Genomic DNA, 115,343 nt, shown 5'->3' with positions numbered 1-115,343 from the left:
TTGATATCTTTTATCAAAAGCAATGATTTCAGATGGGCAAACAAAAGTAAAGTCTTTTGGATAGAAAAATACTACCGCGCCTTTTGGTCCTATATTTTTATAAAGATTAAAATCTTCAACTATTTGGTTATTTCCTAATACAGCTGGTGCTGTAAAATCAATAGCTTTTTTAGTAACTATCATTTTTTATCTCCTAATTAATAAATTTTATTTGTAACAAAATAATATCATTTGTAAATTTAAAAATTTATTAATTGTGTAAAATTATCCATAATTTAATTTTATTATCAAAATTAATAGATTTTAAGAATAAAATTAACACAATTTTGATAATCTTGCATTCAACATTAATATTAAGGAGTAAAAAATGGCAGTTAAAATTACTGATATTTGTATAGCATGTGGTTCTTGTATAGATGAATGCCCAGTAAGCGCTATCGTAGATGATGCAAATAATCCTGAGGGCGAAGACAGATATTATGTTTATGCAGATAAATGTGTTGAGTGTGTAGGACACAATGATCAACCAGCCTGTGCAAGTGCTTGCCCAACCGATGGTTGTATTGTATGGAGTGATGTAGTAGGTGGTCAACCAAGTCGTGATAACATCGGTAGTGATTTAAGAGACGGTTCAACTCCAGTATTTGCTTAATAAATTTTAATGTAAGTATCTTGATTTCAAGTTACTTACAAACCCTTCAATAACTCTAAACTTTTATATAAATTTAAAGCATTTTTTGGTATAATTAGCTCTTTTATAAATATAAAACTTATTTAAATTAAGGGGACGATTTTGGAAAAAACACTTTCTATTATTAAACCTGATGCAGTAAAAAAAGGTGTTATTGGTCAAATTTTAACACGCTTTGAAAACAATGGTCTAAGAATAGCAGCAACAAAAAAAATACAGCTTTCAGAAAAAGAAGCGCAAGAATTTTATGCTGTACACAAAGACAGACCTTTTTTTAAAGATTTAGTTGAATTTATGATCAGCGGTCCGGTTGTGGTTTCTGTTTTAGAAGGCGAAAATGCAGTGTTAAAAAACAGAGAATTAATGGGTGCTACAAATCCAAAAGAAGCAGCTCCTGGTACTATTAGAGCAGATTTTGCAGATAGTATTGATGCAAATGCGGTTCATGGAAGTGATAGCTTAGAAAATGCAAAAATTGAAATAGAATTTTTCTTTTCAAAAACTGAAATTTTATAATGAAAATTGCCTTTGCAAAACTTAGCTCTGTGGCTTATCCTTTTAAGCTAGATCTTGATAATATAGTTTTTGAAGGAACTATTACAAAAGTTAATCCAAAATTAGCAAAAATAAAAGCTAATTTCAAAGGATTTACTTATAGAAACTGTGATCGATGTGGCGATGAAATGGAGCTTGAAATCGATCAAAATATAGAGCTTTTTGCAAGCGATGGAATTTTTAAAGATGAAAATAATACTTTAAGTGATACTATGGAGTTTTTTGACTCTCATATAGATTTATTTGAACTTGCCACAAGTGAGTTACAATCTTATTTAAGTGATTATTTTTATTGTAATAAATGTTTAAATTAATAAAGGAGTAAAAAATGGCAGTACCTAAGAGAAGAGTGAGTAAAACTCGTGCAGCAAAACGCAGAACTCATTATAAAGTTACCTTACCTATGCCTATAAAAGACAAAGATGGTAGCTATAAAATGCCTCACCGTGTAAATCCAGTAACTAAGGAATATTAATAACGATGACAAGCATTGCTATTGATGCAATGGGTGGTGATTTTGGGGAAAAACCTATCATAGAAGGTGTGATTCAAGCTCTAAAAGAGCGTGAATTTAAAGCTATCTTGGTAGGGGATCCTCAAAAACTAAAAACCTTGATTCCTCAAGAATTAAACTCATACATAGAATACGAAGAAGCTTTTGATGTGTTTGCTATGGATGAAAATTCCACAGATGCACTAAAAAGAAAAGATAGTACTATTTACAAAGCCATTGATTTAGTAAGAAATCAAAAAGCAAAAGCTGTTGTTTCTGCTGGGCATAGTGGAGCTACTATGAGTTTAGCTACATTAAGGCTTGGAAGATTAGCAAATATTGCTAGACCTGCAATTGCTACTTTAATGCCAAATATCCATTCAAGAACACTTGTACTAGATGTTGGAGCAAATGTTGATTGTAAAAGTGAGCATTTATTTCAATTTGCTATTATGGGTGAAGCCTATGCTAAAGAGATTTTAAAAATTGCCAAACCTAGAGTTGCTTTACTATCAAATGGCGAAGAAGAATGTAAGGGAAATGAGCTTACCAAAGAAACTCATCAACTCTTAAAGCAACTTCCAAATTTTGTCGGAAATGCCGAAGGTAGAGATATCTTTAATGGTACTATAGATGTATTAGTATGTGATGGATTTAATGGGAATATTTTACTTAAAACAGGAGAAGGTGTAGCAAGTGTTATTACAAAGCTTCTAAAACAAGAAATTCAAAAATCTTTTTTAGCAAAACTAGGCTATCTTTTAGCAAAACCAGCTTTTAATGAACTAAAAACTCATATTGACTATGAAGAATACGGTGGAGCTCCGCTTTTGGGTGTAAAAGAATGTGTCATTATAAGTCATGGAAAAAGTGGTCCAAAAGCTATAAAAAATGCTATTTTTCAAGCATTAAATTTCACACAATCAAATATAAATCAAACTATAGAAAAAGAACTTTCTAATTATGAAATCAACTAAAGCTTCCTTAAAAAGTATAGCTTCTTATATCCCTACAAAAACTCTGAGTAATTTTGACTTAGAAAAAATGGTTCAAACTAGTAATGAATGGATATTAAGAAGAACTGGTATAGAACAAAGACACATAGCAAATGATGATGAGAATACAAGCGATCTTGGTACTAAAGCAGCTATTAAAGCCATACAAAGAGCTAATTTAAATCCTCAAGATATAGATGCGATCATCGTAGCTACTTTAAGCCCTGATTATTTTACCATGCCATCAACTGCATGTAAAATCGCTCATAATTTGGGCTTAAAAAATATCACCGCTTTTGATATTTCTGCCGCATGCTCAGGATTTATTTATCTTTTAGAGCTTGCAAAATCTATGGTTGAAAGTGGTACTAAAAAAAATGTATTAATCATAGGAGCTGAAAAAATTAGTTCTATTATGGATTATACTGATAGAAGTATTTGCGTGCTATTTGGTGATGGAGCTGGGGCTGGGGTTGTGTCATTAGATGATAATTTTCCTATTATAGATACTCATACTGCAAGTGATGGGGAATTTGGAGATTTATTAATGACTCAAAGAGCTCAAAAAAGCAGTATCTGCTCTCCACTTTCCATGCAAATGAAGGGGAATGAAGTATTTAAAATCGCTGTGAATACCCTAAGTAATGATGTTATTGAAATTCTTACCAAAAATGATATAAAAAGCGAAGAAATTGATCTTTTTATACCTCATCAAGCTAATTTAAGAATTATCAAGGCCGTACAAGAAAAATTAAACTTCAAAGATGAACAATGTGTAGTTACTGTTCAAAAATATGGCAATACCTCAGCTGCTTCAATTCCTATGGCAATGAATGATGCTTACGAGCAAGGTCGTTTAAAACAAGGTTCATTAATATTGCTTGATGCTTTTGGCGGAGGCTTTACTTGGGGTTCAGCATTGCTTCGTTTTGGTGGAGGAAATAACAACAAATAAGTAAAAACTTATTTGTTGTTAAAAGCTCCAATTTGATCCAATACTGACTTTCTAGTTTGATTATCTGAAGAATCTACGCGGATATAAAATTCAACTCTATTGTTTATTTCATCTTCTTTGTTTGCGCTCAAAGGATAATTTTCACCAAAACTAACCACTATAAGCTGAGCTGGATTAATTCCTCTAGTAATCAAATAATCAGCCACAACTTGAGCTCTTTTACTTGCTAAATCAAAATTTCTCTTAGGATCTTTATCACTTGCATCAGTATAACCTCTAAGTTCTATTTGAGCTTGTTTTGGCATTCTTTTTAAAACTTCGCTAATACGTTTTAGAAAATCTTGCACATCAGCTGAATCAATTTGTGTACTACCCCTAGCAAATTCAACCCTTGCAGGCAAATTTAAAACTATATTATTTTCTCTTTGATCTAATGCTGCTTTTAATTTTTCTATATTTTCTTGTTGGGTGATACTTAATTTTTTAAGCTTTTCAAGCTCTTCAACATTTGCATTAGATGGTGCACTGTATTTATTATGCACTTCACTTTCTTTTTCTAAAGGATTTGAAGCAGTAAATTCAAAAATTTTAACAAATTCAGTTTTTAAAGCCTCAGTTTTAGCGGGGTTACTTTCAGAAATCGCCCAAAGAGCAATAAACAGGGCCAAAAGCAAACTTAAAAAGTCTGCATAAGGCACAGCCCATTTTTCACCTGCTGGACATTCTGGACATTTATGTTTTTTTCCCATTTTTTAACTCTTACTTATCAAATTGAGAAATTCTAGGCTCACCTTGTCCAAGGTAATTAAACAATTTAGCCTCTAAATCTCTAGGGTTAGCTCCCTCTGCAATACTTACTATAGCATGTGAGATAACTATCCTTTCTTTAATGAGTTCATGAGCATTAGCTTTGATTTTATGACCCCAAGGTCCAAATAAAGCATAAGCACCAAAAATCCCAGTTACCGTTGCAGTAAATGCTCCTGCAATACCTGCTGCCATAGCTTGAGGATCATCTAAAAGTTGTAAAGCAAGCATAAGCCCCATAACCGCACCAACAAGTCCCATTGTAGGACAAGTCTCACCAAAACGGATCCAATATTCTGCCGTTTCTTTGTAATATTCTTCCATTTCCTCTATTTGGATTTCCATGCTTTCTTTAATCTCTTCTACGCTCTTACCATCAACCATCATCATCATGGTTTCTTTTAAAAACTCATTATCAATTTCATTAGTTTTTGACTCTAAAGCCAAAAGTCCATCTCTTCTTGCTATGATAGAGTATTCTACAAGCTCAGCTATCCTTTGACTTAAATTTACCCCCGCACCTTTAAAAGCAAGTTTTAATTCTTTATAAGCTGCTTTAACAAATTTTTTATGAGTTGCTGTCATCGCACAAAAAGCCGCAGTTGGAACCACGATTAAAAATGAACTTAAATGCAAAACATGCAAAGGGTTGCCACCCTCTAAAATATCCCCCACAGAAATACTAACAACAGCTAATACCATCCCAAGTATGGTTGAAAGATCCATTAATTATTCTCCTTATTTTAATGCGCCCCAATTTTTGGCAATACTTGATGAAGTTTTTAATTTAACTTTTAATTTTACAATATTTTCCATAATATCACTAGCATTTTTTGCAAATTCCTCACAAAGTTCATCTTTTACTTCAAAAATAAGCTCATCATGGATTTGTAAAATCAAGCGTTTATTTTCATCTAAATCTTTTGCAATTTCTATCATTGCAAGTTTTATTATATCGGCAGCAGAACCTTGAAGTGTAGAGTTAATGCTCTCTCTTTCATACATTGCCACATGCATAGGCTTTGCATTTTCAAAGTCAAAATAACGCTTACGGCCTAGTAAAGTCTTTATAAAACCATTTTGCTTAGCTTCATTTTTTACCTTTTCAAAATAAGTTTTAATGCTAGTAAAATTCTCAAAATATTTTTCAATATATTCTTTAGCTAACTTTGCTTCTATTTTTAAATTTTGACTCAAAGTCTTATAACCCATACCATAAATAAGACCAAAATTTATGCTTTTAGCAATACTTCTTGTCTCATAATCACTACGATTAAAAATCATAATAGCAGTTTTTGCATGAATATCCTCATTGTTTGAAAATGCTTCTAATAATTTCTCATCTTCACTAAAATGCGCTAGCATTCTAAGCTCAATTTGTGAATAATCAAGCGAGATAAAACTAAACCCTTCTTTTGCTACAAAACAGGATTTATAATCTTTAGCATATTGACCATGCGCAGGGATGTTTTGTAAATTTGGATCTTTTGATGAAAGGCGTCCTGTGGCTGTTCCTGTTTGTAAAAAACTTGAATAAATTCTTGAGTTTTCATCTTTTTTGGCTAATTTTAACAAAGGTTCACAATAAGTAGAAACTAATTTTGCAAGCTCTCTATAAGCTAAAATTTCTCTCACAATCGGATGTTCATCTAAAATAGCATTTAAAACCTTTTCATCGGTAGAATAACCTGTTTTACTTTTTTTACCACTTGGTAGTTTTAGTTTTTCAAATAAAATATCCCCTACTTGTTTAGGAGAATTAATATTAAATTTTTCACCCGCTAAATCATATATTTTTTCACTAAGTATTTTGATATCTTGATTAAAACTTTGCATTAGGCTTTCAAGCTTTTGAGTGTCAAGTTTAATACCATTATTTTCCATCATAATAAGCACTTTGATAAATTCAAACTCACTTTTTTGCGCAAGCTCAAACAAAGGCTTTTCTAAATTTTTTAAAAAATACAAATAAAATCTTAAAGTAACATAAGCATCCTCGGCTGCATATTTACAAGCTTTTTCTATATCCACCCCTGCAAAGCTTTCTCCTTTTTTTACCAAGTCTTCAAAATGCAAAGTCTCATAATCAAACAATCTTTTTGCTAAATCATCCATATTTACACGCAAACTTGGCTCTTTAAGCCATGCAAGTATCATAGTATCAGCATAGTTTTTTGGAGGAAGTAAATTAAAATTGTTTTTTATAATCTCAAAATCATATTTAAGATTATGACCTATAACCATGCTTTGATAGATTTTTTCTATACCCTTTTTAGCTACTTGCATAGAAATTTGCTTACAAACACCTAAATAATCATGCGCAAGTGGCACATAAAAGGCTTCACTTTCATGAAAACAAAAACTAAACCCTACTATCTTAGCTTCTTTAGTATCTAAGCCCGTAGTTTCAGTGTCAAAAGCAACAATGCTTTGATCATCAATTTTTTCTAAAATGTCAAATAATTCTTTCTCATCTAAGATTAATCTTGCATTAAATCCTAAATTTTTATCTTTATTAGTAGGATTGGTGCGTAGTTTTTTTAACAAAGCATTTAATTCATAATGCTCCAAAATATCCATAATCTTAAGCAAGGGCTCATCTTTTGGATACTCACAATTTAAAAGCATATCTTTTACATCTAAATTTTCATACAAAGAAGCAAGTTTTTTACTCAAAAAGGCATTTTCTTTGCCCTCAAGCAATAAATTACGACTTCTTTCATTACGCACTAGTGTTAAGTTTTCATAAATTCCCTCAATACTTTCAAACTCATCAAGTAAATTCTTAGCACCCTTAGCACCAATTCCTTTTACCCCCGGGATATTATCTGAGCTATCTCCACATAGAGCTAAAAAATCTCTTATTTGGCTAGGTTTTACCCCATATTTTTCTAAACACCCTGCTTCATTATAATCATTTTTTGAAATAGGACTATAAATACTAACTTTATCATCTTTTATAAGTTGATACAAATCTTTATCTTGAGTAATAATTCTTATAAAAATATCCTTATTTTCACACTCTTTAACCAAAGATGCGATGATATCATCAGCCTCATATCCTTCGCAAGAAAAACTTGAAAAACCCATTTTTTCTATCATTTGAATGCAAATTGGAATTTGAGCTAATAAATCAGGTGGAGGTGGAGTGCGGTTGATTTTATAATTTGGATCAATTTCACTTCTAAAAGTTTTTCCTTTACTATCAAGAGCAAAAATAATCATATCACTAGGATGTTCATTTTTCAAACTATAAATAAAATTAGCAAAACCGCTAATCATATTACTAGGTTCGCCTTTTGAATTTTTTAAACCCTTTAAAGCATAAAAAAGTCTAAAGAAAAAGCCAAAAGTATCAATTATGGTTAAAGTTTTCATTTTTTTCCTATATTAAAAAATAATAATAATTATCGCCCAAAATTATTTAAAAGTCGGTAAAAAGTATTAAATTTCCATTTTAAGCATTTTAGTTACAATTATATTTTAAATTTAAAACAAAGGTTTAATCTTGCAAACAAAATCAATCGCGGATGAAAATTTTCAAACTCCACAAGGAAAAAAGGCATTTAAAAAGGCTGTGTTTTCATGCTGGCTTGGAACTGCCATGGAATATGCAGATTTTGCACTCTATGGCTTAGCTGCAGCTACTGTTTTTTCAGAAGTTTTCTTTCCTGAACAAACTCCTATTATAGCATTATTGCTTAGTTTTGTTACTTATGGTATAGGTTTTATTGCTAGACCTATTGGAGCTTTATTTTTTGGATATTTAGGAGATAAATACGGAAGAAAAAATGTATTAATGAGCACCATTGCATTAATGGGTATTTCAACTACTTTAATTGGTTTTATACCAAGTTATGCAGTAATTGGAATTTGGGCTCCTATATGTTTGGTTATTTTGCGTTTTATGCAAGGCTTTGGAGCAGGTGCTGAGCTTTCAGGTGGGACTGTCATGCTTGGAGAATATGCTCCTAGCAAACATAGAGGTTTAATCTCTTCTGTTGTAGCACTTGGATCAAACAGCGGAACCTTACTTGCAGCTTTCGTGTGGCTTTTAGTTACAAGTATGGATGATGCTAGTTTTAAAGAATGGGGATGGAGAATTCCTTTTATAGGAAGTATTTTTATAGCACTTTTTGCTGTTTATATGCGTTTAAATGTAAAAGAAACTCCTGTTTTTGAAAAACAAAAAGAATTAATGCTAAAAATTCGTCATGAAAATGAAGCACATATGAAAAAAGATGAAAGAACTTTTTGGCAGAAAAGTCGTGCATTTTGGACTATGGTGGGTATAAGGATAGGAGAAAATGGACCATCTTATCTTGCACAAGGCTTTATAGTAGGTTATGTAACTAAAATTTTACTTCTTGATAAATCAGTAGCCACAACTGCTGTTGTTATCGCTTCTTTGGTGGGATTTTTGGTTATACCTTTAGCAGGATATTTAAGTGATAAATTTGGAAGGCGTATTACTTATAGAACCTTTTGCTTGTTTTTAATGCTTTATGCCTTCCCTGCTTTTATGCTACTTGATAGTAAAAATGAAATTATTGTAATTTTAACTATCATCGTAGGTATGTCTTTGGCATCTTTGGGGATTTTTGGTGTGCAAGCTGCATGGGGTGTGGAGCTTTTTGGGGCAAAAAATCGCTATACCAAAATGGCACTAGCAAAAGAATTTGGCTCTATACTTTCAGGAGGAACTGCTCCCATGATAGCTTCAGCTTTGCTTGCTTATTATGGCACTTGGTGGCCAATAGCCTTGTATTTTGTTATCACTGCAGGAATTGGTTTTATCACAACTTTCTTTGCACCAGAAACTAGAGGTAGGGATTTAAATTTAATAGAAGATGCGATATGATACGCCTTATTTTAGATACTGATATAGGTAATGGCGTAGCAGGGGCTAATACCGATGATGGTTTAGCCCTTGGGCTTATTTTAGCCTCTAAAGAAATCAAACTTGAAATGATTAGCACTTTAAGTGGTAATGTACAAGCTTTAACCGCTTATAGCGTTGCTAAAGATTTATTAAATAAGCTTAATCTAGACATACCTTTGTATTTAGGTGCCCATGAAGCTTTATGTGAAGATAGTCATTTTTGGAGACAAAGACTAGATAAAAGCGTAGAAGAGTTTAAGCTTACTCATCTTTGGGATCATATAAAACCTATAAAAATCTTAGAAAACATAAATCCAAATGCTTGTATGAAAATGGGTGAGCTTATTATGCAAAACCCAGGTGAAATTTCAATTTGCGCTATAGGACCTTTAACAAATATAGCCATAGCGATGAAACTTTTTAAAGATTTTGATAAAAATGTAAAAGAAATTTTTATCATGGGTGGAAGTTTTGATATGCCTTATCATATCAAAGATACAAATTTTGGCTTTGATCCTGAAGCTGCTAGTATAGTTTTAAACTCAAAAGCTAAAATCACACTTGTTCCTTATAATGCAACAATGCAAACTATGCTCACACATGAAGATTTAAATGCTTTAGAAAACCAAAATCCTCTTTGTGATTTTTTAGTACAGACTTTAAGAGTTTGGATTGATTATGCAAGCAAAACAAGAGGCACAAATGGCACATGGATACATGATGCATTAACTATTGCTTATATGCTTGATCCTAATTTAGCAAATTTTGATGAGTATTTAGTAGATGTCATTTGTGATAGTACTTTTGCTAGAGGAAGCACGGTAAGGTGTTTTAAAGATGCAAAAATGCCTATGAAAAATCATGAATTAAAAAACACTATAAAAGTTTTAAAAGATATCGATAATACTAGACTTTTAAATCTTTTAAAATCAAGACTTTTAAATGGAATTTGCTATGAAAATTACAAAAGCATAACGGCTTAATTTACCCAAGGCTATAAAAATACTTGCTTTTAAAAAAGAATACTTAGCAAATCCAAGCCCTAATGCAAAAAGATCTCCCACTATGGGTAAAAAAGTAAAAAAAGCATACAAAGAGCCAAATTTTTTAAAATTTGCATTGATTTTTTCTAATTTACGCAAAGAGTTTTTAAAATATTTTTCTAAAATTTGACTCTCTCCAAAATAAGCTAACGCATAAGTACTTAAACTACCCAAAGTATTTCCCAAACTTGCGACAAATAAAACCATATAAGCATTAAAATCTAATTTCACAAAAGCAAGCACAAAAGCCTCACTTGCCATAGGCAAAAGTGTGCTAGAGAGAAAACATACTATAAAAAGTCCTATATAGCTTATGTCATTATATAAAAAATCAAACATTACAAATTTTCTTAGTATTTATTTTCCAAATTATCATTTTAAAGAATTTTTAATAATAATTATCTTAGAATGTAAAGTCATTTGGCAATTTTTTAAAAGGAAAAACTATGGAAAGGAAAAAATTTTCTAAACTAATTTTAGAATACTCATTTAACAAAGCTTCTTTTTCTTGGCGTTAAGCCTACTACTACATTTTCAATCATTTTTTATTTTACATTTTTAGTTTTAGTTGATCATTTTTGATTTTATATTATTAATCATTTTAAGGAAATACTATGAAAAAATATTATGGAAAATTTGGTGGGCAATTTGTACCAAATGAAGTAAAAATAGCATTAGATGAAGTAGAAAAAGCTTTTTTAAAACTCAAAAAAGATAAAGATTTTAACACAGAATTAAAAGAACTCTTAGTTAATTATATAGGAAGACCTACACCTTTATACCATGCTAAAAATTTAAGCAAGCTTTATAATCATGAAATTTATTTAAAAAGAGAAGACTTAACTCACACAGGAGCTCATAAGATCAACAATGCCATAGCTCAAGCCTTAATGGCAAAGAAAATGAATAAGAAAAAAATTATTGCAGAAACCGGAGCAGGACAACACGGGCTTGCAACCGCTACTGCAGCAGCACTTTTAGGACTTGAATGTGAGATATTTATGGGAGCTATTGATGTAAAAAGACAAGCCTTAAATGTCTATAAAATGGAGCTTTTAGGAGCAAAAGTTCACGCAGTAGAAAGTGGAAGTAAAACTTTAAGTGATGCGGTAGATGAGGCTTTAAATTTTTGGGTTAAAAATACTAAAGAAGTATTTTATGTAGTAGGGAGTGTGGTAGGGCCTTATCCTTATCCGCAAATTGTTACGCATTTTCAAAGTATTATAGGTAAAGAATGCAAAATGCAACTTAGAAAATTAAATAAAAAAGTAGATTACATCATAGCAGCAGCTGGAGGTGGTAGCAATGCTGCTGGAATTTTTCATGCATTTTTAAAAGATGAAAAAGTTAAGCTCATAGGTGTTGAAGCAGCAGGTTTAGGAAAAGATACACCTTATCATGCAGCTACACTTACTAAAGGTAAAGAGGGTATTATCCATGGTATGAAAACTAAGGTTTTACAAGATGATAAAGGCAATATTGCTCATACTTTTAGCATCTCTGCTGGGCTTGATTACCCTGGCATAGGTCCTTTGCACGCATATTTACAAGAAAGTAAAAGAGCAAGTTATCATGCTATTAGTGATGATGAGTGCATTAATGCTTTAAAATTATTATGTAAAGAAGAAGGCATTATACCTGCCATTGAAAGCTCACATGCATTAGCTTATCTAGAAAAACTTTGTCCGACTTTAAAGAAAAAAAGTGTGATAGTTGTAAATCTTTCAGGAAGAGGAGATAAAGATATGCAAAGTATTTATGAGTATAAAAAAGGTGAAATTTATGGTTGAAGGATAACTTCAACCAATTTATTTTTTTGTGCTTTTTAGCTCTAAATTTAGATAATACCCCGTATAAGAACCACTTTTTTCATGATTCTTAGCAAGCTCTTCCACGCTACCTTTAGCTATAACCTTACCACCTTTAACCCCACCTTCAGGTCCCATATCGATGATATAATCAGCATTTTTAATCACATCTAAATTATGCTCTATTACAAACACACTATTTCTAAGATCAACTAAATGTTGCAAAACCAAAATAAGCTTATTAACATCTTCAAAATGAAGTCCTGTTGTAGGTTCATCTAAAATATAAAGAGTTTTTCCTGTATCGCTTCTGCTTAATTCTTTAGCTAGCTTAATACGCTGAGCCTCCCCGCCACTTAAAGTAGTTGCATTTTGTCCCAAGGTAAGATAATCAAGCCCAACTTTTACCAAAGTATCAAGCTTTTGTTTTATCTTTGGCACAGAAGTAAAAAACTCGCTTGCTTCAATAATACTCATATTTAAAACATCAGCTATGCTTTTGCCTTTATATTTAATCTCTAAAGTTGCATCATTATATCTTTTACCATTACAAACATCACAAGTTACCATCACATCAGGCAAAAAGTGCATTTCGATTTTAATCTCACCATCGCCGCTACACTTTTCACATCTTCCACCTTTAACATTAAAAGAAAAACGCCCTGCTTTATATCCTCGCATTTTAGCTTCTTTGGTAGCTGCAAAAAGATTACGAATTTCATCCATAGCACCTGTGTAAGTAGCAGGATTTGAACGTGGAGTCCTTCCTATAGGACTTTGATCAAGATAAATCACCTTATCAAGTTTTTCTAAACCTTCTATTTTAGCCCCACTTAGTTTTTTAACTTTTTTAGCGCGGTTAAGCTCTTCTTTTGCAAATGGAAGTAAAGTTTGTAAAATTAATGAGCTTTTACCACTTCCTGAAACGCCTGTAATTGCTACAAGATTGCGTAATGGAAAATCTACACTTAAATTTTGAATATTATTAATACTCACATCTTTTAAACTAATAAAATCTTTTTGTTCTCTATTTTTTTGATGAGCAATTTGCTTTTTGCCACTCATATAAAGGGCGGTTTGGCTTTTGCTTTTTAACAATTCTTTATAAGTTCCACTAAATACAACCTCACCACCAAATTTACCAGCATTTGGACCAATATCTACGATAAAATCTGCTTCTTCTATAGTCATTTTATCATGCTCAACCACGATTAAAGTATTACCCTTTTGCTGAAGATTTCTTAAAGTTTTAATGAGTTTTGCTGTATCTCGCTCATGCAAACCAATGCTAGGCTCGTCTAAAACATACATCACTCCACTTAAACCACTACCAATTTGAGATGCTATACGAATTCTTTGAGCTTCACCCCCGCTAATGGTTCTTGCATCACGCCCTAAGGATAAATACCCAAGTCCTACATCATAAAGAAAAAACAATCTTTCATTAATTTCTTTAAAAATAGGCTTAGCTATCAATCTTTCTTGCTCACTCAAATATGCAAAATTAGCTTCTTTTAAAAAAAATGCAGTGGTATTTTCTATACTCATATCTAAAATTTCACCCAAATTTTTCTCAGCTACTTTTACAGCTAAACTCTCAACTCTTAAACGATGGCCATTGCAATCTTTGCAAGTTTTTTCGCTCATATACTCGCTTAAATCTTTTTCATCTTTTAGCATTTCATAGGCATATTTAACCGCACCTTCAAATTTGCGATTTAAGCGATGTCTTTTCCATAAAAAGTTAATTTCCTTGGCATTACCATAAAGCACTAGGCGCTTTTCTTCTTCGCTTAGCTCATTGTATGGAATTTTTACCCTTATAGCATTTTGCTCACAAAAGGCCATTAAAAACTTATAATAATAACTTTTATTAAACCCATATAAAAGCTTTATAGCTCCTGCTTCTAAACTTAATTCTTCATTGATAAGTTTTTTCATATCTAGCGTATATCTTATACCAAGACCATCACAACTTGGACAAGCGCCTTTTGGAGAATTAAAAGAAAAACTCAAAGGCTCAAGCAAAGGAAAGGAAATTTTACAATCAAAACAAGCATTATGCTCACTATAATGAAAATGCCTAGGTATATTTAATTCTTCATTATTTAAAACTTCAATTTCCACTTCACCAAAGCTCTCACTAAGCCCTTTTTCTATATCGCTTGCAAGTCTTGCTAACATATCATCTTGTACTTGGAGTCTATCTATTACAAGTTTTATTGTATGTTTTTTGGTTTTAGCAAGCTCAATATCCTCATCAAGACGCGTTAAAACTCCATCAATTTGTGCTCTAACATAGCCTTTTGCGACTAAATTTTCCAAAAGATCTGCAAAAGTTCCCTTTTTTTCTTTAATCAACGGCGCATAAATGATGATTTTAGCTCCTTTTGGAAGCTTTAAGATTTCACCTACGATATCTGCTGCACTCATAGATGAAATTTTTTGGCCACATTGATGACAATGTTGTGAGCCAATCCTTGCATATAAAAGTCTTAGATAATCATAAATTTCAGTAATAGTCCCAACAGTTGATCGAGGATTTTTAGAAGTTGTTTTTTGATCAATAGCAATAGCAGGAGTTAAACCTTCTATTTTATCAACATTTGGTTTACCAACTTTATCTAAAAACTGCCTTGCATAAGCACTTAAACTTTCAATATAGCGACGTTGTCCTTCTGCATAAAGCGTACCAAAAGCTAAAGTTGATTTACCACTTCCACTAAGTCCTGTAAAAACTATAAGCTTATTTTTAGGAATTTCTAGGTTGATATTTTTAAGATTATTCTCTTTAGCACCAATGATACTTATTTTGTCATTATTCATAAAAATCCTCTTTTTATCAAATCAAGCATGTTTTTTAGCAAAATCTTTCATAAATTCACTTAACTTTTGAACCTTTTCAATGCTGATAGAATTATAAATACTAGCGCGAATTCCACCTAAAATTTTATGCCCTTTAAGACCTATCATACCATTTTCTTCAGCTTCTTTTACAAAAATTGGCTCTAAGTTTTTATCACAAGCTATGTTAAAACTAACATTCATTAGCGATCTATCTTCTTTTTTGGCATGACCTTTATAAAAACCATTACTCTCATCAATCACATCGTATAAAATTTTAGCCTTTTGTATGTTTTGCTCATTGATTTTATCTAAGCCACCTTGATTTAAAAGCCATTTCATTTCAAGATTAAACATATATATAGCAAAGGTTGCAGGTGTATTAAATAAAGAATTATTTTCAGCATAAACGCTATATTTTAACATACTAGGTATATTTTTGTTTTTACTACGCTCTATCATATCTTTGCGGATAAATGCACAAGCAAGCCCTGAAATTCCTGCATTTTTTTGCACTCCACCAAAAAGCATAGCGACATTAGAAAAATCTATCTTTTTAGAGAAAAAATCACTAGAAGCATCAATTATCAAAGGACTTTTAGTCTTTGGATAGCTTTTATACTGAGTTCCATAAATGGTATTATTAGAGCATATATAGGCATAATCTGCATTATCGCTAAATTCAAATTGTGGGATATGATCAAACTCACTTTCTTGGCTACTTGCTACTATTTTTGTATTTACTCCTAAAATTTCAGCCTCTTTAATAGCTTTTTTAGTCCAAACACCAGTATTGGCAAATTCACAAACTCCACCCATATATAAATTCATAGGTATCATAGCAAATTGCAAACTAGCTCCACCTTGCATTAAAAGCACTTCATAATCATCATTTACACCATAAAGCTCTTTTGCCATTTTAATAGCTTCAAAATGCACTTCTTCAAAAACCTTTCCACGATGAGAAACTTCCATAATAGAAAAGCCTTTACCATGATAATCAAACAAATGCTCCTGTGCCTCTTTTAAAACCTCATCAGGCAGATTTGAAGGACCTGCGCTAAAATTCATTACTCTCATTTTGTCTCCTTTTTATAGTATTTGAGCTTCTTTACTCTCATTTATTGAGCAAAGTTTTATAATATCTCCTTTTTTTAGTTTTTCAAGAGAGATATTTTTGCCATCTTTTTGTAAATTTATCAAATTTTTACTTTTATCAAAGAAATTTTTATGCTGAGTTAAAAGCTCTTCAAAATTATTAAGTTTATTTTCATAGTTTAATAATTTTAAATTTAAAACGCTCTTTAGTTGACTTTGTAAAAAATCAAGCTTTTGTTTTCTAAGAAAAAAAGCATTTTCTAAAGATTTCGCTTTGGCTAAATTTTGCAAATGATCGATTTTATTTTGATAAAACTTAAGATGGTTTAGCATTTGATTTTTAAAACGTATAGCAAGCTCATCAAGTCCTTGTTCTAAGCTGGGTTTATTTGGAAAAATCATATCAATAGCTGCACTTGGAGTTGGTGCTCTTAAATCTGCTACAAAATCACTAATAACATAATCAATCTCATGTCCAATAGCAGAAACGATAGGCGTTTTTAAAGAAAAAATACATCTTGCAAGTTCTTCATCATTAAAACAAAATAAATCCTCTCTACTTCCACCGCCTCTTGCTAAAATAATCGCATCTAAATTATACTCATCAGCTTTTTTTAAAGCATTTATCAAAGAATTTGGAGCGCTTTGTCCTTGGGTAAGGGCATTAAAAATAGTTATTTTACAAAGATTGTATTCCTTTTGTGAAATTAACTTTAACATATCTTGCAAAGCTGCTGAAGTAAAAGAAGTGATTATGCCTATTTTTTTAGGAAATTTAACAATGCTTTTTTTAGCATTTGTATCAAACAAACCTTCTTTTTCAAGCTTTTCTTTTAAAGCTAAAAATTTAGCTTCTAAATCTCCAAGGCTTGTTTTTTGCATACTTTTAGCGATAAATTGATACCTACCACTTGCTTCATATAAACTCACATAACCTCTAAGATCAAGCATATCACCAACCTTAGGTTTAGCTTGAACAAATTGATTAAAACCTTTAAACATCACGCAAGCTATGCTTGATTTTTCATCTTTTAAATCAAAATACCAATGCCCTGAACTATGAATGGTAATTTTAGAAATTTCCCCACTAAGCTCTATATCATCAAGATGAAATTCTAATAAACTTTTAGCCTTTAAATTAAGTTCTGAAACTTTCATTTTTTTCTTGCAATAAACATAGAACAAACACCAAAACTAAAGCTTTTATACTCTAGCATTTCAAAATGCCCACTCAATTCTTTGATAAATTCTTCTTTGCTTAAAAAATCTTCTATAGAATTTGGTAAATACTCATAAGCGCTATAATTTTTACTAATAAATCCACCCACTTTTGGCAAAATATTTTTTAAGTAAAAATCTCTACAAGCAGCTATAAAACCACCCTGCTCTCTTTTGGTAAATTCAAGTACAAGTAAAATCCCATCCTTTTTTAACACTCTTGCAAATTCTTTTATAGCTTCTTTTCTATCTACCACATTGCGTATGCCATAACTTATACTTATGATGTCTGCACTTTCATTTTCAAGTGGAAGCTCTTGTGCTTTTGCTTGGACAAAAGTTGCTTCAGGAATTTTTTTCTTAGCTACTTCAAGCATGCCCGCACTTGGATCAACCCCTTTTATACTCGTAATGTTTTTATTTGCTTTTAAGGCTTGATTTTGCCATTCTATAATCATATCGCCCGTACCACAAGCTACATCGATAATATCAAGTTCATTATTAGAAAATTTAAAAACATCCAAACAAGCTTTTTTTCTCCAACTCACATCACTTCCAAAACTTAAAATTCTATTAGCCTTATCATAAGTTGGTGCTATATCATCAAACATTTTAACTATTTTTTCTTGTTTTTGCATGTTTTTCCTAACTATATATTTTTAATTTTTTGATGCTTTTTGCAATTTGTTTTATTATATTTTCATCATAAGAATTTTGGTCTAAATGATTATATTTAAAATAATTTTTCAACTTTTTAATGCTTTTTTCTTCAAACATAGTTGCAAAATAGCATAATAAAAATTTTATTTTTTCTAATTCTTCTTCAAGATTTGTTTGAGATTTTACAATTTTTTTCTTTAAAAAAACTAATTCTTTTCTTAGTTTAAAAGCTATTAAAGACTTTAAAATTTGATTTTTTCCTTGATAAAATTCATAATCATTTTTTAAAATAAAATCCACATCAAGAAAAATATCATTAATTTTTTCATCGCTTAAAATAAAAATATATTTTTCTAGTTCAAACTCATGGTATTTTTTCATATTAATTTGATTTATCAAAAATGAAAATTGTTGTTTTAGCTTATTTTGAATATTTTTTTCAAAAAGAGTATCAAAAACATCAAGACAAAAACAAATTTGCTTAAGGCTTATAAAACATTGTTCCAAGTTTTTTTCACTTGAATTTTTTAAAAAATTTAATCTGTCATTTTTTAAGTTTTTTAAAAGAACGAAAAGTAAAATTTTACCAGCTGAAAAACTTTGAATTTGATTTGGAAAATGCAAGTTAATATCTTTTTGTTTATCTAAAATTTTAATACATCTAGCACTATCAAAAACTTTAGAAAGATCCCCATATAATGCTAAATTTTTACTATAAAAATTCTCATCATCTGTAATTTCTTTATAATTTTTAAAAAAATGAGGTAAATCAAACCGCTTTGCTTCTTCAACGGTGGAAAAAATCACTTTTAAAATGACCAAATTTTTTAAATTGTTTTTAAATTTATAAAGGAAAAATTGGGTATTATCAAGCTCAAAACTAATTCTTGTTTTTTTTATTATATTGGTTATAGCATTTTTACTTTTTTGATGTTTAAATTCTTTTTTAGATATTTTATGAGTTTTTTTATCTAAAATATCATGTAATTTATAAAATGTAAATTGATAATAATCTTGATTGATTTTTTTATATTTGATATCACAAAAAGGATTTATACGTGTAAAAAATACACGTATTTTATCCTTAGAATAAGCAAGTTTTTCTTCTTTTAAAATTTTGATATAATCATCATTTTCAATTAAAAAGCGTCTTTGTATTTCACAAATCATTTTACTTGCAAAATTTACAACCATTCACATAAGCAAACACGCCAAGATAGTCAATAATATTACCAATCTTTTTCTCAAGATCTTCTTGGTATTTATTAATCCCACTATCTTCATAGCGCACATCTTCTATGTGATTGCATTTACTACAAATTACATGAATATGTGGATATTCATAAATGTCATAACAAGTTTTTTGATTTGGAGTATTAATTTCTACTACCAAACCTTGTTCTTTTAAGGTATTTAAATTTTTATATACCGTAGCTAATGAGATAGAAGGATATTCTTCTTTAATACTTTCATACAAAGATTCTATATTAGGATGCTCGTGGCGTTTTAAAATTTTTAAAATACAAAGTCTTTGTGGAGTAGCTTTTAAATCACAGTTTTTAAGCATTTGAATAAGTTCCATAGTCTATTCTCCAAATATTTTTACTTATAGTATAACTCTTTTTTTATAAAAAAATGATTATATTAAAAGATATTTTTTATCTTTTAATAAATTTTAATTTTTTGACACAATGAATCAATATCAAGCTCTAAAAATTTTTCCACTTCACTTGTTTTGCCATGGGCTATAAATTGATCTTCAAATTCAAAACTTACTAGTTTTATATGATAAAGATTTTCTTTTTGTAAAAAATTTGTAATCAAACTTCCCACTCCACCTATTTTAGCACTATCTGAAAAAACAAACCAAGTTTTTGTATCTTTTGCCAACTCTTTTAAAAGCTCTTCATCTAAAGGCTTTGCAAAAATCAAATCTATTAAGCTCGCATAATCTAATCCAAGTTTATCTAAAGCTAGTTTTGCTTTAGCCACACCTTGACCAAAACCTAAAAATACTTTATCGCTTTGTACTTTAGATAAAATTTGAGCTTTAGCAAGTTTTATCTCACATGGATTAAAATCATCATTTAATAAAAAATTACCCCTAGGATAGCGAAAAGCAAAAACACCTTGATGAAAATATGCATATTCCATAATATTTTCCATCATAGCCTCATCTCTTGGAGCTGCTAGAGTAATATTTGGTATAGCACTTAAAAAGCTAATATCAAAAACACCCTGATGAGTTTCTCCATCTTCTCCTACAATTCCTGCTCTATCCATAGCTATAACTACATTTAAATTCATAATAGCACAATCATGAATTACTTGATCATAAGCTCTTTGCATAAAAGTACTATAAATTGCTATAAAAGGTTTAAAACCTTCTTTTGCCATAGCCGCCATAGAAGTAACTGCATGTTGTTCTGCAATTGCGACATCCCAAAAACGTTCAGGATATTTTTCTATTAATTTATCAAGTCCAGTACCACTTGGCATAGCAGCAGTTACACCCACTATATTTTCATATTTTTGAGCTAAATTCAATAGGGTATTTGAAAAAATTTCTGTGGCGCTTTTTTTACTTATATTTGCCTTTAAACTCTCCCCGCTACTTCTATCAAAAGCACCTACTCCATGCCATTTAGCATTTTTTCCCTCGGCTAATGCATAACCCTTGCCTTTGATAGTTTGCGCATGCACAACGCAAGGTTTTTTCATAGCTTTTGCTTGATTGAGCGCATTAATAACCTCATTTAAATTATGTCCATCAATGGGACCAATATACTCAAGTCCTAATTCTTCAAACAAAAGTCCAGGTGTGATAAGTCTTAAGCCCTCTTCAAAACGCTTTGCCATATAAGAAGCGCCTTGAGGAAAGTATTCTAAAAGATTTTCTATGCGTTTTTTAAATTTTTGATAAAACTGCGTTGCCATTGCCTGAGAAAGGTATTTTGAAATAGCTCCAATTGGCCTTGAAATACTCATTTCATTATCATTTAAAATGATCACGCAAGGGTATTCTCTATCACCAAGCTCATTTAAAGCTTCATAAGCCATACCCGCACTTAGCGCTCCATCACCTATTAATACAACAGGCAAACGATCTTCATCTTTTAATCTTATAGCCTTACAAGCTCCAACTGCTAAAGATATAGAAGTGCTTGAATGTCCTGCTACAAAATAATCTCCCTCATCAGGCTTTGTATAACCACTTAAACCATCAAACTGTCTTAGAGTATGAAAATTATTTATTTTACCACTTAAAAGCTTGTGTGGATAAGATTGGTGTGAAACATCAAAAATAAAAGGATCTTTTTTTACATCAAAAACATAATGCATAGCTATACTAAGCTCAACTACACCCAAATTTGAACTTAAATGTCCGCCATTTTTACTCACTGTATCTATGATAACTTCACGCAAATTGTTAGCTAAATTTTCTAACTCTTTAATTTGCATATTTTTAATATTTAAGTTATTTAAGTCTATCATTCATTAACCATATTTTTGATTTTTTGCAAACGATTATTAAGGTTTGATTCTATATTGCCTGCATCACTTAATATTAAAATACTCCCCTTATTAATCGCATCATCAAGACTAAATTTGATATTACTTTGCTCTTGTTCTAAATGTGATTTTACATATTCAAAATCATCAGGGCTAAGTTTTAATTCTATTTTAGTAGCATTTTTAAGCTCATTCATAAGCTCTTTTGCTAAATTTAATGCTATAAGTGAGGAATTTTCCTCAAGTTCTTTTGCAATCACTTCTTTTGCGATAATTACAGCTGTATCGGCTAATTCTTTTTCATTTTTAGATAAAAACTCATTTAAATTTTGCACTGTATTTTCAAGTTTTTCTACACTTTTTAAGTATTTTTCTTTTAAAGCTTCTAATTCACTTTCAAAATTTTTTTGAGCTTGCTCATAACCTTCTTTGGTAAATTTTTCTTTTGCATGTTCTAATTCTGTATTTAAGCGATTGTTAAATTCAGCCTCTTGGCTTTCTATTTGCATTTGTAATTTAATAATATTTCCTGACATTTCATCAGTTTTTTTAAGCAAATCTTCTACAAAATCAGGTTGGATTTGTGGTTGTGGGACTTGTGGGGTAGTTTCTACTGTTTGATTTTCCACTGCTTGCTGAGTAGCATTTTGAGCCAGAGGAGTTTGATTTATAGTTTGAGTTTCTTCTTGTTTTTGCTCTTCATTAGAAGACATTTCACTCATAACTTTAAAATGATATCCCTCAACTACATGAGCAGAAATGTTTTCAGGTGAAATTACATTAGTTAATTTAGCCATAATCTTACTCTATCATCTCATCGGCCTCACCCACTTGGATAAGACCTTGTTCTGCAAGTTTTTGCACCACTTCTACAACTTTTCTTTGAGCCTCTTCAACATCTTTTACACGTACAGCACCCAAAAAGCCCATTTCTTCTACAAAAGCTTCAGCAGCACGCGTTGACATATTTGCCATAAATTTTTGTTTTAAATCCTCACTTGCACCCTTTAAACCTATCATCAAATCACGTTTATCAGCAGCTTTTAAAACTTCTCTAATCGCATTAGTACTAAGCTGAGAAATATCATCAAAAGTAAACATTAAATCTTTAATGGTTGTAGCAAGTTTTTCATCACTTTGCTCAATATAAGAAAGTGTTGTTTTGGATGCTTTTTGACCCAAGCGATTAAGCACTTCAGCAACCGCTCTTGGACCACCCACTTCAACTTTATAAGAAGTAAGACTTTCAAGTTTACTTTCAAGTACAGCAGATACTCTTTTGATAATTGAAGGTGAAATATCCCCAAGATTTGCCATTCTTATTACAACCTCAGCCCTTAATTCATCACTAAAATACTCCAAAGTTTCAGCAGCTTGAGTAGTATCCATATGAGCTAAAATCAAAGCTATAGTTTGAGGGTGCTCTTTAATGATAAAGTCAGCAAGCTGTTGTGGTTTGATTTGAGAAAGATAAGCAAAATTTTGGTTATTTTCCATACTTTTGGTAAGTTTTTCCAAAATTTTATTGGCAATTTCAGGACCAAAAGTTCTAAATAAAATTTCTTTTGCATATTCCAAACCGCCACTTTTTAGATATTGGTTTGATTGTAATAAAGTATAAAATTCTTCTAAAACTGCAGTAGCAACTGGTTTGTCAACATTTTTTGCTAAAGCGATATAGCGAGAAATTTCAGTGATGACATTAATATCCATATGAGAAAATAAAACTGTCGTTACATCTTCTCCAAGTTGGATTAAAAAAATTGCGACCTTTTCTGGCATAGAAAGGTCATCATAGACCATTTTTTGTTCTTCACTAAGCTTTATCATCAGATATCCTTCTCACCAAATTCAGCTTCATTTTCAACAAGTTTTTGTAACAATAATGCCACTTCTTCACCTTTTTCATTAGCCACTGCTCTTAATTTTTCGAGCAAGACATCATATTGAAGCGCATCTTCATCAAAATTATCCCCAAAGCCAAGTTGTTCTTCAACTTTCTTACGTGCTGCGTTGAATTTTTCAATAGCATCTTCAGCCTCGTCAATGATTTGCCCGTCTTTTCCTTCCATCTCTTCTTCAAGCTTAATATCTGCAAGCATTTTTTGTGAAAATGGCACAATAACTTTTTTATAAAAGATGAAAAGTAAAATCGCAGCAAAGACATACTTAACAGGCGGGATAAATGGCTCAACAAATCTTGAATAGAAAGTTTGAACCTTATTTTCAACTTTAGCTGTTCTATGAAATTCCAAATTATTTACTTCAACCGCATCACCTCTAGCAAGATTAAAACCTATAGCGCCTTTAGTGAGATTTTCAATAGCTTGAATTTCTTTATCGCTCAAAGGAATATATTCATTAGTAATATTTCCCTGATCATCAGTAATTACTTTGTATTTTCCATCTACTACAACGGCCGCAGAAATTCTTTTAACGGTTGCAAATTGCTTAGTGGTATTGGTAATTTTTTTAGAAATTTCATTATTAGTTGTAGTTTGGTTTTTAGTATAAACCTCGCGTGCACCTTTATCATCTAAACCTTCTACAGGACCGATATTTGAAACAGCACCTGGCACACCTTGAATTTCTTTATCTTTATAGCCTTCTCTATGTTCTTCTAAAGTTTGCTCACTACGCACGACTGTGTTTGGATCATATACTTCACTTTGTGATTCTTCTTTAGAAAAATCATAATCAATACTAACCTTTGCCACTACTCTATCATAACCACCCGCAAATGGAGCAATAGAAGCAACAATTTTTTGCTCTAATTCATATTCTTGATCTCTTTTATATTTAATTTGAGCAGCGATTAAATCACTCTCAAAAGCACCCTCATCATCTAAAGGAATACCTTTTTGATCCATGATTTTTACATTTTCAGGGGTAAGTTTTGTCACTGAAGAAGCAATTAAGTTTTTAATCCCCATAATTTGCTTTTTATTAAGCTTTAAGCCTTCTTTTATCGTCAAAGCTACTGAAGCAGTTGGTGGGACTTGTTGTTGAGTAAAAAGTGTATCTTTAGCAAAAGCAATATGCACTGTGGCGCTATGAATAGGCTCTAAACTTTCAATTGTTCTAGCAAGTTCACCTTCTAATGCTCTTTGGTATTTTACCTTTTGCTCAGCTTCTGTTGCGCCAAATTCTTGTTTATCAAAAAGCTCAAAACCTACTTTATTATCTTTTGGCAATAACCCTGCAGAAGCAATAGCCAAACGCTGTTTATATACTTGTTCATTAGGAACTAAAATCGTTCCTTCATTACGCAAAATATAAGGAACTCCACTTTTTTCAAGTTGCGTTACTATCATCGCCGAATCACTAGTATTAGCATTTTCGAATAATACTGAATATCCAGCCTCACTAGCTACTGTAGAACCACTTCTAAAAAGGGTTAAAAATACTAAAAATCCAACTACAACAACAATAGAAGCAGCAATGATAATACGCTGTCTTAAACTTAAATTTTGATAAAGCTGACCTACTTGGTGCAGTATAGTTTTATAATCCATTTATTTCCTACAAACTAAAAATTTTTAGAAAACTCTTCAAAAAACCTTGAATTTTCATACTCTGTACCTATACTTATACGCACAGCATTTAAACCATAACTTTGTAAATTCCTTATTATTATACCGTTTTTAAGCAGTTTTTCAGATAAATCTGTGCTATTTTTTTCATCAAAAAAATAAGTAATAAAATTTGTATAGCTTGGAATGTATCGAATTTTATAATTTTTAGCAAAATCTTCATAAAGTTTCATTTGTGAAAAATTATTTTCCAAAGTTTTTTGCACAAACTCATCATCATCTAACACAGCAACAGCAGCTTTTAAACTCAAATTAGTCACATTAAAAGGTGCTCTTAATTTATAAAACGCATTAATAATTTCCTTGCAAGCTATACCATAACCTACTCTCATGCCACCCAAACCATAAAGCTTAGAAAAGGTTCCTAGATATACTGCATTTTGAAATTTATGGATTAATTCCTTAGGATTGATATGTTTTTTGCTATCTTTAAATGAAGCAAATTCATTATAAGCTCCATCAATGGCTACCAAACAATCCTCATCAATTTTTTCTAAAAACTCAAAAACCTCACTTGCGTCTAAACACTCACCTAAAGGATTATTAGGCAAGCATAAAAAGATTACTTTGATTTCATTTTTATGCTTTTGATATAACTCATACAACTCATTTAAATCATGGGTTAAGCTTGGAGTTTTATAAACCTTAACTCCTAGTTGTTTTGCATAAATTTCATACATAGCAAAGCTAACCCCGCATTGCAAATAAGCCTTAGAATGATCAAGTTTTGCATGCACTATATATTCTATGATTTGATCACTCCCACTACCTATGATGAGATTTTCTTTTAAAATATCATATTTTTGTGCTAAAGCTTGTTTTAATTCACTCATAGTATCATCAGGATACAAATGAGCTAAATGCGCATTATTTATAATGGCTTCTTTAGCTTTTTTGCTTGTACCATAAGGATTTTCATTACTCGCTAGTTTAATAACTTCTTTTAAACCATATTCTTTAGCAATTAAATCCATATCCTTGCCACTTTCATAAGTTTTAATAGCTTCTAAAAAAGGATTAAATTTCATTACTTTCTCCTGATAAATACGATCCAAGCCATTTTATATGATCAGCTTTTTTTAATACTCTTTGGACATTTTCATCATCAATATGTCCTTCAAAATCTATATAAAAACTATGTACAAATTCTCTTGTTTTTATAGGGCGTGATTCAAGTTTTGTTAAATTTATCCCCTCTTTTTTAAACTCATATAATAAATCACTAAGCCCACCTGGTTTATGTGCAGCAAGTGCTAAAATAGAAGTTTTACAATGAGGCATTTGAGGTATTTTTATATCACTTAAAATCAAAAACCTAGTGCGATTTGCCAAATTATCCTCAATCGTTTCAAATAATATAGGCACATTATAAAGTTTTGCTGCAATTTTAGAGCAAATCGCAGCTGAAGTAACGTCTTGCGAAGCTAAGTAAGCTGCATGAGCTGTGGATTTACTTGCTACAAATTCCACTTCGCTTAAATCATGACTTTCTAAAAAATTTCTACATTGATTATAGCCTTGTGGATGAGAATATATGCGTTTAATATCTTTTAAATTTTCACTCATACTTACAAAAGAATGATGAATGTCCATATAAATTTCAGCAAAAATCTTTACATCTTCATATTTTCCAAGACAATCAAGCGTCACACCCACTGCACCTGCTGTATTATTTTCTATAGGTACTACTCCATATTTTGCTTCTTTGTGAGCTAATTCTTTAAAAACATCTTCTATATTTGCAAGTGGAGTATAACGACTCATAGTACCAAAACGCGTTCTTGCTACTTGATGCGTATAGCTTCCCTCAGGTCCTAAATAAGCTATGCTTTGGGGCATTTCTAAATTTCTTGATACAGCAAAAATTTCTTGGTAAATTGCTTCGATTGCATTTTGATCTAATAAACCATGATTATAATTTTTAAGTCTATTTATAATAGCTCTTTCACGCTCAGGTCTATAAATACTTCCACCTAAATTTTGCTTAATAACTCCTATATCTTTAACATGAAGCATTCTTTCATTAAGCAAAGCCAAAATTTTATCATCAATGGTATCGATTTTATTGCGTAATTTTTCTATCTCTTTCATTTAAACCTCGATATGTAGTAATCCTTAATACTATCATATACAAAATTAAGTTTAGTTGTATCAAGACCTTGAGTGTTAGAAATTTTACCGCTTAAAACTAAGCCTGTTTGCATACCAAGCTCATAAGCACCAAGCAAATCGCCTTTAAAATCATCACTAATAATCAAAGTCTTTTCAAAATTCACATTACAATCTTGTTGTTTTAATAAATTTAAAGCACTTTCATAAAAAGCCTTACTAGGTTTTCCTATCACTTTATAATCAAACTCGCATGCATTTTTAAGCATAGACATAATACTTCCAACACCTGGATAAAGCCTTGAGTTTTTCTTATAAATACTACTTTCATGCATTGCTATAGCTTGCACACCATTTTTAAGATACTCTATCATACTAGCAAAATCTTGAAATTTAAAATCATCATAACTTGCCAGTAAAAATGCTTTTGGATTTTTATAATCAAGCTCATAACCTAACTCTTGAAGTGAATCTAAAAATTCTTTTGCTCCAAAAGCTGCTATTTTACAAGGCTTTAAATGATCTTTTAAAACACAAAAAGGATCAATATAAACTTTTTCATTAATTTCAAAACCCAAATTTTGCAAATAATTTAAAAAATCTAATTTTTTGGTATTATTAGTAATAATCACATAAGGAATTTTTTCTTTATTTAAAGATTTAATGAGTTCTAAAGCACCATTTATAGGACTTTTATCATAATCTGAAATCAAAGTTCCTTGCACATCTAAAAACAACATTTTAATCCTTTAAAAAATCAAGCTCTAAAGCAATTTGATCCTCATAACTTTCTCTTTTTCTAATCATTCTTACCTTGCCATTTTCACAAGCTAGCTCACATACTCTATTACGAGTATTGTAATTACTACTCATGCTAAAACCATATGCACCTGCGCTTTTAACTATGATCAAATCTCCTGCTTTTGTTTTAGCTAGCTTTCTATCTTTAGCTAAAAAATCTCCACTCTCACAAACCCCACCAACAATATCACAAAGGCTTTCTTCTTTATTTTCACTCAAAAGCTTGATTTCATGATAAGCACTATATAAACTTGGACGCAATAAATCATTCATCGCCCCATCAATAATCACAAAACGCTTTTTATCATTAAATTTTTCATATAGAACTTTAGTAACAAACTCACCTGCATTTGCCACTAAAAATCTACCAGGTTCCATACCTATACACACATCAAGACCTTGTAAACTTGCTAAAATTCCTTGAGCATAATCATATAAATTTGGCTCTTGTTCATCTTTATAACAAACTCCTAAACCCCCACCTATATCAAAGAATTTAATATTAATTTTCAAAGTTAAAAGTTCTTTTACTAATTTTGCAACAATCGCTGAAGCTTCATGAATACTACTTATATCAAGAATTTGAGAGCCTATGTGAAAATGCACACCAACTGGCTCTAAAAATTGTGAGTTTTTAGCATAAAGATACATTTTTTTGGCACTTTCTATATCTACACCAAATTTATTTTCATGCAAACCTGTAGAAATATAAGGATGTGTTTTAGCATCTACATTTGGATTTACTCTTATGCTTATACGGGCTATCTTTTGATTTTCTTTAGCAATTTGTTCCAAAAGAAGCATTTCTTCATAGCTTTCTAAATTTACATAAAGTATGTTTTGTTCTAAAGCATATTTTAACTCATCAGCACTTTTACCTACCCCGCTAAAAATAATTTTATAATTTTTAGCTCCTGCTTTTAAAGCTCTATAAATCTCGCCTGCGCTAACACAATCAAACCCACTATCTAAAGAAGCTAAAAGTTTTAAAACACTTAAATTAGAATTTGCTTTAACTGCATAAAAAATTTGTGATTTTCTTGCTTTAAATGCATCTTTTAACATTGTAAAACGCTCTTTGATTTTATCAAAATCATAAATATAAAATGGTGTGTTATATTCTTTTGCTAGTTTTAAATAATCCATAAAAACCTCACTTGTAGTTATTTGTGTTTAAAATAATAAAAACTTCCTATACTCATTAAAATAAATACTGGTAGCATTATACCAAGCTCTGGAAATAAAATTTCATTTTCACTCAATCTTGTTAATAAAAACAACAAGCCCCAAACCAAAAGTATGCACACAAAAAACACAAAAGCTAAAAGCGCGAGATTAAAAAATCTTGCTGTTAAAGGAAAATAATAATACACAATAAGCATTAAAAATGGCGCAAAAAATGGTGTAAGAACCAAAGAATACAAGCTTGTTCTAAGTGTATTAGTAGAAATATTTTGTTTTGCAAAAATTGCCATACTTTCTAGCGCGTCTAAAATAGAATAAGAAGGATTACTCTCTACTAAAGAAATTCTTTCTAAAATTTTTGGAGAAAAGTCTTCTAAACCTTTAATATTTTTAAATTCTTCTATACTTAAACCCTCTTTTGAAACAATCAAATTTTGTGGTACATTAGTAGCTTTAGCATCATTTAAATCCCAAGAATCTCCATTAAATTTAGCAGTTTTTGCATGGATTATACTTTGAATGTCTAAATTTTTTACATCAAAGATTTTTACATTATATAGGGTTTGAGAACTTGTTTTTTGTATATAAATAAATTTATCATTATATTTAATCAAAACTTCCCCACCCTCTCTATCTACAACGCCACGCTTAAGAATATTACTTTTATATTCATCTGCATAAGCAAAGGAGCTAAAATTAAGTCCTACATAAACACAACAAAAAAACATAGCCCATAAAAAAGGATAAAAAATCACTTGATTTTTACTTAAACCCAAAGCATATAAGCTAACAAATTCATTCGAGCGTATCATATTAAAAATACACAAAACCAAAGCAAGGACTATAGCTAAAGGTAGTATATAAGAAGCTGCTGAGCATGTTAAGAAAAATATATATAAAAGCTCTAAATTTGCACTTTTTGGCAGTCTATTGAAATTTAGCAAAAAATCAATCGCTACAAAGAAAAAAGTCAAAGAAAAAAATAAAATAAAAAATGATTTTAAATACAAAGATGAAATATAGCGAAAAAATATACTCATCGTTTAACTTTTTAAAGAATATTTTGAAGCGATTTTTTCTATATCAGAATTTAAAAGCTCAAGTAAGGCTTTTTTGCTATGTTCTAAAACCTTAGTTAAGCTTTCTTGCTCTTCTTGTTTAAATTTCCCCAAAACATGAGAAATTACATCTTGTCCTTTTCCTACTCCTATGCGTACTCTCTCATAAGCATTACCACAAAGATTATCTATACTTTTAAGTCCATTATGCCCACCACTTGATCCACCTATTTTAAATTTCAAAGCACCTAAATTTAAATCTATATCATCATGGATTACAATAATTCTATCACATTTATAATATTCACTAACAGCTTTTACGCTTTCTCCGGATAAATTCATATAAGTGGAAGGTTTTAAAAAAAGAGTAGAAGAGCTTTTAAAAAGCTCTCCTTTAAATTTAGCATTTGAAAGCTTTGTTGTTTGCAAGTCTTTCAAAATTAAGTCAATTAGCATAAACCCTACATTATGACGGGTTTGAGCGTATTGTTCTCCTATATTACCAAGTCCTACGACTAAGGTCATTTTATCTTGCTTTTTCTACGCCAACTACAGCTACTCTATCAGCATCAACCATAGTTACACCCTCAGGTACAACCACATCGCGGATTAAAAGTGCATCACCAACATCAAGTTTAGTTACATCTAATTCAAAATAATTTGGTAAGTTTTCAGCTGCACATTTTACTTTCAATCTTCTTTTTGATTGGATTAAAACACCTTTATTTTTAAGACCCATAGCTGTTCCTACGATTTTTACGGGAACCATATATTTAGAAATAACACCTTTTTGTGCTACTTTTAAATCTACGTGTTTTAATTCTGCAGTTACAGGATCTTTTTGATAATCAACTACCACAACATTTAATACTTTATCTGCTACTTTTACATCAAAAGCTAAAGTAGTTTTTTTGCGTACTTCTTTAATAAATTCATTTACTTTAAAAGCAGCATTGATGTTTTCTAATCCTTTTCCGTAGATGTTTGCGATTAGATAACCATCTCTTTTTAAAGCTTTAGCAGCTTTTCTACCGATACTCTCTCTAACGATACCTTCTAACATCTGTTTCCTTTCTAAAAAAATAAACGCTAATTATAGCTAAATAAGTTTATAAAGATTTTAAAATATCTTCATAAGCTATGCAAAATTGCTCTAAACCATCATCAAGCAAATCTTTACAAGCTTTACTTAAAGCATCTTTTGAAATATTTGCATTCAATTTTTTCTCTATACACTCATCTTTTAAAGGCTCTTTAAATACGATTTGCTTACCTTTAAAAGCCTTAATAGCATCTAATGGTGCAGTATTAATAGCTTTATCATAGAGTAATTCTTTAATATAATAATCTTTTTCTAAATCATCACCTTTAACACCCGTGCTTGCAAACAAGGCTCTAATATTTGCTTCATTTTGTTTAATGATATAATTATAAGCCTTAGTTGCAGTGAGAATTCCTATATAATTTTTATCTAAAACTTGATTATTTAATAATCTATCAAAACGACTTACAAAAATACTAATAACGGCTTGAGGTTCTTTTTTGGCTGCAATATTATTTTTTCTAAATTCTTTTAAACCTAAATTTAAAGCTTCAAAGCATTTTTTAGTTTGCTCAAAATCAAAAATCAAAGTAGCATTTACACTAATACCATTTTTCATTAATTCTTGCATTACTTCATAAGAAGCTTCTGTTGCAGGAATTTTCATCATCACATTTTCTTTTGCAATTTGCGTGTATAATCTTTTTGCCTCAGCCAAAGATAAGCTAGTATTATCTTTTAATCTCGGGTCAATTTCAATACTAATAAAACCATCATTATTTTCATAATAATTAATAGCTAATTTATCTGCGGCCTTAGCTATATCTTCTACCGCAAGATACTCATATAAAGCTTTTTTATCTTTAAGATTTGATTTTTTGATTTTTTCTTTATAAATAGCTGAGTTTAAAATCGCATTTTTAAAAATAGCAGGATTTGAAGTAGCGCCGTTGATTGTTTTTGAGTAAATTAAATCTAAAAATTCATGATCTAAAAATTCATTTTCTATAAAATCACACCATAGTGAAAATTTTTTCATTGTATTACCTTTATTATTTCTTTTAAATCTTTTTTATCTATACAAATATCTGCATGAGATTTTAAAATTTCTTTGGCACAAAAAGCTATTTTTAATCCACATTCTTTAAACATAGAAATATCATTAGCTCCATCGCCCACACACATAATCTCTTCTGTTTTTAAATTTAAAAATTTCTTAAGTCTTTGTAGTATAATACCTTTTGAGTTGTTAAACATAATTTCTCCACCAACTTTTCCTGTTAAAACACCGTTTTTACTATGCAAAAAGTTAGCAAAACCAAAATCAAAATGAAGTTTATTTTGTATTAAGTCAATTCCCTCATGAAATCCACCGCTAAAAACAATAATTTTTATGTTTTTATTTTTTAAATACTCGCATAATTCTTTAGCACCATTCATCAAAGGTAAATTTTCACAGCACTTTCTTACTTGATCAACTGGCATTCCTTCAAGCAAGGCTACTCTAGCACTTAAGCTTTCAAAAAAATCAAGCTCACCATTCATTGCTTTATCGGTGATACTTTTAACAGCATCACCGACATTATATTCTTGTGCTAAAATGTCGATGGTTTCCCCATCCATTAGCGTAGAGTCAAAGTCAAAGGCGCAAAGCTTTATCATTAAAACTCACGCTTTAATAAAGCTTCGGCTTTTAATATAGTTAAAATATTTTCCTCTCTTTTACCTATACCAAAAATCATACCTTTTTCTTTTAGTAAAGTTTCAGGTGGCGGATCAATTCTGCTTCTGTGAATTTTGATAGCCTCTGTTAATCTATCTATCACAAAACCCGCATTACCTGCAGGAGTTTGATTTCCATTTGCTACGCCTTTTAAAACAATATATCTAGTTTGAGGTGTCATTTTAGAGCTACCTTGATTAAATCTTTTTGCAAGATCTATCAAAGGCATAACATTACCCCTCATATTAAACACACCTAAAACATAATCAGGTACACTTGGAACCCTAGTATATTCTATAGGTTTAATAATTTCTTGAATATTAAGAATAGGAATAGCATATTCCTCATCTCCTACCACAAAACCAACAAGCTGAATAATATCCTCTTCTTTATCCACATCTGGTTCTGCAATTTGCGCTTGTTGTTTTTGCAAAACCTGGCTTAATTTATCATTCATCTTCTTATCCTAGTTTTAAATTTTTTCTAACTACATTTTCTAAGTACTCTGGAGAGTAAGGCTTAGTAATATACTCAGTCATTCCTACTTCCACACCTCTTAGACGGTCTGATTTACTAGTTCTTGAAGTTACCGCAACAAGTGGAAGGTTTTTGTATTTAGAATATTTTCTAATTTCACCTGCTAAGGTATAACCATCCATTCTTGGCATTTCAATATCAATCAGCACTGCATCAATATCATGCTCACCTGATTTAATTGTATTTAATGCCTCAACGCCGTTAGTTGCTTCTATAATACTCACACCTAGTGGTTCTAGTGATTTTTGCATGATATTTCTATCCATCTTAGAATCATCCACTATAAGTACTGTATAATCACTTGGTTTTTCTTTCACAACTTTTTTAGCTTGCGCTTCAATTTGTGCTTTAATATCTACTTTGATCTCTTTAGCTATATCCATCATAGCAGCAACATCAATAATCAAAGTAACTCTACCATCACCACGAATCGTCGCTCCTGCTATACCTTGGATGTTTTGTAAATATTCACCCATAGACTTAATAACGATTTCTTCTTGACCTACTAAAGTATCTACTATAATACCAAGCTTACTTTCTGCTACACCTATAACAACTACGTAAGTTTGATCAGTATTTTCAAGCACTTGTTTTACACCAAATACATCTGAAAGTCTTACTAAAGATAAAACCTCATCTCTTAAGCGAAGTACGTTTTTACCTTCAATGGTATAAATATCATCAATTGGCACTCTAACCGTCTCAAGAACACTTGCAAGAGGAATAGCATAAAACTCTTCTTGTGTACCTACAAGCAATGATTGAATAATTGCTAAAGTAAGTGGGATTTTAAGCTTCATCACAGTGCCTTTACCAAGTTCACTGTCAATCTCAATCACACCATTTAGTTTTTCAATATTAGTTTTAACAACGTCCATTCCAACGCCACGACCTGAAACATTAGTAATCTTAGCAGCAGTTGAAAAACCTGGTTTAAAAATCAATGCAAACGCTTCTTTATCGCTCATTTGATCAGCTTCGCGCTCTGTGATTAAGTTTTTCTCTATAGCTTTTGATTTTAAAGCATCCGCATCAAGCCCTTTACCATCATCAGCAATTTCCACTACAATGTGGTTTCCTTCATTGTATGCTTTAAGATTAACGGTTCCTTTTTCTGGTTTACCATTAGCCACACGTGTTGCTGGATCTTCTATACCATGATCACACGAGTTTCTAATCATATGCATAATAGGATCGCCAATTTCTTCCACAATAGACTTATCAAGTTCAGTTTCTTCCCCTGAAATTTCAAGCTCCATTTGCTTACCAAGTTCACGGCCCAAATCACGTACAACTCTTGGGAATTTGTTGAAAACTTTTGCAATAGGCTGCATTCTTGTTTTCATAACTGCTAATTGAATATCTGTAGTAACAATGCTAAGTTGCGATACTACTTGGTTTAATTCTTCTAAGAATTTTTCCCCATCATATCTTTCTTCAACATCATCATAAATTTTTAATAAGCGGTTTTTACCAAGAACAAGCTCACCAATTAAGTTCATCAAATGATCAAGTCTTTTTACTTCAACCCTAATGGTTTGATCCATATTTGCACCACTGCTTCCACCACCTGCTGCAGGAACTTTTTTCTCAGCAGTTGCATTTTGTGCTTGAGCAGCTGGTTTACTTGGAGCTGGATTAGCTTCTTGTGTTTTTTTCTTTTCAGCACGTCTTGCTTGGTCTTCAGCTTTTCTTACTTTTAAAAGTCTTTCAATTTCAGCCTCAACCTCATCATCGCTGAGTTTATTTACATCAACTTCAGGTTCTTCAGCCTTTGGCTCTTCTTTTACTTCTTCTTTTGGCTCTTCAGTTTTAGCCGGTGCAACAGACTCTAAACTTTCACCCTCTGAAATAGCGGTTAATCTTGTACAAATTGGAGCTATATCAAGCCCTATTGCTGTATCATTTCCATTATCTCTAATAGAATTTAATAAGGTTTTCATCATATCAATAGACTCTAAAACCACATCCATTACTTCAGGAGTAATTTTAAGCTCATTATGTCTTGCTTTATTTAAAACATCTTCCATGTGATGAGTAAGTTTTGTTAAAACATCAAAATTTAAAAAGCTTGATGAACCTTTAACAGTATGTGCAACACGGAAAATTCTATTTAATAGTTCTAAGTCTTCAGGATTTGCTTCTAATTCAACCAAATCATGGTCAATTTGCTCAACTAGTTCAAAGGCTTCAACTAAAAAATCCTCAAGTATTTCTTGAATATCTTCCATTTTTACTCCTCACCTTTTTCATGTTTTTTAATAACACGAGAAATTTCAGCAAAGAAATCACTTGCGTTAAATTTAACCAAATATCCCTCACCACCTGCTTCTTTAACACCTTTATCACTCATAAACTCATTTGATAAAGAAGAGTTAAACACGATAGGAATATTTTTAAATCTCTCATCTTCTCTTACTTTAGCTGCAAAGTGGAAACCATCCATTTGAGGCATTTCAACATCACTTACGATGATTTTTAGATGTTTATTTAAATCATCACCATATGCTCCATATAGTTCTTGAAGTTTTTGTAAACCTTCAACACCATCTTTTGCTTCTACAACTTTTAAGCCGATTTTATTAAGTAAATCTTTAACAAGTTTTCTTGCAGTAGAACTATCATCAAGTGCTAAAGCTATACCCTCGATTTTTTGAATCTTATCATCTTCAATATCAGTTTGTGGAGTATAAATTCCAAGCTCTTGCACTATACTTTCTAAATCTAGGATAAGTAAAACCTCATCGCCCTCGATTCTAGTTACACCTGTTATTTTGCTTTTATCCAAACTACCTGCACTTGTAGCAAAATTAGCTGGCTCGATATTTTTCCAATTAATTCTACGAATTCTTTTTGCCTCATGTACGATAAAACCGATTAATACATTACTAAATTCAGTAATAATAACTCTAGGTTTTATATTTGTCATTTCTGGCTCTTGAATTTGCATCCATTTAGCTAGATTAATCACAGGAATCACCACACCACGAAGATCAAAAATACCTTCAACATACTCAGGCACCCCTGGAATTTCAGTCAAAAAAGGAATTTTTATGATTTCTCTAACCTTAGAAACATTTACACCATAAATTCCCTCATAGACTTTATCTTGGCCTTGCTTAAAGATGCGAAAATCAACAAGCTCCATTTCATTTGAACCTGTTTTAACGACATTCTCATCAAACATTATGCCTCCTTAAGTTCTATTTTGTGAAATCTGATTTCTGGTTCATATTTTACTACAAAAAAACTTTCCTTATATGCAAAAGTAGGTAAATTTAAATATTTTGTATCCTCAAATTCTAAAAATACATCTTGATGATAATGTCCTTCTATTATAAATTTTACATTGTAGTGTTTTATACGCTCTTTTACCAAAGTAGCAAATTGAGGAATTTTTCTAATAAGTTGTTTTTTATTTTGATTTTTTAAAATTTTTTGAGTAATTTTTTCTTTACTAGTAACATTTAAAAAATTTAAAAAAAGTAGTAGATAATGATTTCTCAAACTTTTTAAGCAAAATTGCAAAAAAGGTTTTAAAAAAATATCCCCATGGGCTAATTTTACTAAGGTTTTATCTTGAAATTCGCAAAGCAAAGGCTGTTGTTTTATACTAAAAACCTTCACTTTTTTAAAAAATTTAGCCAAATTAAAATCGTGATTACCTTCTAAATAAATGATTTCAATCTCATCAGCAAGCTCTTCAAGTAAGTCTATATAAGCTTTTGCAAAATCATGCGTGGCTTTTACTTCATAAATTAAAAGATCAAAAATATCACCCATTAAAAAAAGCTGTGGAGTTTGAATTTTTTTATCTTTTAAGGCTTGTAAAAAATCCCAAAAACCACGCCTATTTTCATTTTCATGCACATCAGCAATGAAAATAGCATTTTCTTTTATAATTATTTTTTGCAAAAATTAAAATTCCAAAGCTTTATATTCTATAGAAATGATTTCAAATTCACTCTCGCCTTTTGGCAAACGCACTTTAAAATCATCGCCTTCTTTTTTACCAAGCATTGCTTTAGCAATAGGCGAACTAATGGAAATATAACCTTTTTCTAAATTTCCCTCATTTACCCCTACTAAAGTATAAGTGCTTTGTTTTTCACTTTCTAAATCCTCTACAACAACAGTTGAGCCAAATTTCACACTATCATGCTCATAAGAAGATGGATCGATGATTTGTGCTCTTGAGATCAAATCCCCAAGTTCAGCTATCTTACCTTCTATAAAAGCTTGTTTTTCTCTAGCCGCGTGATATTCTGCATTTTCTTTTAAATCTCCATGGCTTCTTGCTATGTCTATTTCTTCTACTACTTTTGGGCGTTCAACTTTTTTTAAATGTTCTAATTCTTTTTCTAATTTCTCATAGCCATATTTACTCATAGGTTCTTTTTGCATGATTTATCCTTATTTGATTTCATAAAGTATTTTAGCTAAATTTTTTGCACTTGCAAATTGCAAATATTCTTTTAAAAAATCTACTTTATCAAAAAATGCCTTATAATCGTATTTAAGATAAGCTTGATACAAATTTTCCACATTCACTTGCTCTTGTAAAAATTCAGGATTAAGCTCGCTTTTTCCTGCAAAGTCCAAAAAGATATTTGCAAGGCCTATGTGTTTGAGTTTTACAAAACATCTTGCGATAAATACATCAATAGCTTTAGCCTTATAAGCAAGTACAAAAGGCGTGCCGACCAAAGCTGCTTCAAGTGTAGCTGTGCCACTACAAATAAAAGCAAAATCAGCATTTTTTAGCACTTTTGGGGTATTGCTTTGAATTTCAAAACCATCTATATCCCCATAAAGATCTAATCTTTTTAGATTAAACTCGGGCACACAAAGGATTTTTTTACCTTTAAATTTAATGCTTAATTCTCTAAAAATAGGCATTAAACGCTTTATTTCACTTTTTCTTGAGCCTGGCAAGAAAGCGATTGCTTTCTCATCATCATTTTTTGAAAGTATAAAATTTATATCTTCTTGATTTTTAAATTCTTTTATCTCATCTAAAAGTGGATGTCCTACATAAGTGCTTTTGCTAAAAAACTCACTATCAAAAGGCAAGATAGAAGCTAGCACATCAAAATGACTTTCTATGATGGGTATGCGACCTTTTTTCCACGCCCAAACTTGAGGTAAAATGTAATAAATTCTTTTTACTTTAGAATTTACTTTTTTTAAAGCTTTTGCAAAAGGTATGTTAAAAGCGGGAGAATCTATACATAAAATCGTATCAATCTTTTGAGTAAGACTTAAATTTACTAGTTCTTTTATAGCTTTTTTGGCTTTTAAAATGAGTGGCAAAACCTCTATAAAACCCATAGCGCTAAACTCATGTGAGCTATAAAGTGGCTTGGAATTTAGACTAAATTCTTTACATAAACTCTCATCATAAATTCCTACTAAATCAAATTCTTTATACTCATTTTTATAAACTTTTAAAACTTCTTTTAAATGCAAATTTGCTGAAGGCTCTAAGGCACAAACTAAAAAGGTTTTCATTAACCTACCTTATATCAATTTTAAAAGACATTTTAACAAATTTTAACTTAGAGTTTAAACCCGCAAAGCGGGTTTAGTTTAATAAAGCGGAGTTGCTTCAACGATAGCAGGGGCAAAGAAAAATAATTCTTTTAATTCTATAGGTACAGAAGGATTTACGGTACAATCATCTAAACCAAAGCGATTTTCTATAGGCACGCGTGCTTCATAAAAAGTACTCATACATTTTACCCCACCATGCGTTAAAGATCTAATTTGCACAGCAGAACTTGTAGTAGGCATGATAGAAAAAACCGTTTGCATTTGTCCATCTTGTAAATCTTGCTTACAAGATTTTGTTCCAAAAGTTTTTTCATCTAAAACAGCCAAACACACATCAGCACCTCTAGGATTTATAAACTGCACATAACCAAAAGGGCGTTGCACAGCATACCTGTCCTTTTCTTTTAACTCATCGCTAAGTATTATTTCTTTTAAAAACCAATTTTGCTCTTCTAGTATTTCAGAGCTATACCTAAAAGGACTTAGTGAAATTCCTGTTTCTAAAGATCTTATGGCAAACATAGGTGTAAAATCTTCTAATTCATCTAAACTAACCTCAGCTCTTAAAAAACTCAAAACCATAAAAAATAAAATACAAATTTTTTTCATCATTTACTCCTAAGGTCTTCTAAAATTCACAGGAAAATGATCAGAAGCTAAAAAAGTCCTAAGTCCTGCTACAGCTAAAAGAGCAATGATTGGCGGTGGATTATACAAAGAAGCTGTATTGGAATTTCCTGTGATAGCATAGTCAATAATCCTTCCGCTAGTTTGAGTATTAGTATTTGGAGGGATCACTCGTGTACGTGCTCTTAAATCTGGATCAAGTAAAGAAACCAAAGATCCTGCTTCTCTATTAAAATCACCCAAAATCATCCAATTAATCTCTGGTCTATTTCTAAAAAAACTATCCACAGCACTCACAATAGCTCCACCATCATTACCTCCACTTGCTAAAGCATGTATGCTAAAAAACGCATCATTTCCTATGCGAATTCCTATAATAGGTCTTGAAGCAACGGTTGGAGGTGGTAAAACAAAAACCTCATCAGCTTGCACTCTACTTACTATAGCCATATTTACACGGTTTGCTCCAACATCAACTCTTGAATAATATATAAAAACAGAATTTGGACGGCTTGATGAGCCCAAATTCCACTCATACTCATGAATAGGAATTCCAACTCCCACAGGTTGAACTTGTCTTGGAGTCATTATAGCTGTGCTTGGTAAAACCCCTGCTTCTTGAACAGCTAATATATCCATAGGATTAGCACCCGTTACAAGCTGTCTTATACTAATATTCCATTTGCTTTCAGTAGAAGCTGATGAGCCTTGTAAATTCCAAGTGCCACTATTATAATTTTCTAAAGCTCCAAATAATAAATTAAAACTAAAAATTAAAAATATTATCTTTCTCATTATTACTCTCCCGTATAAGCATAAGGTGATCTTGTTTGAAAAGCAGGTGCACTTATACTCCATTGTCTATCTAAATTTTTTTCTTTTGGTTTCAAACAAGGCGTCAAATAAATACTATAATAGTTAAAATAAAACTCCTCCATTACATTTCCAACTGTTGTTTGTATACATTGTTGGGTAGCATAATTTTGAATTTGATAAGCGCCATTACTCATAGGAAAGAGTCTCCAATACTGAGCAAAATTGCTTTGATCACAAGGATAATGCACAATGCCATTTCCATAGGCATTTAAACAAGTTAAAGTTTTTGCATTTTTAATCATTACCTTATTATTTGGAAATTCAATGAGCTGCCAAACTCTTGCATCACCAAAAGGCTTGCTATCAAATAAATTATAACCCCATATCCAATTTCCTGGATTTAATGCCCAAACAGTTAATGCAGCACCATTTGGATTCATAATAGTTACAAAATCACTTGCAATACCTGAATTTTCATACAAAGCGTTTGAAGTAAATTTATTATCCGAAGTTAACCTTGGCAAGGGTCCTTTTATGGGATTATCTCCTTTAAAAGTATTTGTAGTAATTACTGGTGGCACAAGCGGTATAGCAGGAAAATGTTTCCCATCTACTAAAGCTGGTGTTTTTTGCTTAGCAGGTGGTGTTGGATTTTTACCTATTTTTAAAGGATCAATATCATTTACACCGCCTAAAGAACGTGCCAAAGGATTAAATTGCTCTTTAGAAGAACATCCGATAAAAAAAGCTACAAATACACTAAATATCATTATGAATTTAATTTTTTGCATTTTTCCTCCTTGAATATTTAAATTTAAATATATTATCATAATTATAAATAAATTGTAATACAAAACACCATTAATAATTTTTCTTTATTTTAAAAAATATTTTATCACTTATGTTAAAATTTAAAAAAAGGAAAAATATGAAAGAAATTTTGATAACAAACGATGATGGCTATGAAAGTGAAGGCTTAAAAAAGCTTATTAAAATGCTAAGAAAGCATTTTAAAGCTAAAATCACCATAGTAGCTCCTGCTAGTGAAAAGTCAGCATGCTCGCACTCTATAACACTAACCAAACCTTTAAGATTTCACAAGGTTGGTAAAAGATTTTATAAACTTGATGATGGCACGCCTGCAGATTGTGTTTATCTTGCTTTGCATGCTTTATACAAAAAGCGTTTGCCTGATCTTGTCATAAGTGGGATTAATAAAGGAGCTAATGTAGGCGAGGATATAACCTACTCAGGAACTTGTGCAGGAGCAATGGAAGCAGTACTTCATGGAATTCCTGCCATTGCTTTATCACAATTTTACAAAGATAACCAAAAAGAACTTGATTATAAACTTGCTTTAAAACTTACTAAAAAAATAGTCAAAAATATCTTTGAAAAGGGCTTTCCTTTAGATAAAAAAGAATTTTTAAATATCAACTTTCCTTCTAGCAAAACAGCCTTTCAGGGCTTAAAAATTTGCAAAGCAGGTAAAAGAATTTATAGTTATGAAGCACATTCAAATACAAATCCAAGAGGTGTAGAATACTACTGGCTAGCTGCTGCTAATCTTGATCATGAAAATGAAAAAGACTCAGACATAGCACTTTTAAAACAAGGCTATGCCACAATAACCCCTATAATGCTTGATCTAACAGCTTATAAACAAATGAAAAATCTCAAAAAATGGATGAAAAATGGATAGATACACGCGCATAAAATGGCTTGTTAATGAAGAAAATTTTATTAAATTTCAAAATACCAAAATTTTAGTTTGCGGACTTGGTGGAGTTGGTGGAATTTGCGTTGATGCGCTTTTTAGAAGTGGCTTTAGCAATCTAACATTAATCGATGCGGATAAATTTGAAACTACTAATCAAAACCGCCAACTTCACAGCGAAAATATAGGTGAGGAAAAAGCTAAGGTTTTTGAACGCATTTACAATGCCAAAGGTATAGTTAGTAAAATCGATGATGAGTTTTTAAAAAGTTTTGATCTAAGCGAGTTTGATTTAATCATCGATGCGATTGATGATATACCTGCTAAGGTTGCTTTGGCTAATTTAGTTGATTTAAAAAAGCAAATTTTTATCTCATCAACCGGTGGAGCTAGAAAGCTTGATCCAACGCGTATTAAAACGACAAGCATATTTAAAACACATGGCGATGCTTTAGCTAAAAAATTCCGTTATGAGCTTAGAAAATCAGGCTTTAAAGGGGATTTTGATGTGGTATTTTCAGATGAAGAAGCTCATTGCAAAGATCTTGGATCATTTATGGGTGTGACAGCCTCTTTTGGACTTGCTTTAGCTTCTTTGGCTTTAAGGAAAGTGCTTGATAAGAAAGCTTGATATAAAAGACTTAGCTTCTTGTATCAAGCTTTTTAAGCAAAGCATATTCACTCTTTGTAAAAATGATTACACAAAAGAACAAATTCATGCATGGATTAATATAGACCAAAAAGCTTGGGAAGAAAAATTTCAAAATCAACTAGGCTTTGTTTATGAAGAAAAAGGTCAAATCATATCTTTTATAAGTATAAATTTAGAAGAAAAAACTCTCGATCTTTGCTTTACTCATGCAAGCTATGCTCATCAAGGTTATGGCAAAGCTTTGTTAGAATTTGCTCTTAAAAACTATCCTTATAGTGAAATTTATACTTTTGCTAGTCTTAGTGCTAAAAATTTCTTTTTAAGAGCAGGATTTAAAATCATCAAAGAAAACATTGCTATAAGAGATCAACAAGAATTGAAAAATTTTTTAATGAAAAAGGAAATAAAATAAAAAAAATACTTTTGCTTTTTGGCCTTTTTTGCTCTTTTGCTTTGGCAAATGAAAATTTAGAAAATCTTTTTAAAGATTACAATGAAAGTGGGGTTTTTGTAGCTTATGATGGCAAGGATTATTATAGTAATGATTTTACAAAAGCAAACAAACGCATTCTACCTGCCTCTACTTTTAAAATTTTCAATGCCCTAATCGCACTCAATGAAGGCGTTGTGAAAAATACTAATGAGATTTTTTATCATTACAAAGGCGAAAAAGTATTTTTACCCTCTTGGAAAAACGATGCAAACTTAGCCATAGCTATGCAAAGATCTCAAGTTCCTGCTTATAAAAAACTAGCTAGAAAAATAGGCTTGGAAAAAATGCAAAAAAACCTAAATAAACTCAACTATGGCAACCAAAAAATAAGTAAAATCGATGAATTCTGGCTTGATGATTCTTTGCAAATTAGTCCTAAAGAGCAATCTACTTTACTTTTTAAACTTGCAAATTTAGCACTAGATTATCCTAAAAATATACAAAAAGAAGTGATTAATATCATTAAATTAAAGGAAAATAATCAATACGAGTTTTTTGCAAAAACAGGCTGGGGTAAAGAAAAATACGGACAAATCGTAGGTTTTATAAAAGACAAAAAAACTCATCAAATTTATGCTTTTGCTTTATGTATGGATATAAGTGATTTTAACAAGCTTTATCTAAGAGAAGAATTAGCAAAAAAATATCTATCAAATTTAATAAACTTGACACATAAAAAATAAAGGATGATAAGTCAAGGTATTTTGAAATTCTTTTTCATAGTTTTTTAAAAATGCCTTGCTTATAAAAAATTTATCACTCAAAGCATTTACCCCGCTTAATTTCAAATGTCTAAAAAGCTCTAAAGTATCATCAAATTTTAGCTCTTTTAACTCTTCTTTTGCCTTTATGATCTTAAAATTTTTAGAAAGCTTTTGTGCAATTTGCTCTAAAGTTAAATATTCAAGCGATAAATTAGTGCTTTGCTTTATTTGAGTGAAATTTTTTTCTCCAAAAGTAGAAAAAAGCAAAATCCCGTTTTTATTTAACATATTTGCAAGGTTTTCTAAAAGCTCATCTATCTTTAGCCACTGCATACAAGCATTTGAAGCTATAAGATCAAATTTTTTCGTATAAAAATGATGATTTTTAAGTTCATTCATATCAAAAACACCAAATTCATCAAACTTACAAGGATTTTCAAAAGGATAAATATCATTTAAAAAATAATGCTTAAATTTAATACACTCTTGCAAAGCCTTACTAAAAACCCCTACCCCACAGCCAAACTCAAACACCGCTTCAAAATCACTCAAATCATTCTCACTAAGCATTTTACAAAGCTCTTTAGCCATGTCTTTTTGCACAGGTGTATTTGCGCTATAAGTGTCTTTTGCTCTTATGAAAGTTTGCAAAGTGCTTCCCAAGTGTGGTATTTAAAAAATGCAAAATGTGGCTCATCAATAAACATTGCCTTTTCTTTGAAAAAATTAAAAGCATGCTTTGGTGGAAAGATTTTATCATCTTTGCTAATTATGGCTTTATCCCAAGTGAAATTTTCATTTAAGTTTTTAGTGCAAAACTCATATAAACTTAAAAGTTCTTCTTTTAAATACTCATCTTTTTCAAAGTAAAACTCATCACTTAAACTCATTCTTTTCTCAAGTAAATTTAATTTAAAATCCTCTAAAGCAAACCTTTTCATAGTAAGTTTAAAAATGGCTTTTTTAATCCCAAATTCATCATCAATAGGTAAATTTGTGCCATTTATGGCTATTTTTTTATCAAATTTTATATCTTTTAAAATTTTACTCGCTACACAAACTCCCATGGAAAAGCCAATAAGGGTGATTTTTTCAAATTTATGAAGATCAAATTCCCAATCAAAGCTCGTATAATCATACACCATTAAAACATTTACACTACTTTTTAAATGCGCAAAATGGCTAAAATGTGAGCAAAACCCTGAAAAAAATAAAATCAACTCAGATGAATTTGCATTTTTATGTAAAAAATGAGTTTTCAAAGTACCTCCAAAACCTTTTCTAAGTCTTTTTTCACTAGCCCAGCATGCAAAGAAAAGCGAATTCTAGCTGTATTTTTAGCCACAGTTGGCTCTTTAATAGCAGGTGCAAAAATACCATTTTCTAAAAGCTTTTGTGAAATTTCACTAGCTAGTGCATTTTGCCCTAAAATAAAAGATATCACATAAGCCTCGCCTAAAACTACACCTTTATTTGCTAAAGCATTTTTAAACCAAGCACTTAATTCTAAAAGCTCTTTTCTTTGAGCATTAAATTCGTGCAAATGCTTAAAAACATGCAAAGTCCAAGCTACATTGATAGGTGCAATAGCAGTTGAGTATATAAAAGCTCTTGCTTTGTTGATAAAAAAATCTTTTTCATCACTTATCATGCAAGCTCCCATAGAAGCTATAGCCTTACCAAAGGTAAAAACTAAAAAATCCACTTCCTTTTCTAAGCCTAAAAATTTCACATAACCCAAACCATCATCATTAAAACACCCTATGCTATGAGCTTCATCAATGTAAATTTTGATATTTTTAAATTCTTTTTTTAAATTTATGAATTCTTTTATAGGCGCAAAATCTCCATCCATACTAAATAAAGCTTCACTTATGATGATGATATTTTCAAATTCTTTATGGTATTTTTGTACTAAGCTTTGCAAATGCTTTATATCATTGTGTTTAAACCTTATAAATTTAGCCCCACCAAGCCTTAAACCATCGATGATACTTGCATGTACTTGCTTATCTGCTAAAAATAAAGTATTTTTAATGCTTGCTAAAGCTTGCAAACAGCTAACATTTAAGGCATAGCCATTGTTAAAATGCAAAATTTTTTTGCCTAACTTAGCTTCTAAAAAGCTTTCAAATTCATCAAAAATCGCATAGTTTCCACTCAAGCTTCTTGAACTTGAACTAGAAAATTCAAATTCTTTTAAATGCGTTAAAAAATCTTGCTTCAATGCTTTTTCATTGCTTAAATTTAAATAATCATTGCTCGCTAAATTTAGCAATTTTTGCCCATTATAAACGACATATTTTCCCTCATGTCCTAATGAGCGTAGAATTCTAAAATTATCTTGTTGTTTTAACTCATCTAAAATTTGTGCAATTTGCATTATTGTTTAAGCCTTGCGTAGTTTTGACAACCCTCATCGCTTTTTAAATCACAAGCCTTGCCAAAATATTCTAAAGCCTTAGAAGTATCTTTTCTAACGCCTTTGCCATTTACATACATAACTCCAAGATTAGAACAGCCACCTCCACTATTTAAACTGCAAGCTTTTCTAAATAATTCAACTGCTTTAAAGTTGTCCTTTTTTACGCCATACCCATTTGCATACATAATCCCGAGACTATTACAACCACTGCTATTATTTAAATCGCAAGCTTTTTTATAATACTTCATAGCATTTATATAATCACCACTCTCATAAGCTTCAAGTCCTTTTAAAAACAAATCCTCTTGTGAGTATGCAAAATTTAAAAATAAAATCGTTAAGATAATCAATACTTTTTTCATATTTTACCTCTAAATTTAAGATAAAAGCTAATTATATAAATATTTTCTAAATAATCCTTTTTCATTTTAAAGCATAAATTTGAGTAAAAATTGTAGTATCATTAGTAATAAAAATCAAAGAAGTAAAAATGAATTTAAAAGAACTAGACTTAAAACACATTTGGCACCCTTGTACACAAATGAGCGATCATGAGTTTTTACCCTTAATACCTATAAAAAAGGCTAAGGGAGTGTATTTGTATGATTTTGATGAAAAATCCTACATAGACTGCATTAGCTCTTGGTGGGTAAATATCTTTGGCCATTGTAATGAATATATCAATGAAAAAATCAAAGATCAACTTCAAAATTTAGAGCATGTCTTGCTTGCAGGCTTTTCGCATGAGCCTATCATAAAGCTTTCGCAAAGACTTTGTGAGCTTTTGCCTTTTGATAAATGCTTTTTTGCAGACAATGGTAGTTCAGCCATAGAAGTGGCTTTAAAAATGAGTTTTCAATACCACTTAAACAATGGCTCTAAAAAGGATAAATTTTTATCGCTTAGCAATTCTTACCACGGAGAAACCTTAGGCGCATTAAGCGTTGGCGATGTAGCACTTTATAAAAAAACCTATGAGCCTTTACTTTTAAAAAGTATCACAACACCTGTTCCAACAAGCAAGGACTATACAAAAGAACTTGAAATTTTAGAAAGCATTTTAAAAAATCATCATCATGAAATTTGTGCTTTTATACTTGAGCCTTTACTTCAATGTGCAGGCAATATGCACATGTATGAGCTTGGGTATTTAGATGAGGCAGTTAAACTTGCTAAAAGTTATGGCGTGCAAGTGATATTTGATGAAATAGCCACAGGTTTTGGACGCACAGGAGAGATGTTTGCGCTAGATTATTGCTCACAAAGCATTGATTATATATGTCTTTCTAAAGCTATCACGGGCGGGTATTTACCCCTTTCAGTGGTGCTTACTAAAGATGAAATTTATGAGAAATTTTATGATAGTTATGAGAGTCAAAAGGCCTTTTTACACTCTCACTCTTATACGGGTAATGCCCTAGCTTGTGCGGCGGCTAATGCGACTTTGGATATTTTTGAAAAAGAAAATATCATCGCAAAAAATAAAATCAAAAGTGCTTTTATAAAAACTCAATGGGAAAGTTTAAAAGAATTTGATTTTTTAGGAAATTTTGGAAATTTAGGCATGGTAAGTGTATTTGATATACAAAAAAGCAAATACCAAAGAGCAGGACTTGAAGTCTTTCAAAGAGCCTTAGAAAAAGGCTTACTTTTAAGACCACTTGGAAATACAATTTATTTCATGCCACCATATGTTATAAATGAAGATGAGATTGCTTATGTCGTGCAGTCTTTAAGAGAAATTTTCAAGGATTTTTGAAAGTTTTTCACACACTTTATCCTCAAATTCTATGATAGGAATTTTAGCGTAATTGCTTATAAAATCCTTGCTAAAGTTATCTTGAGTTTTTAAGATTAAAGCAAGGATTTTAATATCTCTTTGTTTTAGTGCTTCTATGCTTAAAAGTGTGTGATTGATACTTCCTAGATAGTCTTTTGCCACTAAAATCGTAGGGTGCTTAAACGCACTCATATAATCAATCATCGTTTTTTCATCATCAAGGGGCGAAAAAAGCCCACCAGCTAGCTCGATGATGAGTTTTTCACTTTGTGGAATTTGTATATCAAAGGCTTTATAGCTTAAATTCTCTAAAATCCTGCCTTTGTGCGGTGAAGCAGGGGTTTGCAAAAACACACCTTCTTTGAAAATCTTAGTTTTTGGGCTAAACTCAGCTACTACCTCACTATCTCTTGGCGTGCCTGCTTGGATAAGCTTAAAATAATCAAAACCCAATTCCTTACAAAGTCTAGCACTTAGATAAGTTTTGCCAACATCTGTGTCTATACCACTAATGTATATTTTCATTTTAAACCTATGAAAGTATTTTTAAACCCACAGTACAAGCAATGATAAGAGCAATCAAAAAAAGCTTTAAAAAGCTTTTGCTTTCTTTGTAAAAAAGAACTCCGATGATAACCCCACCTGCAGTTCCAGCTCCTGTCCATATAGAATAAGCCACACTCATAGCAATACTTTGCATGCTAAGACTTAAAAATCCAAAAGAAAAACCAAAACACACTATCAAAGCTAAAAGATAAAGCTTATTTTTAGTGCTTACAAGTTGTTTCATGATAATCACACCAAAAATTTCAAAAGCAGTCGCTAAAAACAAAAAGAACCATTCCATTATTTAGCTTCCTTGCTAATGATTTTAAGGCCTATGATACTTAAAAGTAAAATAGCTATTAAAGTAAGCTTGGTGATAGAACTTGGCTCATTGAAAATAAACATCTCATTAAGCACCACCCCAACCGTGCCAATACCTACAAAAACACTATAAGCAATGCTTACTTCAAGTCTTTCACAAGCTTTTAAAAAACATGTAAAAGATATGCAAACCCCAATGGCTGTTAAAGCATAATGCCAAATTTCAGTAGAGTATTTTAAACCACTCACCCAAAAACACTCAACCAAACCACCTAAAATCACCATAAACCAACCAAAATTAGAGCTTATTTTTGTTCTTTCTATCATAATCTACCTTTTTTCAAAAGCGCAAATTATAACTAAATTTACAAAACAATAAGCTCTATAAAGTTAAATTTTCTTACTTTCTACCTCTTTTAATATAGATTGAGAGATGTTTCCTACGGCTTTGGTAGCTTCGTTTGTAAAATTAGCGATTTCTACATTTTCCTTTGTAACATCTTCTAAATTAACTATAGCATCATTAATCTGGGTAATACTTTGAGTTTGCTCTTGCATTGATATAGAAACATCATTAACACTTTGAACTAAAATATTAACATTAGCTTCTATCTCTCCTAAGCTTTTTTCTGTTTTTTCAGCTAGATGACGCACCTCATCAGCTACCACTGCAAACCCTCGTCCATGCTCACCCGCACGAGCTGCTTCAATGGCTGCATTTAAAGCTAGCAAATTGGTTTGATCTGCTATATCTTTGATTACATTCACAATTTCTTTGATATTTTCAGCTTGTGTTACTACTTCTTTTGTTTTATCTCCCACATTTTGCATAGAAATATTGATCTGATCTACTGCATGTATTGATTTTTCAAGTGATTGAGATTGAGAGTGTGTCCCATCTACTAATTTTTGCATAGATTCTTCTAGTTTTACACTTTGCAAAGTTAGTTCTTTTGCAAAGGCAGAGGATGAAATAAGCATTTTTTTAATCTCTTCACCTAAAACATTTGTTGTAATTTCTACATTACCTTTTGCATTTTGAACCTGTGTAGAAAAATCTAATGCCTTATAACTTTCAAGCACCCTATCAAGCTCATTGATATTAGAACCTACTTTTTCTTCTAATACTTTTAACATATCATTTAAAATATTTTTCAATTCTACAAGTTGAGGATTGATAGGATTTTTTTCTAATCGTACTGATAAATTTCCAAGTTCAATTTCTTTAACTTTTTGCACACTCTCAGAAACTGCTTCTTGATCTTTATGTAAATTGTTTTGGATGCTTACAATGCTTTCACTAATCTCACGAGCAATAGTTGCAAATTCATCATTTCCTTTAAGATCTATTTTTATTAAATCCATTTTCTTTTTATAATTTAAGCTATCAAAAAAACCTTCTAAAGTATTTTTAATCACTATAATTTTTTTAAGAAAATAATCTATCATGCCACCCAATATAGCTATAATTACCAATACAAATATTATTCCAAAAATAATTTGAGTTACCAAAAGCTTGTCAAAAACTTCATCATAATCCTTTAAAGAATTTGCTGAGCACAGCATCATTTCATTTGTAGTATTTATGCATACCGCTACACGTTGATCACCTTTTAAAGCATATTTAATCAAATCTGTTGGTTCGTTTGGAGCTAAACTTGCAACATTAATAAACGTTTTTATCGCACTTGCTGTTTCAATCTCTTTGCTTAAATCAATATAACCCGAAGAATGAGCAATTAAATTTCCATTACTATTAATTAAAAATACACTATTACTTGGAGTTATTTTTAATTCTTCAAAAGCTTTTCGCATATCATCAAGAAAAATTTCACCCGCTAATACACCTATGAATTTTCCATCTATTTCTATAGGAGCTGTTATAGATACAACCATTTTTTTAGTTACTACATCTTCAAAAGGATCTGAAATATTGATTTTTTTAGTATCCTTTGCGAGTTTATACCAAGATCTTACTCTAGCATCAAAACCATCTTTTTCTTGATTTAAAACAAAATATTTTCCTTTAGAATTAATATCAACATCAATCAAACTACCATCTTTTTCATATCCTATATAAATAGCTGTAAAAGAATGTAAAGAAAAAATATGTTCTAAAAATTGAGCCACATGCTCTTTATCTATATTTTTACTAGCTACAATACTTTTAGATATTCTCTCAATGCTTTCTTTTCTTGAGTTAAAATAAAGTTCAGCAAAACTTTTTCCATTTTTAACACTTTCTTGCTTGCCATGAGTAATACTTTGTAAAATATCTCTTTTAGAAGAATAATAGTTTATCCCTACAAAAACTCCAAAACCTATAAGCAAAATTAAGGCTGTAAGCATAGATATTCTTCTTGCAATAATAGTTTTAAACATCAATAAACCTCCAATTTTTGTCATAAATATACAAACATTGTAATGTATTTATTAAAAATTTCTTAGTATTTATTAATAAATTAAATTAAAAAATAAAATTTTGTTTTAAATTTTCACATTTACTAATATAAATTAATCTTTATTTAATTTATATTTAATATAATGGTAAGTTTTAAAAAAGGATAATATATGAAATTTTTAGCAGGTAGTAAAAAGGCTTTATTAATATTAACTAGTTTAGCATTTTTAACAAGCAATAATGCTTTTGCAAAAGATTTTGAACCTATTATCGTTATACACGGTGGTACAAGTGACTTAGGACTTACTAAAGAAGAATTTGCTAAAAGGGAAAAAGTAATGAAAGAATCCCTAAAAGCAGGCCAAAGCATACTTGAAAAAGGTGGAAGCTCTGTTGATGCAGTTATAGCTGCCATTAAAGTAATGGAAGATAGTCCTGAATTTAACGCTGGAAAAGGTGCTGTTTTTACTTCTGATGAATTTAACGAACTTGACGCATCTATAATGGATGGAAAAAATTTAAGAGCAGGTGCAATTGCTATGGCTAGGACAATTAAAAATCCTATAGAGGCAGCAAGACTTGTTATGGAAAAAACACCTCATACTTTAATAGCGGGCGAGGGTGCTGATAAATTAGCCAAAAAACATGGTTTAGAAATAGTAGGACAAAAATATTTTTTCACAGAGCACAGATACAAACAACTTCAAGAAGCTAAAAAAAGCAAAGAAGTATTACTGGATAGCGATAAAGCAAAGGCTCATCTTGGTGTAAGTACTGAGCCATATTTAGGCACAGTAGGTGCAATAGCTTTAGATAAAAATGGCAACCTAGCAGCGGGCACAAGCACAGGTGGTACTACAAATAAAATGACAGGACGCATTGGAGATTCTCCTATCATAGGGGCAGGAAATTATGCAAATAATGACTCAGTAGCGATTTCTTGCACAGGAACAGGTGATATTTATATAAGAGTGGCTGTGGCTCATGAAGTTGCGTCTTTGTATAAATACAAAAAACTTTCAGTACAAAAAGCAGCCGAAGAAACTATCAAACAAGTAGCTAAACTTGGTGGCACGGGTGGAATCATCTCTATAGATAAAAATGGAAAAGTTGGCTATGCTTGGACTAAAGATAAACTTGGAATGTATCATGGACAAGCAAAAATCGGAGAAGAACCAAAAGTATTTTGGCCACTTGAAAAATAATTAGCGTAACTTAACTTTTTTAACGCCTCGAAGTTTAAAAATCTTTGAGGCTCCACTTTCAAAAAACTTTTCATCTATTATTTTATCTGCATTTTGCATAGCCCAATTTAGATCAAATTTTTTTCCATGAAGATTTGCAGAAGTAGAATAAAGCCAATCAAACTCTTTTAAAAATTCCTCATGAGCACAATCTTTCACGACGCGTATTGCTTTAGAATTAGGATATAAAAAAGTAGTTTTTTTGGATTTTCTAATAGTGTTTTTAAAATGACTTGGTACTCTTGTAAGTTTTTTAAGCTCACTAAATTTAGCCGTAGTAATTAAACAATCTTGCTTTAAAGGCCTTTTTTTTAAAGTATTAAGGGCTTTTAAGTCCTTGCTTAAAAACCCTGCTGTTGTATCAGTTTGAGCAAGATAAATCATGCTTTTAAGTATTCTTGTAAGCTCTTTACTTCAAGACATGATTTATTTTGTATAGCTTTAATCGCTTTAGCACCTGCATACGCTGCTCTTAGGTTGGTAAAATATGGGGTTTTAAAGCGTAAAATATTTGCTCTAATTTTTTTAGTATCACCTTTAAAACTATGCTCATCGCTAGTATTAATAGCAAGTTGAATTTGAGAATTTTTTAACTTATCCTCTACATTTGGGCGCCCTTCAGAAATTTTATGCACAAATTCACACTCCAAACCTGCTTCTTGTAAAATTTTATAAGTTCCACTTGTAGCAATGATTTTAAATCCTAGCTTAATGTATTCATTAGCTAAATCTACTGCATATTTTTTATCCTGCTCTCTTAGTGATAAAAATACATTGCCACTTTCTGGTAAGAAATTTGAAGAGGCAAGTTGGCTTTTTGCATAAGAGTTTTCAAAGTCTTTGCTTACACCCATAACTTCACCGGTTGAGCGCATTTCAGGCCCAAGCTCAAGGTCGCTTCCACTAAGTTTAGCAAAAGGAAATACCACTGATTTTACACTAATGTGTTTTGGTTTTTTAGCTCTTAAAATTCCATTTTTTTCCTCTACCACTTTAAAAGTATCATAAAATTTCAAACTTTCTCTTAAATTTCCTTGCCACATCACGCGTGTTGCAACCTTAGCTAAAGGAATTCCTGTAGCCTTACTTACAAAAGGCACAGTTCTACTAGCTCTTGGATTTACTTCTATCATATAAAGTTTATTATCATGGATAGCAAATTGTATATTTAAAAGCCCTACTACACCTAAATTTAAAGCAATATCTTTTGTTTTTTGCTCAATCGTTTCAAGCATAGCTTCATCAATATTTACAGCAGGTAAAGAGCAAGCACTATCACCTGAGTGAATTCCTGCTTCTTCAATATGCTCCATGATACCTGCTACATAAACTTCTTTTCCATCACTTATCGCATCTACATCAAGTTCAGTTGCATTGTCTAAAAATTGATCGATTAATACCGGAGATTTATCACTTACATCTACGGCTTCTTGCATATAAAGTCTAAGCTCGCTCTCATCATGCACCACACGCATTGCACGACCACCCAAAACATAGCTTGGTCTAACAAGCACAGGATAACCTATCTCATTTGCCTTTATAATCGCTTCTTCTACACTTATGGCTGTGCCGTTTTTAGGTTGATTTATGCCTAAATCTTCAATAAATTTAGCAAATTTCTTTCTATCTTCAGCTAAATCTATCACCCTTGCACTAGTTCCTATGATCTTTGCTCCAAAAGCACTGAGGCGTTTTGCAAATTTAAGCGGAGTTTGGCCACCAAAATGCACTATCACTCCATCTGGTCTTTCTCTATCAATAACCGCTCTTAAATGCTCAAAATCAATCGGCTCAAAATATAAAATATCACTTGTATCATAATCTGTTGAAACCGTTTCTGGATTACAATTATACATTATAGTTTTTACGCCCATATCTTTTAGAGCAAAAGAAGCATGCACACAAGCATAATCAAACTCAATGCCTTGTCCTATGCGATTTGGTCCACCACCTATAATCATCACTTTTTTATCTTTTTTATCTTTACTTTCTTTTACTTGTGTAGCTTCATTTGCATTAATACTTGAGTATAAATACGGAGTTAATGCTTCAAATTCGCCTGCACAAGTATCTACTTCGCTATATTGAGCAATGATTTTATGTTTAATTCTTGCATAATAAATATCATTTTGGCTTAACTCAAGATTATCTTTTTGATTAATTAAGCTAGCGATTTTTTTATCTGAAAAACCTAAGGTTTTAGCTTTTCTTAATAGTTGCTTATTACTTAAAATATCCATATCTATTTGGTTTTCAAATTCCACTATTTCTTTGATTTGATTTAAAAACCAAGGATCTATTTTACAAAGCTCAAAAAGCTCTTGTGTGCTAAAACCTTCTCTAAAAGCTTGTGCTATATAAAGTAAACGTTTTTCATTAGCTTGGCGAATTTTTGCCAAAAGCTCATTTTTATCACATTCTATAGTATCAAATCCACTTAAATTTCTCTCAAGTGAGCAAAGTGCTTTTTGAATGCTTTCTTTAAAAGTTCTCCCTATAGCCATAACCTCACCCACGCTTTTCATAGCAGTGCCAAGCTCTGTGCTTGCATTTGGGAATTTTTCAAAAGTAAAACGAGGAATTTTAGTTACGATATAATCAATTACTGGTTCAAATGAAGCAGGAGTGCCTGTGATATCATTTTTAATCTCATCTAAACTAAATCCAACCGCTAAAAGCGTAGCTACCTTAGCTATAGGATAACCCGTTGCTTTGCTAGCTAGGGCTGAAGATCTTGAAACCCTAGGATTCATTTCAATAACTATCATTCTACCATTAGTTGGATTGATAGCAAATTGCACATTTGATCCGCCTGTATCTACTCCGATTTCTCTTAAAATAGCAAAAGAAGCATTACGCATTGCTTGGTATTCTTTATCAGTCAAAGTTAAAGCAGGAGCTATAGTAATAGAATCACCCGTATGAACCCCCATAGGATCAATATTTTCAATAGAGCAAACGATAATACAATTATCATTTTTATCTCTAATGACTTCCATTTCGTATTCTTTCCAACCAAGCAAGCTTTCTTCGATTAAAATTTCATGGATAGGGCTTAGTGCTAAAGCAGTATTTGCAAGCTCTGCAAACTCATCCATATTATACACCACGCCACTTCCTGCACCACCTAAGGTAAAAGAAGCCCTAATCATCAAAGGAAAACCAATCTCATCAACAGCTTTTAAAGCCTCTTCATAATTATACGCATACATAGATTTTGGCAAATCCATGCCAATTTTTTTCATACATTCTTTAAAAACTTGTCTATCTTCGCCTTTTTTTATCGCTTCAGGATTTGCACCTAAAAATTTTACATCTGCAAGCTCGCCACTTTCATAAACTTCCATAGCAACATTCAAAGCAACTTGGCCACCCATAGTAGGTAAAATCGCATCGATTTTTTCTTTTTTGATTATACTTAGAATACTTTCTTTGGTAATTGGTTCTATATAAGTTGCATCAGCAAATTCAGGATCTGTCATAATAGTAGCTGGATTAGAATTGATCAAAACCACTCTATAACCTAGCTCTTTTAAGGTTTTTGCTGCTTGAGTTCCTGAGTAATCAAACTCGCAAGCTTGACCTATAACGATAGGCCCACTGCCTATTAATAATATATTTTTTATATCTGTTCTTTTTGGCATGTATTTTCCTAAGCTGAATTTTTAGCCAAATTATAACAAATATAAGTTTTTTAGAAGTTGAAATTAATAAAGAATTTAGCTCTTAAAGAGCTAAATTTTATTGACGCTTACCAAAAGTTATAGCATAAGCTTCATTTCTTACATCAAATAAAGGATCTTGTGGTGGATTAACCCCTTGAGGTACATCTGAAGGAAAATATACATCAAAATTACAATCTTCCTTGCTCAAAGCATTAACTTTAAAAGTCCCAACTAAACTTTCTTTGTGTTTACCACTCCACAAAGCCGTTGTATCATTGGTAATATCATTTTTATTTGCATATACTAAATACATCTTATACTCAACTGGCTTATTAGTCTCTATACGATTTTGAAAATCTTCTTTTAAAAAATCACTACTTGCACTTTTCATTTGTGCCTCATTTAAATACGCCACACCTTCGCTTGGAACTAATTTCCATCTTGCTGGTAGATAATTTTCTCCATTTGCTTGTTTAAAATAAAAAGTATGGATACTAAAAAATGGAGTATTTGCTACGCTTTTACTGATACCAATTTTATCCGTATATGCAGCAAAATTTCTATAAGAATCAACCTCTTTCAACATCTTGCTTATTTTTTCTTGATCGACTTTACCATTTACAGGAAGTCTCATTTCAAAAAACTGACCAAACTCTTTAGGATTTTTTGCAAAATTTATTTCTGTATTTAGCATAACCATAGTCCAAGAGGCAGAATCTTTAGGATCAGTAATTCTAATAGCCATACCCCTTGTTTTACTTTTATCATCTTTAAAAGCGCCGCCCAAAGAATATCTTACTTGAATCGGCAAGCTTTTTTGTGTTAATAAAGGCACATCAACTTCTTTATTGATAGACAAAGCTGGCTCAAAAGTTCCCATAGCACAAAAGCCCTTTGCATGATTAACTTTTGCTTTTGGATTTTTAGGGTCTGCATTAAGTTGATAAAAAATATCTGCTATTTTTTGCGCATCATATTCTCCTTCGTTTGCATAAATAGCACCACTTAAACAACAAATAGCCAAACAACTGCTGATATATTTTTTCATTAAAGCTCCTAGTTTTAAACTTAGAAGCTATTGTAATATTTAATTCTAAATAATAATTTATATTAATTAAAATAAATAATTTTTTACTATAAATTTTCTACCATATAAAAATAGTTTGGCACTTTCATCTTAGCATAAGGTTTAACATAAGCATTTTGATAAGCACCCTCTTCTTCTATTTTAAAAATTTCTCCTACTGGAATTCCTGAAAAGAAAATTTCATCCAAACCACTTGTATAAACCTTATCACCCATTTTAAGCTCAAGCCATTTAGGAATATACTTAACTAAAATATAATCATTTCTTCCATGAGCTATACCTGGTGCTTGTTCTTTACCTATATAAACAGAAAAAATACATTCTTCATCACCTTGCAAAAGCCCCAAGGCTCTACCATTTTTTTCTATGACTATGCCTGCTGTATAGCCATTATAAATTAAGCCTTTGATTTTTCCTTTATAATCAACATCAAGCCAAACCTTATGATAATCACTAATTTGCGCATAAGAAGTTGCCTTAACTAAACTCACATTAGGATAATAAAAACTTGAATTTTTATCGCTTAAAATATTATTTAGCTCATTAGCAAAGTTTTTCATGTAGATATTATTTTTTTCAAGCTCAGTATTTCTTTCTCTTAAAGTTCTAATTTCTTCAGCTTGATTAAAATGTTCGTTGAATTTGTTTTTTAAAAGATCAATACTTTGAGAAAATTGATTAACAATAGCAATATTTAAATCTAAAACATTTCGTTTTATTACATCTCCATAATAAAACGAAATAAATACTAAAAAAGATAATATTAAAACGCTAAGAATTTTACTCTTCATTCGTTAGCTGGTGTAATAATGAAATTTCTTCTAAAGCTTTACCTGTACCTTTTGCAACTGCTAAAAGTGGCTCATCAGCTACATATACTGGAAGTTTTACAATTTCAGATAAATATTTATCAAGCCCGCGTATTAAAGCTCCGCCTCCTGTTAAAACAACACCATTTTCAACAATATCTGCTGCAAGATCAGGTGGCATCATTTCAAGAACGATTTTTAAAGCATCAGCGATTTCTTTTAAATGTTCACGCATAGCCTCTCTTACATCTTCACTTGTTAGTTCGATTCTATTTAACAAGCCTGTTACTTGATCACGCCCTTTAACCACCATAGAAAGCTCTTTTGGAAGCTGAACTGCTGAACCAATAGCGATTTTAATTTCCTCGCCAGTTCTTTCACCTATGACAAGATTGTATTTTTCTTTTACATAATTTACTATACTAGTATCAAGCTTATCACCGGCTGTGCGGATAGATTTTGAAATCACAAGCCCGCCCAAAGAAGTAACACCAATTTCAGTTGTACCACCACCAATATCTACCACCAAGCTCCCTTGAGGCTCTCTAATAGGTAAATTTGCACCAATAGCTGCTGCCATAGGCTCTTCTATCAAAAATACTTCTCTAGCACCCGCACTTAAAGCACTTTCTCTAACTGCTTTTCTTTCAACTTGAGTTAAACCATAAGGTACTGAAATGATAATTCTAGGTCTTAAAAAAGATTTTCTTCTATGAGTTTTTTCTATAAAATAACGGATCATTTTTTCAGTCATATCAAAATCAGCAATCACACCATCTTTCATAGGACGGATTGCTTCGATATTACCTGGGGTTTTTCCTACCATTTCCTTAGCTTCTTTTCCAACAGCTAAAATTTTAACCCTACCATATCTTTCACGCTCTACTGCAACAACCGAAGGTTCATCAATCACTATACCTTTATCTTTTACCAAAACTAAAGTATTTGCGGTACCTAAGTCAATCCCCATATCACTTGAAAAAAATCCAATTATTTGATCTAAAATCATTCTCAGCCTTTAACTTTTTTATTTTTTATAAATAAAGGTTTTGCACCTTCTTTGATTACCTCTTTGGTAATTACTATACTATATCCATTATACTCTGGCAAATCAAACATCAAATCTACCATCATCTCTTCAATAATACTTCTTAAACCTCTAGCCCCTGTTTTACGCTCCAATGAAAGCTTAGCAATCTCTCTTAGTGCTTCATCTTCAAATTTTAATTCCACATTATCAATAGCAAAAAGTTTTTGATATTGTTTAATAATGGCATTTTTTGGCTCTGTTAAAATACGCACCATGCTTTCTTCATCAAGCTCTTCTAAAGAAGCAAGCACATGCAATCTTCCTATAAGTTCAGGGATAAGCCCAAAATGCACTAAATCATCAGGTTCTAATCTTTGAAGCAAGGCTTCCTTTTCATCTTTTTTATCATCAGCAAAAAAGCCCATGACATTATCGCCTAATTTTCTTTTAATGATATCACTAATACCATCAAAAGCTCCACCACACACAAATAAAATATTAGTCGTATCTATTTGTATAAAATCTTGATTTGGGTGTTTTCTACCACCTTTTGGCGGAATATTTACTAAAGATCCTTCAATGATTTTAAGTAAAGCTTGTTGCACACCCTCACCACTCACATCTCTTGTAATGGAGCGATTTTCACCCATCCTTGCGATTTTATCTATCTCATCGATAAATATAATCCCTTTTTGTGCTCTTTGCACATCTCCATCAGCAGCTTGCAAAAGACGAGTAAGGATATTTTCAACATCTTCTCCTACATAACCTGCTTCAGTTAAAGAAGTCGCATCACAAATTGCAATAGGCACATCTAAAAATCTAGCTAAAGTCTGCGCTAGTAAAGTTTTTCCACTTCCTGTTGGACCTACTAATAAAATATTTGATTTTGCTAATTCTGTATCATCATCTTCTAAGTCAGATCTAAAAAGTCTTTTGTAGTGATTATACACCCCTACACTAAAGATTTTTTTAGCCCTATCTTGCCCGATGACATATTTATCTAAATATGCTTTTAATTCTTTAGGGGTTATGTCTTTAAAATTTTCTTTATCAACTTCTTTATTTTTTAGCTCTTTTTCCTCTCCAAAGAAAATATTGCAAGCACTTTCAGCACAATACTCACATATAAAGGCATTATTATAATCATTTACTAAAATTCTTCTTTCGCTTGTTTCTATTTCGTTACAAAAACTACATCTTTTAACCATGGTTTTTTTCCTTATATATAGGAATTCCTCTTTTTGTTTCTAAGATAAAATTACACATTTTTTTAACATTTTCACTAGAAGCACTTTCTAATAAATTCAAAGCATTATCTTTTAAATTTCCTTGTCTGAATAAAAATTTAAAAGCTTTGCTTAAAACATCCACTTCTTCTTTATCAAAGCGTCTTCTAATGCCTACTAAATTCAAACTTCTAATGCTTGCACGATTTCCCTCAGCCAAGCAAAATGGCACCACATCTTGAGAAAGTGCGCTAGCACCTGCTATCATACACCCTTCTCCTACTTTTACAAATTGATGTATTGGAGTAAGCCCACCTACTACAGTATAATCTCCAAGTTCTACATGGCCTGCTAAAGTAGCATTGTTTGCTAAAATGATGTGATCTCCTAAAGTACAATCATGTGCAATATGAGAATAAGCCATGATAAAAGCATTATCGCCTATCCTTGTGAAGCCATCGCCTTTAGCTGTACCTGAGTTAATAGTAACAAATTCTCTAATAACCGCATTCTTTCCTATGATAACACCTGAGTTTATCTCATCTTTATAAGATATATCTTGCGGGATATCTCCAACTATAGCATAAGAAAACACTTTTGAATTCTCACCTATAGTTACATTAGGTAAAATTCTTGCACCTTGTTTGATGATGGTATTTGCGCCTATGTTAGCATTTTTACCGATATAAGCATAAGCTTCTACTACAACATCATCTGCTATAATAGCTCCATCTTCTATAACTGCACTTGGATGAATTTTGCTCATCATTTATCTACTATCATGGCTTTAAGTTCAGCTTCTGCAACTAATTGCCCATCTACAAAAGCTTTTCCTTGGAAAATCCACATATTTCCACGATTTTTTACTACACTCATTTCATAATCAAGTCTATCGCCTGGACGCACTGGATTTCTAAATTTAGCATTATCAATACCTGTAAAATATACTACTTTGGTACTTGGATCTACTTTATCATCCATACTTTCAAATGCTAAAACCCCTCCAGTTTGTGCCATGCCTTCTAAAATTAACACACCCGGATAAATTGGATGATCTGGAAAATGTCCCATAAAAACATGATCGCTTATACTAATATTTTTATAACCTCTAACAACTTCTTTGTTTTTTAATTCTACGATTTTATCTACAAGTAAAAATGGATACCTATGTGGTAAAATTTTTTGAATTTGCATTACATCTATCATAAATTTAGCCTTAAAATATATTCAAAATTCAGATTTTACAAAAAAAATATTAATAAATTAATTAAGTTTTATAACTTCACAATCTTTTCTTTGCTATCAAAATAAATTTCACTTTTTGCCATAAATTCATAAGCACCTTTAATAATATTTTCAACAATAATCACCGGTGAAAGATCATAAGCACCAAAATACTTTTGTCTTATTTTGATTTCTTGCTCTATTTTTAAAGGATTTTGTAAAAAATCTTCGTAATTTTTAAATCGCATTTTACATAAGCTATTAAAATAATCAAAACTCCATAAATTAATCTCATCCTTTGCACTTTTATAATGCTTTAAACCCTCATCTAAAATACTAAATTTAGTGTAAGAATTTTTAAAATGTGAGTAAAATAAAATATGAGTTCTTATAGCTTGCTTGTTTTGTTTTATCAAAGCCCTTAACAAACGATAATTTAAAAATTTCTCTCTTTGAATTTCAAATTTAATGCCCTTTTTTTCTAAATTTTTTACTTGGTTATAGAATTTAATTTTTTCTTCTATACTTGAAGGCAATATTTGTTTATTAATAGGACTCATCAGCTCATCTATAAAGGCTTTTTGACCTTTTTGCTTAGAAAGCGCATAAATACAACCACAATAATTTTGATGATAAAGCATATCTTGCTTTGCTAGGGCAAATTGTCTTTGCGTGCCTCCATTTTTTCTAAAATCAGGCGCTAAAAACTCTATGCCAAATTTATCACATTCTTTTTGTAATGCTAATTTTAGTTGCTCTAAATCTTTTTTAGGAGATGTTAAAAGAGTTGTTGTAAGTTTTTTTTCTCCTATTTTTTGAGCAAATTCAACACTTTTATGCATTCTAAAATCAAAACAAATTTGACATCTTGCACCTTTTTCAGGCTCATCCTCATAGCCCTTTACACTCTCAAGCCATTTTTCATACTCATATTCACCCTTATAAAGTTTAATACCTAATTTATCACAACTGCGTTTAACATCTAAAAATCTAAGCTCATGCTCACTATATGGATGAATATTTGGATCATAAAAATATCCGATGATTTTTTCTTCAGGATAGGCTTTGCTTAATTCTTGTATAAAATAATGACTATCCACGCTACAACAAATATGAACTAACATAATTCTTTTAACACCTTAAAAGCATGATCTTTTGCTTTTACATTTTTATAAATTTTTGTGATATTTCCTTCCTCATCAATTACAAAAGTAGATCTTATAAGCCCTTCATACTCTTTTCCATAATTTTTCTTTAAACCCCAAGCACCATAAAGTTTGCAAATTTCCTTTTCAATATCACTTAATAAAGTGTGTTTTAAATCATATTTTTTTATAAAATTTTCATGTGATTTCACACTATCTGGGCTAATACCTATAATCACAGCATTTTGCCCTAAAAAATCATCATAATTTTGACTAAATTCACAAGCTTGTGTAGTACAACCTGGAGTATTATCTTTTGGATAAAAATACAAAATAATTTTTTTACCCAAAAAATCACTTAGAGAAATTTTAACCCCATCTTGATTTAAAAGTTCAAAAACTGGGGCTTTATCGCCAATTTGTAATTCTTTCATTTTTTACCTTTCATTCTTAATTTTTCTACACTTTCACCACCAAAAGCAATATTATATGGCTCAATATCTTCTAGCATTATGACTATATTTTGCTTTGGTTTATTATATTTTGTATGCAAAAGCTCTGTAATATCTGCTATTAACTCTTCTTTTTGTACTTTGCTAAATTCTGGTTTAGCGAGTTTGATGCTAATAATAGGCATTGTTTTTCCTTGCTTTAAATAAAGAATTTTACTATATTCTAGCAATTATTAGTATATTTTTGATAAAATTAGTTTTATTTTCAATAAAGGCTTACTCATGATTAGGGCAAAAAAAATTTGGATGGATGGAAAAATCATTGATTTTGATGATGCAAAAATTCATGTTTTAACACATTCATTACATTATGCAAATGCAGTTTTTGAAGGAACAAGAGCTTATAAAACACAAAATGGTTTAGCAATTTTTAGATTAAAAGAACATACCAAAAGACTTTTAGAGTCTGCAAAAATCACTTTAATCAACTCACCTTTTTCTCAAAAAGAACTTGAAAATGCACAAGTTGAACTTTTAAGAGCAAATGATTTTCAAAATAACACTTATTTGCGCCCATTGATCTTTTTGGGTGATGGAACTATGGGAGTTTATCATGCTAAAGCTCCTGTTAGAGTAGCTATTGCTGCTTGGGAATGGGGTGCTTATTTGGGCGAAGAAGGCTTAGAAAAAGGTATTAAGGTTAAAATTTCTTCTTTTGCTAGAAATAGCGTAAAATCTAGCCTAGGTAAAGCCAAAGCAAGTGCAAATTATTTAAATTCTCAAATGGCTAAATATGAAGCTATAGAAGCAGGATATGAAGAAGCTTTAATGCTTGATGAAGAAGGTTTTGTAGCAGAAGGGACAGGCGAGTGCTTTTTTATGGTTAAAGACGGGAAATTAATCACCCCGCCAAATGATTTTTCATTAAAAAGTATTACCCAAGATACTGTTTTAAAAATTGCACATGATTTGGGCATAAGCGTAGTGCGCCAAAGAATTTCAAGAGATGAAGTTTATGTGGCTGATGAAGCATTTTTCACAGGAACTGCAGCAGAAATAACCCCAATAAATAATATTGACGCAAGAATCATAGGAAATGGAAAAAGAGGTGAGCTAACAACAAAGCTCCAAAATGCGTATTTTGATATAGTTTATGGACGCAATGAAAAATACGCTTCTATGCTAACTTATATTTAACAAAGGAACTAAATGCCAGCTGATTTGAATGATTATTTTAATAAAAAAAACAATCAAAACAACAATAAGCAAAATTTAAATTTCAAAGCCCCAGAATTTAATTTCAAAGGTTTTGGAAAATTTTCTCCATTAATTTATAGCGCGATTGCAATTGTTTTAGTCTTTGCGCTTTTTAAACCTTTTGCAATAGTTAATTCAGGGGAAATGGGAATCAAGTCTACCACGGGTAAATACAGCCCTACTCCGCTTGAACCAGGACTTCATTTTTTTATGCCAGTATTACAAAAAATCACTATAGTAGATACTAGAGTAAGACAAATTAATTATGCTTCTATTGAAGGCGTAAATGAAAATTTACAAATAGGCTCAGGGGTTGTAAATAAAAATAGTATCTCTGTACTTGATTCAAGAGGTTTGCCTGTGTCTATTGATGTAACCGTTCAATATAGATTAAATCCTTTACAAGTTCCTCAAACCATAGCTACTTGGGGGCTTAATTGGGAAAATAAAATCATTGACCCAGTTGTAAGAGATGTAGTAAGAAATGTGGTAGGTCAATATACTGCAGAAGAGCTTCCAACCAATCGTAACACCATAGCAGTGCAAATTGATCAAGGCATTAGAAAAACTATAGAAAGCCAGCCAAATGAGCCTGCTGAGCTTCAAGCAGTTCAACTTAGAGAGATTATCTTGCCTATAAAAGTAAAAGAGCAAATTGAAAGAGTACAAATTGCTAAACAAGAGGCTGAAAGAACCAAATACGAAGTAGAAAGAGCTAATCAAGAAGCACTTAAAAAAGCAGCTTTAGCTGAAGGGGAAGCAAATGCAACCATAATTAGTGCTAAAGGTAGAGCAAGTGCAGTTAAAATAGAAGCTGATGCACAAGCGTATTCAAATAGAGAAATAGCAAAAAGTTTAAATAACCCTTTGCTTGATTTAAAACAAATTGAAACTCAAAAGCAGTTTAACGAAGCACTTAAGGTTAATAAAGATGCCAAAATTTTCTTAACACCTGGTGGAGCTGTGCCAAATATTTGGGTTGATAGCAAAGATAGTAAAAGAACAAGCTCAGTAGCAAATTAAAAACTAAAGAAGTGATAATGAATGCCCAGCACATTCGAGAGCAAATGATTTTTTATACTACTCATTTACACTTAATAGATTTTTTATTAATGGCCTTGGTTGTATTTTTTTTCATTATCACTTTATTTTTAGCTTTAATCATCAGAAACAAGCCTGCTTTTGCCTTTATGGTGATTTTTTTAGGAATTTTATGTTCAGCAGGTATCGCTTATTTAGGATATTTTTTAATTGATACTAAAGTTAGATCAAGAATAACCAGCTTAGATAATGCTCAATTTTTTGTATACGATAACTCACTCAGCGTTGATTATAGCTTAACAAATACTTCTAAAAAAAGCTTTAGATACTGCAAATTAAAAGTAGAAGTTTTTAAGAAAAGTGATGATAATAGTACTTTTAAAAATTTAATACATACTATAAAACCTCTAAGAAGCAAATCAACCATGATAGAAAAAACAATAAATCCACAACAAACTATTAATTTAAAAACCAAATTTTCCGATTTTAAAGAAGGTCAAAATTTTGACATTGAGATTAGTTCAAAGTGTTTTTAATGGGATATTTTACATTTTTTCATATTTTAATCATTGTTATTATGTTAGCTTCTACAGGTTTAACTTGGGTTTTGCTTTACTTAAAAGTTCAAAATAAAAAATATATGATTATTTTTTGCATAGTGAGTTTTATACTAGCATTAATTTTAACCATTTCATTACTATTAACTATAGATCAATATACCAAAAAAGCAAGTTTGAGTAATTTTTCAACCTACAGACGCTTAGCAACAGAAAGTATTATTGTAAAAGGTAGAGTAACTAATGATACTAATTTTAAAATTTCTGAATGCTTTTTAGAACTTAGGATAATTGATGATAACAAAAAACATGAGGTAAGTGGTGAAATCTTTAATCAACAAAATTTTGATAGCATAAAAAGAGCAAATCAAGAACAAAGAGATGCTTCATATAATATCAATATTGCAAAAAATTTACCAGGGCATACTTATAAAGATTTTTCATTTGAAGTGGGATTACCACCTCATTTTCAAAGCTATAAGGTATTTAAACAATTAAAATGCAGATAAGGATTATTTAATAAAATAATCCCCATCAAAACTAATTAAAGAGTATTTTCTTTCATCGCCAATACTTGAAACTAGTTCATTAATATCCAAAAAAGTCAAGCTATCTGCACCTGTATACTCTCTAACCTCTTCAACGCTTTTATTAGCTGAGATTAATTCTTCAAAGGTAGGTGTATCTATACCATAAATATCAGGAAATTTAATTTCTGGACATGCAATCGCTAAATGGATTTTTCTTGCACCTGCTTGTTTTAAAAGAGCAATAATTTTTTTAGAAGTTGTTCCTCTTACCACACTATCATCAATCACCACTATATCTTTGCCTTCTAAGACTTTTTTCATAGGATTGAGTTTTAATTTTACCTTCAAATTTCTCATTTCTTGAGTTGGCTCTATGAAAGTTCTTCCAACATAGTGATTTCTCACTATTGCCATTTCAAGTGGGATTTTTAAATATTGCGCAAAACCTATAGCAGCACTTACACCACTATCTGGAACTGGCACTACAAAATCCACTTTTTCTTTAAATTTTTTAGCCAAGGCTTCACCCATTTTTTTACGCACTTCATATACGCTTTTACCTTCTATAATACTATCAGGTCTAGCAAAATAAATATACTCAAATGCACAAATTCTTGGGTCTGTCTTATCAAATACTTGAATGCTTTCAAACTCATAACTACCTTGAGTAAAAATCAACATCTCACCTGGTTTTACATCGCGGATAAATTCAGCCTCTATCAAATCAAAAGCGCAAGTTTCACTCGCTACAATATACCCACCATCTTTTAATCTACCCAAAGATAAAGGTCTAACCCCATAAGGATCTCTTACTACAAAAAGTTGATTTTTACTAGCAAGCATAAAGCAATACGCTCCCTTGCTTTGAGTCAAGCTTTCTATAAATCTATCTTTTAAAGTTTCTTTTTTGCTTTTTGCTATTAAATGTACCACATTTTCTGTATCCATATTAGAATGAAAAATAGCCCCGTTGTTAATCAGTTCTTTTCTAACTTCTTCTTTATTAATCAAATTTCCATTATGCACTAAAGAAATATCACCCAAAGAACAAGTAGCTGCAACAGGTTGGGCATCATGCAAAGAAGAATTTCCTGCAGTAGAATAACGATTATGTCCTATGGCTATCTCGCCTTTTAATCCTGCTAGAATTTGTGTATTAAAAATTTGCCCTACTTCACCTTTAGCTTTGTGTGTTTTGATACTCAAACCATCACTTACGCTAATCCCACTTGCCTCTTGTCCACGGTGCTGCATTGCAAATAAAGCATAATAAGCCACCGTACTTGCATTTTTTGAATTAATTACTCCAACTACTGCACACATTTAAATTCCTAAACAATCATCTATATCATATAAGCCATTTTCTTGAGAAGCTAACCATTTTGCACATTTTATCGCACCTTTTGCAAAAGTAGCTCTTGAAGTAGCCGTATGATTTAATTCTATAAATTCACCTTCATTGTAAAAACCAACCCTATGTGAACCTACTATATCACCGCCTCTTAAACTCATCACCGCGATTTCATCTTTACTTCTTTGTCCAATAATCCCATCTCTACCGCTTACTCTGACCTTTTCTAAGTCTAAATTTCTAGCCTTAGCAACATTTTGTGCTAAAGTCATTGCGGTACCACTTGGAGCATCTTTTTTCTTATTATGGTGCATTTCAAGTATTTCTATATCAAAATCTCTCAAAGCCTCACTAGCTAAATAAGAAAGCTTTTTTAAAATCGCCACACCCAAAGACATATTAGTTGCATAAAGAATAGGCATAGTAATACTTGCACTTTGCATTAACTCATTTTGCTTAGCATCCAAACCTGTAGTACCTATCACCAAAGGCTTGGGATTACTTCTTGCATATAAAAGCAAATCCTCACAACCCTTTGGAGTAGAAAAATCAATAATTACATCACATTTATTAAAAAAATCTTCGTAATTTGATCCTTGATCAAAAAACGCACTAGCCTTTGCCTGCTCATCATCTTCTAGGCAAAGTCTTATTTGAGTACCCATACGCCCATTACTTCCATGGATTCCAATATTAATCATTTTAAATCTGCCTTTTTAGAATTTGGAAAATTGTAGCGTTTATTTATTTAAAAGCAAATAACGCTTTTAATTAATCATCCCATTTTTGCCCTAAAAAATTTCCATTTCTATCAAAAAACATTTCCATATTATTACTTAGTTTAATTTCATAACCAAATTCTTCCCAATCCACATCTACAATAAAAGCTCCAGGAAAAGAACTTTGAATTTTATCCATAATAGGTTTAGAAAGCCCATAATAATTTTGCGCATAAGGATTATGCTGAGGCATATGAGGCATATTTTGTTGATATGAATTAGTATTTTGTTGTGTAATATTTGCACTAGCCATTAGTGCTAAAGTTGTACTTAGAATTAGTATTTTTTTCATTTTAGATTCTCCTTGATTTTTTATAGGAGAATCTTAATTAATTTTTGTGAAATTTATGTGAAGATTAATGCAAGTTTTCAATATATGCTAAAGCACTAAGTGCTGCGACTGCTCCATCGCCTGCTGCACATATTACTTGTTTTGGAGCATCTTTTCTTAAATCACCTGCTGCAAACAACCCTGCTATATTAGTTTGCATTTTAAGATCAACACCCACTTGACCACCTTCTTCCATAGCACATAAAAACTCACCATTTTCTTGTTTTAAGATTTCATTTCTCACGTTCAATCCAACAAAGGTAAAAATTCCAGGTACATCAAGATCTCTTTTAGAGCCATCATTAAATGCTATTTTTACCTTATTAACACCCATATTATCACCACAAACCTCATCAACTACTGCATTTGTGATTAATTCTATTTTATCATTATTTCTTACTTTTTCTACCGTTGAAGGCGCTGCTCTAAACTCATCTCTTCTATGGATTAAATATACTTTTGAGCAAATATTAGCTAGATACAATGCCTCTTCTAAGGCTGTATCTCCTCCACCTAAAACAGCTACTTCTTTATTTTTATAAAAAAATCCATCGCAAGTTGCACAAGTACTTACACCTTTGCCAAAAAATTCATCCTCGCCTTTAAAACCTGCACGACGTGGGGTAGAACCTGTACAAACAATAACAGCCTTTGCTTGTTCGACTTTACCATTTTCTAATTTAATATTAAAACTACCATCAGTATTTTTGCTAATTTGTTCTACACCTATCATTTCATGTTTTAAACCAAAACGCATACATTGCTCATTCCATGGAGCCATAAAAGAAATTCCATCTAAAACTTGTGCAACTCCAGGATAATTTTCAATTTCTGAACTTGAAGTTATTTGCCCACCTGGTGTACCTTTTTCAAACATTACAACATTTTTTAATCCGCCTCTAGTAGCATATAATCCCGCACTTAAACCAGCAGGGCCACCGCCTATAATAGCTAAATCTAACATCATTGTTTTCCTTGTGATTTATTTCAGAGATATTATACAAATTTTTCTTTAATTATAAATAATAAAAATTATTAAATAGTAAAAAATATGAAGAAAAGCCACTAAAAGTGGCTTGAGATTATAAAAGTGAGTTTAGTTTATCTGCTAAAACTTGTTTTGATTGAGCACCAACCAATTGATCAACCACTTCACCATCTTTAAAGAAAAAGATAGTTGGAATAGATCTTACACCAAATTGCGCAGCTAAATCACCTTGCTCTTCTGTATTTACTTTGCAAATTTTAGCCTTGCCATCAAAATCATTTGCAAGCTCATCAATTACCGGTGCAAGCATTCTACAAGGTCCGCACCATGGAGCCCAAAAATCTACTAAAGCTACACCTTCTTTTGCTTGTGCAAAATTTTCTGCAGTTAAATCAATATATTTTCCCATGTTATCTCCTTTAATTTTTTAAGATTTTATTAGATTAAAATAAACATTCTCTTAATAACTAATGTTTTCTAAAAGTTTTATATCATCTTTATACACGCAAAGTAAATCTAATTGAAAATTTTCATTACTTTTGTGTTTCATAAAGTAATACTCTATGGTTTTAATAATTTTGTTAAATTTTTTGCCATCTAGTCTATAGGCTACTTCATAATTTCCTTGTGTACTTTTAACTTCAATAAAATGTAAAATTTTATCTTTTTTAGCAATAATATCAATTTCTCCAAATTTAGAATGAAAATTTCTTTCTAAAATTTCAAAATCTTTATTTTTAAGATATTCACATGCTATATCTTCACCTTTTATACCAAAAAGATACTGTGATAAAACCATTTAATCTTCTATTCTCATCATAAAAACATCATCTTTAACAAATTCTTGTTCTTTAAGTTTTTGAGTTAAAATTTGTATATTTTTTTCATAAGTTTGATGAGTAATAAAAAATAAAGTACTACAATCTTGCTTTTCTTTTTTTGGCTTTTGCAAAAAAGTATCAATTGAAATTTGATGTTCGCTCATTAATTGTGTAATTTTTGATAAAACCCCTATTTTATCTAATACCTTTAATCTTAGATAATACCTTGTATAAATTTCATCCTTATTTAAAAGCTTATAAGAAGTATCGTTTAAATATCCAAAAATAGCACTATTTTTTTCTTTTCTTGCTATATCAATTAAATCTGCTACAACAGCACTTGCAGTTGCCTTACCACCTGCTCCTGGACCATAGTATAAACTTTCGCCCAAAATATCCCCATCTATACTGATAGCATTCATCACCCCATCAACTTTTGCTAACATTTTATCTTTATTTAACATAACAGGATGAACCCTTAATTCTATTTTTTCATCTTTTATTTTAGCAATACCTAAATGTTTTATGGTGTACTCAAATTCCTTTGCAAAATAAATATCCTCATCGCTTACCTTACTAATACCCTCAATCAAGATATCCTCAGGTTTTACTCTTAGTCCATAAGCAATATTTGCTAAAATTAAAAGCTTGTGCGCAGCATCAAATCCTTCTATATCAAAAGTAGGATCAGCTTCAGCATATCCTAAATCTTGGGCTTTTTTTAATACCTCTTGAAATTTGGCATTATCTTCTGCCATCTTGCTTAAAATATAATTACTTGTGCCATTTAAAATGCCTTTGATAGAAACGATATTATTGGCACTCAAACCCTCTTTTAAAATTTTAATAATAGGAATTCCACCCGCTACACTTGCCTCATAACCAAAAGCTGTATCTTGTGCTAATTTTTCAAGCTCATAACGATGATAAGCAAGTAAAGCTTTATTAGCAGTTACTACTGATTTTTTTCTTTTTAAAATTTTTGAAATTATCTCAAAGGGTAAATCAATACCACCCATTAACTCCACAAATACATCGATATCTTCACGCTCTAAAACCTCATCAATATCATTAACCACAGGAATCAATGCATTTGGCTTTGCACTTCTTGCTAAAGCAATTACCGGAAGAATTTCTTCATCACATCTTGCTTTAATTAAATCTTGATTTTTTAACAAAGTTTCTACAACAGCACTTCCTACCGTGCCATAGCCTAAAATCGCTATTTTCATTTTATTCTCTTAAGTATTTTTTGATATTTCTTGCTGCTTGACGAATGCGATTTTCATTTTCTATTAAAGCTATTCTAACATACTCATTACCCGCTTCACCAAAGCCAACTCCAGGACTTACTGCTACATTTGCTTTTTGTAAAAGCTGCTTAGAAAATTCCATACTACCAAGATGGGCCTTGCTTTGAGGGAGTTTTGCCCAAACAAACATACTTGCATTAGGCTTTTTTAATTCCCATCCTGCTTGGTAAAATGATTCCAGTAAGACTTCCAATCTTTTTGCATAAGTTGCCTTAATCTCTTCAACACAAGTTTGATCTCCATCTAAAGCTACAGTAGCAGCAACTTGTATAGGCGTATACATACCATAATCAAACCAAGATTTGATCTTTTTCAAAGCCGCAATTAAGCGTTTATTACCTACCACAAAACCTACACGCCAACCTGCCATGTTGTAAGATTTTGAAAGTGTATAGGTTTCTACTGCTACATCTTTAGCACCTTCAACTTCAAAAATCGAAGGAGTTTTATAAGAGCCAAAAGTTAAGTCCGCATAAGCAATATCAGAAATAATATAAAATCTTTCTTTTTTTGCCATAGCAACCAATCTCTCATAAAAACTTTTTTCCACTGTAACTGTTGTAGGATTATGCGGAAAATTTACCACTACATATTTTGGACGCGGAATACTTTCATGCAGTGTTTTTTGTAAATTTTCAAAAAAAGTATTTTCGTTTAATTCATAATTTTCATTAAAATCAAAATTCATAGTTGCTACATTACCACCTGCTATGATAAAAGCTTGAGTATGTATAGGATAAGCAGGCGTAGGCACAATAGCTACATCTCCTGGGTTAATAACAGCTCTTGCTAAATTTACAAAGCCTTCTTTAGAGCCCATCGTTGCAACTACTTCACTTTCAGGATCTAAATCAACATCATATTTTCTTTTATACCAATTACAAATTGCAAGTCTTAGTTTATAAATTCCACTCGAAGCAGAATACCCTGAAGTTTTGTCTTTATTTGCACTTTCGCAAAGCTTGTCTATAATATGTTGAGGAGTTTTGCCATCAGGATTTCCCATAGAAAAATCTATTATATCCTCCCCTGCTCTTCTTGCTGCCATTTTAATCGCATTAACTTCAGCAAAAACATAATTTGGAAGTCTTTCTATGGTATTAAAATGAATTTCTTCAAACATCGTCCGTCCTTTTTAGCGTCTTAAGTAAATTTTTAAACCCCTTTTTATATTATCAAGGCTAAACATATCTCCTATAATAGCATATTTTGCGCCCAATGGTATATTTACATTTACTTCATTTTGCTTATGTGTATTTTCTACACCTTGTATAAAATTCAAGTTTTTATCTAAAAATTGAATTTTGCAAAACCAAGAATCAAGATTGTGCGCACTAAGCTCCATACTTTTTGCACCTTGCAAATCAATAATATATTCTCTTAAAGGTTTGTTTAATTGAGTAATAGTATTTAATGGAATTTGAGTATTAACTTTAGGTTTTGCTTTTGAAAAATCTAGCTCATATTCATAATTTAACTCTGAAATTTTATAAATATCTTTAATAAAAACAGAACTACCCAGCAAAGCCTTATAAAAAACTCCTGGATCAAGCATGTACTGAGAATCTACAGCTAACTTATATGTGATATAGTTTTCCCTTAAAGTTAATTCAGTTGGTATAAAATAAATATAACCTAGTTCATTTAAAGTATCATTAATAGTTTTAAAAAACAAAACAGAATCAGCTTGGGCTTTAAAACTAAAAGTTAAAGTTTTTGGTTCATTTAATATAAAATTTGCCAAAGAATTGGTTTTTAAAATTTGAGAAATAGTGTAAATATCTACATTTCCACGCTCATCTTTATAATCATTTCTTGCAAACAAAAGTTCCAATTGTGCATCTTTAGAATTATCATTAACAATATGCTTAGCAACTTCTAAAGCACTTAGCGCAAAAGCATTAAGAGCAAAAAAAATGGAAAATATTAAAATTCTTACCATAATTTTCCTTTATTTTCTTTTATAAACTCAGCTTTTGTAATTTGTTTGATTTTACCATCTTTAATCATTAAAAACTTAGACACACCATTTTTAAACTCTAAAGTATTATTATTCTCATCATTTAAACTAAAAGCAGCATGACCCGTAGTAATAAGCATATCTTTATCTAAAGATAAAGTATAATCATTTTTAATAGTTAAAGAACTTTTTCTAAAAGTTTTTAAATCCACCATACCAAGCCAAAGCTCAGCGCTTGGTTTTATAATACTTTCTTTAAGCAAAACCATATTTTCTTCAGGCATATTTAAACTAGTATTACCCTCTAATGTTTCTTCTATAGTATTATTACTCTCATCTATTGGTTCTAAAATAGCACTTGTGTTTGTTTCATTATTTTCTGTGGTTTCATCAGCAAAAAAATTAAGAACCGGAGTTTCATTCTCATCAACTTTTTCTTCTAAGATAATTTGTTCTTGATTTAGCACATTAGTAGTATTTTCATCTAGTGTGGAACTTTGGAAAAATCTTGAAACACCCCAAGCTAAAGCCACTATCAAAAGCACTACTACTATAATTACAATATACCATACACTTGAGCTTTCTTTGGTATATGAGTTCATTCTAGGAGCAATATGCACATGATTTTTTTTCTCAATACCATTTTCTTCTAAATAGGCATGATATTCTTCTAAAAAGCTAGAAAAATCAAGCTCATATTCTCTTTGTAAAATTTTGATAAAACCATTTATATTAAAACGAGATAAAGACTTAAAATCTTTTTTAATAATATATTCAAGACAAGTTATTTCTATTTGTGTTCTTTTTTGAACTTCTAATAAATTTAAATCTTCTAATTTTTTCCAACTATCCATTTTTCATCCTATCGCAAAGTATTGCAAATGCTGCACTAACATTTAAACTATCAAAATCATTGTGCATTTTTATCCCTACACATTCATCGCATTTTTTAAGCACCTTTGGTGCTATACCAAAACCCTCACTTCCCATAATCAAAACTTTTTTATTTTTGGCCTTGATAGTATGTATATCACTACCTCCGCTTGCGCTAGCATAGATATAAAAACCTTTTTGTTTTAATTCATTTATCATGCTTAAAATATCATCATTTAAAACTATTTTCATATCTAAAGCCGCGCCACTACTTGCACGAATAACTCCATCCATAGCCACGCTTTTAGCTACCAAAATAATCCCATCAGCACCCAAAGCATAAGCACTACGCACGATAGCGCCTATATTTCCAACATCGCTAATATTATATAAAATAACTATAAAATCTTTTTCTTTTAAACTCTCAAAAGAGCTAAATTCAAAATCATCAATTTCCATTAAAAAACCTTGATGATTTCCACCTCTTGCCAAACTTTGCGCGGCCTTAAAATCAAGTTTTTTAATTTTTTTTGATGCCTTTGCTATTTTTGAAAAATCAGCTTTTTCACATTCTTTTGCTAAATAAATTTCTTTAATTTTTTCTTTGTGCTTTTCTAAGATATAAAAAAACACTTGCTTACCATAAACTATCATTTTTAAATAATAACCAAATTCAACTTAAAAGCAGTTTTTGATAATTTTCTTTTGGAGATTTCGCATTGATTTTTGAAAGAAGCTTTGCCTTTGTTTTTAAAGGCAAATCAAGTTCATAAATATCTTGCTCACACAAGGTATTTTGGTGAAATTGCTTTTCTTTAGCACTTACGACTACACACCATTCGCCACGCAAGTTCATTGTTTTTAATTTTTCTAAAGTTTCTAAGGCATTTGCTCTAAATTTGGCTTCAAATTTCTTTGTTGCTTCTTTTATGATAAAAATTTCTCTTAAAGGATCAATTTTACTAATTTCTTCTACTAAATTAAGTATCCTAGTAGGTGCTTCATAGACTATACTAGGATAAGGATTAAGCATTAAATTTTCAATATCTTTTTGTCTTTGAGGATTTTTATTAGCCAAAAAACCCATAAAAATAAATTCTTTTTTACAAAATGCACTTGAAACTAATGCAAGTAAAGCAGCATTTGACCCTGCCAAGACTTCATAATCAATATTATTTTTAACGGCATATTCAATTAAAAATTGCCCCGGATCGCTAATACCTGGCATACCCGCATCACTCAAATATGCAACATCTTGTTTAAAAAAATCATCATCTATTTTTGCTAAAAAATCTTTTTCATTATGAGTATGTAAGGCTAAATATTTATCAGGTTTTATTTCTAAATTAAATTTTTCATTAAGGAGATGAACTAAGGATTTGCAAACTCTCGTATCTTCGCATAAAAAGAGTTTGCATTTTTGTAAAATTTCTAAAGAATGAAAAGAAATATCGTTTAAATTTCCTATGGGCGTAGGAATAAAATATAACATTATTGCATTGCGTATTTTTTCTTAAATTTCTCTACACGACCCGCAGCATCTACGATTTTTTCACTACCTGTAAAAAATGGATGACAACTTGAGCAAATATCAACTTTAATTTCTGGTTTATTTGACTTAGTAGTAAAAGAATTTCCACAAGCACAACTAACTTTGCATTCTACATATTCTGGGTGAATTTCTTTTTTCATTGTTTATCCTTTTTCAAAACATTAAGGCGTAATTATATAAATTTTTATATAAAAAATAGCTAAATTTAAGCATGTTTTTAAATTATGAATTTTGAAGCAACCCCTATTAAAGCTGTTTGCGCTTTAAGTATAAAATCAGCCTGTAATTTTGCTTTTTTTACATTCTCCCCTCTTTCTTTTTGCGAAAATCCACCTTCAGCGCCTATTAAAAACACATGCTCACTAGGTTCAAATCTCATCAAATCTTCACCTTCAAAGTCTATTAAAACAATATTTTTATAAACTTGCTGAAATTTTTTAAAATCACCAAAGCTTTCAAGCTCCATTAAAGAGGCACGACCGCATTGCTGGGATGATTCTATAAGAATCTTTTCCATTCTTTTAAAATCTAATTTAAAATTCTTTTGTGAATAATCCATATACACAAAAGAAAGCTTTGCTACTCCAAGCTCGTTTAAAAAAGGTAAGGTTTTTTCTATAATCTTTGGATCAATCACCGCTAAAGCTAGGTGTAAATGCGTTTTTAATTCTTGTTTTTCTTCTTTTTTATCAAGTAAATTTAATGCACATGAGCGTCTAGAAAACTCTATGCATTCATAAGTATAAGCAAAAAAATCTTTTAAATTTTTTAATATGATTTTATCGCCTACTTTAATTCTTCTAGCTTTTAAATGCAAGAAAGCTTCATTTTCTAGCTCTAAATTTAAAGCACCACTTTGTGGGTGATATAAAAATCGCATTAAAAATAAAACCTTTGAAGCAAATAAGGCACAAAAAGTAAAAATATACCCGAACACAAAATAAAAAAGCTTAAAAATCTAAATTTAGCATAACGTTTGAACAATCTTGCTTTTTTAAATAAAACAAATTGATAAATAGCCAAAGCAAAGATAAAAATCCAACAAAACCACATAGAAAGCATGTATAAATTTAGCTCAAAATGCTTTAAAGCCCAAAGCAAACTTCCTGTAAAAAGTGTAATTGCTAAAAATAAATAATAAATTGGCAAAAATAGGCGAATTCTTTTTATAAAAATAAACTCTTGCGAAAAACTACTTTGAGTTAAATACAAATAAAACAACATTAAAAAGCCATTTGCGTATAAACTATATACATGCAATGCTAAAAAAAACTCATAACTTTGATCCATCACTGTCCTTGTGTGTTATTTTCATCTTTGATATCATCATCTACAGGTATAGGAAGCGTATCATCATCTATAATCACATTAGAATCACTTTGCTCAATTTGAACTTGCTCAGTCTGCACCTCTTTTTTTACGCTTGTATCTTCTTGACTTGAGCAAGCAATAAAAAACAATAATGGCACAATCAATAAAATCTTTTTCATTACACCTCCTTTTGATTAATAAAAACAAAATTTGCATCTTGAAGTTTTTTAAAAAAATCTTTATCTTTCCATTCATCGCTTATAGCTTGTGAAAATTCAATATCTGCCAAATTTATCTTTGGTAAAAACTCACTATAAGCATCTTCTCTAAAACCTTGTGCATAGCCTGTTCTTGTTTCATGCACAATAATACTTTTTAAGCTAACACCTTGCTCGCCATTGACCATCTTAGTCTTTAAAAGCAAGGTATCTATCAGTACAAAAAATATGCGTACAAAATTTTCTGCACTTACATTCACAGGTAAACTTACCCATCTTTGTGAGTGTTTTTTCATATCTTCTAAATAAACTTTATCATCATCTTTAAAAAGCGTAATAGCATGGTCAAAACTATCAATAATTTGTTTTATTTCATCTTTTAACAAACCAAAATCATATACCATTCCCGCATTGTCAAGGTATTTACTCTCAAGTAAAATTTCTACCTTATAAGAGTGGCCATGTATGCTTGTTTTACATCGCTTGGAGCTACAAAATCTAACAATATGAGCATTTTCAAATTCAAACATTTTTCTAATAATCATACGCCTTCTTTATCTCCCCAAATTCTAATATGCAATCTATCGGAGTAATTATATCCATTTTTTATACAAAATTCAGCAACACTTAAGGCATTTTTAGAAATTTCTTCTTCACTTGACCCCATAGGCATGCAAAATACCTCATTTTCACAAATTTGTAAAATTTCATTAATTTCGCCTAAGGCTTTATTTTCTTGTAAAAAATCCTTATCTAAAACAAATTTATAAAAACTATCTTTAGCATAGCGTTTAAAAGCTTTCAACGCTTTTTTATGAATCCTTTTTTCTTTTTTAACCCCGCTATTACTAAGCTTTACACCCAAAGCAAAATAACATTTTTTATACAAAGGATATTTTTCAAAATCAATTTCAATGCTTGCATTTGTTTCAAAATGCACTTTAAAGTCATTTTCTAAAAGCAAATTAATAAAACACAAAAAATCTTTATTTTGATAATTTAATAAAGGCTCACCACCTGTAATAACAACCATAGCTTTGCGTGAATTTGCTAGTTTTAAAACCTCATCAAAAAGCTTTACTGAAGTATATGTTTTATAACAAGTTTTAAATTCTTTGGTAAAGACAGCTCTTATAGTATCACAGCCCAAAAGTATTTTAGAATCTTTTTCTTTTTTTACTCCAAAGCCTACGCAGTTAAAATTACACCCAGCAAACCTTACAAATATAGCCAAATTTCCACTATATTTTCCCTCACCTTGCAAGCTTAAAAAAGTTTCAACAACTTCCATTATCCACCTGTTTGATAAAAGGCTCTTGTAGAACTTTGATTAGCCTCATTTTCTGCCCATCTATTTTTTTCTGATTTATTTTTTATCACGGTTTTTAAAACCTCACAAGCACCTGCTATGTCTTTATTACGTATAGCCTTTTTAATGCTTAAAGCTTCATCATAATATAAACAAGGTATTAAAAGCCCTTCAGCTGAAAGTCTTATACGGTTACAACTATCACAAAAATCATGGCTATGTGGATCAATAATGCCAAACTCATACCCATCTTCAAGCTCATAAATAGTCGCAGGTGCATTTGGACTTTTTTGTCCTTGTTTAAAAGAATATTTTTGAGCAATAATATTTAAAATTTCTGCTGATTTTAAGCCTTTTAAATCTCCATAAGCATGATAATTTTCCATAAATTCTATAAAGCGAATTTGGCTTTTGCGTGCTTTGGCAAATTCTAAAAGATCGATAAATTCACTATCATTAATCCCTTTAAGAGCTACGGTGTTAAATTTAATATTAAAGCCTAATTCTAAGGCCTCATTAATACCATTTAACACATCTTTAAGTATATTTTTTTGGGCTAACTTAAAAGCCACTTCTTCTTTTAAGGTATCTAAAGAGATATTAATTCTTTTTAAACCTGCCTGTCTTAAATCCTTTGCTTGTTGTTTTAATAAAGAAGCATTAGTAGTAAGTGCTAAGTCTATATCCTGCTTATACTCACTAATCATAGCAATAAATTTATGCAAATCTTTTCTTACTAAAGGCTCACCACCTGTAATACGAATTTTCTTAACTCCTTCATCGATGCAAACTTTAACAAACATAAAAAGTTCTTCAAATGATAAAAGATTTTCCTTAGCACTCCATTCAAATGGAGTTTTTGGCATACAATAAAGGCAACGAAAATTACATCTTTGTGTTACTGAAATTCTTAAATAATCAATCACTCTTCCATAACTATCTACCAACATCAAAGGCCTTTATAATAATTTATTAAATTTCAAAATAAGCTCAACCCTGCCCATACCTATACGCAAATCTTTGGCAATTTGCTCAATGGATTTTTTTTGATTAAAAAGCTCTATTACCTTTTGTTCTTCATTATCATAGCTTGGGCTTAATTTTGTAATACTTTGGGTTTTTTGTTCTAAATTTAATAAACGATTTTTTTGCTCACTTTGAAATTCTTCAATCACCTCTTCTACTTCTTTTAAAGCACTTAAAATAGGAAGGATATTTTGATTAATTTTTTGTTCTAATACCTGCAAAAGTTCTTCTTTTAGCTCTTCTTTAATGGCTTCAGTATCTATTTCCTCTTTTTCTTGCTCTTGTTCATCTAAACTTTCTTTTTTTAAATAATGATATTGCTTATTTAAATCTTCTATCATCTTACCAAGCTCGTTAATCTTAGCAATACTTTCTTTTTCTTTTATCATCATATAAGCAAACATAGCAAAAATTAATAAAGCTACCACAAGCCACAATAATAAATCACTACCCATTTTCTTGCTCCTTTAAAATCTTAATCATCGCTCTTTGCATATTTGCCACAAAATTATCATACACAAGCTCATCTTCTGCTTTTATTTGTGTGATTTTTGCCTCATTTTCATTTAAAGCTTTAAAAAAAATACTAATTTTTTGACCATTTAACTCAAATCTTGCATAATATTCCTCATCTTGAGTCAAACACTTTTCTTTAAATTGAATGTGTGCAAAATTTACACCTACCACAAAAGCTTTATATTTTAAATCTGTAAATAATTTTGTTTTATTGATATCATTTTTTATCAAATACAATTCTTGTTTTAAATCCATAAGCAAATCAAAAATAATTTGCTCACCTTCGCTAAATTCCACTCTTGAGGCAAGCTTTTTCCATTTGTTTAAATTGACATAATTATTACTTGAAAGATATTCTTGCAAAAACTCTTCATATCTTTCTTTGCTCTCTTCAAACTCAAGCTCTAATGAGCTTTTAAAAAAATTTATCTCCATAAAAGATCAACCCAAATAAATATAAAAAACACTATACTTAAATACCCATTTAAAGTAAAAAATGCTTTATCGATTTTTGCAAAATTCTTTCTAACTATGCGGTGCTCAAAAAATAAAATAATCGCACTAATTATCACGCCTAAAAAGGCAATATTTCCCGTTGGAGCCACCCAAACAAATAAAAGCCAAAAAAGTACTGCTAAAACATGACAAAACGCTGAGATAAATAAGGTTGCTTCAAGTCCAAATTTAGCAGGTATAGAGTACAAGCCTGTTTTTTTATCATATTCCATATCTTGCAAAGCATAAAGCAAATCAAAACCAGCTGTCCAAAAAGTAACACCCAAACACAAAATCACACTATAAATTTCAATACTTCCCAAAACTACAATGCTACCTGCAATAGGAGCAAGCCCTAGGCAAAATCCTAATACTAAATGCGCTAAGGATGAAAATCTTTTAAAAGCTGAATAAATAGCTAAAATAAACAATACCGGCAAAGAAAGAGCAAAGGCTAATTTATTAATAAAATAACTTGCCAAAACAAAAACAATAGCATTTAAAATAATAAAAAGTAAAATACTAGTTTTACCTATACGCCCATCGATATTAGGTCTATTTGCACACCTTGGATTATTTTTATCAATATCCTCATCCATCAAACGATTAATCGCCATTGCAAAATTTCTTGCACTCACTGCACAAATAACACCCAAAAATAAAGCCTTAAAGCCAAACCAAGTGCTATCATTTAAAATAACAGAAGCTACAATCATTGAAGTAAATAAAAAAGGTAGGGCAAAAATAGAATGCTTAAAAACAATCAAATCTAAAATATCTTTTAATTTTTCTTTTAATATAGGCATTTTTTCTCTTTATAATATATTTTTGTTATGATTTTACTAAAATAATTTTAAATTTAGGATATTTTTACGATGTTTTTTGAATTTGCACTCATTGGAACCACTGCAAGTGGCAAAACAGAACTTGCTAATAAACTAGCTTATGAATTTAATGCAAGTATTTTAAGCCTTGATAGTCTTTGCGTGTATAAACAAATCAACATCGCTTCAGCCAAAACAGAACAAAAAACCTTAGACGAGCTTGATTATTTTGGCATAAATTTATTAAATGTCAATGAGCATTTTAACATCGCTTTGTTTTTTGAAGAATACAAAAAAGCAAAGGCTTTTGCCAAAAAAAATAATAAAATGCTTATTATCACAGGTGGAACTAGCTTTTATTTAAAAGCTTTAATGGATGGCTTGAGTGAAAATTTCAAAGAAAGCCAAAGCGCACTAAGTAATGATGAAATTTATCATTTAATGACAAAAATTGATCCACAAGTAAAAATAGAAAAAAACGATACTTATCGTTTGAAAAAATGGCTTGGAATTTATGAGCAAACTAATAAAATTCCAAGTGAAGTTTTAAAAGAAACCAAACAAGAAGCTTTGATTAAAAAACTTGATATTTTTGAAATTTCTTGGCAAAAAGATCTTTTAGAAAAACGCATTATTAAGCGCACTAAAAATATGCTAAATGAGGGTTTAGTAGATGAAGCTAAAATGTTATTTGATAATTATGATCATAATTTAAAAGCACTAAATTCCATAGGTTTAAAAGAATGCAAAGAGTTTTTAGATAAAAAAATAAATCTAAAAGAGCTTGAAGAGCTCATCATCATTCACACAAGACAACTTGCCAAAAGACAAAGAACTTTTAATAAAAAATTCAATAAAGAAATTTTAGATTTTCAAAGTGCTTATGAGAATTTAAAAGCTTATATTTTAAAAAAATATCAAGGCTGAGTATTTAAGACATTTAATTTATCTTTACATAAATTTTGCCAATTACCCGTTGCGTTAATATCTATACAATTTTGCAAACTTTGTTTTTGATTTTGCACATCTTTTAAATCTTCATAAATATTGCTTTGCACATAAAAAACTCTTGCGCGCTCATCATCTTTTAAAGGATTAGCAAGTAAGTCTTTAAACAAAGTTAAGGCTTTTTGAGCTTGATTGCTTTGTTTTAAAGCTTTGATATAGATAAATTCTAAATCGGGACTAAAAAGATTTACTCCCTTTAAGTTTTGATAATCAATAGCCTTTGGAGCATAGTTTAAAATACTTGTTAGAAAATTATTTTTTTCACAATAACGCAAAAACTCATAATATAATTCCACCATACGATAATTCATAGGAAATTGCTCTAGTTTTTGTAAAGTTCTTATCATGGCATTATAATCTTGTAATCTAAGCTCAGCAAAAAATTTAATATAATTTGCTTCAAATTTTTCATTATCACTAATAATCGTTCTTGTATTTAAAATATCATTAATTGTTTTTATAACAAAGTTATAACGCTTATCTTTAAGAGCTAAATCAGCACTTTGAAGCTTATAAAAGATAATATCATCGTTTTCATTTTCCACTATGTATTTTTTAGCTTCTTCTATGCGCGTTGTGCGTTTAAAACACTCAAGCATTTGTTTTTTATTTTGTATTTTGCCTCCTATATTATAGGCTTTAAAATCATCATATATTTTAATAGCAGCCAAACACTCATCATTTTTTAATCTTTGCTCTAAAACCAAAATAGCAGCTTGTTCTAAAAGATTTTTTACTTCTTTATTGGAGTATTTTTCAATGTCTTTTTGATAACTTATAACCTTTTCATAATTTTTTTCTTGAAAATATAATTTGACATTATCAAACAGCGCCTTACTAGAAATTTCTCCAGCGTATTTTTTCATAATTTCTTCATATTTTTGATGCAAAAAGCTTGCATTAGCATCTTTTAAATATAAAAAGTTTTTATCTTGCGCTTCTTTAATTAAACTCACATATTCACCCAAAGGAAAATCTTCTGCATAAAGATCTAAATATTTTTGAGCTTTAATATGTTCATTTGCATTTAATAAAGACAAGGCAAGATCTTTTAATACTCTTTCATATTCTTTATCTACCTTGGTTAAATGCGTAAAAATATACTCATAAATTTTAGAACTTAAATCATAAACCCTATTATTAGCAAAAGCTTTTGCTAATAATAAAGAATTTTCTAAATCGCTCATGAAAAATTCAGGGTTTGATTCTAAAATTTTATTTGCCAACTCTTTGGCTTCTTTTGTATTTTGAGTTTCTAAATAATTTTTTGATAAAAATAAAGCAGCCCTACTAGCTAAATCTGCATTTGGAGTAGAATAATACACATCTTGATAAATATTATTTGCGGTATTTTTCTTACCTAAATGATATAAATAATCTGCATAATCAAGTAAAGCCATTATAGTGTATTTATCGCCTTTATGCTCAGTATTTAAAGTATCTATAATATATTCAACATTTGATCTTTGTGATAAACCCATATAAACTCTCATCATAATATACATCACTTCTGTATAATCTTTATCGTTAATATAAGTTCTTACCCATCTTTTAGCATCATCTAACATTTGTTCTAAAATTACTTGGTCTTTATCAAGTTCATAAGTATAAAGTTTATTTTGCGCTCTTAACTTATAAAGCTCAAATTCATTCATAAATACACTACCTTGATAACGCTTAATAGCATTAACAGTATCTCTTAATACTTGATCATATTTTTTTGCCTCATATTCTTGTTTTATACTAAAATAAGCGTTAAAATCTGCACTTTTTGAAGTTTCCATAGGATTAGAATTTAAATCTAATGCTCCAATATAAGGCATTAATGCATCATCAAAATAAATATCAAAATCAAGCCCATCGCTAGGTTTATAATACCTTAAATCTTTGGTAAAAATAAATACAAAATGCTTAGAAGCATCTCCACTTTGACTTTGAATTTCTTTAGCATTAAAAATATCTTGGGAATAATTAAACATCTTAGCTAAAATTTTAGGATAGATTTTGATTGTCAAAAAAGTTTGGTGCTTTTCAAAATAAATCGTAAAATCATCAAATTCTTTATTTTGAAACTGCATATTGCTAACACCTAAAACATTGCACTCAAAATGGGTTTTTTCAAATTCAAAAACACTTTTGCAAGTAAAATCCTTATCATCTTTTAAATGCAAAAGCGTAAAAGGGCGTTTATGCTCTTCTCCTTTATTAACAATAATTTCAAAAGAAAATGTATAAGTTATACTTAATAAAAATAAAAATAAAACCCTTATCATAAGCGTGATTATAGCAATATTATTTTACAAAAGCAAAAACACGCAAGAAACACTTCCAATCAAACACAAGCATAAAATAATCTTTTGTTTTACATCTAAGTTTGCACTTTCTATGATTTGAGCCTTTTTGAAAAAAACATAAATTAAAATTTTTAAATAAGCATAAAGCATAATCATAGAACTTAAAGCTATAGCAAATATAAGTACATAATAGCCTGAGTTTAAAATAGAAGCTAAAATTAAAATTTTACCCCAAAAAATACCAAAAGGCGGAATACCTGCTATACACAAAATGAATATAGCTAGCATTATAGACAATACTGGTCTTTGATCAAACAAACCTGAAAAACTCTCAAATGAACTTTTTTGAAATAAACTCAATATTAAAAAAATTCCATAATTTGCAAAAGCAAAAGATATCCAATACACAAACAAAGCAAAAATTGAAAGCAAATAAGAAGTCCCATCTCCTTGAGAACTCACACTCATACTAGAAACAATAACTGCTAATATAAAAGAAGAATGAGTAATAGAACTATATGCTAGCATTTTTTTCACATCTTTTTGGATTAAAGCTACTATACTTACAACAAGCATAGAAAAAATTGCTAGTAATGCTACTATGTATTCAAATTTTACTCCACCGCCTAAAGCAGAAAAAATTCTTAAAACTACTATTATCATAGCTATTTTTGGTACTATAGATATAAATGCTATAAAATTTGTATGCACTCCACAATACACATCTTTTAACCAAAAATGAAAAGGTGCAATAGAAAGTTTTACTCCAACAATAACTAAAAACATTACCCCAGCACAAAGCAAGATAGGATCTGAAATATATTCAGAATGCAATAGATTATCTAAATCCAAAGATTTTGTTTTTAAATATACAAAAGCACAAGCAAAGACAAAAAACCCAGCGCCTACCGCAGCTAAAGTAAAATACTTTATACTAGAGCTAATAGCATTATGAGTTCCTCTTAGTGCTATTAATGTATAAAGAGCTAAAGAAGAACCTTCTAAAGCTAGGAAAATTACAATTAAATTAGTGCTTGATATCATTAATATCAAAGAAGCAATCATAAATAAAAACAAAGAAAAAAACTCTGCCTTTTGCTCATCTTTATCCATTAATAAATAAAGCATTGAAAAAACTAAAATAACTATTTGAGCAAAAATTGCATAATTATCACTTACAAATAAACCAAAAAAGGCATGAGAATTATCTAAAACAAAGCCATTATAAAGCAATAAAAAACACAAAGCGCTAAATAAAGCTATAACACTTGCTCCTATATAAAAATTTCTAGAAAGCTTTTTAAATGCATCCAACAAAAGCAAAACAATAGCCCAAAAAAGCAATGATAACACAGGAAATAACAATACAAAATTGAATTTTTCTAAACTAAAGCCACTCATTAAAAACCTCTTATATCATCTATGATTTTTTGATTTTCTATTGCAATATTTCTTGTTTGCATAACTTCAAGAATGCTATTTACATTCAAAGCAATTTCATCAAGCATAGCACTTGGAGCTATCCCTAAATAAATTACCAAGGCACTTAAAATACTCAAAACAAAAATTTCACCTTTTTTTAATATTAATTTCTCCATTTTTTCTTCACTAGTGGCAAAAAACATATTTCTATAAATATTTAACATATAAATAGCTCCTAAAATAATCACACCACCTGCAAATAATGCATACCATAAATTCACACTTGCTATGCCTTGTAAAATTAAAAACTCACCTACAAAAGAAATAGTCAAAGGCAGTGAAATAGATGAAAATAATAACACCGCAAAGAAAAAGCTAAATAATGGAGCTGTTTTAGCTAAATTTTTATAAAAGTCTAAATCAAAAGTATGATATCTTTTATAAAGCATATAAGCAGCCAAAAACAAACCACCCGTAACTATACCATGTGCAAACATGTAAAATACAGAACCACTAACCCCATTATAAGTAAAAGTCACAATACCCAAAATCACCACACCTAAATGCGAAATTGAGCTATAAGCAATTAATTCTTTTAAATCTTTGGTTTTAAAAGCAATTAAAGCTGCATATAAAATTCCAACTATACATAAAATAGCAAGTAAAGAATAATAATGATTTAAAGTATCAGGTGTTAAAGGCAAGATAAATCTTAAAAATCCAAAAGGAGCCATTTTAAAACTAACAAGCATTACAGATACTAAAGTCGGACTTTTTGCATAAACTTTTGGCGCCCAAGTGTGGAAAGGAAATAAAGGACTTTTAATCGCAAAAGCGATAAAAAATCCTATAAAGATTAAATTTTGCACACTTTCAGGTATGAAAAATTCACTCTGATACCAAGCAAGTAAATCAAAACTCCAATACCCAAAACTTTGATAATACAAAAATCCTACATAAATAATCGCTAAAAGCATGAGCATAGAACCGCAAAATGCATAAATGAAAAATTTAATCCCTGCTTTATAATTATCTGAATATCTGCCTATTAAATAAATAATAGGTATAAGAGAAAACTCCCAAAATACATAAAACAATAAAGCATCCAATGAAGCAAAAAGCCCTATAATACAAAATTGCAATAAAAATATACTTACTACAACACTTTTATCTTGAATATCTAAACATATAAAAGATAAAAAAATCATAATAGAACAAAGCAACATCAAATAAAGCGCTATAGCATCTACACCGATATGAAAATTAACTATTAAAGAATTTAAACTAAACTCATAAGCTATGCCACCATGATAATTAAACAATAAAAAAACATTAAAAACTAAAATCAAAAAGCTAACTAAAATAGCAAAAGACTTGCTATCTTCTTTTTGCAAAAACAAAGCTATAAAAGCTGCAAAAAATGGAAATAACATTAATAAACCAAGCATTTTACACCGCCAACGCTAAACAAAATAAACATACAAAAGCCAACACTGTAATTCTTAAAACCAAAGAATAATCCTTACCTATGCTAAGAGTCCTAGCAAAAGTTTTAAGGAAAAATGCAACACTATCTACCAAAGTATCTAAAATTTCTTTATCGCTTTTTCTTAAAAATTCACAAAATAAAGCATATTTACTAACAATAAATTGATGATAAAACCTTGGTATATAGTATTCATTAAACAAAATCTTATAAATACTTGTTTTAGAAAGTGATGGTTTAAACCAATTTTTCCAATAAGCTATAATAGCTAAAAGCACTCCAAGCACTGCAGCAGCACTTGCAAGCATCATAACTAAAGAATTTTGCCCATCAATAAAAGCTAAGTTTTGACTTACAAACTCCATAAAGCTATGCTCAAAAAATCCTGCAATAATAGCAAGCAAAGCCAAAGGACTCATCGCAAATAAAGCTATTTTACTAGCTTCATGAGGATGTTCTTCATGTCTTTTTGGAGTAAAAAATACAAGCATTAAAAGTCTAAAACTATAAAAAGCTGTCATAAAAGCTGCTATTAAAAGTACCAAGAAAATTCCATGATGATGACTTATAAAAGAAAATCCTAAAATTAAATCTTTAGAGAAAAATCCTGCAAAAGGATAAATTCCTGCCAAAGCCAAAGAGCCTATAAGCATTAAAATAGCGCTAAAACGCATACTTTTATAAAGCCCGCCCATCTTGCTAATATCAAGTTTATCATTCATCGCATGCATTACATTACCTGCACCTAAGAATAGTAAAGATTTAAAAAATGCATGGGTTGCTAGATGAAATAAAGCTATAGCATAAGCCCCAAGACCTGCTGCTACAAACATATATCCAAGTTGAGAAAGCGTTGAATAAGCAATAATTCTCTTTAAGTCTTTAGCTACCATAGCCATAGAAGCGGCAAAAAGCGCTACAAAAGCTCCAAGTATAGCGATAAAATATCCTACTTCAGGAACTTGTAAATAAAGCTCTCCAGCACGAATTACTAAATAAACTCCAGCAGTAACCATAGTCGCAGCATGGATTAGCGCTGAAACTGGTGTAGGTCCTGCCATAGCATCAGCAAGCCAAGTATGGAAAGGAAATTGTGCTGATTTACCCATAGCACCCACAAAAAGTAAAAGCGCTATCAAAATCAAAATCATATCATTTTCATGCCCTAAAGATAAAAGGGTAAAAAACTCATCGTATTTTAAAGAATTGAACTCTATATAAATTAAGAAAATTCCTAAAAGCAAAGCCAAATCTGCAATTCTATTCATGATAAATGCTTCATTAGCAGCAAAGGTGTATTTTTCATTATGATACCAAAAACCTATCAAAAGCCATGAGCAAAGTCCAACACCTTCCCAACCTATGAAAAGTCCTAAGAAATTATCACTCATAATCAAGAACATCATAGAAAAAACAAAAAGCCCTAAATAGCTAAAATAGCGATTAAACCCTTCATCATGCTCCATATAAAATATACTATATAAATGCACAAAAGTAGCAACTATGCTTACTACATTCATCATAATTAAAGTAATAGAGTCTATTTTAAAACCAAAACTAACATCTACCAAAGATATCCAAGTACCAAGTTCAAAATTAAAATGTACTCCATTATTTAATAAAACAATTGAAGCAAGAGCTGAAAAAGCTATAAATAAAGAAGCTAAATAACCTAAAATAATTTTCTTAGTACTAAAAGCAAAAATACCTAAAATAACAGCTGAAGCCAAAGGAGAAAAAAGTGCAATTAAAGCTAAATTTTGCATTTTATCTCTCCTTTTTCAGCTAAAGAACTAAGCTCTAGCGTTCCTGTTTTTCTGTACCATAAAACACAAAGCGCTATCCCAACAGCTACTTCACAAGCTGCAACCCCCATTACAAATAAAGCAAAAATTTGTCCTTCTATATCTTTATGAGAAGCTCCTGCTGTAACTAAGGCCAAATTAGCAGCATTTAATAAAATTTCACTTGAAATAAAAAGCATAATTAAATTTTGGCGTTTTATAATACCTATTAGACCAATGATAAACATCAAAATAGCCACAATGTAGTATTTTTCTAACATCATTGCTCATCCTTTTTTATATTTTTTTGAGTAAGTGCTATAGCGCAAATTAAAGCTATTAAAAGTAAAATTGCCATAAATTCAAAAGCAAGCATGTATTTTGTAAATAAAGTAAAACCTATTTGCTGAGTTGAATCAAGGCCATAAACCTCATTAGCTTCATTTAAGCCAAAGTTATAACCCATAATAATACTAATTAACAAAATAGCACTAAAAATCACAGCAAAAATAAATACTCTTTTACCTTTTAGACTTTCCTTTACTTTTATCGAAGCATCAAAAAACATCATAGCAAAACTATAAAGACCTAAAATAGCCCCGCTATAAACGATAATTTGAATCGCTCCAATAAATTCAGCATTAAGTAAAAAATAAAATCCGCTCAAAAACACCATAGCCGCAGCCAAAGAACTAATAGCATAAAGTACACTAGTACTTAAAACGCTAATTAGAAAAAATCCCAATACCAAAACACTTAACAAACAAAAAGCTATCGTTTCAAACATTTTCTTCCTTTGGGGTATCTTGCTGTCTTTGCAAATCTATCTCATAATAATTTGGAGTTTTCTTTACTAAATCATCAGCATCTTTTCTTAAACTACCACTTCCTTCAAATACTACTTGATTTTTAAGCTCATCGATAGGAGTTAAAAAATCTTCCTTTTGACCAAAATACGATCTTTGCTCTGCTGCATTTTCATACTCTTTGCCATGCACAATAGCAAGTTCAGGACAAACATCAGCGCAAAAGCCACAATAAATACAACGTCCTAAATTGATACTATAATTTTCAACCTTTTTACGTCCATCTTCGCTTAAACTTGTTTCCATTCTTATGCAATTGCTAATGCAAATTTTTTCGCACAAGCCACAACCAATACAACATTCATTTTCACTTTCAATAAAACGCATCAAACGATGTACCGCACGGTAGCGATTATCTAAAGCAACTTTTTCCATAGGGTATTTAATCGTTGCGCTATTATTTTTTTTAAACATTTCTCTTAATACGACAAACAAACCTACAAAAAGTTCTGTATTTAAAGAACGCTTGATTACTTGTATAAATTTTTCATAAGCATTTTGAGGATTTTTACGCTCAAAATCTACTTTAAAATAACCTTTTTTCATTGTTTTTCCTATATCACAAGTACTAAAGCACTAATTAATAAATTTAAAACCGCTAAAGGAATTAAAATCAAATAACACATTCTCATTACTTGATCAGGACGCAGTTGCGGAAAAGCCCCTCTAGCCCAAAAATACCAAAAGAACACAAAAGACACTTTCAAAAGCATCATAATAGCCCCTGGTATAATCCAAAAATCATTAAATCCACCCAAAAATAAAAGCGATATCATAATCGCTCCTGTTATCATGGCTGTATATTCTCCGATAAAAAACATACCCCATCTAAGCCCACTATATTCAGTGCCATAACCTGAAACAAGTTCAGTTTCGTTTTCACTTAAACAAAGTGGAGTTCTATTAGTTTCTATAAAAATAGCTATCACAAACAAAATAAAAGCCAAAGGTTGTTTAAAAATAAGCCAAGAAAGTATGCCTTCACTTTGATAGTTATTAATATCTACTAAAGACAAAGAGCCAACAAGCATTACAACACACACCAAAGAAAGTCCTGCAACACTCTCATAAGAAATGATAGAAACAAGCCCTCTTGCCCCACCTAACAATGACCATTTATTATTACTAGCCAAGCCTCCTAAAAAAATCGCATAAAAACTAACCCCACCCATACCTATGACAAATAATAAAGCCACATTAATATCAGCAATAATAGGACGAATCACTCTACCAAATAAAGTAAATTCAGGAAAAATAGGTATAGCTGCAATTGCCACAAAAGCACAAATTGCTGCAATCAATGGAGCGATTAAAAACACCACTTTTTGAGCATAAGTTGGAACAATATCTTCTTTAGTAAAAAGCTTAATCATATCAGCAACTACTTGAAGCAATCCAAAAGGACCTACCATATCAGGCCCTAAACGACGATGAAATAAAGCCAAAGCCTTTCTTTCAAGATAAGTTGCCAAGCCTGCTAAAGTTGCAAAAATAGCTATAACAAGCACGCATTTGATAATTGTTTCTATAATAAAAAAAGTAATATCACTCATATTTTAGCTCCTGCTTTTTCAAGCCAAACTTTTGCATATCGAGTATTATTAAACAAAGATTTAAAATCAATCTTACTATCATAATCCCCCAAATACGCTCCATTTTCTAAAGATTCATCACATTTTACACTTATAGCAATTTGAGTTTTTTCATTTTTTAAAATAACACTATCATCTTGGTTTAAATCAAATTTTTGCATTAAATCAGACGATAAAAATAAAGCTCCAACCTCATTAAAAGCTCTATTGCTAAGCTTTGAAAACTGGTGAATACAATTTGCATGATATAAGGTTAAATTTCCTTCATTTTGCTCTTTGACTTCTTGAGTGCTTAATGTTTTTTCAAACTCAAAATGAGAAAAATCAAGCTCATAGCCTCTATGATTTGCCCCACCATTATCATAATGATTTTCCAACTCATCAAAATCAATTGCCCTAAAGCCTTTATTTTGTGGTAAAAATTTAGTATAGTTGATTGTAAATTCCTCATCAAAACCTAAAGCATTTGCTAAATCATTTAAAAAATAACCTTTAAATTCTAAAGCTGCATTTGTAGGAACTAATCTTTTGTCATAATTTACAAAGCTACCTTCTTGTTGATTTAAACTAGAACTTGCAAGATCAAAATGCCCATCATAAGAAAAAGTAAAATCGCCTTTTTCGTTATAACCTAGTGTTTTTCCCGCTTGAAAATCTTGACTTAAATCACAAATTAAACTCACGCCTAAAGTATTGGTGCAAGTTGGATTTAAAAAGACTTTAAAATCAGTATATTTTTGCACCAAAGCACAAAGTTTTGCTAGCTTTGCACTTTGCTCATCATAGTAAAAATCACTTCCTATAATAAGTGTAAATTTTTGCTTTTTTGCGAGTAAAGTCTCTAAAATATCCTCATCTATGCCAAGATTTTTCGCATAATTTGATCTTTGCACCTCTATGCTTTTTTTAATTTTTTTAGGCACAAGTTTTTTAACTTCTTCTATAATAGTTTCGCCATTTTCATTTTGCTTTTCTATCTTTTCAGTAACTTCTTCATTAATAGTTTCTTCTATTTCTTTTGTATCTTGATAATATGCATTTTCTAATGTGTTTTTAAAATCCTGCGAAAGCTCTTTGGCAAATTTTTGCAAGATAAATAATAAAATACTTTCATTATCTTTAATATCATGATTAATCTGCAAGAAATTTTTAGAATATTTATCCACACCTTTATCTTTTATAGGGTGAAAATATAGTCCTGCACCTTTATTCATTACCAAAGCGTTATTAACTTTATATCCTAGCGTTGGCGCATCATAGCGTAAAAATGAACCCACAATGATTAAAAAATCACTTTGAGTAATATCATCTGTATTTGCATTATACATTGCATTTGCATTTTGATAAAAACAAGCTAGGAAATCTTGGAATTTTTTAGCTTCATGATTTATAAGATTAAGATTAAATTTTTTACTTAAATTTTGTAAGATTAAAGCTTCTTCGTTAGTAATAAAACTATTAAATAAAATATTTTTTATTTCATTATTTTTTATCATATTTACTAGTTTTTCAAAAGCTTTTTCGTCTTTACCTTGAACTTCATTTTGGGTATTAAAACCATATCTTGCAGCTTTATTTAGCGTAGCAAAAGCAAAATCATTACTCACTCTATAAATTTTTTCTTTTTGATTATTAATACTAGTTTGTTTAATATCATAATACATCAACTCACAATCACTTGAATGTGGATTACTAGCTGGAATTTTCTTTAACTCCCAAGCATTAGATGTATATTGAAAAGCCGAACCCACCAAAGCTCCCGTTGGACATACACTTGTACATTCTCCACAAAAAGAACAATCAAGCATATCGCCACTACTTGGCGCAATTAAACTCTTTTGAAATTTAGTCCAAATAGCTAACGCGTCTTTACTCATACTCTCTTTAAAACTTGCATCGGGCGCGTTTGCTCCTCTTGGAGTGGTTTTTAAAGCGCTTTCTCCTATTTTATCTTTACAAACTGTAATACATCTTTCACATACTATACATAAAGCTGGATCATAATTAATCTCGCCCCATTTTTTATGCTCTTTATGGGTATCTTTAATCCAATAATTTTGCACATTTACTCTTGCTTTGTGTGTAAAGTTTTGAAGCTCACATTCGCCAGATTTATCACATACCCCACATTGTAAAGGGTGGTTGATACAATATGCTTGCATGATGGCATTACGCTCATCCCATAAATTTGGCAAATCACTCTCTACTACCATACCTTCTTTAACTTTAGTATTACAAGAATAAACCTTTTTACCATCAGCTTCTACCATACACATACGACATGCAAGTGTTGGAGAACAACCATTTAAATAACAAATTGCAGGAATGAAAATATCATTTTTTCTTGCGACATTTAAGATATACTCACCCTCATTTGCCTCACATTCTATACCATTAATGATAACTTTCATTTTATAACCTTAACTTGAGCTTTTGAAAAAGCAAAACCAGCGCTTTCATAATCAAACAAAGCCACCGTGCCTTTTAAATCATGATTGATTTTTACTATAGTTGCAAATTCTTGAGTGTTTATTTTTAAATTAATTTTATCCTCATCCTTGACCTTAGCAATCAAAGCAAAAGATGAAGAACAATGCAAATTTTTATCCTCTAAAGGTGCTTGCATGATGATAGTTCCGTCAAAATTATCAAGTTCTAAAAGTTCACTAAAAGAATTTTGTATTAACAAATTTTCTTCATTTTCATTAGAACAAATCAATAAAAGTTCAAATTTATGACAAAGTTTTTCTAAAAAATACTTAATATTTTCAAAGTCTTTATGTTGGTATAAATTTTCATCAAAAATAATACACTTTGCTTCTTTTAAAAACTCCAAAATCTCTAAAGCCTCTTCTTCGCCAAAGCAAGATTCAGCACTTAAATAACCCTCATCAAGCTCGTTAAATTCAGTATCCAAACTCATCTTACAAAGTAATGCAAGCACAAAAGGCGCACTTGCAATCTCACATTTATAAAAGCTTGCTTTTAAATTTTTATCTTCTAAACAGGAAATATTGTAATTTTTACTTTTGTTAAGCTTAGCACAAAGTGAAGGATTTTTTAAAGAAAGCAAATCCACAAAACACAAAGCATTTAAGCCTTCTTGATATTTTGCTAATTTCATTGTCCTACCTTTTTAAAAACTATAGTCCAATCTACTTGATTAAATTTTAAAGAATTTAAAAGTTCACAATTTTGCTCTTTTATGAAAGCAAAACTTTTTTCTACATTAGAAAAATCTCCTATTTCAAACAAAACCACTAAAACTTCACCCATATAAGCATTTTGAATGATTTGTTCTAAATCCTTAAACAAATCTTGACTTTTTCTTAAATCCACGCGTCTCATCGGTCTATCTCACCTAAAACTATATTAATACTCCCTAAAATCGCCACCGCATCAGCCAAATATGACCCCACAAGCATTTCTTCTAAAAACGCACAGTGAAAAAAACTTGGGGTTCTAGCTCTTAATCTATATGGCCTACCGCTACCATCTGAGTGAATAAAAAACCCAAGTTCGCCTTTTGGACTTTCAGTTGGCACATACACCTCTCCTTTTGGTGGTTTTAAGCCTTGGGTTACTAGGACAAAATGTTGCATAAGCGAATAATTTTGTGTCATGATTTGCTCTTTTGAAGCACTTACATACTCAGGATGATTGCATAAAATTTCAGGCGGAGTATCTTGATAAAGCTTAGCACATTGAACTAAAATTTTCAAACTTTCTCTAAATTCTTGCATATAAACTTTATATCTTGCATAAGAATCACCCATTTTAGCCACAGGCACGCCAAAATCTACCTCATCATAAAGCAAATAAGGCTCTTCTTTTCTAACATCATAAGCAATCCCACTTCCTCTTAGCATAACCCCGCTACAACCCCAACTTAGCGCTTGTTCTTTACTTACCACTCCTACATTTTCAGTTCTTGCACGCCAAATTCTATTATCATCAAGCAAGGCTTCATAATCTTTTATATCATTTGGAAATTTATTGCAAAATGCTAAAAGTTCATCTAAAAAACCTTCAGGTAAATCAAGCATTACCCCGCCTATTCTCATAGATGAATGCGTAAGTCTTGCCCCACAATATTTTTCTATTAAATCAAGCACATATTCACGCTCTCTAAAGCAGTATAAAAATACTGTCATCGCACCAATATCAAGAGCATGTGTAGCAAGCCATAGCAAATGCGAAGCAATGCGGTTTAACTCAAGCAAAATCATCCTTATCACACTTGCTCTGCGTGGAATTTCCAAACCACAAAGTTTTTCCACAGCAGCTACATAGGCATAATTATTTGCACTAGCTGCGATATAATCCATTCTATCAGTAGTTGGGATAAACTCTTGATAAATCATATTTTCAGCCATTTTTTCCATACCACGATGCATATAGCCTATACAAGGAGCAGCCTTGGTGATTTCTTCTCCATCAAGTTCTAAAATAAGGCGTAAATTTCCATGAGCGCTAGGGTGTTGGGGACCAAGATTTACTATCATAGTACCATCTTCACGCTCAAAGCTTATATTTTCATAATAAGGTTTTAATTTAGTAGAAATTTGCATTTTATCTTCTCTTGTCTAAAATTTTTACTTGCGTTCTTTTGGCTTTTTTCACAAAAGGCACGCCACCTTCTTCTTGATATTCTTGTAGATATTTATCTTCTCTTGGAGCTTCACCTTTACCAACCTCATGATAAATTCTGCTAAAGTTTAGCGTATCTTTTTCATCTACAAAACCTGGATCTCTATTTTCCTCACCTACAACCTCGCGATATTCTTTTCCAAAAATTTTATCTATCTCATACCATTTAGCAAATTCATCACCATGCAAAGGATAGCTTTTTAAAAAAGGATGTCCATACCAATCATCAGGCATTAAAAGTCTTTTTAAATTCGGATGATTGATAATGAAAATTCCAAACATATCATATATTTCTCTCTCACACCAATTAGCACCCTTAAAAACGCTCATAACACTTTGAAGCCTTTCTTTTAAACCAACGAAAGTTTTTATTCTCACTCTTAAATTTTTCTCCATATTTAAAAGCTGATAATATACTTCAAAACCCTGTTTTTGAGCGACAAAATCAATCGCACTTGCATCAGTAAAACAACTATAACCTAAATTTTTAAGCTTACTAAGAATAGCAACATTATCATCTTTATTTATTTCAATCACCCAAAAATCAAGCTCTATAAAAGAATTTTTTAACCCGAATTCTTGGCTTAAAATTTGATAATCACTCTCAAAAGCACTATCCTCTGTATTTAGTTTTTTAGTTGCAGGTGCATGGTAAAATCTATCTTCATAATAATTTTTTAGCTGAGCATTTTTCTTATCGCTATATTTTCTCATCATATAAGCCTTTTTGGAGCTATTTTTCTGCTTGCTTTTTCTTTACGAATTCTTTTTTGCAAAATCATCAAAGCAAATTGAAAAGTTTCAGGGCGTGGGGCACAGCCTGGTACATAAATATCAACAGGAATAATTCTATCTACCCCTTGAACAGTAGAATAAGTATTAAACATACCACCGGTATTTGCGCAAGAACCCATAGAAATAACCCATTTAGGATCAGGCATTTGATCATAAAGTCTTCTTGTAAATTCAGCATGTTTTTTGCTTAAAGTACCCGCTATAATCATTACTTCAGATTGTCTTGGACTTGCTCTAAAAATCGTTCCAAATCTATCAAAATCATATCTTGCACCACCTGCTGCCATCATTTCAATAGCACAACAAGCAAGCCCATAAGATAGTGCCCATAAAGAATTACTCCTACCCCATTGCACTAACTTATCAACCGTAGTTAAAACAACTGGCGCATTGCTCATTTTTTGATACTCTGCCATGCGAATGCTCCTTTTTTATAAGCGTATAAAAAACCTATTGCAAGCAATAAAATAAAAACAAATACTTCCACTAAGGCAAATAAAGATAGGCCGTAATTTGAAAGCTCTGCGGTTAAATCTTTAAAAATCACTGCCCAAGGAAATAAAAATACTACTTCAATATCAAGCAAAATAAAAATCAAAGTAAAAACAAAGAATTGAGAATTAATTTTGTTTGCTTGCTTAGAAGCCATAGGCCCACACTCATAAATCCCAAGTCCGAGTTTTTTTCTATTATGAGAGGCGAGTTTGGAACCTATTTTAGAAGAAATATACACCAAAGTAAAAAATATAACACTTGCAATAACAAGCATTGCAAAGATGCCAAAGTATTGATGCTCTATAGTTGCGTGCGTCATAATAAACCTTTTATTCAAGCATAATTAAAATTTATTTTACTTTAACTTAGCTATATAAAAACTTATTATCAAAAAAATAATTTTTTAAGTATTTCAAAATGAAACAATTTTTATCTTTATTATAAAAACACTTTTTTATGGCATATATCTTGCAAGATTTTTTCTTGATGAGAAATAAATATATAAGTAATATCATGCATTTTTTGAAAAGCGTGCAAGTAGTTTAAAATTTTATAAGCAGTCACCACATCAAGCGCTGCTGTGATTTCATCTAAAATAAGCAATTTTGGCCTTAAAAGCAAAGCTCTAATCAAACCTAATCTTTGGCTTTGACCACCACTTAGCTTAGAGGGTTTTAAATTTAAAATATCTTTTTCAAGTTCAAAAGCATCAAAAAGTTTAAAAAGCTCTTCAAAATCAGGCTTAAGTTTAAAATTTTCATATACATCAAGTAAAAGTCTTTTAGTGCTTTTATAAGGATTTAAAGCTAGCTTTTGATCTTGGAAAACATATTGAATTTTTTGGCGTAATTTTCTTTGAGTATTAAAATCTAAATTTAATATATTTTCATTTTCAAATAAAACTTTTCCAGTATTTGCTCGTTCAAGCATACAAAGAATTTTAGCTAGAGTGCTTTTGCCACTACCACTTTCCCCACAAAGCAATAAATTCTCATTTTGATTTAAAGAAAAACTCACATCTTTAAAAACAAAAATTTCTTCTTCTTTTAAATACCAGTGTTTTTTAATTTTATAAGATTTGCTTAAATTTTTAACTTCTAAAAACATTTTCATTCTCAAGACAATTTAACAATTCTTTAGCAAAAACACCTTTTGGATTGCTTAAAAACTCTTTTACAGGCATTTGATAAATCAAAGTTTTATCTTCTATGATAGCCACCTCATCGCAAAGCTCTTTGGCTAAATTTATATCATGCGTGATGAAAATGAGATTTTTAAATTGTGTTTTTAGCTCTTTTAAAATAGCGATGATTTTTTCTTCATTAGCCCTATCAAGAGAACTTGTAATCTCATCACACAATAAATACTTAGCCTCGCTTAACAAAGCTAGCGCTATTTGAATGCGTCTTGCCATACCACCACTTAACTGATATATAAAAGAATGCCACAAAAGATCATGATTTTTAAGTCCCAAGCACTCAAAAAAATAAAAGGCCTTTTCTTTAATCTCTTTTGTGCTTAAATTAGTATGAGTTTTTAAAACTATATTAAAATAACTCCCTATATCAACAAGAGGGTAAAAACTCCCATAAACATCTTGAAAAAGCAAATTTACCTTAGCTCTTAAGGCATTTAGTCCTTTTTCTTTTAAATTTAAAATATCTTTTTGATCTATCTGAAATTTTTGCGCATTAAGTTTATAGTGTTTATCAAAAAGCTTAATCATGCTTTTTAAAAGCAAACTTTTTCCAGCTCCACTTTTACCCATGATAGCCAAAGCTTTGCCATCTTCTAAATTAAGATTGATATCTTTTAATAAGATCTTATCTTTAAAGCTAAGGTTAAGATTTGAAATTTCTATCATACTTTAATCTCTTCTTGCAAATCATTACCCAAAGCAAGCAAAGGCAAAATAAGCATAAGTATAAAGGCTACTGGAAAAACTATCATCCACCAAAACCCTAAAAACACGGCCTTGCTTGCTTCATTTAGCATATTTCCTAAACTTGGAGTCCAAAGCTCTACACCCAAGCCAAAAAAGCTTAAAGTCGCTTCACTTGTAATAGCATGAGCGATATTTAAAACAAAAAGCACAAAAAGCAAATTCCAACAAGAAGGCAAAAGCTCACTAAATAAAGCCTTCATTTTACTAGAGCCTAAGACAATTGCGTTTTGATAAAACTCAAGTTTTTGAAATTTATTAAGCTGAGTATCAAGCACTTTTGCCACAAAAGCAAAATGCCCTAAAGCGATAATAAAAATCATACTCCACAAAGATCCTGCCAAAAAGCTTTGAAAAAACATAATCACAAGCAAAGAAGGTAGTGCTAAAAGCATATCAAGTACTCTAGCGAAAAAAGCATAAGCAAAAAATCTTGTTAAAAACACATAAACACAAGCAAAAAGTACGCTAAAAAATGCTGCCATTACCCCTACAAACAAAGAAACACGCAAGGCATATAAAATACGCGTAAAAACATCTCTACCAAGCAAATCTGTACCAAAAATATGACTTAAATTTGGGGCTATTTTAGCCTTACTTAAATCCACTAAATTAGGATCATAAGAACTTATTAAAGGTGCAAAAAGTGCTAAAATAAAACTTAGTAAAATCATCATCACGCAAAACTTACGCATTAGCAAACCTTGGATTAATCATCTTGCAAATTATCTCTACGATCAAATTTACAAGCACCACCACTAAAATGCTAAAAATCACCACAGCTAGCACCACAGGATAATCTTTAAACAATATACTTTTAATCACCAAATTTCCCACGCCCTCATAAGAAAACACACTTTCTACTATATAAGTTCCCATTAAAAAACTCACAAAAGAAGCACCAAAATACGCAAGTATAGAACCAAAAGCATCTTTTAACACAAAGTGCAAATAAATTCTTGTTTTGCTAAGCCCTCTTGCAAAAGCACTTTCTATAAAGCTTTGATTTAAACTATCAATCAAACTTGTCCTTATAAAACGCACAAAAACAGCTAAATGTGAAAGCACTAAAGCACATACTGGTAAAAACAAATGCCACAAACGATTAAACACATCATCTTCAAAACCAATATCAGCAATAGCCGAACTTGGAAAAAGCTTAAAAAATACAGCAAAAACTAAAATAAACATTAGCGATAAAGAAAAAGCAGGCAATGCAAAAAAACTCATCGTTGAAAAAGTGATAAATTTATCCAAAAAACTATCTTTATAAAACACACACAAAAGCGCCAAAGCCAAAGACAACATGAAAAGCGCTAAAAAAGCTAACCCACCTAGTATAAGAGTATAAGGAAGTTTTTCTTTTAAAATCTCACTAACCTTTTCTCCGCTGATTAAAGAGTAGGAAAAGTCGCCTTTCATGGCATTAAAAAGCCAATTTTCATACTGCTCTAATAAAGGTTTATCTAAATTTAAATTACGCTCGATTTCTTCTTTTATTTTAAGGCTAGTTCCTTGAGGTACACTAGCAAAAACCACGCTTCCTTTAGCATGATAAATCATCACAAAACATAAAAAGCTTGCAAAAATCATCAAGAAAAACGCCCATAAAAGGCGTTTGAAAATGAGTTTTAGCACTAATTTTTGCTCCACTCATAAGCATTCCAAGTAAAACCTACCCCATGATGACCTAAAATGTGAGGTTTTATACCTTGGATATTTTTAGCAAAAACTAAAGGATAATCAATATAAGCTATAAATAAAAACGCAGGATCTTTATATAAAGCATCAATAAATTCTTTATAGTGTTTTTTTCTTTCATTTACATCAAGTGAATTTCTAGCCTTTGTTAAAGCCTCATCAACTTTAGCATTTTGATAATGGCCAAAATTCCATCCACTTGAGTTTAAAGCACTATCTTGAGAGCTTGCAAAAACTCTAAAGGTATGAAAATCAGGATCATAAGGACTACCCCAACCTACTAAAAAGCTATCAATTTTCGTATAATCAAAACTTCCACTTGGTTTAGCTACCGCTTTTGCTTTTATGCCAAGCTTTAAAAACTCACTTTGCAAGATATTTACCAAAGCTACTCTTAGTGGATCTTCACTCATAGCATACATTTCAAAGCTAAATTCTTTGCCATTTTTTTCTAAAATTCCATTTTTGTTTTTCACAAAGCCTGCTTTTGCTAAAAGCTCATTTGCTTTTTTTATATCATAAGCATAGCTTGCAAATTCTTTAGGATTTGCCCATGATTTTTCTAAAGGATGATTTGCTACTTTTCCAAAAGAATGCAAAAGTGAATTTACAATAGCTTGTTTATCAATAGCATAATTTAGCGCTAAACGTACATTTTGATCTTTTAAAAACTCATGATTAAAATTAAACATCAAAGCACGGTAATCAGCCGAATGTTCTATAAGCATTTTAAAGTTTTTATCATTTGCAAAATTTGAAGCTAGAGCAAAATCAACCAAAGCCACATCAATAGAACCATTTTTAAGCTCAATAGCACTTATACTTGGATCTTTAATGTGTTTTAGTATGAGTTTTAGTGTTTTTACCTTAGCTAAATGATAATTTTCATTTGCCTCTAAGATCATGTATTGACCTTTTTTCCATTGCTTTAGCTTATATGATCCTGTTCCTATAGGCATTTGATTAAATTTAGTAGTGTTTAAATTTTCTTTTTCAAGTAAGTGTTTTGGTAAAATCCCTACACTCAAAGCGTCTAAAAATGCAGGAAAAGGCTTTGAAAGTGTGATAGACAAGTGATAATCATCGATGATTTTTACTTCTTTAACTGCGTCAAAATTTACCTTTGAGGGTGAATTTAATTTCTCATCTTTTAAAGCATTTATACTAAATTCCACATCTTTAGCGCTAAATTTAGTCCCATCATGCCACAACACATCATCTCTTAAAGTAAATTCATAAACAAGTCCATCTTTACTAACTTTCCAAGAGCTAGCAAGATCAGGCGCTAAGCTCATATTTTCATCAAAGCGTGTAAGTCCTGAAAACACAAGAGCAATTGCCACATCATGATCTTCACTAAAAAGCGGATTTATACGCTCTGGCTCATTTTCCACTGCTATAACAATCGTATCTTTTGGCGTGATAGCAAAAAGATTTAAAGCACAAAAAAGCATGATAAAAAATCTCAACATAAAAGGCCTTTCTTATAAAATAAAGTGAAATTATAACGCTTTTTAATCATAAGCTTTAGTAAAAATTTCATTTTTATCATCAAATAAAAGTTGCAAATACCTCTCATACTGCTTTAGTATATCTACGATGATTTCTTGTTCATTTAAATACTCTATATTATAACCATTACGCGAATCAGCAAAGAAAGTTTGTGGCTCAAAAATAAATTCTTTAGAATAAGTTGGCATAAATTTATCATCGATTATGCTTTGGCTTGCTTGTTTTTTTACTACTTGCACTCCATAGATAAAATCTTTTGCAAATTCTTTTTTTATAATCAAACCTATACTTGATTTTTCTTGAACGATTTGTGTTTTTAAGCCGTAATTTTTTAGACTTTGGCTGAGTGATTCCATAGCATTTTTAACTTTGGTGTTTAAGAAATTTTGTATGTCTTGTTCTTTACTTTGTTTTAAAATTCTAGCTAGTCTTTCTTGCCAAAATTCCCCTGAAAAATACACGCTACTTTGACTAAGTTTAGTTAAAGAGTAATTTACATCTACAATTAAACCTTTAAGCAGTGAAAAACACATCAAGCAAAGCAAAAAGGCAAAAGGCAAAGCCACTATCATAGTAATACTTAAAATCGCCCCCAAACCACCTGAATACAGCAAAGAAGTAGCTAAAAGCGCGAGTACAAAACCCCAAAGGATATTTTGCCATTTATATGGCTCATGAGCACCACCACTGCTTAAAGAATTTAGCACAAATATCCCACTATCTGCTGAAGTGATGAAAAACAAAGCTAAAACCAAAAGTGCAAGCAAAGAACTAAAATAAGAAAAAGAAAAATTTTGTAAAAAATAAAAAAGCAAACTTTCAGGTGCTGAAGTAAAAGGACTTAAGATATCATTGAAATTTAAAGCACTATTGCCAAAAATGCTAAACCAAAGTATATTAAAACTAGTAGGCACTACAAGCACACCAAAGATAAATTCCCTTATCGTTCTACCGCGAGAAATCTTAGCAATGAAAAAGCCCACAAAAGGCGCCCAACTAAGCCACCAAGCCCAATAATAAATAGTCCAGTTATTAAACCACTCTATATGTTCTTTTTCATAATAATAAGTCTTAAAGCTCAAAGAAATTAAATTTTGCAAATAATTGCCAATATTAGAGCTAAATTGCGAAAGAATTTGAATGGTGTTGGTTGAAAAAAGCACAAAAAGCATTAAACACACTGCAAAAACCAAATTTGCCTCGCTTAAAATTTTTAAGCCTTTTGTCAAACCACTAATCGATGAAAGCGTAGCTAAAGAAATGATGATGATTATAATCACGCTTTGTTCTAAAAAGCTTTGCTCATTTAAAATGCCTAAATTTAAAAAGCCAGCATTAAGCTGAGAAGCACTATAACCAAGCGTAGTACTAATGCCAAAAACCGTAACAATTAAAGCTAGCATATCGACTAAATTTCCCCAAAAACCATAAATTTTATCTTTAAGCAAAGGGTAAAAAGCGCTACGCAAACTAAGAGGCATTTTATATCTAAAACCAAAATACGCCATAGCCAAAGCACACACCCCATAAATAGCCCATGGGTGAATTCCCCAGTGAAAGATAGTATGTAGCATAGCTTCTTCATCGCTTGTTTGCAATGCTTTTTTATGTATGAGAGGTTCAGCCACACCAAAATACATAAGCCCTACACCCATACCCGTAGCAAAAAGCATAGCAAGCCATGAGGTAAATTTAAAATGAGGTTTTTCATCATCATCGCCGAGCTTGATATCGCCAAATTTTGAAAGAGCAAGTGCGAGCATAAAACACACAAAAAAACTCACGCTTAGTATATAAAACCATGAAAAATTTGCAAAAATCCCGCTTTTGATATGATTGATAAAATCATTTGTAAGCTTAGGTAATAAAATACAACTAAGACTTAAGATGATTATAATGCTAATGCTTGGGATAAAAACTGATTTTTTAAAACTTGTCTTTAGCATGGTACTCCTTTTTTGGATAATTTTCATTATACCATAAGCTAAAAACGAGCAAAATTTAAAAACAAAAAAGGCTTTAACAAGCCTTTTTATTTAGCTTGGTACTATGGAGTTTTTCTGCGTATAAAATTAAAATATTTTATTTAATATAAGAGTTATTTATACCATCCACTTTTTTTGTTACTTAAATTTTTATAACACTTTTTAATCAGCGAATTGAAATATTCTAGAAGATATATCTAAACCATACGGCATACAACATTTATCCATAACAAATTTCTTCTTTTTTTTAAAAATAAATATAAATACTTTCATATAATAATTAAAATATAATTTATTTATTTTATTGCTTGAATGATAAGTGCATTCAAAAAAACTTTAAGTAATAAAAAAATGAAAATGAAATTTTCAATAAAAAATCCTAAAAATACAGAAAAAAGGATAGAAACTATAATTTCGTTTTTCAACTTCAATACTATTAAAACTAAAAAACAAAAAATAATAGTAATTAAAGCACAATATATAGCCAATCTAAAATACTCTTTTAAAGTATGAATTTGTTTTTGCGTTTTCTTCTTTGGATCTTCATTGTTTAACAATTTAATGTATTTTGATGAAAAAAGAATTGAAAGAGCGGTTAAATAAAAACCAAAACATATTGAAACAAAAGTAATTGCATTGCTAATAAAATTTTCTATAAGTTTTTCTATTTTACTATATTCAAAATTTAAATAAAAAATACTTATAAAAACCAAAACAATAATCAAAACAAAAGAAATAGATATTTTTGTTTTATCTTCATCGTAAATATTACCTAACATAACTTTATCCTTGATTAAAATTAATTTTTCTTAAAACCATATTTTTCACTTTTTGCACATCGTAAATTCCATTATCATCTAGTTCTAAATTAAACTCAATTTTTTTTAAATAACTATCAAGATTAAAAATACTTTCCACACCATCATCATTTTTGCCAATACATTTCATTTTTTCTATTTGATGATTGTCTTTCATTTTTTGTGCTTTTAATAAAAATTTTAAACTCCTAACACTATCAAAGATACTTTCTTTACTTATTTTTGTTTCTAATGAAAAACATTCTGTTGCTCCATACCCTAATTCATCTTCTACCATACTAAAAATATCTGATGTGAAAACATTCTTCTTAAATGTAAAAGAAATTTTTTCAATAGAAGTAATAGTTTCTATAAATTCTTCAGGCTTAATAAAATATTTTTTTATTAAAAAATTTTGCCCGAATTTTTCTTTTAAATAAAAAGATAAAAAATTTTGTTTGCGAAAATCTGACATATATAAAACAAGGCTGCGTAAATCATAAATGCAAAAAAGTTGCTTGTTTAATTCTACCTGTTTCTTTTGTTTTGGATTTTTTCCAGATTTTTTAGTTTCTATATCAAAAATTTCATTAGAATACGGATTTATTTTTCCAAATCTAGCATATATCCAAAAAATATTTTGATTAATAATTTCACAATTAATAATATACTCTGTATTATCATGTGAAAATTGATCCTCGCAAATATTGTGAAAAATATTAAAACTATTAACCGTTTGCTCATTTACCAATAAATTACATTCTACAAATTTCATCTTCACTCCTTGTTTTCAATGATTTTTATTTCTTCTTCGTTTAGGTTGTAAAGCTTGTAAACGATAGAGTTTATTTTGTCTTCTTGGGTTTTGGTGTTTGCGTTTTTGTTTTGTTCTTTTAAAACTAAAATCTCATCGACTAAGCTTATAAGCTCGTTTGCTAGTTTTTCATTTTTAGAATTTATTTTTGGTATAGGAAGTCTTTCTAAAAATGCTTTTTTGTATCTAAATCCATTTTCACCTAAGTTTCCACCGGCGTAAAATGTTTTAAATATAAAAGCCACAAAATCATTGTTTAAAAAAGCAATGAGATATTTTAGATTTTCCCCTGTTAAAATAAAACTTGTTGCTTCTGCGTAAAAATTTAACTTTGTATCTAAATAAAATTGCGGACTTCTCACAATTTCACTATATATTATTTTTTCCTTTTCAAACTGCGATAAATAATCTTTATTTGGATTGTTATCTAATTCAAGCCAATGATGTTGTCCTAAATATGGTTTTTGATCTGTTATAGGTTTATTAGTACATTGTCCTCTAGCTTGAAGTTTTTTCTTGTATTGTTTTAAATGATTATATATAGCAGGATATTCTTTTTCTAAAATTTTATAACTTCCAAATTCAAAAACTATAATCCACAAATTCGCCCACTCATAACTATATCTTTTTATATCTCTACCGCGTAGCATTTTGCGTATGAGTTTGGCGGTGCGTTCTTTTTCGGCTTCATCTTTGCATTTAACTAGAATTTCATCTCTTTTTTCAGTAGTGATAATAAAGGCTTCATTATAGCCCGTTTTTATGCCATAGTTTATATTAAGCCCATGCCAGTCTTTAAGTGGAGTGCCGTGCTTTTCTATCTTTGCTTTTAGTGCATTTGTGCTTTCATCGTTAAAAGTAAAGCTTTCTTTGCTTAAAGAATTTTGTGCGATTTTGTTAAAATCTAAAATGCTTTCTATGTTAAAGTCATTTTCTTTTAAAAGCTCGGTGTTTGGGGCTAGGTACTTAAAGCTACTATCTTTAGTTTTTGCTTTTTCAAAGCTTAGTATGGAAGTATCTACCGTAGCACTATCAAAGACTTTTATACCATTTAGATCAATGTATTCTAAAAGCGTAGTATTTTTAAGCAAAAATTCACGTAAAGGCTCTCCATAACCTGCTCTTGTGTATTTATTTGAAGTGATAAAACTCAATACCCCCCCCCCGTCTCTTAGAGTGTTAAAACCAAGCTCATAAAAATAAGTATAAATGTCACTTGTGCCTTTATAAACTTTATAATTTTTTGCTAAATTTGGCTTTAGTTCTTTGATGTCTTCTTGTCTGATATAAGGTGGATTACCGATGATGAGATCAAACCCTTGAAAATTCCCGCCCTCATCAAGCACTTCACTAAATTCAAAACGCCATTCAAAAGGATTTGCACTTTCTAAGTCAAATATACTCTCATAAAGCTTTTTAAGCTTTTTAAATTCTTTCTTAGCTGCACTTTCATCAAAGTCAAATTCAAACATATTTTTAAAGAAAAATGCTCTAAAATTCTCATCTTTTTCATCTTGTGCTAAAAAATCGCCGTATTTTTTAGAGTATTCATTAGCGCCGTTGGTAAGTTGCTTGATCTCTTTGGCAAATTTGTCTTTTAAGCAGAAATTTTTAAAAGTTTCTTTGAGGTTTTTGATCTCTTTTGCGATGAGAGATTTATCGGTGTAAAAGCCTTCTTTGTAGTCTTTGACTATGCGTTTGTATTTATCCATGCGTTCTTTGATGTTGGGGTAGTGAGAAAGGCTTTTGTGAATTTCAAAATAACTTATAAGCGAATTCCCGCATTTTATGTTGATATCGATGTTTGGTAGGGTTTTAAGATCATGATAGTTTGTATCATCAAAGCTTTCATAAAAGCTGTGTTTTAAAAGCTCTATCCAAAGCCTTAGTTTAGTGATCTCACATGAGTTTGGGTTGATATCTACTCCAAAAAGGTTGTTTTCTATGATGTCTTTTTTACGCTCGAAAAGTTCTTTTTGGCAAAGGTGGGTTTTGTCTTTGTCAAAATCAGGGCGTTTATACTCTAAAAACTGGCCTTTGTGATTTTGCACTAAAATTTCATCATTTTGCACGCTTAGGTAAAAGTCCTCTTCAAACAAACCAAGCTCATAATGCACCATAAGCATGGCATTTAAAGCTGAAACTAAAAAATGCCCACTTCCCACTGCAGGATCGCAAATGCGTATGGAATTTAGCAAGGCTAGTTTTTGTTCTTGAGGGATTTTTTCTTGACGCAACTGGGTTCTTAGCTCGTTTAACTTGGTGGCATTTAGCTTAAAAGTATGGTTAAACTTATCAAGCACGACTTTTTCTATACTTGCTTTACACATATATGAAGTGATAAAGCTTGGGGTATAAAAACTACCTTCTTTGTAGCCATTTAGCTTTTCAAAGACATTTCCCAAAACACTTGAGTTGATGAGTTCTTTTTGTTTGATGAGTTCTTCGCTTTGCTCATCTGCTCCAAAGTCAAAGCTGTCTAAAAACTCAAACAAATACTCAAGCAAACCTACTTTGCCTTTTTTGCTTTTGCCTTTGTCATCTTTTAACTGCGTGTGTGGGTAGTACTCTAGCAAAGCGTCATTTTCTAAAGTAGCGATTTCTAATGTGGTTTTTTCGATGGCTTGTTTTTCAAAAAGTGATGAATTTAAATAAGGCAAATAGCTAAATTTACTCTGCGCTCTTGTGTGCTTTTCTTTAGCTAAGATATCAAAGAAAAGGTGTGAAAGGGTGGTGAAATTTGGAATTTTTTCATAGTTTAAGAATTTTAGGGTTTTATCATCGTTAAATCTAACTAAATTAGACTCAATAAGCTTTAAAAATAAAATGCGATTTAGCCAAAGTATGATGAATTTTAACACCTCTTCAAAGTCATGCTTTGGAAGCTTGCTCGCTATGAGATGATAAAGTGTGCCTTGGGCTTGTTTGCTTTGCTCACTTTGTGTGATGATGAATTTAGAAAGCTGTTTACTCTCGCTTAAACCCAAGATGTATAAAAGCTCTTTATAGAATGCGTTGTTTAATGAGTTTGCGTCATTTGGGCTAAATTCATTGAGCAAAAAGTCTTTGTGGAAGGTTTTGAAAATGCTTGCTAGGTTTTTGAAATTTGACTTTTGCTTGTCTTTTAAAAAGGCTAAATCGATGAAAAAGCCTTTTAAGCTTTCTTTAGAATTTTCTATGAGCTTGCCTGCTTCTTTGTAAAATTCATCGGTATTGCCTTTAAAAAGTGAATTTGGGCTTTGAAATTCTTCAAAAAGCTTTTTAAAGCTTGTGTTTTTATAAAAAAGTTCTTCAAACTCACTAGCTTTGAAAATGTAGAATTTATAAAAGTCTGTGATGATGATAAATTTCAAGCTAAAGCTATGCTCTCTATTTCTAAAATAATACAAAATGGCTTCATGCAAGGCTTTGGAATTTGGCTTTGCGCGGGTGATGAATTCTTTTGAGTTGGGCTTTTTAGCTTCGATGAGAACTTCTAAGTCTTTACTAAGCTCATCTTTAGCGATGGCTAAATCAATCTCGCTTTTGCCTTTTTGCTTGGTTTTGATGTGGGTTTTGAAATTTAGCGTGGTTAAAAATGGGCTAAGTGCATTGGCGACTAGGTAGTCTTCGTTTTCACTTTGTGAGCTTTCAAGCCTTTTTATATACTGCGTTAAAGCTTTGCAAAAAGTGTCAAATTCATTTTGCGTAATTTGCTTTTTGCGGTAGTAGGGGTTGAAAAAATCTTTTTCATTTAGCAAAGTAAAGTGCATTTTTAACCTTTATAAAGAATATTTTGTATTTTACTAAAATTTACTTTAAAGGATTGAAAAGACTTTATGAAAATATAAAAACAAATAAATTACAAATCAATAAAAAATTATTAAATAATATTTAATTTTACATTTTTTGTGCTAAGAAATTTTTAATTTTATTGATATATAATAAGTTTATATCAAAAAAATGTCAAGGAGGCAAAATGGGAAAAATTTTGGTTTTCTGCTTAGCACTTGTTTCTTTTGTTTGTGCTAAAAATGAATTTTTTACAAGTGAAGTAAGCTCACTTTACTTAAGCAAAAATGACACAAAAGCTGTTGGTAGATTGCTACCTACAAATCCTTTTAAAGTATTAAAAACTGATGGAGATAAAGTTTTAGTCAAGATCACAGGCTATATTAATCCTGCTTCGCCTTCTGTACTTTATTACAACGATAGTCAAAGAATCATAGTTGCTGCATTTTCTAAAAATACAAAACTTGATTTTAAAACTTACACAAAAAGCAAAAATGGCAAATGGGATAAAGCTACCATAGAAGTTTGGACTGATAAAAAGGATTTTACAAAAAACAATAAAGAAATGTTTATAAAAGCAAAAGAACTTTATATGAATAACTGCGGAATTTGTCATAGTGTTCATAAAGAAAGTGAATTTAGCGCTAATGGTTGGCCTGCTACTTTTAGATCAATGGTAAATAGAACAGGAATTGATAAAAAAGATCATTGGTTAGTGATACAGTATTTACAAAAAAATGCAAAAGATTTTAAGGAGGTAAAATAAAATGGGGCTTGATAGAAGAAAATTTTTAAAAATTGGTGCTGGTTTAAGTGTATTACCTCTGGTTCCTAGTTTGGTTATGGGAAAAAGCGTTGAAGCTTCAACTATAAATTCAGGTTTAGTAAAAAATGGAAGCGTGATAACAGCAGCACATTGGGGAATTTTAAAGCTTACCATTAAAGATGGCATTGTGATCAAAAGTGAGCCATGGGAAAAAGTAACACAAATTGACAATCCCTTACAACACTATACAGCAGATATGATCTATAAATCACGTGTGAAATATCCTTATGTAAGAAAAAGTTATCTTGAAAATCCTGACAATCCAAAGCCTGAGCTTAGAGGAAAAGATGAATTTGTGCGTGTAAGTTATGATGAAGCTATAAAACTTATAGCAAAAGAACTTAAAAAAACAAGAGAGCAAAAAGGAACTCAAGCTATATTTGGTGGAAGTTATGGGTGGAAATCTAGCGGAAATATGCAAAATTGTAGAATATTACTTCATAGATTTTTAAATGTCACAGGTGGGTTTGTAGGGACTACTGGAGATTACTCAACCGGAGCTTCTCAAGTGATCATGCCTTATGTTGTAGGCTCCATTGAAGTTTATGAACAACAAACTTCATGGGAAAATATTTTAGAACATTCCAAAATAGTAGTTATTTGGGGTGCTAACCCTATCGCCACTTTAAGAATAGCTTGGACTTCAAACGACCAAAGAGGTCTTGCTTACTTTGAAAAATTAAAAAATAGCAAAATCAAGGTTATTTGTATAGATCCTATAAAAACTGAAACTGCTAAATTTTTAAATGCACAATGGATCTCCCCAAGACCAAATACAGATGTTGCTATGATGATAGGTATGGCTAGTCATCTGATCGAAAAAAATAAAGTCAATTATGAATTTTTAGAAAATTATACAAGTGGTTTTGATAAATTTAAAGCTTATTTAGATGGCAAGAATGATGGTATTAAAAAAGATGTAAAATGGGCAAGCAAAATTTGTGGGATTGATGAAAAAACCATTAAAACACTAGCTGAAAGCTTTTATGATAACCCTACCATGCTCATGAGTGGTTGGGGTATGCAAAGAGCTCATCATGGTGAACAACCTCATTGGATGTTAATAACCCTAGCTTCAATGATCGGACAAATTGGCACCAAAGGAGGTGGCTTTGGCTTAAGCTATCACTATAGTAATGGTGGGGTTCCATCATGCAAAGGTGGTGTTATAGGAGGTATTACAGCAGGAGCTGTGGGAATTTGGGAAAATGGAAAATTTAAGGGGCTACCAAAAGCAGGAGTTAGTCAAGGTGGTGCCGAATGGCTACAAAATGCTGCTAGTTATTCTTTTCCAGTGGCTAGAATAGCTGATGCTTTGTTAAATCCTGGAAAAGTTATAGACAATAATGGTTCTAAGATAACCTATCCTGATATTGACTTTATTTATTGGGCGGGTGGAAATCCATTAGTTCATCATCAAGATACAAACAATAATATAAAAGCATGGCAAAAACCAAGAACTATAGTTGTAAATGAAATTTATTGGACTCCAACTGCCAAAATGGCAGATATTGTAATGCCTACTACAAGTTCTTATGAACGAGATGATATTACCATGAGTGGTGATTATTCTAATATGAATATAGTTCCAATGAAGCAAGCGGTATTACCAATAGGCGAGAGCAAAGATGACTATGAAATTTTTGCTGATATTTGTAAAGTGTATGGAGATGATGTATTTAATGCTTATACTGAAAATGGTAAAAATGCAAAAGATTTTATCAAAGAATACTACAATAGCGCTTTAAAACAAACTCAAGCTTATGGGGATGTATTTGAACCAAAAATGCCAAGTTTTGAAGAATTTTGGGCGAAAAACGAGCCTATAACTTTTTCTCCAACTATAGAAAGCATGGAATGGGTTAGATTTTCTGAATTTATCGAAGATCCTATCTTAAATGCTCTAGGCACTGAATCAGGCTTGATAGAAATTTACTCAAAAACAATCGAAAAGTATAACTATAAAGACTGCAAAGCACATCCAATGTGGATGGAACCAATAGAATGGCTAGGAAATGCTACCAAAGAAACACCTTTTCATCTACTAACCAATCACCCAACAAATAGACTCCACTCGCAAATGTGTCATACTTCACTGCGTGAAAAGTATGCGGTAAATGATAGAGAGCCTATATTGATTAACCCAATTGATGCTAAAAAACTTGGAATCAAAAATGGCGATATTGTAAGAGTTTTCAATAAAAGAGGTCAAGTTCTCGCGGGTGCTGTTGTAACAAAAGACATTATGCCAAATGTTGTAAGATTATGCGAAGGTGGGTGGTATGACCCAAATGATGAAGGAATGTGCAAATACGGAAACGTAAATGTCTTGACTATTGATATGCCAACTTCTGAATTAGCAAACGGAAACATTTCCCATACAAGCTTAGTAAATATAGAAAAATACAAAGGATTACCACCTGAAATAACAGCATTTACAGCTCCAAAAGGCGCTGAATAAAACATTCTTTCTTAGAAGATAATTTCTTCTAAGAAAGCTAGATTTTTCAATCCATATGTTGTATCTTATTATAGATTTTATTATAAATTAAAATCACGTATAACACTTTATAATACAACCAAAAACAAAAAAGCTAAAAATAAACCAATTCAACTAAATAACTAAATTAGTCAACTAATTTACTATTTTCATAACACATAATCCTAACCTAACTAAAATACGTAAAAACCAAATTTATCAGATTAATAAAAAAATATAAGCAATTAAAACAAATAAAAACAAAGACGTAAAAACTAAAACCTATCAACCACAATGGCTTCAAATATCAAATTAAAGTATTGCTACTAGAAAACTACTATCCCACCCAAAAATCCACCACAAACTCACTTACAAATACACTACTTATAAAACAAAATCTATACCATATTTTATCCACCCTAACACTAAAATAATTTATTTTACAAGCTGAATAATAAAAAACCTAAAACTAAATCAAACAACTAAAAATAAAAATTAAAGCCCATCTGTAGTAACAACCAAGCTGACTAAACCACTAAATA

119 protein-coding genes and 2 pseudogenes (1 of these 121 running past the window's edge) are annotated in these 115,343 nt (G+C 30.7%); 22 read left to right on the top strand and 99 right to left on the bottom strand.

The window, feature by feature from the left end; translation table 11 throughout:
• Positions 1-183 carry the 5' end (the start) of a peroxiredoxin gene (locus tag L8X24_RS05475; RefSeq protein WP_087699604.1) on the bottom strand. 414 nt of this gene lie to the left of the window's left edge, so only the first 183 of its 597 coding nucleotides appear in the window; its start codon is at positions 181-183; its stop codon lies off the left edge, out of view.
• Between the two features lie 184 nt (positions 184-367).
• Between L8X24_RS05475 and L8X24_RS05470 the strand changes: the two genes are divergently transcribed.
• From L8X24_RS05470 to L8X24_RS05445, 6 genes are all read left to right on the top strand, one after another.
• The gene (locus L8X24_RS05470) at positions 368-652 is read left to right on the top strand and encodes a DUF362 domain-containing protein (protein WP_173786825.1); all 285 of its coding nucleotides are present in this window, start codon (positions 368-370) and stop codon (positions 650-652) included.
• A gap of 141 nt (positions 653-793) precedes the next feature.
• Entirely contained in the window at positions 794-1,207 is a 414-nt protein-coding gene (gene ndk, locus L8X24_RS05465) for a nucleoside-diphosphate kinase (RefSeq protein WP_173786824.1), read from the top strand.
• Complete coding sequence (locus L8X24_RS05460) at positions 1,207-1,560, top strand: DUF177 domain-containing protein (RefSeq protein WP_263663939.1); 354 nt, start codon at positions 1,207-1,209, stop codon at positions 1,558-1,560. The genes ndk and L8X24_RS05460 overlap by 1 nt, the downstream gene beginning before the upstream one ends.
• Positions 1,561-1,574: 14 nt before the next feature.
• Positions 1,575-1,721, top strand: coding sequence for a 50S ribosomal protein L32 (gene rpmF / locus L8X24_RS05455; RefSeq protein ID WP_012662034.1), 147 nt, complete (start codon positions 1,575-1,577; stop codon positions 1,719-1,721).
• A 5-nt stretch (positions 1,722-1,726) separates the two neighbouring features.
• Positions 1,727-2,716, top strand: coding sequence for a phosphate acyltransferase PlsX (plsX, locus tag L8X24_RS05450; protein WP_263663938.1), 990 nt, complete (start codon positions 1,727-1,729; stop codon positions 2,714-2,716).
• Positions 2,703-3,689 carry a beta-ketoacyl-ACP synthase III gene (locus L8X24_RS05445; RefSeq protein WP_263663937.1) on the top strand — a complete coding sequence of 329 codons (987 nt, stop codon included), beginning with the start codon at positions 2,703-2,705 and terminating at the stop codon, positions 3,687-3,689. Before plsX ends, L8X24_RS05445 begins: the two co-directional genes overlap by 14 nt.
• Positions 3,690-3,697: 8 nt before the next feature.
• On the opposite strand, the gene motB is transcribed toward L8X24_RS05445, so the two are convergent.
• From motB to polA, 3 genes are read right to left on the bottom strand one after another with little or no spacing between them, the layout of a single operon-like run.
• Positions 3,698-4,438, bottom strand: coding sequence for a flagellar motor protein MotB (gene motB / locus L8X24_RS05440; protein WP_263663936.1), 741 nt, complete (start codon positions 4,436-4,438; stop codon positions 3,698-3,700).
• A 10-nt stretch (positions 4,439-4,448) separates the two neighbouring features.
• The gene (gene motA, locus L8X24_RS05435; protein WP_039619177.1) at positions 4,449-5,222 is read right to left on the bottom strand and encodes a flagellar motor stator protein MotA; all 774 of its coding nucleotides are present in this window, start codon (positions 5,220-5,222) and stop codon (positions 4,449-4,451) included.
• A 12-nt stretch (positions 5,223-5,234) separates the two neighbouring features.
• Positions 5,235-7,874, bottom strand: a complete 2,640-nt coding sequence (gene polA / locus L8X24_RS05430; RefSeq protein ID WP_263663935.1) for a DNA polymerase I — start codon at positions 7,872-7,874, stop codon at positions 5,235-5,237.
• A 130-nt stretch (positions 7,875-8,004) separates the two neighbouring features.
• Between polA and L8X24_RS05425 the strand changes: the two genes are divergently transcribed.
• Together L8X24_RS05425 and L8X24_RS05420 are read left to right on the top strand one after the other, a co-directional pair.
• Entirely contained in the window at positions 8,005-9,357 is a 1,353-nt protein-coding gene (locus L8X24_RS05425) for an MFS transporter (protein WP_263663934.1), read from the top strand.
• The gene (locus tag L8X24_RS05420; protein ID WP_263663944.1) at positions 9,357-10,361 is read left to right on the top strand and encodes a nucleoside hydrolase; all 1,005 of its coding nucleotides are present in this window, start codon (positions 9,357-9,359) and stop codon (positions 10,359-10,361) included. Before L8X24_RS05425 ends, L8X24_RS05420 begins: the two co-directional genes overlap by 1 nt.
• On the opposite strand, the gene L8X24_RS05415 is transcribed toward L8X24_RS05420, so the two are convergent.
• Positions 10,317-10,760: a YqaA family protein gene (locus L8X24_RS05415; RefSeq protein ID WP_263663933.1), complete on the bottom strand. Its 444-nt coding sequence runs from the start codon at positions 10,758-10,760 to the stop codon at positions 10,317-10,319. The two genes, L8X24_RS05420 and L8X24_RS05415, sit on opposite strands and share 45 nt — an antisense overlap.
• 275 nt (positions 10,761-11,035) lie before the next feature.
• Here L8X24_RS05415 and trpB point away from each other — a divergent pair, with 275 nt between their 5' ends.
• A complete protein-coding gene (gene trpB, locus L8X24_RS05410; protein WP_263663932.1) occupies positions 11,036-12,211 on the top strand; it encodes a tryptophan synthase subunit beta in 1,176 nt (391 codons plus the stop codon).
• Between the two features lie 18 nt (positions 12,212-12,229).
• On the opposite strand, the gene uvrA is transcribed toward trpB, so the two are convergent.
• The 28 genes from uvrA to L8X24_RS05270 form a co-directional block, all read right to left on the bottom strand.
• Positions 12,230-15,055, bottom strand: coding sequence for an excinuclease ABC subunit UvrA (gene uvrA, locus L8X24_RS05405; RefSeq protein WP_263663931.1), 2,826 nt, complete (start codon positions 15,053-15,055; stop codon positions 12,230-12,232).
• 21 nt (positions 15,056-15,076) lie between these two features.
• Positions 15,077-16,153: a phosphoserine transaminase gene (serC, locus tag L8X24_RS05400; protein ID WP_263663930.1), complete on the bottom strand. Its 1,077-nt coding sequence runs from the start codon at positions 16,151-16,153 to the stop codon at positions 15,077-15,079.
• Positions 16,154-16,165: 12 nt separating this feature from the next.
• The gene (gene xseA / locus L8X24_RS05395; protein ID WP_263663929.1) at positions 16,166-17,329 is read right to left on the bottom strand and encodes an exodeoxyribonuclease VII large subunit; all 1,164 of its coding nucleotides are present in this window, start codon (positions 17,327-17,329) and stop codon (positions 16,166-16,168) included.
• Entirely contained in the window at positions 17,326-18,027 is a 702-nt protein-coding gene (gene ubiE / locus L8X24_RS05390) for a bifunctional demethylmenaquinone methyltransferase/2-methoxy-6-polyprenyl-1,4-benzoquinol methylase UbiE (protein WP_263663928.1), read from the bottom strand. Before ubiE ends, xseA begins: the two co-directional genes overlap by 4 nt.
• Positions 18,028-18,034: 7 nt before the next feature.
• A complete protein-coding gene (locus L8X24_RS05385; RefSeq protein ID WP_263663927.1) occupies positions 18,035-19,219 on the bottom strand; it encodes a hypothetical protein in 1,185 nt (394 codons plus the stop codon).
• A 1-nt stretch (position 19,220) separates the two neighbouring features.
• On the bottom strand, positions 19,221-19,631 hold the full coding sequence (gene perR / locus L8X24_RS05380; protein ID WP_263663926.1) for a peroxide-responsive transcriptional repressor PerR: 411 nt from the start codon (positions 19,629-19,631) through the stop codon (positions 19,221-19,223).
• A gap of 83 nt (positions 19,632-19,714) precedes the next feature.
• Positions 19,715-21,544 (bottom strand): 1-deoxy-D-xylulose-5-phosphate synthase, encoded by a 1,830-nt coding sequence (gene dxs, locus L8X24_RS05375; RefSeq protein ID WP_263663925.1) that lies wholly within the window; start codon positions 21,542-21,544, stop codon positions 19,715-19,717.
• Positions 21,541-22,359, bottom strand: coding sequence for a flagellar assembly protein FliH (fliH, locus tag L8X24_RS05370; protein WP_263663924.1), 819 nt, complete (start codon positions 22,357-22,359; stop codon positions 21,541-21,543). Before fliH ends, dxs begins: the two co-directional genes overlap by 4 nt.
• 4 nt (positions 22,360-22,363) lie before the next feature.
• Positions 22,364-23,392 carry a flagellar motor switch protein FliG gene (gene fliG / locus L8X24_RS05365; protein WP_012662055.1) on the bottom strand — a complete coding sequence of 343 codons (1,029 nt, stop codon included), beginning with the start codon at positions 23,390-23,392 and terminating at the stop codon, positions 22,364-22,366.
• The gene (gene fliF, locus L8X24_RS05360) at positions 23,392-25,077 is read right to left on the bottom strand and encodes a flagellar basal-body MS-ring/collar protein FliF (RefSeq protein WP_263663923.1); all 1,686 of its coding nucleotides are present in this window, start codon (positions 25,075-25,077) and stop codon (positions 23,392-23,394) included. The genes fliG and fliF overlap by 1 nt, the downstream gene beginning before the upstream one ends.
• A gap of 14 nt (positions 25,078-25,091) precedes the next feature.
• A complete protein-coding gene (gene hisC / locus L8X24_RS05355) occupies positions 25,092-26,183 on the bottom strand; it encodes a histidinol-phosphate transaminase (protein WP_263663922.1) in 1,092 nt (363 codons plus the stop codon).
• Positions 26,173-27,246 (bottom strand): prephenate dehydratase, encoded by a 1,074-nt coding sequence (pheA, locus tag L8X24_RS05350; protein ID WP_263663921.1) that lies wholly within the window; start codon positions 27,244-27,246, stop codon positions 26,173-26,175. Before pheA ends, hisC begins: the two co-directional genes overlap by 11 nt.
• On the bottom strand, positions 27,243-28,004 hold the full coding sequence (locus L8X24_RS05345) for an HAD-IIA family hydrolase (RefSeq protein WP_263663920.1): 762 nt from the start codon (positions 28,002-28,004) through the stop codon (positions 27,243-27,245). The genes pheA and L8X24_RS05345 overlap by 4 nt, the downstream gene beginning before the upstream one ends.
• A gap of 1 nt (position 28,005) precedes the next feature.
• A complete protein-coding gene (gene lysA / locus L8X24_RS05340) occupies positions 28,006-29,211 on the bottom strand; it encodes a diaminopimelate decarboxylase (RefSeq protein WP_263663919.1) in 1,206 nt (401 codons plus the stop codon).
• A gap of 17 nt (positions 29,212-29,228) precedes the next feature.
• A complete protein-coding gene (locus L8X24_RS05335) occupies positions 29,229-30,290 on the bottom strand; it encodes an LptF/LptG family permease (RefSeq protein ID WP_263663918.1) in 1,062 nt (353 codons plus the stop codon).
• Positions 30,291-30,293: 3 nt separating this feature from the next.
• On the bottom strand, positions 30,294-30,833 hold the full coding sequence (pth, locus tag L8X24_RS05330; RefSeq protein WP_263663917.1) for an aminoacyl-tRNA hydrolase: 540 nt from the start codon (positions 30,831-30,833) through the stop codon (positions 30,294-30,296).
• A gap of 1 nt (position 30,834) precedes the next feature.
• On the bottom strand, positions 30,835-31,371 hold the full coding sequence (locus L8X24_RS05325) for a 50S ribosomal protein L25/general stress protein Ctc (protein ID WP_133319540.1): 537 nt from the start codon (positions 31,369-31,371) through the stop codon (positions 30,835-30,837).
• A 46-nt stretch (positions 31,372-31,417) separates the two neighbouring features.
• On the bottom strand, positions 31,418-32,389 hold the full coding sequence (locus L8X24_RS05320) for a transaldolase (RefSeq protein WP_263663916.1): 972 nt from the start codon (positions 32,387-32,389) through the stop codon (positions 31,418-31,420).
• The gene (gene serB / locus L8X24_RS05315) at positions 32,386-33,012 is read right to left on the bottom strand and encodes a phosphoserine phosphatase SerB (RefSeq protein WP_263663915.1); all 627 of its coding nucleotides are present in this window, start codon (positions 33,010-33,012) and stop codon (positions 32,386-32,388) included. The genes L8X24_RS05320 and serB overlap by 4 nt, the downstream gene beginning before the upstream one ends.
• Positions 33,012-33,530 carry a chemotaxis protein CheW gene (locus L8X24_RS05310; RefSeq protein ID WP_039668837.1) on the bottom strand — a complete coding sequence of 173 codons (519 nt, stop codon included), beginning with the start codon at positions 33,528-33,530 and terminating at the stop codon, positions 33,012-33,014. Before L8X24_RS05310 ends, serB begins: the two co-directional genes overlap by 1 nt.
• 4 nt (positions 33,531-33,534) lie before the next feature.
• Positions 33,535-35,841, bottom strand: coding sequence for a chemotaxis protein CheW (locus tag L8X24_RS05305; RefSeq protein ID WP_263663914.1), 2,307 nt, complete (start codon positions 35,839-35,841; stop codon positions 33,535-33,537).
• A gap of 2 nt (positions 35,842-35,843) precedes the next feature.
• Positions 35,844-36,797, bottom strand: a complete 954-nt coding sequence (locus tag L8X24_RS05300) for a chemotaxis protein (RefSeq protein ID WP_263663913.1) — start codon at positions 36,795-36,797, stop codon at positions 35,844-35,846.
• Positions 36,797-37,525, bottom strand: coding sequence for a UDP-2,3-diacylglucosamine diphosphatase (locus L8X24_RS05295; protein ID WP_263663912.1), 729 nt, complete (start codon positions 37,523-37,525; stop codon positions 36,797-36,799). The genes L8X24_RS05300 and L8X24_RS05295 overlap by 1 nt, the downstream gene beginning before the upstream one ends.
• A 3-nt stretch (positions 37,526-37,528) precedes the next feature.
• Positions 37,529-38,014, bottom strand: a complete 486-nt coding sequence (gene greA, locus L8X24_RS05290; protein WP_039619215.1) for a transcription elongation factor GreA — start codon at positions 38,012-38,014, stop codon at positions 37,529-37,531.
• A gap of 9 nt (positions 38,015-38,023) precedes the next feature.
• Complete coding sequence (lpxB, locus tag L8X24_RS05285) at positions 38,024-39,121, bottom strand: lipid-A-disaccharide synthase (protein WP_263663911.1); 1,098 nt, start codon at positions 39,119-39,121, stop codon at positions 38,024-38,026.
• 78 nt (positions 39,122-39,199) lie between these two features.
• A complete protein-coding gene (locus L8X24_RS05280) occupies positions 39,200-39,772 on the bottom strand; it encodes a cytolethal distending toxin subunit A (protein ID WP_263663910.1) in 573 nt (190 codons plus the stop codon).
• Positions 39,773-39,781: 9 nt separating this feature from the next.
• Entirely contained in the window at positions 39,782-40,585 is an 804-nt protein-coding gene (locus tag L8X24_RS05275; RefSeq protein ID WP_263663909.1) for a cytolethal distending toxin subunit B family protein, read from the bottom strand.
• A gap of 2 nt (positions 40,586-40,587) precedes the next feature.
• Positions 40,588-41,397 (bottom strand): RICIN domain-containing protein, encoded by an 810-nt coding sequence (locus L8X24_RS05270; protein ID WP_263663908.1) that lies wholly within the window; start codon positions 41,395-41,397, stop codon positions 40,588-40,590.
• A gap of 137 nt (positions 41,398-41,534) precedes the next feature.
• Between L8X24_RS05270 and surE the strand changes: the two genes are divergently transcribed.
• Genes surE through blaOXA form a run of 4 tightly spaced genes read left to right on the top strand, consistent with a single transcriptional unit; the run spans position 41,535 to position 44,151 of the window.
• The gene (surE, locus tag L8X24_RS05265; RefSeq protein WP_039627068.1) at positions 41,535-42,308 is read left to right on the top strand and encodes a 5'/3'-nucleotidase SurE; all 774 of its coding nucleotides are present in this window, start codon (positions 41,535-41,537) and stop codon (positions 42,306-42,308) included.
• Positions 42,301-42,954 carry a ThiF family adenylyltransferase gene (locus L8X24_RS05260; RefSeq protein ID WP_263663907.1) on the top strand — a complete coding sequence of 218 codons (654 nt, stop codon included), beginning with the start codon at positions 42,301-42,303 and terminating at the stop codon, positions 42,952-42,954. Before surE ends, L8X24_RS05260 begins: the two co-directional genes overlap by 8 nt.
• On the top strand, positions 42,938-43,387 hold the full coding sequence (locus L8X24_RS05255; RefSeq protein WP_263663906.1) for a GNAT family N-acetyltransferase: 450 nt from the start codon (positions 42,938-42,940) through the stop codon (positions 43,385-43,387). The genes L8X24_RS05260 and L8X24_RS05255 overlap by 17 nt, the downstream gene beginning before the upstream one ends.
• The gene (gene blaOXA, locus L8X24_RS05250; protein WP_263663943.1) at positions 43,384-44,151 is read left to right on the top strand and encodes an OXA-493 family class D beta-lactamase; all 768 of its coding nucleotides are present in this window, start codon (positions 43,384-43,386) and stop codon (positions 44,149-44,151) included. The genes L8X24_RS05255 and blaOXA overlap by 4 nt, the downstream gene beginning before the upstream one ends.
• On the opposite strand, the gene bioC is transcribed toward blaOXA, so the two are convergent.
• The 4 genes from bioC to L8X24_RS05230 are packed head-to-tail and all read right to left on the bottom strand — an operon-like array spanning position 44,125 to position 46,959.
• Positions 44,125-44,823, bottom strand: a complete 699-nt coding sequence (gene bioC / locus L8X24_RS05245; protein WP_263663905.1) for a malonyl-ACP O-methyltransferase BioC — start codon at positions 44,821-44,823, stop codon at positions 44,125-44,127. The two genes, blaOXA and bioC, sit on opposite strands and share 27 nt — an antisense overlap.
• The gene (locus tag L8X24_RS05240) at positions 44,808-45,434 is read right to left on the bottom strand and encodes a pimeloyl-ACP methyl esterase BioG family protein (protein ID WP_263663904.1); all 627 of its coding nucleotides are present in this window, start codon (positions 45,432-45,434) and stop codon (positions 44,808-44,810) included. The genes bioC and L8X24_RS05240 overlap by 16 nt, the downstream gene beginning before the upstream one ends.
• Positions 45,431-46,555 carry an aminotransferase class I/II-fold pyridoxal phosphate-dependent enzyme gene (locus tag L8X24_RS05235; RefSeq protein WP_263663903.1) on the bottom strand — a complete coding sequence of 375 codons (1,125 nt, stop codon included), beginning with the start codon at positions 46,553-46,555 and terminating at the stop codon, positions 45,431-45,433. The genes L8X24_RS05240 and L8X24_RS05235 overlap by 4 nt, the downstream gene beginning before the upstream one ends.
• Entirely contained in the window at positions 46,555-46,959 is a 405-nt protein-coding gene (locus L8X24_RS05230; RefSeq protein ID WP_263663902.1) for a tetratricopeptide repeat protein, read from the bottom strand. The genes L8X24_RS05235 and L8X24_RS05230 overlap by 1 nt, the downstream gene beginning before the upstream one ends.
• Positions 46,960-47,087: 128 nt before the next feature.
• Here L8X24_RS05230 and L8X24_RS05225 point away from each other — a divergent pair, with 128 nt between their 5' ends.
• The gene (locus L8X24_RS05225; RefSeq protein ID WP_263663901.1) at positions 47,088-48,356 is read left to right on the top strand and encodes an adenosylmethionine--8-amino-7-oxononanoate transaminase; all 1,269 of its coding nucleotides are present in this window, start codon (positions 47,088-47,090) and stop codon (positions 48,354-48,356) included.
• On the opposite strand, the gene bioD is transcribed toward L8X24_RS05225, so the two are convergent.
• From bioD to L8X24_RS07990, 5 genes and pseudogenes are all read right to left on the bottom strand, one after another.
• The gene (bioD, locus tag L8X24_RS05220; protein WP_263663900.1) at positions 48,330-48,902 is read right to left on the bottom strand and encodes a dethiobiotin synthase; all 573 of its coding nucleotides are present in this window, start codon (positions 48,900-48,902) and stop codon (positions 48,330-48,332) included. The two genes, L8X24_RS05225 and bioD, sit on opposite strands and share 27 nt — an antisense overlap.
• Before the next feature lie 7 nt (positions 48,903-48,909).
• Positions 48,910-49,224: a DMT family transporter gene (locus L8X24_RS05215; protein WP_039619256.1), complete on the bottom strand. Its 315-nt coding sequence runs from the start codon at positions 49,222-49,224 to the stop codon at positions 48,910-48,912.
• Positions 49,224-49,571, bottom strand: coding sequence for a DMT family transporter (locus L8X24_RS05210; RefSeq protein WP_087699708.1), 348 nt, complete (start codon positions 49,569-49,571; stop codon positions 49,224-49,226). Before L8X24_RS05210 ends, L8X24_RS05215 begins: the two co-directional genes overlap by 1 nt.
• 63 nt (positions 49,572-49,634) lie before the next feature.
• Positions 49,635-50,030: pseudogene (locus tag L8X24_RS07995) on the bottom strand (methyl-accepting chemotaxis protein); the annotation flags it as partial.
• Positions 50,031-50,849: 819 nt separating this feature from the next.
• Positions 50,850-51,593: pseudogene (locus L8X24_RS07990) on the bottom strand (cache domain-containing protein); the annotation flags it as partial.
• Positions 51,594-51,815: 222 nt separating this feature from the next.
• Here L8X24_RS07990 and L8X24_RS05195 point away from each other — a divergent pair.
• The gene (locus tag L8X24_RS05195) at positions 51,816-52,850 is read left to right on the top strand and encodes an isoaspartyl peptidase/L-asparaginase family protein (RefSeq protein ID WP_263663899.1); all 1,035 of its coding nucleotides are present in this window, start codon (positions 51,816-51,818) and stop codon (positions 52,848-52,850) included.
• Here L8X24_RS05195 and L8X24_RS05190 read toward each other — a convergent pair whose 3' ends face one another.
• From L8X24_RS05190 to L8X24_RS05140, 11 genes are all read right to left on the bottom strand, one after another.
• Positions 52,851-53,273: a Sua5 YciO YrdC YwlC family protein gene (locus L8X24_RS05190; protein WP_263663898.1), complete on the bottom strand. Its 423-nt coding sequence runs from the start codon at positions 53,271-53,273 to the stop codon at positions 52,851-52,853.
• Complete coding sequence (gene carB / locus L8X24_RS05185) at positions 53,270-56,533, bottom strand: carbamoyl-phosphate synthase large subunit (protein WP_263663897.1); 3,264 nt, start codon at positions 56,531-56,533, stop codon at positions 53,270-53,272. The genes L8X24_RS05190 and carB overlap by 4 nt, the downstream gene beginning before the upstream one ends.
• A gap of 97 nt (positions 56,534-56,630) precedes the next feature.
• Positions 56,631-57,602, bottom strand: a complete 972-nt coding sequence (locus tag L8X24_RS05180; RefSeq protein WP_263663896.1) for a catalase — start codon at positions 57,600-57,602, stop codon at positions 56,631-56,633.
• A gap of 86 nt (positions 57,603-57,688) precedes the next feature.
• A complete protein-coding gene (gene mreC, locus L8X24_RS05175; RefSeq protein ID WP_263663895.1) occupies positions 57,689-58,432 on the bottom strand; it encodes a rod shape-determining protein MreC in 744 nt (247 codons plus the stop codon).
• Positions 58,422-59,459 carry a rod shape-determining protein gene (locus tag L8X24_RS05170; RefSeq protein ID WP_012662095.1) on the bottom strand — a complete coding sequence of 346 codons (1,038 nt, stop codon included), beginning with the start codon at positions 59,457-59,459 and terminating at the stop codon, positions 58,422-58,424. The genes mreC and L8X24_RS05170 overlap by 11 nt, the downstream gene beginning before the upstream one ends.
• Before the next feature lie 2 nt (positions 59,460-59,461).
• Entirely contained in the window at positions 59,462-60,691 is a 1,230-nt protein-coding gene (clpX, locus tag L8X24_RS05165) for an ATP-dependent Clp protease ATP-binding subunit ClpX (RefSeq protein ID WP_257396574.1), read from the bottom strand.
• Entirely contained in the window at positions 60,684-61,475 is a 792-nt protein-coding gene (gene lpxA / locus L8X24_RS05160; protein WP_263663942.1) for an acyl-ACP--UDP-N-acetylglucosamine O-acyltransferase, read from the bottom strand. Before lpxA ends, clpX begins: the two co-directional genes overlap by 8 nt.
• Positions 61,475-61,915, bottom strand: a complete 441-nt coding sequence (fabZ, locus tag L8X24_RS05155) for a 3-hydroxyacyl-ACP dehydratase FabZ (RefSeq protein ID WP_039619275.1) — start codon at positions 61,913-61,915, stop codon at positions 61,475-61,477. The genes lpxA and fabZ overlap by 1 nt, the downstream gene beginning before the upstream one ends.
• 68 nt (positions 61,916-61,983) lie before the next feature.
• Positions 61,984-63,057, bottom strand: coding sequence for an epoxyqueuosine reductase QueH (locus L8X24_RS05150; RefSeq protein ID WP_263663894.1), 1,074 nt, complete (start codon positions 63,055-63,057; stop codon positions 61,984-61,986).
• The gene (bcp, locus tag L8X24_RS05145; RefSeq protein WP_263663893.1) at positions 63,051-63,512 is read right to left on the bottom strand and encodes a thioredoxin-dependent thiol peroxidase; all 462 of its coding nucleotides are present in this window, start codon (positions 63,510-63,512) and stop codon (positions 63,051-63,053) included. Before bcp ends, L8X24_RS05150 begins: the two co-directional genes overlap by 7 nt.
• Positions 63,509-63,715 (bottom strand): tautomerase family protein, encoded by a 207-nt coding sequence (locus L8X24_RS05140; protein ID WP_263663892.1) that lies wholly within the window; start codon positions 63,713-63,715, stop codon positions 63,509-63,511. Before L8X24_RS05140 ends, bcp begins: the two co-directional genes overlap by 4 nt.
• A 97-nt stretch (positions 63,716-63,812) precedes the next feature.
• Here L8X24_RS05140 and ilvE point away from each other — a divergent pair, with 97 nt between their 5' ends.
• The 4 genes from ilvE to L8X24_RS05120 are packed head-to-tail and all read left to right on the top strand — an operon-like array spanning position 63,813 to position 66,894.
• Positions 63,813-64,727, top strand: a complete 915-nt coding sequence (gene ilvE / locus L8X24_RS05135; protein ID WP_039642344.1) for a branched-chain-amino-acid transaminase — start codon at positions 63,813-63,815, stop codon at positions 64,725-64,727.
• 12 nt (positions 64,728-64,739) lie between these two features.
• Positions 64,740-65,810 (top strand): prohibitin family protein, encoded by a 1,071-nt coding sequence (locus L8X24_RS05130; protein ID WP_263663891.1) that lies wholly within the window; start codon positions 64,740-64,742, stop codon positions 65,808-65,810.
• Between the two features lie 17 nt (positions 65,811-65,827).
• Positions 65,828-66,364: a DUF2393 domain-containing protein gene (locus tag L8X24_RS05125; RefSeq protein ID WP_263663890.1), complete on the top strand. Its 537-nt coding sequence runs from the start codon at positions 65,828-65,830 to the stop codon at positions 66,362-66,364.
• Positions 66,364-66,894 carry a DUF2393 domain-containing protein gene (locus tag L8X24_RS05120; RefSeq protein ID WP_263663889.1) on the top strand — a complete coding sequence of 177 codons (531 nt, stop codon included), beginning with the start codon at positions 66,364-66,366 and terminating at the stop codon, positions 66,892-66,894. Before L8X24_RS05125 ends, L8X24_RS05120 begins: the two co-directional genes overlap by 1 nt.
• Positions 66,895-66,897: 3 nt before the next feature.
• On the opposite strand, the gene purF is transcribed toward L8X24_RS05120, so the two are convergent.
• The 22 genes from purF to mqnP all read right to left on the bottom strand — a co-directional run bounded on the left by purF (position 66,898) and on the right by mqnP (position 82,564).
• Complete coding sequence (purF, locus tag L8X24_RS05115) at positions 66,898-68,238, bottom strand: amidophosphoribosyltransferase (RefSeq protein WP_263663888.1); 1,341 nt, start codon at positions 68,236-68,238, stop codon at positions 66,898-66,900.
• The gene (gene dapB / locus L8X24_RS05110; protein ID WP_263663887.1) at positions 68,239-68,967 is read right to left on the bottom strand and encodes a 4-hydroxy-tetrahydrodipicolinate reductase; all 729 of its coding nucleotides are present in this window, start codon (positions 68,965-68,967) and stop codon (positions 68,239-68,241) included. It lies immediately after the preceding gene.
• A gap of 70 nt (positions 68,968-69,037) precedes the next feature.
• Positions 69,038-69,337, bottom strand: a complete 300-nt coding sequence (locus L8X24_RS05105; protein ID WP_070255351.1) for a PepSY-like domain-containing protein — start codon at positions 69,335-69,337, stop codon at positions 69,038-69,040.
• A 64-nt stretch (positions 69,338-69,401) separates the two neighbouring features.
• Positions 69,402-70,340 (bottom strand): thioredoxin-disulfide reductase, encoded by a 939-nt coding sequence (gene trxB / locus L8X24_RS05100; RefSeq protein WP_263663941.1) that lies wholly within the window; start codon positions 70,338-70,340, stop codon positions 69,402-69,404.
• A 118-nt stretch (positions 70,341-70,458) separates the two neighbouring features.
• Positions 70,459-70,773 carry a thioredoxin gene (gene trxA, locus L8X24_RS05095; protein WP_012662110.1) on the bottom strand — a complete coding sequence of 105 codons (315 nt, stop codon included), beginning with the start codon at positions 70,771-70,773 and terminating at the stop codon, positions 70,459-70,461.
• Between the two features lie 51 nt (positions 70,774-70,824).
• Positions 70,825-71,163 carry a YraN family protein gene (locus L8X24_RS05090; protein WP_263663886.1) on the bottom strand — a complete coding sequence of 113 codons (339 nt, stop codon included), beginning with the start codon at positions 71,161-71,163 and terminating at the stop codon, positions 70,825-70,827.
• Positions 71,164-72,417: a homoserine dehydrogenase gene (locus L8X24_RS05085; RefSeq protein ID WP_220555476.1), complete on the bottom strand. Its 1,254-nt coding sequence runs from the start codon at positions 72,415-72,417 to the stop codon at positions 71,164-71,166.
• 1 nt (position 72,418) lies between these two features.
• Positions 72,419-73,621, bottom strand: a complete 1,203-nt coding sequence (locus L8X24_RS05080; protein WP_263663885.1) for an LL-diaminopimelate aminotransferase — start codon at positions 73,619-73,621, stop codon at positions 72,419-72,421.
• 12 nt (positions 73,622-73,633) lie between these two features.
• Positions 73,634-74,440 (bottom strand): hypothetical protein, encoded by an 807-nt coding sequence (locus L8X24_RS05075; RefSeq protein WP_263663884.1) that lies wholly within the window; start codon positions 74,438-74,440, stop codon positions 73,634-73,636.
• Positions 74,434-75,312, bottom strand: a complete 879-nt coding sequence (locus L8X24_RS05070) for a hypothetical protein (RefSeq protein WP_263663883.1) — start codon at positions 75,310-75,312, stop codon at positions 74,434-74,436. Before L8X24_RS05070 ends, L8X24_RS05075 begins: the two co-directional genes overlap by 7 nt.
• Positions 75,305-75,985, bottom strand: coding sequence for a 23S rRNA (guanosine(2251)-2'-O)-methyltransferase RlmB (gene rlmB / locus L8X24_RS05065; protein WP_263663882.1), 681 nt, complete (start codon positions 75,983-75,985; stop codon positions 75,305-75,307). The genes L8X24_RS05070 and rlmB overlap by 8 nt, the downstream gene beginning before the upstream one ends.
• A 19-nt stretch (positions 75,986-76,004) precedes the next feature.
• Positions 76,005-76,823, bottom strand: coding sequence for a 16S rRNA (cytidine(1402)-2'-O)-methyltransferase (rsmI, locus tag L8X24_RS05060; RefSeq protein ID WP_263663881.1), 819 nt, complete (start codon positions 76,821-76,823; stop codon positions 76,005-76,007).
• The gene (gene rpmE / locus L8X24_RS05055) at positions 76,823-77,023 is read right to left on the bottom strand and encodes a 50S ribosomal protein L31 (protein WP_012662118.1); all 201 of its coding nucleotides are present in this window, start codon (positions 77,021-77,023) and stop codon (positions 76,823-76,825) included. The genes rsmI and rpmE overlap by 1 nt, the downstream gene beginning before the upstream one ends.
• A gap of 77 nt (positions 77,024-77,100) precedes the next feature.
• Positions 77,101-77,763 (bottom strand): 16S rRNA (uracil(1498)-N(3))-methyltransferase, encoded by a 663-nt coding sequence (locus tag L8X24_RS05050; RefSeq protein WP_173776935.1) that lies wholly within the window; start codon positions 77,761-77,763, stop codon positions 77,101-77,103.
• Positions 77,763-78,173 (bottom strand): hypothetical protein, encoded by a 411-nt coding sequence (locus tag L8X24_RS05045; protein ID WP_039668881.1) that lies wholly within the window; start codon positions 78,171-78,173, stop codon positions 77,763-77,765. The genes L8X24_RS05050 and L8X24_RS05045 overlap by 1 nt, the downstream gene beginning before the upstream one ends.
• A complete protein-coding gene (locus tag L8X24_RS05040; protein ID WP_039668882.1) occupies positions 78,173-78,373 on the bottom strand; it encodes a hypothetical protein in 201 nt (66 codons plus the stop codon). The genes L8X24_RS05045 and L8X24_RS05040 overlap by 1 nt, the downstream gene beginning before the upstream one ends.
• Positions 78,373-78,957, bottom strand: coding sequence for a 6-pyruvoyl trahydropterin synthase family protein (locus L8X24_RS05035; protein WP_012662122.1), 585 nt, complete (start codon positions 78,955-78,957; stop codon positions 78,373-78,375). Before L8X24_RS05035 ends, L8X24_RS05040 begins: the two co-directional genes overlap by 1 nt.
• The gene (locus tag L8X24_RS05030) at positions 78,954-79,703 is read right to left on the bottom strand and encodes a 7-carboxy-7-deazaguanine synthase QueE (RefSeq protein ID WP_263663880.1); all 750 of its coding nucleotides are present in this window, start codon (positions 79,701-79,703) and stop codon (positions 78,954-78,956) included. The genes L8X24_RS05035 and L8X24_RS05030 overlap by 4 nt, the downstream gene beginning before the upstream one ends.
• Positions 79,703-80,671: a GTP 3',8-cyclase MoaA gene (gene moaA, locus L8X24_RS05025; RefSeq protein WP_263663879.1), complete on the bottom strand. Its 969-nt coding sequence runs from the start codon at positions 80,669-80,671 to the stop codon at positions 79,703-79,705. The genes L8X24_RS05030 and moaA overlap by 1 nt, the downstream gene beginning before the upstream one ends.
• A 9-nt stretch (positions 80,672-80,680) precedes the next feature.
• A complete protein-coding gene (locus L8X24_RS05020; protein ID WP_263663878.1) occupies positions 80,681-81,202 on the bottom strand; it encodes a hypothetical protein in 522 nt (173 codons plus the stop codon).
• Positions 81,195-81,698: a hypothetical protein gene (locus L8X24_RS05015; RefSeq protein ID WP_263663877.1), complete on the bottom strand. Its 504-nt coding sequence runs from the start codon at positions 81,696-81,698 to the stop codon at positions 81,195-81,197. The genes L8X24_RS05020 and L8X24_RS05015 overlap by 8 nt, the downstream gene beginning before the upstream one ends.
• On the bottom strand, positions 81,689-82,564 hold the full coding sequence (gene mqnP / locus L8X24_RS05010; protein ID WP_263663876.1) for a menaquinone biosynthesis prenyltransferase MqnP: 876 nt from the start codon (positions 82,562-82,564) through the stop codon (positions 81,689-81,691). Before mqnP ends, L8X24_RS05015 begins: the two co-directional genes overlap by 10 nt.
• A 69-nt stretch (positions 82,565-82,633) precedes the next feature.
• Between mqnP and miaA the strand changes: the two genes are divergently transcribed.
• Positions 82,634-83,509, top strand: coding sequence for a tRNA (adenosine(37)-N6)-dimethylallyltransferase MiaA (gene miaA / locus L8X24_RS05005; protein ID WP_263663875.1), 876 nt, complete (start codon positions 82,634-82,636; stop codon positions 83,507-83,509).
• On the opposite strand, the gene L8X24_RS05000 is transcribed toward miaA, so the two are convergent.
• From L8X24_RS05000 to L8X24_RS04885, 24 genes are all read right to left on the bottom strand, one after another.
• Positions 83,500-85,863, bottom strand: coding sequence for a tetratricopeptide repeat protein (locus tag L8X24_RS05000; RefSeq protein ID WP_263663874.1), 2,364 nt, complete (start codon positions 85,861-85,863; stop codon positions 83,500-83,502). The two genes, miaA and L8X24_RS05000, sit on opposite strands and share 10 nt — an antisense overlap.
• A 24-nt stretch (positions 85,864-85,887) precedes the next feature.
• Positions 85,888-87,285 carry an NADH-quinone oxidoreductase subunit N gene (locus tag L8X24_RS04995; RefSeq protein ID WP_263663873.1) on the bottom strand — a complete coding sequence of 466 codons (1,398 nt, stop codon included), beginning with the start codon at positions 87,283-87,285 and terminating at the stop codon, positions 85,888-85,890.
• Entirely contained in the window at positions 87,285-88,754 is a 1,470-nt protein-coding gene (locus L8X24_RS04990; protein WP_263663872.1) for a complex I subunit 4 family protein, read from the bottom strand. Before L8X24_RS04990 ends, L8X24_RS04995 begins: the two co-directional genes overlap by 1 nt.
• A 1-nt stretch (position 88,755) precedes the next feature.
• On the bottom strand, positions 88,756-90,558 hold the full coding sequence (nuoL, locus tag L8X24_RS04985) for an NADH-quinone oxidoreductase subunit L (protein WP_263663871.1): 1,803 nt from the start codon (positions 90,556-90,558) through the stop codon (positions 88,756-88,758).
• Positions 90,546-90,857: an NADH-quinone oxidoreductase subunit NuoK gene (gene nuoK / locus L8X24_RS04980; protein ID WP_087699810.1), complete on the bottom strand. Its 312-nt coding sequence runs from the start codon at positions 90,855-90,857 to the stop codon at positions 90,546-90,548. The genes nuoL and nuoK overlap by 13 nt, the downstream gene beginning before the upstream one ends.
• Positions 90,857-91,363, bottom strand: a complete 507-nt coding sequence (locus L8X24_RS04975; RefSeq protein WP_263663870.1) for an NADH-quinone oxidoreductase subunit J — start codon at positions 91,361-91,363, stop codon at positions 90,857-90,859. The genes nuoK and L8X24_RS04975 overlap by 1 nt, the downstream gene beginning before the upstream one ends.
• Complete coding sequence (nuoI, locus tag L8X24_RS04970; protein ID WP_039668894.1) at positions 91,356-91,988, bottom strand: NADH-quinone oxidoreductase subunit NuoI; 633 nt, start codon at positions 91,986-91,988, stop codon at positions 91,356-91,358. Before nuoI ends, L8X24_RS04975 begins: the two co-directional genes overlap by 8 nt.
• An 8-nt stretch (positions 91,989-91,996) precedes the next feature.
• Positions 91,997-92,995, bottom strand: coding sequence for an NADH-quinone oxidoreductase subunit NuoH (gene nuoH, locus L8X24_RS04965; protein WP_039619340.1), 999 nt, complete (start codon positions 92,993-92,995; stop codon positions 91,997-91,999).
• Positions 92,992-95,445 (bottom strand): NADH-quinone oxidoreductase subunit G, encoded by a 2,454-nt coding sequence (locus tag L8X24_RS04960; RefSeq protein ID WP_263663869.1) that lies wholly within the window; start codon positions 95,443-95,445, stop codon positions 92,992-92,994. Before L8X24_RS04960 ends, nuoH begins: the two co-directional genes overlap by 4 nt.
• Positions 95,442-96,158, bottom strand: coding sequence for a hypothetical protein (locus L8X24_RS04955; protein WP_263663868.1), 717 nt, complete (start codon positions 96,156-96,158; stop codon positions 95,442-95,444). Before L8X24_RS04955 ends, L8X24_RS04960 begins: the two co-directional genes overlap by 4 nt.
• A complete protein-coding gene (locus tag L8X24_RS04950) occupies positions 96,155-96,382 on the bottom strand; it encodes an NADH-ubiquinone oxidoreductase subunit E family protein (RefSeq protein ID WP_039642382.1) in 228 nt (75 codons plus the stop codon). The genes L8X24_RS04955 and L8X24_RS04950 overlap by 4 nt, the downstream gene beginning before the upstream one ends.
• Positions 96,379-97,605 (bottom strand): NADH dehydrogenase (quinone) subunit D, encoded by a 1,227-nt coding sequence (gene nuoD, locus L8X24_RS04945; protein ID WP_039619347.1) that lies wholly within the window; start codon positions 97,603-97,605, stop codon positions 96,379-96,381. Before nuoD ends, L8X24_RS04950 begins: the two co-directional genes overlap by 4 nt.
• Before the next feature lies 1 nt (position 97,606).
• Entirely contained in the window at positions 97,607-98,401 is a 795-nt protein-coding gene (locus L8X24_RS04940) for an NADH-quinone oxidoreductase subunit C (RefSeq protein WP_412175329.1), read from the bottom strand.
• Positions 98,398-98,895: a NuoB/complex I 20 kDa subunit family protein gene (locus L8X24_RS04935; protein ID WP_039619352.1), complete on the bottom strand. Its 498-nt coding sequence runs from the start codon at positions 98,893-98,895 to the stop codon at positions 98,398-98,400. Before L8X24_RS04935 ends, L8X24_RS04940 begins: the two co-directional genes overlap by 4 nt.
• The gene (locus tag L8X24_RS04930) at positions 98,874-99,293 is read right to left on the bottom strand and encodes an NAD(P)H-quinone oxidoreductase subunit 3 (protein WP_263663866.1); all 420 of its coding nucleotides are present in this window, start codon (positions 99,291-99,293) and stop codon (positions 98,874-98,876) included. Before L8X24_RS04930 ends, L8X24_RS04935 begins: the two co-directional genes overlap by 22 nt.
• A 119-nt stretch (positions 99,294-99,412) precedes the next feature.
• Positions 99,413-100,081, bottom strand: a complete 669-nt coding sequence (locus L8X24_RS04925; protein ID WP_263663865.1) for an ATP-binding cassette domain-containing protein — start codon at positions 100,079-100,081, stop codon at positions 99,413-99,415.
• Positions 100,065-100,838, bottom strand: a complete 774-nt coding sequence (locus tag L8X24_RS04920) for an ATP-binding cassette domain-containing protein (RefSeq protein ID WP_263663864.1) — start codon at positions 100,836-100,838, stop codon at positions 100,065-100,067. The genes L8X24_RS04925 and L8X24_RS04920 overlap by 17 nt, the downstream gene beginning before the upstream one ends.
• Positions 100,835-101,611: an ABC transporter permease gene (locus L8X24_RS04915; RefSeq protein ID WP_263663863.1), complete on the bottom strand. Its 777-nt coding sequence runs from the start codon at positions 101,609-101,611 to the stop codon at positions 100,835-100,837. The genes L8X24_RS04920 and L8X24_RS04915 overlap by 4 nt, the downstream gene beginning before the upstream one ends.
• Complete coding sequence (locus L8X24_RS04910) at positions 101,604-102,542, bottom strand: ABC transporter permease (protein WP_318529561.1); 939 nt, start codon at positions 102,540-102,542, stop codon at positions 101,604-101,606. Before L8X24_RS04910 ends, L8X24_RS04915 begins: the two co-directional genes overlap by 8 nt.
• A gap of 11 nt (positions 102,543-102,553) precedes the next feature.
• Complete coding sequence (locus tag L8X24_RS04905; protein WP_263663861.1) at positions 102,554-104,089, bottom strand: ABC transporter substrate-binding protein; 1,536 nt, start codon at positions 104,087-104,089, stop codon at positions 102,554-102,556.
• Between the two features lie 42 nt (positions 104,090-104,131).
• Entirely contained in the window at positions 104,132-106,075 is a 1,944-nt protein-coding gene (locus L8X24_RS04900; protein WP_263663860.1) for a BCCT family transporter, read from the bottom strand.
• A 335-nt stretch (positions 106,076-106,410) separates the two neighbouring features.
• Positions 106,411-106,893, bottom strand: coding sequence for a hypothetical protein (locus L8X24_RS04895; protein ID WP_263663859.1), 483 nt, complete (start codon positions 106,891-106,893; stop codon positions 106,411-106,413).
• 4 nt (positions 106,894-106,897) lie between these two features.
• Positions 106,898-107,686: a hypothetical protein gene (locus L8X24_RS04890; protein WP_263663858.1), complete on the bottom strand. Its 789-nt coding sequence runs from the start codon at positions 107,684-107,686 to the stop codon at positions 106,898-106,900.
• A gap of 2 nt (positions 107,687-107,688) precedes the next feature.
• A complete protein-coding gene (locus L8X24_RS04885) occupies positions 107,689-111,477 on the bottom strand; it encodes an Eco57I restriction-modification methylase domain-containing protein (RefSeq protein WP_263663857.1) in 3,789 nt (1,262 codons plus the stop codon).
• A gap of 206 nt (positions 111,478-111,683) precedes the next feature.
• On the opposite strand from L8X24_RS04885, the gene L8X24_RS04880 reads away from it, so the two are divergent.
• Positions 111,684-112,262 (top strand): cytochrome C, encoded by a 579-nt coding sequence (locus L8X24_RS04880; RefSeq protein WP_263663856.1) that lies wholly within the window; start codon positions 111,684-111,686, stop codon positions 112,260-112,262.
• A 1-nt stretch (position 112,263) separates the two neighbouring features.
• Entirely contained in the window at positions 112,264-114,783 is a 2,520-nt protein-coding gene (locus L8X24_RS04875; RefSeq protein WP_263663855.1) for a molybdopterin guanine dinucleotide-containing S/N-oxide reductase, read from the top strand.
• Positions 114,784-115,343 lie beyond the last annotated feature (560 nt).

This window comes from Campylobacter sp. CNRCH_2015_0814 (assembly GCF_025772765.1).
Lineage (GTDB): Bacteria > Campylobacterota > Campylobacteria > Campylobacterales > Campylobacteraceae > Campylobacter_D.
This window is presented reverse-complemented; position numbering and strand designations above follow the sequence as displayed.

What these genes read in the sequence shown, in the direction of transcription:
- L8X24_RS05470 (WP_173786825.1), top strand. Translation starts at nt 368, where the DNA reads ATGGCAGTTAAAATTACTGATATTTGTATAGCATGTGGTTCTTGTATA.
- L8X24_RS05460 (WP_263663939.1), top strand. Translation starts at nt 1,207, where the DNA reads ATGAAAATTGCCTTTGCAAAACTTAGCTCTGTGGCTTATCCTTTTAAG.
- rpmF (WP_012662034.1), top strand. Translation starts at nt 1,575, where the DNA reads ATGGCAGTACCTAAGAGAAGAGTGAGTAAAACTCGTGCAGCAAAACGC.
- plsX (WP_263663938.1), top strand. Translation starts at nt 1,727, where the DNA reads ATGACAAGCATTGCTATTGATGCAATGGGTGGTGATTTTGGGGAAAAA.
- L8X24_RS05445 (WP_263663937.1), top strand. Translation starts at nt 2,703, where the DNA reads ATGAAATCAACTAAAGCTTCCTTAAAAAGTATAGCTTCTTATATCCCT.
- motB (WP_263663936.1), bottom strand. Translation starts at nt 4,438, where the DNA reads ATGGGAAAAAAACATAAATGTCCAGAATGTCCAGCAGGTGAAAAATGG.
- motA (WP_039619177.1), bottom strand. Translation starts at nt 5,222, where the DNA reads ATGGATCTTTCAACCATACTTGGGATGGTATTAGCTGTTGTTAGTATT.
- polA (WP_263663935.1), bottom strand. Translation starts at nt 7,874, where the DNA reads ATGAAAACTTTAACCATAATTGATACTTTTGGCTTTTTCTTTAGACTT.
- L8X24_RS05415 (WP_263663933.1), bottom strand. Translation starts at nt 10,760, where the DNA reads ATGTTTGATTTTTTATATAATGACATAAGCTATATAGGACTTTTTATA.
- trpB (WP_263663932.1), top strand. Translation starts at nt 11,036, where the DNA reads ATGAAAAAATATTATGGAAAATTTGGTGGGCAATTTGTACCAAATGAA.
- uvrA (WP_263663931.1), bottom strand. Translation starts at nt 15,055, where the DNA reads ATGAATAATGACAAAATAAGTATCATTGGTGCTAAAGAGAATAATCTT.
- serC (WP_263663930.1), bottom strand. Translation starts at nt 16,153, where the DNA reads ATGAGAGTAATGAATTTTAGCGCAGGTCCTTCAAATCTGCCTGATGAG.
- xseA (WP_263663929.1), bottom strand. Translation starts at nt 17,329, where the DNA reads ATGAAAGTTTCAGAACTTAATTTAAAGGCTAAAAGTTTATTAGAATTT.
- ubiE (WP_263663928.1), bottom strand. Translation starts at nt 18,027, where the DNA reads ATGCAAAAACAAGAAAAAATAGTTAAAATGTTTGATGATATAGCACCA.
- L8X24_RS05385 (WP_263663927.1), bottom strand. Translation starts at nt 19,219, where the DNA reads ATGATTTGTGAAATACAAAGACGCTTTTTAATTGAAAATGATGATTAT.
- perR (WP_263663926.1), bottom strand. Translation starts at nt 19,631, where the DNA reads ATGGAACTTATTCAAATGCTTAAAAACTGTGATTTAAAAGCTACTCCA.
- dxs (WP_263663925.1), bottom strand. Translation starts at nt 21,544, where the DNA reads ATGATAGACTTAAATAACTTAAATATTAAAAATATGCAAATTAAAGAG.
- fliH (WP_263663924.1), bottom strand. Translation starts at nt 22,359, where the DNA reads ATGGCTAAATTAACTAATGTAATTTCACCTGAAAACATTTCTGCTCAT.
- fliG (WP_012662055.1), bottom strand. Translation starts at nt 23,392, where the DNA reads ATGATAAAGCTTAGTGAAGAACAAAAAATGGTCTATGATGACCTTTCT.
- fliF (WP_263663923.1), bottom strand. Translation starts at nt 25,077, where the DNA reads ATGGATTATAAAACTATACTGCACCAAGTAGGTCAGCTTTATCAAAAT.
- hisC (WP_263663922.1), bottom strand. Translation starts at nt 26,183, where the DNA reads ATGAAATTTAATCCTTTTTTAGAAGCTATTAAAACTTATGAAAGTGGC.
- pheA (WP_263663921.1), bottom strand. Translation starts at nt 27,246, where the DNA reads ATGAAAGAGATAGAAAAATTACGCAATAAAATCGATACCATTGATGAT.
- L8X24_RS05345 (WP_263663920.1), bottom strand. Translation starts at nt 28,004, where the DNA reads ATGTTGTTTTTAGATGTGCAAGGAACTTTGATTTCAGATTATGATAAA.
- lysA (WP_263663919.1), bottom strand. Translation starts at nt 29,211, where the DNA reads ATGGATTATTTAAAACTAGCAAAAGAATATAACACACCATTTTATATT.
- L8X24_RS05335 (WP_263663918.1), bottom strand. Translation starts at nt 30,290, where the DNA reads ATGAGTATATTTTTTCGCTATATTTCATCTTTGTATTTAAAATCATTT.
- pth (WP_263663917.1), bottom strand. Translation starts at nt 30,833, where the DNA reads ATGACCTTAGTCGTAGGACTTGGTAATATAGGAGAACAATACGCTCAA.
- L8X24_RS05325 (WP_133319540.1), bottom strand. Translation starts at nt 31,371, where the DNA reads ATGTTAGAAGGTATCGTTAGAGAGAGTATCGGTAGAAAAGCTGCTAAA.
- L8X24_RS05320 (WP_263663916.1), bottom strand. Translation starts at nt 32,389, where the DNA reads ATGAAAAAATTTTCACTATGGTGTGATTTTATAGAAAATGAATTTTTA.
- serB (WP_263663915.1), bottom strand. Translation starts at nt 33,012, where the DNA reads ATGATAAAGCTTTGCGCCTTTGACTTTGACTCTACGCTAATGGATGGG.
- L8X24_RS05310 (WP_039668837.1), bottom strand. Translation starts at nt 33,530, where the DNA reads ATGAATGATAAATTAAGCCAGGTTTTGCAAAAACAACAAGCGCAAATT.
- L8X24_RS05305 (WP_263663914.1), bottom strand. Translation starts at nt 35,841, where the DNA reads ATGGAAGATATTCAAGAAATACTTGAGGATTTTTTAGTTGAAGCCTTT.
- L8X24_RS05300 (WP_263663913.1), bottom strand. Translation starts at nt 36,797, where the DNA reads ATGTTTGATGAGAATGTCGTTAAAACAGGTTCAAATGAAATGGAGCTT.
- greA (WP_039619215.1), bottom strand. Translation starts at nt 38,014, where the DNA reads ATGCAAAAAGAACCTATGAGTAAATATGGCTATGAGAAATTAGAAAAA.
- lpxB (WP_263663911.1), bottom strand. Translation starts at nt 39,121, where the DNA reads ATGAAAACCTTTTTAGTTTGTGCCTTAGAGCCTTCAGCAAATTTGCAT.
- L8X24_RS05280 (WP_263663910.1), bottom strand. Translation starts at nt 39,772, where the DNA reads ATGAAAAAAATTTGTATTTTATTTTTTATGGTTTTGAGTTTTTTAAGA.
- L8X24_RS05275 (WP_263663909.1), bottom strand. Translation starts at nt 40,585, where the DNA reads ATGAGAAAGATAATATTTTTAATTTTTAGTTTTAATTTATTATTTGGA.
- L8X24_RS05270 (WP_263663908.1), bottom strand. Translation starts at nt 41,397, where the DNA reads ATGCAAAAAATTAAATTCATAATGATATTTAGTGTATTTGTAGCTTTT.
- surE (WP_039627068.1), top strand. Translation starts at nt 41,535, where the DNA reads ATGAAAGAAATTTTGATAACAAACGATGATGGCTATGAAAGTGAAGGC.
- L8X24_RS05260 (WP_263663907.1), top strand. Translation starts at nt 42,301, where the DNA reads ATGGATAGATACACGCGCATAAAATGGCTTGTTAATGAAGAAAATTTT.
- L8X24_RS05235 (WP_263663903.1), bottom strand. Translation starts at nt 46,555, where the DNA reads ATGCAAATTGCACAAATTTTAGATGAGTTAAAACAACAAGATAATTTT.
- L8X24_RS05230 (WP_263663902.1), bottom strand. Translation starts at nt 46,959, where the DNA reads ATGAAAAAAGTATTGATTATCTTAACGATTTTATTTTTAAATTTTGCA.
- L8X24_RS05225 (WP_263663901.1), top strand. Translation starts at nt 47,088, where the DNA reads ATGAATTTAAAAGAACTAGACTTAAAACACATTTGGCACCCTTGTACA.
- bioD (WP_263663900.1), bottom strand. Translation starts at nt 48,902, where the DNA reads ATGAAAATATACATTAGTGGTATAGACACAGATGTTGGCAAAACTTAT.
- L8X24_RS05215 (WP_039619256.1), bottom strand. Translation starts at nt 49,224, where the DNA reads ATGGAATGGTTCTTTTTGTTTTTAGCGACTGCTTTTGAAATTTTTGGT.
- L8X24_RS05210 (WP_087699708.1), bottom strand. Translation starts at nt 49,571, where the DNA reads ATGATAGAAAGAACAAAAATAAGCTCTAATTTTGGTTGGTTTATGGTG.
- L8X24_RS05195 (WP_263663899.1), top strand. Translation starts at nt 51,816, where the DNA reads ATGAAATTTTTAGCAGGTAGTAAAAAGGCTTTATTAATATTAACTAGT.
- L8X24_RS05190 (WP_263663898.1), bottom strand. Translation starts at nt 53,273, where the DNA reads ATGATTTATCTTGCTCAAACTGATACAACAGCAGGGTTTTTAAGCAAG.
- carB (WP_263663897.1), bottom strand. Translation starts at nt 56,533, where the DNA reads ATGCCAAAAAGAACAGATATAAAAAATATATTATTAATAGGCAGTGGG.
- L8X24_RS05180 (WP_263663896.1), bottom strand. Translation starts at nt 57,602, where the DNA reads ATGAAAAAATATATCAGCAGTTGTTTGGCTATTTGTTGTTTAAGTGGT.
- mreC (WP_263663895.1), bottom strand. Translation starts at nt 58,432, where the DNA reads ATGAAGAGTAAAATTCTTAGCGTTTTAATATTATCTTTTTTAGTATTT.
- L8X24_RS05170 (WP_012662095.1), bottom strand. Translation starts at nt 59,459, where the DNA reads ATGATTTTAGATCAAATAATTGGATTTTTTTCAAGTGATATGGGGATT.
- clpX (WP_257396574.1), bottom strand. Translation starts at nt 60,691, where the DNA reads ATGGTTAAAAGATGTAGTTTTTGTAACGAAATAGAAACAAGCGAAAGA.
- lpxA (WP_263663942.1), bottom strand. Translation starts at nt 61,475, where the DNA reads ATGAGCAAAATTCATCCAAGTGCAGTTATAGAAGATGGAGCTATTATA.
- fabZ (WP_039619275.1), bottom strand. Translation starts at nt 61,915, where the DNA reads ATGATAGATGTAATGCAAATTCAAAAAATTTTACCACATAGGTATCCA.
- L8X24_RS05150 (WP_263663894.1), bottom strand. Translation starts at nt 63,057, where the DNA reads ATGTTAGTTCATATTTGTTGTAGCGTGGATAGTCATTATTTTATACAA.
- bcp (WP_263663893.1), bottom strand. Translation starts at nt 63,512, where the DNA reads ATGAAAGAATTACAAATTGGCGATAAAGCCCCAGTTTTTGAACTTTTA.
- L8X24_RS05140 (WP_263663892.1), bottom strand. Translation starts at nt 63,715, where the DNA reads ATGCCTATTATTAGCATCAAACTCGCTAAACCAGAATTTAGCAAAGTA.
- ilvE (WP_039642344.1), top strand. Translation starts at nt 63,813, where the DNA reads ATGATTAGGGCAAAAAAAATTTGGATGGATGGAAAAATCATTGATTTT.
- L8X24_RS05130 (WP_263663891.1), top strand. Translation starts at nt 64,740, where the DNA reads ATGCCAGCTGATTTGAATGATTATTTTAATAAAAAAAACAATCAAAAC.
- L8X24_RS05125 (WP_263663890.1), top strand. Translation starts at nt 65,828, where the DNA reads ATGAATGCCCAGCACATTCGAGAGCAAATGATTTTTTATACTACTCAT.
- L8X24_RS05120 (WP_263663889.1), top strand. Translation starts at nt 66,364, where the DNA reads ATGGGATATTTTACATTTTTTCATATTTTAATCATTGTTATTATGTTA.
- purF (WP_263663888.1), bottom strand. Translation starts at nt 68,238, where the DNA reads ATGTGTGCAGTAGTTGGAGTAATTAATTCAAAAAATGCAAGTACGGTG.
- dapB (WP_263663887.1), bottom strand. Translation starts at nt 68,967, where the DNA reads ATGATTAATATTGGAATCCATGGAAGTAATGGGCGTATGGGTACTCAA.
- L8X24_RS05105 (WP_070255351.1), bottom strand. Translation starts at nt 69,337, where the DNA reads ATGAAAAAAATACTAATTCTAAGTACAACTTTAGCACTAATGGCTAGT.
- trxB (WP_263663941.1), bottom strand. Translation starts at nt 70,340, where the DNA reads ATGTTAGATTTAGCTATTATAGGCGGTGGCCCTGCTGGTTTAAGTGCG.
- trxA (WP_012662110.1), bottom strand. Translation starts at nt 70,773, where the DNA reads ATGGGAAAATATATTGATTTAACTGCAGAAAATTTTGCACAAGCAAAA.
- L8X24_RS05090 (WP_263663886.1), bottom strand. Translation starts at nt 71,163, where the DNA reads ATGGTTTTATCACAGTATCTTTTTGGTATAAAAGGTGAAGATATAGCA.
- L8X24_RS05085 (WP_220555476.1), bottom strand. Translation starts at nt 72,417, where the DNA reads ATGAAAATAGCGATTTTAGGCTATGGCACGGTAGGAAGTGCTGTTGTA.
- L8X24_RS05080 (WP_263663885.1), bottom strand. Translation starts at nt 73,621, where the DNA reads ATGTTTGAAGAAATTCATTTTAATACCATAGAAAGACTTCCAAATTAT.
- L8X24_RS05075 (WP_263663884.1), bottom strand. Translation starts at nt 74,440, where the DNA reads ATGGTAAGAATTTTAATATTTTCCATTTTTTTTGCTCTTAATGCTTTT.
- L8X24_RS05070 (WP_263663883.1), bottom strand. Translation starts at nt 75,312, where the DNA reads ATGGATAGTTGGAAAAAATTAGAAGATTTAAATTTATTAGAAGTTCAA.
- rlmB (WP_263663882.1), bottom strand. Translation starts at nt 75,985, where the DNA reads ATGATAGTTTATGGTAAGCAAGTGTTTTTTTATATCTTAGAAAAGCAC.
- rsmI (WP_263663881.1), bottom strand. Translation starts at nt 76,823, where the DNA reads ATGTTATATTTTATTCCTACGCCCATAGGAAATTTAAACGATATTTCT.
- rpmE (WP_012662118.1), bottom strand. Translation starts at nt 77,023, where the DNA reads ATGAAAAAAGAAATTCACCCAGAATATGTAGAATGCAAAGTTAGTTGT.
- L8X24_RS05050 (WP_173776935.1), bottom strand. Translation starts at nt 77,763, where the DNA reads ATGCGATTTTTATATCACCCACAAAGTGGTGCTTTAAATTTAGAGCTA.
- L8X24_RS05045 (WP_039668881.1), bottom strand. Translation starts at nt 78,173, where the DNA reads ATGGATCAAAGTTATGAGTTTTTTTTAGCATTGCATGTATATAGTTTA.
- L8X24_RS05040 (WP_039668882.1), bottom strand. Translation starts at nt 78,373, where the DNA reads ATGAAAAAGATTTTATTGATTGTGCCATTATTGTTTTTTATTGCTTGC.
- L8X24_RS05035 (WP_012662122.1), bottom strand. Translation starts at nt 78,957, where the DNA reads ATGATTATTAGAAAAATGTTTGAATTTGAAAATGCTCATATTGTTAGA.
- L8X24_RS05030 (WP_263663880.1), bottom strand. Translation starts at nt 79,703, where the DNA reads ATGGAAGTTGTTGAAACTTTTTTAAGCTTGCAAGGTGAGGGAAAATAT.
- moaA (WP_263663879.1), bottom strand. Translation starts at nt 80,671, where the DNA reads ATGTTGGTAGATAGTTATGGAAGAGTGATTGATTATTTAAGAATTTCA.
- L8X24_RS05020 (WP_263663878.1), bottom strand. Translation starts at nt 81,202, where the DNA reads ATGGGTAGTGATTTATTATTGTGGCTTGTGGTAGCTTTATTAATTTTT.
- L8X24_RS05015 (WP_263663877.1), bottom strand. Translation starts at nt 81,698, where the DNA reads ATGGAGATAAATTTTTTTAAAAGCTCATTAGAGCTTGAGTTTGAAGAG.
- mqnP (WP_263663876.1), bottom strand. Translation starts at nt 82,564, where the DNA reads ATGCCTATATTAAAAGAAAAATTAAAAGATATTTTAGATTTGATTGTT.
- miaA (WP_263663875.1), top strand. Translation starts at nt 82,634, where the DNA reads ATGTTTTTTGAATTTGCACTCATTGGAACCACTGCAAGTGGCAAAACA.
- L8X24_RS05000 (WP_263663874.1), bottom strand. Translation starts at nt 85,863, where the DNA reads ATGATAAGGGTTTTATTTTTATTTTTATTAAGTATAACTTATACATTT.
- L8X24_RS04995 (WP_263663873.1), bottom strand. Translation starts at nt 87,285, where the DNA reads ATGAGTGGCTTTAGTTTAGAAAAATTCAATTTTGTATTGTTATTTCCT.
- L8X24_RS04990 (WP_263663872.1), bottom strand. Translation starts at nt 88,754, where the DNA reads ATGCTTGGTTTATTAATGTTATTTCCATTTTTTGCAGCTTTTATAGCT.
- nuoL (WP_263663871.1), bottom strand. Translation starts at nt 90,558, where the DNA reads ATGCAAAATTTAGCTTTAATTGCACTTTTTTCTCCTTTGGCTTCAGCT.
- nuoK (WP_087699810.1), bottom strand. Translation starts at nt 90,857, where the DNA reads ATGTTAGAAAAATACTACATTGTGGCTATTTTGATGTTTATCATTGGT.
- L8X24_RS04975 (WP_263663870.1), bottom strand. Translation starts at nt 91,363, where the DNA reads ATGTTTGAAACGATAGCTTTTTGTTTGTTAAGTGTTTTGGTATTGGGA.
- nuoI (WP_039668894.1), bottom strand. Translation starts at nt 91,988, where the DNA reads ATGAAAAAAGGTTATTTTAAAGTAGATTTTGAGCGTAAAAATCCTCAA.
- nuoH (WP_039619340.1), bottom strand. Translation starts at nt 92,995, where the DNA reads ATGAGTGATATTACTTTTTTTATTATAGAAACAATTATCAAATGCGTG.
- L8X24_RS04960 (WP_263663869.1), bottom strand. Translation starts at nt 95,445, where the DNA reads ATGAAAGTTATCATTAATGGTATAGAATGTGAGGCAAATGAGGGTGAG.
- L8X24_RS04955 (WP_263663868.1), bottom strand. Translation starts at nt 96,158, where the DNA reads ATGAAATTAGCAAAATATCAAGAAGGCTTAAATGCTTTGTGTTTTGTG.
- L8X24_RS04950 (WP_039642382.1), bottom strand. Translation starts at nt 96,382, where the DNA reads ATGAGACGCGTGGATTTAAGAAAAAGTCAAGATTTGTTTAAGGATTTA.
- nuoD (WP_039619347.1), bottom strand. Translation starts at nt 97,605, where the DNA reads ATGCAAATTTCTACTAAATTAAAACCTTATTATGAAAATATAAGCTTT.
- L8X24_RS04940 (WP_412175329.1), bottom strand. Translation starts at nt 98,401, where the DNA reads ATGATGAGAAAATATAGCGATAAGAAAAATGCTCAGCTAAAAAATTAT.
- L8X24_RS04935 (WP_039619352.1), bottom strand. Translation starts at nt 98,895, where the DNA reads ATGGCAGAGTATCAAAAAATGAGCAATGCGCCAGTTGTTTTAACTACG.
- L8X24_RS04930 (WP_263663866.1), bottom strand. Translation starts at nt 99,293, where the DNA reads ATGACGCACGCAACTATAGAGCATCAATACTTTGGCATCTTTGCAATG.
- L8X24_RS04925 (WP_263663865.1), bottom strand. Translation starts at nt 100,081, where the DNA reads ATGTTTTTAGAAGTTAAAAATTTAAGCAAATCTTATAAAATTAAAAAA.
- L8X24_RS04920 (WP_263663864.1), bottom strand. Translation starts at nt 100,838, where the DNA reads ATGATAGAAATTTCAAATCTTAACCTTAGCTTTAAAGATAAGATCTTA.
- L8X24_RS04915 (WP_263663863.1), bottom strand. Translation starts at nt 101,611, where the DNA reads ATGCGTAAGTTTTGCGTGATGATGATTTTACTAAGTTTTATTTTAGCA.
- L8X24_RS04905 (WP_263663861.1), bottom strand. Translation starts at nt 104,089, where the DNA reads ATGTTGAGATTTTTTATCATGCTTTTTTGTGCTTTAAATCTTTTTGCT.
- L8X24_RS04900 (WP_263663860.1), bottom strand. Translation starts at nt 106,075, where the DNA reads ATGCTAAAGACAAGTTTTAAAAAATCAGTTTTTATCCCAAGCATTAGC.
- L8X24_RS04895 (WP_263663859.1), bottom strand. Translation starts at nt 106,893, where the DNA reads ATGTTAGGTAATATTTACGATGAAGATAAAACAAAAATATCTATTTCT.
- L8X24_RS04890 (WP_263663858.1), bottom strand. Translation starts at nt 107,686, where the DNA reads ATGAAATTTGTAGAATGTAATTTATTGGTAAATGAGCAAACGGTTAAT.
- L8X24_RS04885 (WP_263663857.1), bottom strand. Translation starts at nt 111,477, where the DNA reads ATGCACTTTACTTTGCTAAATGAAAAAGATTTTTTCAACCCCTACTAC.
- L8X24_RS04880 (WP_263663856.1), top strand. Translation starts at nt 111,684, where the DNA reads ATGGGAAAAATTTTGGTTTTCTGCTTAGCACTTGTTTCTTTTGTTTGT.
- L8X24_RS04875 (WP_263663855.1), top strand. Translation starts at nt 112,264, where the DNA reads ATGGGGCTTGATAGAAGAAAATTTTTAAAAATTGGTGCTGGTTTAAGT.